Here is a 115,343-nt window from a genome sequence, read left to right on the forward strand (position 1 = left end):
CGCAGCACCGTGTTTCATGGCATCAAACTTGGTTTCCAGAAGAGCAAGGGCAAGATCGACTGGGCTGATTCTGAGCAGGTCATCAAGCTCATCAAGAAGCATTTTCCTGAGCAGGCTGACGTGCTGATCGCGACGACTGAAAAGCCGGTGAAGGAGGCGCTGAACGGCCTCTCTGCAGCCGAGCTGAAGAAGATCGGCTGCAACGTCAATGAAGGTGGCGACGTCGTCTTCATCAAGCCGGCCGACAGCGCCGTCGACAAGATGGTCGACGCGCTGCTGAAGGATGCTACGGCGGAGGTTGAGTGATGGCCATGGTGACCAACTTCGATCAATTGAAGCAAATGCACCAAGCCGCTGTGGTGGGTGGCGCCAAAAGCAAGGCCTGGATTGATTTCGCCGTCACGATGATGGACTCGTTTCCGGCCATCTATGCGCGGGCTAAGCGCGTGAACGAAGCGCTTTCCAACCTTCGCGTCGATATCGACAAGATCAAGAAAGAGGTGGCCTAAATGTGGTTCCGTAATCTACAAATCTACCGCTTGCCTTCTCCCTGGGCGATGAGCCTAGAAGTGCTCGAGCAGCAGCTCACGCGCGGCCCGTTCGTTGCCTGCCCGAGCAATCAGCCCTCCAGTCGCGGCTGGGTGTCGCCGCGCCGCGATGGCGCGCTGGTCTTTTCGCTCGGCCGGCAATGGATGATCGCCCTCTCTGTCGAGCAGCGCCTGCTGCCGGCATCGGTGGTCAATGAGGAGGTCCGCAAGCGGGCTGAGGCGATCGAAGTGCAGCAGGATTTCGCGGTCGGCCGCAAACAGCTCAAGGAACTGCGCGAGCGGGTCACTGAAGAGCTGATGCCGCGCGCCTTCACGCGCCGCCGCACCACCTTCGTCTGGATCGACCCTCAGAACGGCTGGTTCTGTGTCGATGCCGCCAGCCCGGCCAAGGCCGAGGAGGTCATCGAGCACCTGCGCCATTGCCTTGATGATTTCCCGCTGACCATGCTCCACACCAAGCTTTCGCCGCAGACGGCCATGGCGGATTGGCTGGCTGGCAGTGAAGCCCCGGCGGGTTTCACCATCGACCGCGAGTGCGAGCTGAAGGCAGCCAGCGAGGAAAAGTCTGCGGTGCGCTACGTCCATCATCCGCTCGATGGCAAAGAGATCGAGGGCGAGGTCAAGGCGCATCTGGCGAGCGGCAAGCTGCCGACCAAGCTGGCGCTGACCTGGGACGACCGCATCTCTTTCGTGCTCGGCGAGAAGTTGGAAATCAAGCGCCTCGCCTTCCTCGACCTGCTGAAGGAAGAAGCCGAGAAGAGCGCCGAGCGCGCCGACGAGCAGTTCGATGCCGATTTCGCGTTGATGACGGGCGAGCTGGCGCGGTTTCTTCCGCAGTTGATCCAGGTTCTCGGTGGTGAGGTGCGCGATGCCTGCTAATAGCCGAGAGCAAGAGCTCGAGAACGCCCTGCGCAATTTGCTGGCCGGCATTGATCAGAACACCGATTGCATGTCGAACCTGATTGATCGTCTTCGGCTGGATCCACTCATCGACCAGGCGTTCATTGTCCTGGCTGATGGTTGGGAACCGGAGCCCATCGTTTTCTTCCCTTCAACCGCCGCCTGATGACCACAAGCCCCCAGCGGCTCGTGGGGCGAGTAACGGCCGCAGCGTCGGGAGAAAAGGCAAAGGCTTTCCTCGCTGTTCCTTTCCAGCAAATAAGCGCTCTGACGACGCCAACCTCAAACCAAGCAACAACCTGGAGCAAATCATGAATCGTATGCAAATGACCAACACCATCGCCGCCGCTGGCGGCGTGACCAAAAAAGTTGCCGAGCAACAACTGAGCGCGCTGCTCGAAGGCATCAAGTCCAGCCTGGCGGCCGGCGAGGCCGTCACGGTGACCGACAACTTCACGCTTTTCGTGGATACCCGGGCGGCGCGGATCGGCCGCAATCCGAAGACCGGCGCGCCGGTCGATATCCCGGCCAAGCGCGTCATCAAGTTCAAGCCCTACAAGCACTTTCGCGATGCCGTCGCCTAACTGAAAACATCGCTTCAAGCCCGGCCCGGCCGGGCTTCTGGAGATGGTTTCCCGGAGATGAAAAGAAAATGAGCAAACTCGGATTACAGAAAGCAAAACGCATGAGGGCCATTGTTGTTGCGGCCAATGCGGCCGGCCTGAGCGCCGATGCCCGGCATGACCTGCAGATCGATCTGACTGGCAAGGCCAGCCTGAAGGACATGAGCTTCGCCGAGGTGACTCTAGTGCTTGATCACATCAACCGCCTGACTGGGTACAAGGGGCATGCCGGCAAGCCGAAGACGGTCGACGCGGATCTGCAGCTGCAGAAGATTGAAGCGCTGCTGGCTGATCTGAAGCTGCCCTGGGAATACATCCACAGCGGCAAGAATGGCCCGTCGATGGTTCGCCGGCTGACCGGCAAAGACCGCATCGAGTGGGCAACGGCTGAAGGCAAAGCCGCGGTCATCGTGGCACTGATCAAGCGCGCCGAAAAGCTGAAGGAAGCCTGAAATGACCCCGGACCAGCTCAGCGAGCTTTCTCGCTTTCCTGCTTTCCCCGAGACTGCCCGCACCCTGGTGCGCGTGGCTGGCTACGAGGCTGCAGCGAAGCTGATTGCGCGCTGGCCTGGTCAAGAGCCACCGGTCCCGAGCCGGCGAAGTATCGAGTCTGGCCGCGCTCGCCAGGTGTTCGACCGCCTTGTGGACGTGATCGGCGAAGTCGCTGCATGGCTGATCGTCGATGAGTTCGGTGGCAGCGAGCTGCAGATCCCGAACTGCAAGGCAGTCGTCTATCAGCATGCGCAGGAAATCATCCGCATCAAGTTCGATGAGATGACGACCAAGGGTGGATGGAGCTACCCGGCAGCGGTCTTCGAGCTGGGGATCGAGTTCAATCTGGCGCGGCGATCAGTCGAGCGGATTCTCAAGCGACCAGGAACAGGGATATCTGTTGAAGCACCCCGCCCGAGAAAGCAAAGGATCGGCAGCGATCGCAGCGCCAGGGCGAAATTTGAAGAGCAGCAAGGCAGTTTGTTTTGACGCTAACGTAACCGGCCTTGCGCCGGGAAAGGACGATAAATGAACACCGAAACTATGCAGGCGCAAGGTCCGGTTGACGGACGTGTTGGGCGACGTGTGCTGGACCCGTGCTGCGGCGGCCGCATGATGTGGCTGGACAAGCAGCACCCGGACGTGGTGTTCGGAGACTGGCGCAGCGAGACGCTGACTGTGACCGACCGCTCGCACGGCAACGCCAGTGGCACGCGGACGCTGCGAATTGAGCCGGACGCACTGATTGACTTCCGGGCGCTGCCGTACCCGGATGGCTCTTTCAAACTGGTGGCGTTCGACCCGCCGCATCTGGTGCGCGCCGGGCCTCGCTCGTGGCTGGCTGCGAAATACGGGAAGCTCGGCCAGGACTGGCGCGATGACCTGCGCGCGGGCTTCGCCGAATGCTTCCGCGTGCTGGCCACCGACGGAGTTTTGATTTTCAAATGGAACGAGACCCAGGTGCGCGTCGGCGAAGTGCTGGAACTGACGCCAGTGCAGCCGCTATTCGGCCACATTTCCGGGCGCAAAGGGCTGACGCACTGGTTGGTTTTCATGTCGCCCAACGCCGGCAATGAGCGGATGCCGCTTGCCGGCGGTCCGCTCGATTAAACTGTTCGGCGGCTGGTTACGGATAAAGGATACTGAATGTTTGCGTTGATTAGAAAATTTCTCAAGCCAACGGGTGGCGTGATTGAAAGCAAACCCGCCGATCTGTGCATTGGATGCCAGCAGGCCATGCAGAGAATAGATCGCGGGGCATGGGAAACGAGTTGCCATATGTGTGGATGTCATTGGCTGAGTAAAGCAGCGGCTGATTCGCACAATGGACGACACAAGACGCCGAACGCAGAGCTGTGCGGCGGGCCGTCAGGCCCGTCCGAACGAGCGCCGGGTTCGGCGTCTGACTAGGAGATGAAAATGGACTGGATTGACAAAGCAATACGCGACCTGTGCGAACTGCCAGACCGGAGCAGCCCAGAAGATGACCAGGAGGCGATTGTGGCAACGCCAGGCGAGATACGCGCCGCGATTGAGGCCAACATGCCGGCCGGGGTAACTTGCCTGCAACGGAAGGCCATCGACGGGTTGCTTGCCCTGGCCGGAGCGACGTTTTTCGCACTGGATGACAGCGAGGAATCGTCAGACGGGAAAGTGTTGATTGAGCAGCAGCATATGTCGGAGATGAGCGCCGCACTCGATGCGCTTGACGAGCTGCCGGACGATCAGCCGGGGTACGTGATGAACGAGACGGCAAAGGCCGCTTGGGCTCTACGCGACCTGACGCCGAACGCAGGATAGACGGCGCTTTTGCCGCATATCCTGGGAATAGCCGACAAACACGGCAAAAGACCCCGCTTCGGCGGGGTTTTTCTTTTCCCGATCTCACCACGCCAGGCACCGACGCTCGCCGTCTAAAAATCCCCTGCGGCGCCGCGTAGCCTTCCGGCATGACCTGCCGCGAATGTATTCATTACCTCGATTCTGCTGACGCCAACAAGCCCCGCGCTGGGCTGGATGGCTTCGGCTATTGCAAGCAGGCCTCTACGCCAGAGCTTCGAGCTCACTTCTTTCGCAACACGACGCCTCGCTGCTGGCTGACGCCTGCCCAGTTCAAGGCAAAGCCTGCAGAGGTCAAATCGTGAAATTACGCTACGCGATTGCCGTATTAAGCCTTTCTGCCGCCGGCCTGGTCGGCATCGTCAGCAACGAAAACTATACCGATCGCGCCATCATTCCCGCGCCTGGCGACGTGCCGACGAACGGTTTCGGGTCGACAACCCGGGACGATGGATCGCCGCTGCAGCTGGGTGACCGCACGACGCCGCCCAAGGCGCTGGCGAAGGCCATGCGAGACCTTGCGACGTATGAAGGGGCTATGAAGCGCTGCGTCAAGGTGCCGCTGAGTCAAGACGAGTACGACATCTATGCTGACCTCACTTACAACATCGGTGCATCGGCCTTTTGCGGCTCAACGCTCGTGGCCAACCTCAATGCTGGCGACTATCACGGCGCCTGCTCTCAGATTCTGCGGTGGCGGTATTTCAACGGGCGCGATTGCAGCCTGCAGGAAAACAAGACGATCTGCGGCGGCTTGTGGGTTCGCCGATCGACCGCCGCAACCCGCTGTCTGGAAGCCCAGAAATGATCCCGTCGACCGTCAAGGATGAAATCAAAGCCACTATTTGTGTGCTGGCGCTCGTCTTCTCTTTTGGTGCTGGCTGGGCGGTGGAAGGGTGGCGGAAGGATGCCGAGATTGCCGACCTGAAGACCATAACGGCGACCGATAAATCGCTCGCCGCCAATCAAGCGCTGGCAAGGATTGTGATTGCCAACAAGCGCGCGGCGCAGGCTGAGCTGCAACTGGCGGCATGGCAAACAACCCTCACTGCATTTGCTCAGGAGAAAAACGATGAACTCGCTCGGCTTGTCTCTGGCCGCCGTTGCCTTGATAGCGCTGTTATTCGGGTGCTCAACCGACCCGGCCCAAAATTCGACAGGGCTTTACCCGATGCCCCCGGCCTCGTTTTACGCCCCGATGGAGGAGCTGCCGCCGGTTCCGATGACGGGGCGTACTCAACAGACGCGGACGTCGCCGGCTGGATCGAACTCTGCCAGCGCTCCTACAACACATGCCGTAGCCGCCTCCAGGCAATAGCTGACTTCTACGCCGGAGAGCCTCAGTGACCGACATTTGCGAGCGCGGACAAGAGCGCGAACAAGAGATGCGCCAGGATTCCCTGGACAAATGGCGTCGCCTTGCACAGCCAGCGGCAGGTGATAGCGCCCTGGACTGTGCGATGTGCGGCGAACCGATACCACAGGCACGCCGTGAGGCGCAGCCGGGAACACAAACCTGCATCGAGTGCCAGCGCGACATTGAGCGCCTCGGCCTGGGCACACCGGGAGTGGCGAAATGAGAGTTGAAATGGAGCTGTGGCACCTGATCACGCTGCTGCTGGCGTTTTTCTCGTGTGTCGGTGTTTTTGGGCGGCTGCTGCTCGGGCAATTCGAGAAGCGCCAGCAAGAGCGATTTGCGGCGCAGGAAGTGGCACGGAAAGAAGCACAGGCGCACTGGGACGAGCGTTTTGCCAGCCTGGACAACTCAGCAAAGGAGTGGGCACGTGTCGAGCGCGACTTCCTGGAATTCAAGGCTGTGCTCCCGATGACATACGTCATCCGTGATGACTACGTCCGCAACCAAACCGTGATCGAAGCAAAACTCGATGCGCTGGCGCTCCGCCTGGAAAACGCTCAATTGAAAGGGAAGTTATGAACATCGACGCCGCCCGCGTGCGCCGCGAATCGCTGCGCTGGTACCTCATTCTGGCGCTTTACAACGCCCGGCCGGAGGAGCTCTGCGAGGAAATCATCCAGGGCACCATGCGTGCCATCTATCCGGATGTTTCGGCGATGGAAGTTCGCCAGCAGCTGGACTACCTGGCCGACCGCGAACTGGTGAAGCTGCGCAAGGAGCCCTCCGGTCGCTGGTGGGGTGATCTGACTCGCATCGGCACTGACCTGGCTGAATACACCATCGACTGCGAGCCGGGCATTGCTCGGCCGACGAAATACTGGGCAAGCTGAGATGGCTCGCGAATCCGCCGTTTCCGCGTTGCCCAGGGAAGTTCAGGATCAGCTGAATCGACAGCTCATTGACCAGAATTTCACGGGCTACGAGGATTTCGAGACCTGGCTGCGCAATCTCGGCTACGAGATCAGCAAGAGCAGCATTCACCGCTACGGCCAGAAGATCGAGCGCCGCATGGCCGCGATCCGCGCCAGCACCGAAGCGGCGAAATTCATCACGGAAGCCGCAGGCGACGATCAGGACGCGCGCAGCGAGGCGGTCATCGCGTTGGTGCAGAGCGAGATGTTCGATTCGATCATCGCTATTCAAGAGGCCGGCGATGAGGATGACGAAAAGCTGTCTGCCGCGGAACGCATTGGCCTGATGAGCGCTGCGGCAAAAAATATCGCGACATTGACCCGCGCCAGCATCGCGCAGAAGGAATTCAAAACTAAGGTATTGGCGAAGGTTTCAGAGGATGCGTTTAAGGCTGCAATTTCCGGGGCTACGGCAGAAGGGCTGACCCCAGAGCAGGCAGCACGGGTTGGCGAGGCCGTCGCTCGCCGTATCCAGATCTATCTACCGGACAATGGCCGCTGAAATGGGCGAGCCAAAGGTCATTCGGCCACAACCAGGACCACAGGAGGCTTTTCTCGCATCCAGCGCGGATATCGTTATCTACGGTGGAGCGGCTTTCGGTGGCAAGACGTTCGCGTTGTTGCTTGAAACAACCCGGCATTGCGAAAACGGGAAATTCGGAGCGGTCATATTTCGCCGCACAACTAAACAGGTCAAGGCAGAAGGCGGCCTGTGGGATACGTCCGAAGAGCTATATTTAGAGCTCGACGCGAAGCCCAATCAGTCGAACCTGTCATGGACGTTTCCGAGCGGTGCTCGCGTAACTTTTGCTCACCTGGAGCATGAGAAGAACAAAACCGACTGGCAAGGCGCTCAGGTCGCGATGATCGGATTTGACGAGCTGACGCACTTCACCGCTGGTCAGTTCTGGTATCTGCTTTCCCGAAACCGTTCAGATTCTGGTGTGGCGCCATATATTCGCGCCACAACAAATCCTGACCCAGACAGTTTCGTTGCTGACTTGATCGCATGGTGGATTGATCAGGAAACCGGCTATGCGATTCCTGAGCGCTCTGGTGTTGTGCGCTGGTTTATCCGCTATCGGAATGAACTCGTCTGGGCTGACTCTCCAGATGAATTGCGGGACCAGTATCCAGACCTGCAGCCGAAGAGCTTGACGTTCATTGCATCGTCCTACAAAGACAATCAGATTGGCTTGTCGAAAGACCCGACCTACATATCGAATCTGGATGCGCTGACCAATGTCGAACGTGAGCAGCTGAAAAACGGTAACTGGAAAATTCGACCTGCAGCTGGCGACTATTTCAAATCAGAATGGTTTGAGATCGTCGAGAAGGCGCCGGCCAATTGCCGATGGGTACGCTATTGGGATCGGGCGGCATCCGAGCCGACCAGCCAGAACAAGGATCCCGACTACACAGCCGGGCCGAAGGTCGGCAAAGCGCCCGATGGGATTTACTACGTTGCTCACGTCGCACGCGATAGAAAGCGGCCTGCCGGTGTGCTGAAACTGATTAAGGAAACAGCACGTGCCGACGGCGTGGAGTGCACACAGGCGCTTGAGCAAGATCCAGCGCAGGCTGGCAAGACGGAGATGGATTTCTACATTACCGCGCTAGCCGGTTTTGACGTGCGTGCGGTCCCGAAGCGTGCCGATAAGGAAACAGCAGCACGGCCAGCCAGCGCTCAATCTGAAGCGCTCAAGGTAAAGCTTGTACGGGGCGCATGGAACAAGGCATTCCTGGATGAGTTGGAGAATTTTCCGAAAGGAAAACACGACGACCAGGTCGATGGATTTTCCGGAGCAATCAGTTTTCTGGAAAGCGACAACGTCAAAACGCCTGCAGGCGAGACCGTTCCACCCAGCCCCGATCAATTCATTCCGGAGTCGCGCAAGCAATCCGGCCGCAGCATCACGCTCAAACGGCCTTTCATCGCATCGCTGTTTGGTCGCCGTTCCTCCTGAGGTTGTCATGGATCTATTTTCCAAGGTCAAAGAATTTTTCACATTCCGCGAATCGGCGGGCCAGACCGTCGAGGACGATGATGAAGGCTGGCGGCGCCTGAGCGGCGACAGAGACCGCGACCTGGCACCGGTCACCCTGAGCCGCTCCCGTGAAATCTCGGCCTGGCTATGGCAAGCTAACCTGCTCGCCAATCGCATCATTGAGCTGCCGCTCGCCTACATGCTGGCCGATGGCGTCAAGCTGACGGTGCCGGATCCGGAGGCTCAGGTCATCCTGACGCGCTTCTGGAACGACCCAATCAACTCGATGGACATCAAGCTCGAAAAGAAGGTGCGCGAGCTGGCGCTGTTCGGTGAGCAGTGTTACCCGGCCTTCGTCAATGAACATACCGGCCATGTCAGGCTGGGTTATCTCGATCCGAAATTGATCGAAACGGTGGTGACCGATCCGGATAACCCGGAACAGCCGATCGGCATCGTGACGGTCAAGGACAAGAGGGGCCGCGCGCGGCGCTATCGTGTGATCGTCAACGGCGATGAGGCCGATATTTTCAGCCAGCGTACCGTTGAAATTCGCGACAGTTTCACCGATGGCGAAGCCTTCTATTTCAACGTCAATGGGCTGTCATCCGGCGTCCGCGGCCGGCCCGATCTGCTGGCCAGCGCCGATTGGCTCGACGCCTACGACGATTTCCTGTTTGGTGAGGCCGATCGCAATCGCTACCTGCGGGCATTCGTCTGGGATGTGACGCTCAAGGGCGCGAACGATGACGCCGTGAAGGAAAAGGCCAGAACAATCCAGCCGCCGTCGCCGAATTCGGTACGTGTGCACAACGATTCGGAAATCTGGGATGCCGTGAGCCCCGACATCAAGTCAGCCGACACATCCGAATCTGCACGTCTGCTGCGCAATCATGTCCTGGGCGGTAATACGGTGCCCGAGCACTGGTTTGGTGGCGGTGGCGACGTCAACCGCGCCACCGGTGAAAGCATGGGTGATCCGGCCTTCAAAATGATGAGCATGCGCCAGCGCACGCTGAAATACATGCTGGAATCCATGGCGCGGTTTGTCATCTACCAATGGGCGCAGAAGTACGAGAAATCGATTGATCTGGGCGACGATGCGTTCCTGCCTGCCGCCGAATTCCCGGAAATGATCGCCCGCGATACGTCGCGCTTTGCGGCGGCGCTGCAACAAGTCGTCGTCGCCGCTGCGCAGGCCATCGCCCAGAAACTCATCACGAAAAAACTGGCGCTGCGCTGCATTGCTGCAATCGTCACGCAGCTCGGCGTCGAGTTCGACGTCGACAAAGAGCTTGCGGCAGCGCTGGCCGAGGCGACTGCTGAGCAAGGCAAGGACATTTTTCCCAATCCGGAAAATGGACAGTAATGCCTACCAAACACGTCATCAGTGTAAGTGGCGGGAAGGACAGCGCAGCTACGCGCTGCTCGCGCTTGAACGCTGCCGGCGCGACTCGATCATTCCAATATTTTGCGATACCGGCAATGAGCATCAGGCTGTATATGACTATCTGGCCTATCTTGAGCTGGCGCTCGATATCAAGATCACTCGCCTCAAGGCAGATTTCACCGAACAAATCGCCGCGAAACGGCGTTTCATTGCCAACGATCAACGCATCGGACGTGACAAACATGGCCGGCGCATCCGCTGGTCGAACAAGGCAAAACGGCGGGCACTGGGCGCCCTGTATCCCACCGGTAATCCATTCCTTGATCTGTGCATCTGGAAGGGCCGTTTCCCGTCCCGGAAGGCTCAATTCTGCACCGAGGAATTGAAGCGGAATCAGGCGGTGATGTTCCAGCTCGATTTGATCGATGACGGCCATCAAGTGATTAGCTGGCAAGGCGTTCGTCGGGATGAAAGCCAGAACCGAAGAAATGCCAAGAAAATCGAGCGCCTTGGTCCAAACCTCTACGCTTTTCGGCCGTTGGTCGATTGGACGGCGCTGAAGGTTTTCGACTATTGCGCCAGCCACCGCATCCAGCCAAACCCGCTTTATCTTCAGGGAATGAACCGAGTCGGCTGCATGCCTTGCATCAACTGTGGCAAGGAAGAAATCCGCCAGATCATGGCTAGATTTCCCGAGGCGCTGACTGAAAAAGATGAGTGGGAAAGACTGGTTTCACTCGCTTCGAAGAGAGGATTCTCAACCTTTTTCAACAAAGAGCTTCACGCGAAAAACTACGCGGATCGGCGAGTGCATGAATCCAATCGAATCGAGTCGGTAATTCACTGGGCGCATACCAGCCATGGCGGTCGTCAACTAGATATGTTGTCGGGGCTAATCGAACCGTCGATGTGTTCTTCATCGTATGGGCTTTGCGAATGAATAAAGAACAGGAACGCGCTTGGAAAGCGGCAGAACGCGCCGCACAACAGCTGCGCAAGGATCTGATCGACGGCACTTACGATGACGTGATTGCCTTGCTGCTGCAGGCTAAGTCGAATATCGCGGCAGCACTGGCGAACCAGCCTTCTGACTTTCAGCAATGGCACCTTGGGCTGATCAATATCGAGATCGACCGGGTGCTTGGAGTGTTCCAGGACAAGGCTGGCGAGATGGTTTCCAATGCTGTCGGCGCGGCATGGGAGGGCGGTATTTCGGCGATCGACAAGCCGCTCGCAGCAGCCAGATTCGAGGTCATCATGCCGGTACTGGATACCCAGCAGTTGCTGGCAATGCGTACGTTCATGGTCGATCGCATCAAAGACGTCGGCGTGCAGGCCGCGCAGAAGATCAAGGCGGAAATCGGCCTGGCAATGATCGGCACGCAGGACATCAACCAGACGGTCGGAAAGGTTGCCGAAATCCTCGGCGATGGCAGCAAATCGCGCGCAGCGACCATCGTTGGAGACAACCTCACCAGGGCATGGGCATATGCATCCAACGAGCGTGCGCTGCAGGCGGATGAGGCTGGGGTGAAGATGAAAAAGACCTGGCGCCGCTCCGGGAAAATCCACTCACGCCTGGCTCATGACCTGGCCGACGGAACAACCAAGGCGATCGACCAACCTTTCGTGATCAATGGCCACAACGTGATGTATCCGAAGGATCCGAAAGCACCGCTGGCTGAAATCATCAACTGCGGCTGCGTCGCCCTGTATCGGCCCGTCGAGATGAAATCCACGCTGGCCGACAAGCGCGCATTCACCGCGCGCGAGCTCGAGCTGAACCCGTACAAGAAACAAATGGCGAGCGGAAAAACTCTCGCTGAAATTCTGGCCAGCCTGAAATGAAAAGACGGTGCGACCACTCCCGGTGCTGTAACACCGAAGGTGGCCACCTCCCGCAGATGAAGCCTGCGTTTGGCCAAGGCACCGTACCGTCGCGACGGCGCCGACAGCCTACACGCAATAGGCATAATCGTGAAAGAAGTTCGATGCATCAGCTGTAAGAGGAAACTTGCCGAGGCGGACTATATCCGGCTCGAAATCAAATGCCCGCGCTGCGGGAAGATGAACATTCTGAAGGCCGTTGAGCCTCCCATATTGGAGATATCTCAATGGAACCGCTCTATAACAACCCGACAAATCCCATCATTCCGTGGCTCGGAGGAAAGCGCCGACTCGCCGACCGGTTGATTCCGCTGTTTCCACAGCATGAGTGCTACGTGGAGTTGTTCTGCGGTGGGGCCGCTCTGTATTTCTTGCGGCCCGTGTCTGCTCCGGTTGAAGTGCTGAACGATATCAACGGTGAGCTCGTCAATTTTAGTCGGCGCCTGATTTTTGCCACACGAAACTATTTTTCAGTGCCGTCCCGTTTTTTCCCACCTCATCCCGGCTCATCCCGCATTTATCTCGGCATTCCCCGTTTGTTTATCTCGCCCCCTCTCAATAAGTTTTTGCCCGGCCAGTCGGCCTGCCGCTCGCCGTGGCGTCCGGCTCCGGGCAAAATGCGCCATCGCCAGCCTTTTCCTGCCTATTTGATGAGTTCACCGCCCCGCATCCTGGTCCTCGACGACGAAGCCGAGTTGCGCGCCCTGCTCGAACGCTATCTGGGCAGCCAGGGTTTTGCCGTGCGCCAGGTCGCCAACGCCGCCCAGCTCGACAAGCTGCTGGCGCGCGAGCCCTACGACGCGCTGGTCCTCGACCTGATGCTGCCCGACGAGGACGGCCTGGCAATCTGCCGCCGTCTGCGCGCGGCCGGCGAAAACCTGCCCATCCTGATGTTGACCGCGCGCGGCGATGCGGTCGACCGCATCATCGGCCTCGAAACTGGCGCCGACGATTACCTGGCCAAGCCTTTCGAGCCGCGCGAACTGGCGGCCCGCCTCAAGGCCCTGCTGCGCCGCCAGCAACTGGCGCGCGCCAGCGCCACACTGACCGGCGCCGGCACAATTGCTTTCGGACCCTATCGCCTGCATCTGGAAAGCTGCCGGCTGAGCCGCGACGGCGCAACGGTGGAACTGAGCAGCGGCGAATTTGCCCTGCTCCGCGTGTTGACCGCCCAGCCGGGCCGGCCGCTCAGCCGCGAACGCCTGCTCGCACTGGCGTTCGGCCGCGACCACGGCAACAGCGAGCGCAGCGTGGACGTGCAGATCCTGCGCCTGCGCCGCCTGCTCGAAGCCGACCCGGCGACGCCGCGCTACATCCGCACCGTCTGGGGCGCCGGCTACGTCTTCGTCGGCGACGAGGAAACGCCGTGAGCGCCCGCCGCTGGCTGCCGCGCAGCCTCTACGGGCGCAACCTGCTGCTCATTGTCGGCCTCATCCTGTGCGCCGAGATCGGCGCCGCACTCGCCTTCCACCTGCTGATCCAGATGCCGCGCATCGAGCGCCTGGGCGAACTCAGCGAAAAGTACCTCGGCGTGCTGTCGACCGCCATCGCCCACATGCCGCCGGGCGAGCGCGAGCGCTTCAGCCAGCAGTTGCAGCAACCGGACGGCACGGTATTGATCAGCCGCCAGGCGCCGGCCAATCTCGTCCGGCCAAACGCCCTGCTCACCCGCCTGGCACTCGAACGACTGCAACGTCACCTCGGCGAACGGGCGCAGCTTGTCTGGTCGGAACAGCCGCGGCCGCGCCTGTGGATCGCCAGCCAGATTGGTGACGAAACCTGGTGGCTGGGCCTCGATGCCGGCGCGCTCGGCGGTGCCCGGCTGGCCCTGGCATTCGGCATCCTGCTGGCGACGACGCTGCTCGCCGCGCTCGGCGCCAGCCTCATCCAGCGCAATATCCATCGCCCGCTGAAAACCCTGGAACAGGCCGCCGCCGGCCTCGCCGACGGCCACTTCCCGGTCGTGCACCTGGCCGATGCGCCGAGCGAGATCGCCCACCTTGCCGCCGCTTTCGACAGCATGGCCCGCCAGCTCGAAGCCGGCGAGCGCGAACGCGGCATCATGCTGGCCGGCATTTCGCACGACCTGCGCACGCCGCTCGCCAAGCTGCGCCTCGCCGTCGAGATCCTGCACGCCAGCGGCGAAGAGGAATTGCTGCAGGGCATGGTGCGCAACATCGCCGCTGCCGACCAGATCATCGACCAGTTCATCGACTTCGCCCGTCTTGACAGTGCCGAGACGCCTACCGTGTGCGACGCGGAAGAATTGCTGCGCGACATCGTCGCCAGCTTCGCCACATCCCGCCTCGTCATCGCGCCGGTCGCCACCGATCTGCCGCTGCTGCCCTGCCGCCCGGTGGCGCTACGCCGCGCCATCGCCAACCTGCTCGGCAACGCGCTCAAGTACAGCGCCGACGAAGTCGCGATTCGCCTGGAATGCCAGGGCGAAAACCTGCACTTTTGCATCGTCGACCGCGGGCCGGGCATTCCGGAGTCCGAGCAGGCCCGGCTGCGCCAGCCCTTCACCCGCCTCGCCCCGGCGCGCGGCGGCCCGGCCGGCGCCGGCCTCGGGCTGGCCATCGTCGAGCGCATCATGCGCATGCATGCCGGGCGTCTCGAATTGCACAACCTGCCGCAAGGCGGCCTGGAAGCCGAGCTGATCCTGCCCGGCCTCAACCCCGAACGCGCCTGAAACGCGATCCTTGCCGCACCGGGCACGCTCTCGGGCACAATAGGCCGCAACACTAGCCACAGGAAACTCCATGTCCCTGATTCTTGCCGAAATCAGCGATGGCATCGGCACCATCACGCTGAATTACGAAATCAAGCGCAATGCGCTGTCCGAACAACTGGTCCTCGAAATCGCCGCCACTTTCGAGAAATTCAAGGCGGAGCGCGTGCGCGTTGCGATCCTGCGCGCCCGACCCGGTGCCAAGGTCTGGTCGGCCGGCCACAACGTCGCCGAACTGCCGCTCGGCGGCCTCGACCCGCTCGGCTGGCAGGATCCGTTGCGCATGCTGATCCGCGATGTGGAAGCTTTCCCGGCCCCGGTCATTGCGCTGATCGAGGGCGGCGTCTGGGGCGGTGCCTGCGAACTGGTCTTTGCCTGCGACATGATCGTCGCCACGCCCGAGGCGACTTTCGCCGCGACGCCGGCCAAGCTCGGCGTGCCTTACAACGCGACCGGCCTGCTCACCTTCCTCAACGCCGCGCCGCCACACATCGCAAAAGAGCTGCTTTTTACCAGTCGACCGATGACCGCCGCCCGCCTCGAACGCCAGGGCATCATCAACCACGTTGTGCCGGCCGGCGAGATTTCCGAATTCACGCACGAGATGGCGCAGACCATCGCCCACAACTCGCCGCTGGCGATCGGCGTCATGAAGGAGCAACTCCGCATCCTGGCCGCCGCACACGCCCTTTCGCCGGCCGACTTCGAGCGCATTCAGGGCCTGCGCCGCGTGGTGTACAACAGCCGCGACTACGCTGAAGGCATCAACGCCTTCAAAGAAAAACGCAAGCCGGTCTACCTCGGCGAATGAGCGAAAAAGGAAAAACCATGGACCCATTCATGCAAGCGGCCATAGCCGAAGCCCGCCTTGGCCTGGCCGAAGGCGGCATTCCGATCGGCTCGGTGATCGTGCATAACGGCCGCATCATCGGCCGCGGCCACAACCGCCGCGTGCAGAACGGCAGCGCCATCCTGCACGGCGAAATGGACGCCTTCGAAAACGCCGGTCGCCAGCCGGCCAGCGTCTATCGCGACGCGGTGCTGTACACCACGCTCTCGCCCTGCGCCATGTGCAGCGGCGCCATGCTGCTCTACGGCATCCGCCGCGTCATCGTCGGCGAAAACCGGACCTTCATGGGGGAAGAAGAATTGCTGCGCTCACGCGGTGTTAGCGTCGAGGTCGTCCAGGACGAGACCTGCATCGCCCTGATGCGCGATTTCATCGCCGCCCGGCCGGAATTGTGGAACGAGGATATCGGCGTCGTCGACACGGTCGACCGCTGAAACCACGGCAAATCGGAAACCGCTGATCAGGTGCCGCAATCCGCCGTGGAAGGCTTGTCAGGAATTTGCGGCGGCTGCGACAAAAGAAGACTTCAGACTTTTCATGAATTGACCGAAATGCCCGCGAAATTCGGAAAAAAGCGGATGCGTCCGGTTTTGCAGCATCACTTCACTGAATAATTTCAAGCCGACCCCGAGGGCGCAGGCTGAGTCATCATCAAAATCCTTGCGCTGACGGAAACGCTCGACGATACCAAGAATATCGTCATGATTGGTCACTTCGAAAGCCAGCGTTGCCGGCGAATCGGCACCTTGCTGCGGCGCCAGGTCAAGCTGTTCAACGGTAATTCGGTAGCGATGCGTTGTCATGATATTTCCTTTCCGAAACATGTTGTCTGCGCCCTCACCGATGCCGACGCCAGAACAATGCGCGTCACGCCGGGCCGGCCATTCATTGACAGCTAGAGTCCCTTGAAACGCATTGGAGTGATCCTAATCAGCAATTATCTTTCTTGCAAGATAAATTACAATATAAAACAAATCCACTAACCGGTACAGAAAGTCGCACTCACCCGCATGAACCAAAATACCCGCGTGAAAAATCATCAGTGGGATAGCGCACTTGATCCGGAGATCGCCCCCCTGTTTCTCGCGTTGCAGTGGGCCCACCGCCGTTCTCTGGAGGTCATACGTCCCGTCCTGAATGCGCACAAACTTTCCAGCGCCGAGTTCGATGTACTGGCCACACTGCGCAATGCGCCCGTCCCGCACGAACTGACGCCCTCGCAGTTGCAGGACGAAGTAGTCATTACATCCGGTGGGTTGACCAAGATCATGTTGCAACTCGAGGAAAAAGGTCTGATCCAGCGTCTCCAGTACAGGGAGGACATGCGGATCAAACCCCTGCGCCTGACCCTGGCCGGTACGCAGAAAATCGAAGTCGCCATGCAGGAAATGATCGATGCCACCAGAGCATGGGTCAGCACGGCACTGGTACCGCAGGAAACAGCCAGGCTGCTCGAACTGCTAAACAAGCTGGGCGATAAACAGGACTGAACGCACACCTTTCCCTCCAGCAAGGCTGGGATATCAATGTTGTCGACACGGTCGACCGCTGAAAACAATGAAAAACGGCGCCGCGCGGCGCCGTTTTTCATTAGGCAAGCGGCGAGCGATCAGCCCGGCGCGTTCGGATTGCGGTGCGCCCAGCCGGTCAGGCGGGTTTCTGCCAGTGCGAACAGTTCGTACATGACGACGCCCATGACGCCGATCACGATCAGGCCGGCGAACACCAGCGGCATGTTCATCGACGAGCTGGCCGACATCATCAGATAGCCGATGCCGAGATTTGAGGCGACGGTTTCCGAGATCACCGAACCGACGAAAGCCAGCGTGATCGCCACCTTGAGCGAGGCGAAGAAGTACGGCAGCGAGCGCGGCAGGCCGACCTTGATCATGATGTCCCAGCGCTTGGCGCCGAGCGAGCGCAGCACGTCTTCGAGTTCCGGCTCCAGCGTCGCCAGGCCGGTCGCGACGTTGACCACGACCGGGAAGAAGGAGATCAGGAAGGCGGTCAGGATGGCCGGCACGGTGCCGATGCCGAACCAGACGACGAGCACCGGCACGAAGGCAACCTTGGGAATGCTGTTGAAACCGACCAGCAGCGGATAAGTCGCCTTGTAGACCAGCGGCGAGGCGCCGACCGCCAGGCCGAGCACCATGCCGACAACGACCGCCAGCGCAAAACCGGCCAGCGTGGTGAATAGCGTCTGCGTCGCGTGCATCATGATCGGCGAGGCGTATTCAACGCCGGCGACCCAGATGGCGCTAGGCGCCGGCATCAGGTAGTCGGGAATCTTCAGACCGGTGCAGATGATTTCCCAGACGAGGAAAAGCGTGATGGTCAGGGCCCAGGGCGCGACCTTGATCAGGGTGGATTGTTTAACGGCCATGCTGGCGCTCCTCAGGATTCACGAATGCGGCCGATGTGTTCACGCAATTCGTGAACGTAGCCGGCGAAGGCATCGGTATAGGTCACGTCGAGCGGACGCGGGCGTGGCAGGTCGATTTCCTTGCGCACCAGGATGCGGCCCGGACGCTTGCTCATCACGTACACGGTATCGGCGAGGAAGACCGCCTCGCGCAGGTCGTGCGTCACCAGCACGACGGTAAACGGCTGCTGTTGCCACAAATCGCGCAACATGCACCAGAGTTCTTCGCGGGTGAAGGCGTCGAGCGCGCCGAAGGGCTCATCGAGCATCAACAGGCGCGGCTGGTGGATCAGGGCGCGGCAGATCGAGGCGCGCTGCTGCATGCCGCCCGACAGTTCCCACGGGAACTTGTCACCGTAGCCGGCGAGGCCGACCTTGGCGAGCAGGGCTTCGGCATCGGCGGTGTATTTGGCCTTTTCTTTCTTCAGATTGCTGCGGAAGGGTTCGACGATTTCCAGCGGCAGCATCACGTTGTCCAGCGTCGTACGCCAGGGCAGCAGGTTGGCGGCCTGGAAGGCCATGCCGATGATTTTCAGCGGCCCACCGACTTCGCGGCCGTCGACGAAGACATAGCCTTCGCTCGGCGGCTTGAGGCCGGAGACCAGTTTCATCAGGGTCGATTTGCCGCAACCGGACGGACCGACCACGGCGACGAACTCGCCTTCGCGGATGTTCAGGCTGACGTTCTCGATGGCATTGGCGCCGCCCGGCGCGTAGGCCAGGCTGACGTTTTCAAAGGAAACAAAAGACATGGGGAATTCCTGTCGGGTGAAATCAGCCGGCGGCGGACACCCGCCCCCGGCGCAAACTGCTTACTTGAGCATCCGGTCGGCCTTGGCCGGCAGGAAGGCCGAGGTGAACAGGTCGGCAGCGGCCGGCACCTTGGCCAGGCCGTAGGCTTCGGCGGTTTCGGCGAGCGAGCGCTGCATGCGTTCGGCGGTCACCGCACCGAGGCCGTTCGCCTTGACTTCCGGGGTGATCACGCTGGACTCAAGCGCCAGCTTGAGACGACGCGTTTCCAGATCGACGTTGATCAGCGGATCGCGTTCCTTCACGTAGGCCATGCTCGCCACCGGGTTGGCGATGGTTTCCTTGAGAGCCTTGTTGAAGGCGCGCAGCACGCCGGCGACGGCCTTGGGGTTCTCGGCCATCAGTTTCGGGCTGGCGATGATGGCGTTGCCGTACAGTTCGACGCCGAAATCGGGGTACTTCAGGGCGACGATGTCTTCCGTCTTGACGCCGCGCGCTTCGAGATTGAGCAGGCTGGTGAAATAGAAGCCGGTGATGCCATCGACGTCGCCACGGGCGAGCAGGGTTTCGCGCAGGGCCGGTTCGACGGTCTGCCATTTCACGGCATCGACTGCCAGCTTGTTGGATTTGGCGAAAGCCGGCCAGGCCTTGCGGCCGGCGTCGAAGATCGGCGCCGCCAGCGTCTTGCCGGCGAGGTCGGCCGGCTTGGTGATGCCCGACTTCTTGAGCACGAAGACGGCAGCCGGCGTTGCGTTGTACACCATGTAGACAGCCTGGATCTTCGAGTTCGGCGTCTTGGCGTCGTATTCGACCAGGGCGTTGAAGTCGGCAAAGCCCATGTCGTAAACGCCGGTCGCGACGCGGGTCACGGCACCGGCCGAGCCGGCACCGGAGTCGATCTCGACATCGAGGCCTTCGGCCGCGAAGTAACCCTTGGCCTTGGCCAGCAGGAAGGGTGCGGACGGGCCTTCGAAACGCCAGTCGAGGGTGAACTTCAGTTTGGTCGGCGTATCGGCCAGCACCGGGCTGGCAAGGAAGGCCATGCTGGCAGCGAGAAAGAGGCGACGGCAGACATTGAACGGGACAGACATTTGGCAGATCTCCAGAGCAGATAAAGTGACTCCCTCTAGGCAATCGCCATGCCAACACCCAAGCTACTGAATTAAAACAACTTTAAATTCCGCATACGATTTTCGCACCGAAGACAAGCCGGCATCACCGCGTTTTGCGTGGATTTCCGGGAAAATCGCGCATCAAAAGAGTGCATCGAGCGCAAAACTGCCCCCTTCGAGTGCATGGATTTTGTATATCCCGCTTCAAACAAGCTCATTATATTCAATGAGATATAAAACCTTGTTTATACAACTTTGCTGATAATGGATATACAGCCCGCGGCGCCGCTGTCCTGATAAATTTTGCCCATCGGTTCAATGCTGCATCGCAACACGGCAGATCCCGACAAAAATTACATTCAACTCCTGGAGGTTCAATCCCATGTCCATCAAGAAATCCGCTGTCCTCGGTGCACTGCTCGCCGCCAGCCTGTCGAGCGCTTACGCGGTCGACTGGAGCGACACTTACGTCGGCTACCGCTACGGCACCACCTTTGCCGAGCCGTTCAACAAGAACGACATCGCCAAGAACATTTTCAATCTCAATCATGTTAACGGCTACAAGTACGGCACCAACTTCCTGAACGCCGACATCCTGCTTTCCGACAAGAAGGATCCGGACGGCGTCGGTTCCACGACCGGTGCCCAGGAAATCTACATTGTCTATCGTCACACCCTCGATCTCGGCAAGGTCTTCAGCACGCCGGAAACCTTCAAGTTCGGTCCGGTCCGCGGGGTCGGCCTGACTGCCGGTTTCGACTACAACCTAAAGGACGATGCCGGTTACAACTCGAAGAAGCAGATGCTGGTCGCCGGTCCGACCGTCATGTTTGACGTGCCGGGCTTCCTGAATGTCAGCCTGCTGCAGTTGTGGGAAAGCAATGCGCCCTACAACGGCTTCACCAAGACCAAAACCGACCGCTACGACTACGATCCGCACCCGATGCTGAATGCCGCCTGGGGCATCCCGTTCAGTGTCGGCCCGGTCAAGCTTTCCTTCGAAGGCTTTGCCAACTTCATCGCGTCCAAGGGCAAGAACGAATTCGGTGGCAATACCAAGCCGGAAACCAACATCGATGCGCAGATCATGTACGACGCCAGCTCGCTGCTCGGTGCCAAGCCGAGAACCTTCAAGGTCGGCCTGGAATACCAGTACTGGCGCAACAAGTTCGGTAACGACCACACCAAGGCCGCCGGTGATGGTGCTTTTGCCAAGACCCCGATGTTGCGCGCCGAGTACCACTTCTAAATCGTCATCGACGATGTGTCGCCACGGCGCAGCAGGCTTCGGCCGGCTGCGCCGTTTTCCTTCTGCCGTTTTCCTTGTGCCGCCCCCCGGCTCGCCCTTGGCGAACGGCAGTTGCGGGTAAAATCGCGCCATGAAACCCAGTCACGACCCCAGCCCCCTGTCGCCCCTCGGCAAAGCCACCGAATACCGCAGCACCTACGCCCCGGAGCTGCTTTTTCCGATTCCCCGCCAGATCAAGCGCAGCGAGATCGGCGTCAGCGATGCCGCCCTGCCCTTCGTCGGCGAAGACATCTGGAATGCCTACGAACTCTCCTGGCTTAACGAAAAGGGCAAACCGGTCGTCGCCCTCGGCTGCTTCCGCATTCCGGCTGACAGCCCGCACCTGATCGAATCGAAGTCCTTCAAGCTCTACCTGAATTCCTTGAACCAGACGCCCTTTGCCGACACCGACACGGTGGTCGCGACACTGGCCAGGGATCTTTCGGCTGCCGCCGGCGCCACTGTCGATGTCGAACTGGCGCCGCTCGGCCTTTACCCGCTGCCGCAGATCGCCTATCCGGACGGCGTGCTGCTCGACGATCTCGACATCGCCTGCGACACCTACCAGCCGACCCCCGAACTGCTGCAGACGGTCGACGCCCCGGAAATCGAAGAAACGCTGTACTCGCACCTGCTCAAGTCCAACTGCCTGGTCACCGGCCAGCCGGACTGGGGCATGGTCGTCATCCACTACCGCGGCCGGCCCATCGAGCGCGCCGCGCTGCTGCGCTACATCGTCTCCTTCCGCAATCACAACGAATTCCACGAGCAGTGCGTCGAGCGCATCTACTGCGACATCACGCGCCAGTGCGCGCCTGCCGCGCTTGCCGTCTACGCCCGCTACACGCGGCGCGGCGGGCTGGACATCAATCCCTTCCGCAGCAGCGGCGAGTTCGGGCCGCCGGAAAATGTCCGCGAAGTCCGTCAATAAGGCACCTACGCGTTCCTGCGTATGGCCGGATAGTGGCGCCTTGCCGATAATCCAGCCATGAACAGCCGCCTGCCGATCGCCCCGCCCACCTGGCATGCCGAGTTGCATCTCGGTTTTGCCAGCCGTGCAGGCCGCAGCGTGCTGCGCGAGAATCGCCACCTCGGCCCCTTGCGCGTACAGAAGGCGCTCTACCCGGAAGGCGAAGGCGTCTGCCAGGCCATCCTGCTGCATCCGCCCTCCGGCATTGCCGGCGGCGATCAGCTGCACATCGCCGTGACGGTCGACGCCGCGGCACAGGCACAAATCACCACGCCCGGTGCCGGCAAGTGGTATCGCTCCGGCGGCACCGAAGCCAGCCAGCACATCAAATTCAACGTCGCTGCCGGCGCTGCGCTCGAATGGCTGCCGCAGGAAAGCATCGTTTTCGACGGCGCCATCGCCCGCATGGACACCCGCGTGCAACTCGCCGCCGACAGCCGCTATATCGGCTGGGACATTCTCTGCCTGGGCCGCGCCGCCGCCGGTGAACGCTTCGAAAACGGCCATTTTGACCTGTTTTGCCGCGTCGACCGTGCCGGCCAGCCGATCTGGCTCGAACGCGGCGGTTTTGCCGGCAACGATGCGATGTTGCACAGCCCGGCCGGCTGGGCCGGTGCCACCGTTTGCGGCACCCTGCTGTGCAGCTTTCCCGAACTGCCGCAACAGGCCGCCGCGCTGCTCGAAGCCTGCCGCGCCATCGCCCCGGTCGACGCCGCATCACACGCGCTGACCGCCCTGCCCGGCATCCTCGTCGCCCGCTACCTCGGCGACAACAGCGAAGCCGCCCGGCAATGGTTCGCCGACATCTGGAAAACCCTGCGCCCGGCCTGCATCGGTCGCCCGGCCGTTTTGCCAAGAATCTGGAATACCTGAAGGAGTCGTCATGGAATTGACACCGCGAGAGAAAGACAAACTGCTGATCTTCACCGCCGGCCTGCTCGCCGAACGGCGCCTGGCCAAAGGCCTGAAGCTCAATTACCCGGAAGCCGTGGCGCTGATCACCTGCGCCATCATGGAAGGCGCCCGCGAAGGCAAGACCGTCGCCGAGCTGATGCACGCCGGCACGCAGGTCCTGAGCCGCGCCGACGTGATGGACGGCATCGCCGAGCTGATCCCGGAAATCCAGGTCGAAGCGACTTTTCCGGACGGCACCAAGCTGGTCACCGTGCATAACCCGATTGTTTAATTGCAGGATGCAAACCCCTAACCCCCCCAGCCCCCCTTGTCAGGGGGGAGTGACTATCTCGGCCGACCGGGGTGTCACGCCCTCCCCTGACAAGGGGAGGGTTGGGGAGGGGTTTTCCCCCTTCTCGTTTACGGAGAAACCATGATTCCCGGAGAACTCCTCGCCGAACCCGGCGAACTCGAACTCAACGCTGGCCGGCCGACCATCACGCTGGTCGTCGCCAATACCGGTGACCGCCCAATCCAGGTCGGCTCGCACTACCATTTTTACGAAACCAACGCCGGTCTGAGCTTCGACCGCGAAGCGGCGCGCGGTTTCCGTCTCGACATCGCCGCCGGTACCGCCGTGCGCTTCGAGCCGGGTCAGACGCGCACCGTGCAATTGGTCGCGCTGGCTGGTGAGCGCAAGGTCTATGGTTTCCGTGGCCTGATTCAAGGAGCCCTCTAATGGCCAATAAAATTTCCCGTCAGGCCTACGCCGAAATGTTCGGCCCGACCACCGGCGACCGCCTCCGTCTCGCCGACACCGACCTCATCATCGAAGTCGAGAAGGACTACACGATCTACGGCGAGGAAGTCAAATTCGGCGGCGGCAAGGTCATCCGCGACGGCATGGGTCAGAGCCAGCGCGTTTCCGCCGAAACGGTCGATACCGTGATCACCAACGCCCTGATCGTCGACGCGGTCACCGGCATCATCAAGGCCGACATCGGCTTGAAGGACGGCCGCATCGCCGCCATCGGCAAGGCCGGCAACCCGGACATCCAGCCCGGCGTCACGATTGTGATCGGCCCCGGCACCGAAGTCATCGCCGGCGAAGGCATGATCGTCACGGCCGGCGGCATCGACAGTCACATCCATTTCATCTGCCCGCAGCAGATCGACGAGGCGCTCTACTCCGGCGTGACGACCATGATCGGCGGCGGCACCGGCCCGGCCACCGGCACCTTTGCCACCACCTGCACGCCGGGCCCGTGGCATATCCACCGCATGCTGGAAGCCGCCGACGCTTTCCCGATGAACCTCGGCTTTCTCGGCAAGGGCAACGCCAGCCTGCCGGAAGCCCTGCGCGAGCAGGTTGAAGCCGGCGCCATGGGCTTGAAGCTGCACGAAGACTGGGGCACGACGCCGGCCGCCATCGACTGCTGCCTGACGGTGGCCGACGAGATGGACGTGCAGGTCGCCATCCACTCCGACACGCTCAACGAATCCGGCTTCGTCGAAGCGACGCTGGGCGCCTTCAAGGGCCGCACCATCCACACCTTCCACACCGAAGGCGCCGGCGGCGGCCACGCGCCGGACATCATCAAGGCGGCCGGCTTGCCCAATGTCCTGCCCAGCTCGACCAACCCGACCATGCCGTACACGGTGAATACCATCGACGAGCATCTCGATATGCTGATGGTCTGTCACCACCTCGACCCGAGCATCGCCGAGGACATCGCCTTCGCCGAAAGCCGCATCCGCCGCGAAACGATTGCCGCCGAAGACATCCTGCACGACTTGGGTGCCTTCTCGATGATGTCTTCCGATTCGCAAGCCATGGGCCGCGTCGGCGAGGTCATCATCCGCACCTGGCAGGCGGCGCACAAGATGAAGCTGCAGCGCGGCGCCCTGCTGGAAGACAACGCCAGAAACGACAACTTCCGCGTCAAGCGCTACATCGCCAAATACACCATCAACCCGGCGCTGACGCACGGCATCGCGCACACCGTCGGTTCCGTCGAAGTCGGCAAGCTGGCCGACCTGGTACTGTGGAAACCGGCCTTCTTCGGCGTCAAGCCGTCGCTCATTTTGAAAGGCGGCATGATCGCCGCCGCCGCGATGGGCGACCCCAACGCCTCGATCCCGACGCCGCAGCCGGTGCATTACCGGCCGATGTTCGGCAGCTTCGGCAAGGCGCTGAAAACGTCCGTCACCTTCGTCTCACAAGCGGCGCTGCAAAACCCGGCGGTCAACGCCCTGAATCTGCAAAAAATGCTGGTCGCCGTGTCCGGCACGCGCACGCTGAAGAAGTCGGACATGGTGCACAACGGCGCCACACCCGAAATCACCGTCGATCCCGAGACCTACGTGGTCAAGGCCGACGGCGTGCATCTGGTCTGCGAGCCGGCGACCGAACTGCCGCTGGCGCAGCGTTACTTCCTGTTCTGAGACGGCATGCAGCACTGGCTTTACCTCGGCGTGGCGATCGTCAGCGAAGTCATCGCCACCTCGGCGCTGAAGGCGGCGGAAGGCTTCACCCGGCCGCTGCCGTCGCTGGTCGTCGTGATCGGCTACGGCATCGCCTTCTACTGCCTGTCGGTGGTGCTGCGCACGCTGCCGCTCGGCATCACCTACGCCATCTGGTCCGGCGTCGGCGTCGCGCTGGTCGCCCTGTCCGGGTGGCTGCTCTACGGCCAGGCGCTTGACCTGGCAGCCGTGCTCGGCCTGACGCTGATCGTCGCCGGCGTCATCGTCCTCAACCTCTTCTCGAAAACCGTCGCTCACTGAACCCCATGCTCATCCTCAACCACCGCAGCACCGCTGCCGCCACCGACTCCGTCGCGCTGGCCTACGACGAACGCAAGCGCAGCCGCCTCAAGGTGACTCTCGCTTCCGGCCTGGAAGCCGGCATCTTTCTCGAACGCGGTGACCACCTGCACGACGGCGACAAGCTGGTGGCTGAAGACGGTTCGACCGTCGTCGAAATCCTCGCCGCACCGGAAAAGCTGATCGAGGCCGTCGCCGACAGCCCGCTGCTCTTCGCTCGCGCCGCCTATCACCTCGGCAACCGGCATGTGCCGGTACAGATCCTGCCGACGGAGAACGGCGGCAAGCTGCGCTTCCAGACCGACCACGTGCTGGCCGACATGGCGCGCGGCCTGGGCTGCACGATCAGCGAAGCCGAAGCGCCCTTCCAGCCGGAATCCGGTGCCTATGGTGCGCATGGCGGTCATCACCACGGCAACGACGAAGCGACGACCGACCTGCACAACCCCGGCCACGGACCGCATCGCTCGGTGCCGAAAATCCACGAGTTCAAGCCGCGTTGAGCGCAGCCCTGCAACTCGCCCGCCTGCTACAACTGGCCAGCCCGGCGCTACCGGTCGGCGCCTACACCTATTCGCAGGGTCTAGAATGGGCGGTCGAATCGGGCGTCATCACCGACGAAACCACGGCCGGCCGCTGGATTGCCGACCTGATGCAGCATGGCATCGGCCGTTATGAAGCGCCGCTGGTTTTTGCCCTGATGGCAGCGTGGACCGCTGGCGACAGCGCCGAAATCGCCCGCCTCAATGGCGAATTCCTGGCCAGCCGCGAATCGGCCGAACTGCGCGCCGAAACCGCCCAGATGGGCTTCTCGCTCAACCGGCTGGTGCGCGATTTGCGCGACCCGGACTTGGCAAGTGTTGAAAGCACGCTGGCCAGCCTCGGTGAAATCGCCTTCCCGACCGGCTGGGCCGGCCTCGCCGCCAGCTGGAAAATCGCCCCCGAAGCCGCGTTGACCGCCTACCTCTGGTCCTGGGCGGAAAACCAGGTGATGGCCGCATTGAAAGCCGTACCGCTCGGCCAGGCCGCCGGCCAGCGCCTGCTTGCAGAACTGGGGGGCAGGATTCCCGCCGTAGCGGTCGACGCGCAAAAACTGCCCGAAATGCAGTGGTCCAACTTCACCCCAGCCTTCGCCATCGCCTGCGCGCGGCACGAAACGCAGTATTCGCGACTGTTCCGGTCTTGAGATTTGAAATGGCGGCAAAAACCTTAACCCCCCCTAGCCCCCCCTTGTCAGGGGGGGAATATAGTGGCGACGGTTCAACCGCCACTCCCTCCCCTGAAAAGGGGAGGGCTGGGGAGGGGTTTGAGGCCGCCCCCCCAAAGCACAAATTTCTCGCCTACGAAAAGCGCCTGACTGCTTTCGCCCGCACAAACCGCCAGCAGCCAACGCCGGCCGAAAATCTGATCTGGCAGAAAGTCCTGCGCAACCGGCAATTTTTCGGCCACAAATTCCTCCGGCAAAAACCCGTTGGCCCCTACGTCGTCGATTTCTACTGCGCCGGACTCAATCTGGTCATCGAAATCGACGGCGACAGTCACGCAGAACAGCAGGACGATGCCAAACGAACGGCCTTCCTTGAAGGCCAGGGCCTGCGTGTCCTCCGCTACACCAACCGCGACATCCTGAACAATCTTCCCGGTGTTTACGAACACCTCCAACAGCAACTGGAACAAACCCTATCATGAGCAAACAAGCCCTGCGCGTCGGCATCGGCGGCCCCGTCGGTTCCGGCAAGACCGCCCTCACCCTGGCCCTGTGCCAGGCCCTGCGCGAGCAGATCGACATGGCCGTGGTCACCAACGACATCTACACCGCCGAGGACGCCAAGTTCCTGGTCAATCATTCGGCGCTGGCGCCGGAGCGCATCATCGGCGTTGAAACCGGCGGTTGCCCGCACACGGCGATCCGCGAGGATGCGTCGATCAATCTCGAGGCGGTCGACCGCCTGCAACGCGCCTTTCCCGGCGTCGAGCTGATTCTCGTCGAATCCGGCGGCGACAATTTGGCCGCGACCTTCTCGCCGGAACTCTCCGACCTGACGCTCTACGTCATCGACGTCGCGGCCGGCGAGAAAATTCCGCGCAAGGGCGGCCCCGGCATCACCAAGTCCGACCTGCTGATCATCAACAAGATCGACCTCGCACCCATGGTCGGCGCCTCGCTCGAGGTCATGGCGAGCGATGCCAAGGCGCAGCGCGGCGCGCGGCCCTTCGTGTTCACCAACCTGAAGACCGGTCAGGGCCTGGACGAGATCATCGCCTTCATCCGCGAAAAAGGCATGCTTTAGGCCGTTGACCGGTGGGCGGCATCACGGCCGGTCGACGACGAATTGCAGGCGATTTCCCCTGGCGTCCACACCGCTGCCCTGCAACGAGCGGCAGGTGATGGCGCGCCAGGTGAAGGGGATTTCCCGCCCATCCGAACAGCGGGCCAAGCCTTCCCCGCTTTCACCCAGACAGGAACCGGGGTTGGGCGACGACTTGGCCGGCTCGGCGACACCATCGCAGGAGAGGCCGCTGTTGCGCTCGCTCAGCACGAAACGCCCGCCGCCGCTGTTGCCCGGATAGCCCTTGCCGCGCAGTTCGCCCGCCACGTCGCTCAGGCTGCCACGCGCCTGGTAGCCATAGGCGCAGGCGCCGAGCAGCAGCACCAGGGCGAGGGGAAAGACGCGGGATTTTTTGTTCACGAGGCAGCAACACTGTTTTCGGGGATAATCGACATTTTTACACCCATTCGACGCCCGCCGTGAATCCGCATCTCGCCCAACTCCAGCCCTACCCCTTCGAAAAGCTGCGCGCCCTGTTCGCCGGCGTCACCCCGAACCCGCAATACAAAGAGATCAAACTGTCGATCGGCGAGCCGCAGCACGCGACGCCGCCCTTCATCATGGACGCGCTGGCCAAGGGCCTGAACGGCCTCGCCAACTACCCGACGACGCCGGGCATGCCGGCCCTGCGCCAGGCCATCGCCGCCTGGTGTGGCCGCCGCTACGGCCTGCAGCTTGATGCCGAAACCGAAATCCTGCCGGTCAACGGCTCGCGCGAGGCACTTTTCTCCTTCGCCCAGACGGTGATCGACCCGAGCCGTGGCTACGTGCCGCTGATCGCCAGCCCGAACCCCTTCTACCAGATCTACGAAGGCGCCGCCTACCTGTCGGGCGCCGAACCGCGCTTCCTCAACAACCTGCCCGACAACGGCTTCGCCTTCGACTACGCAGCACTGTCGGAAGAGGAATGGGCGCGCGTCCAGCTCTTCTACGTCTGCTCGCCGGGCAACCCGACCGGCAAAGTGCTGTCGCTGGACGACTGGAAGACGCTGTTCGCCCTCTCCGACAAGTACGGTTTCATCATCGCCTCCGACGAGTGCTATTCCGAGATCTACTTCGACGAAGCCAACCCGCCGATCGGCGGCCTCCAGGCCGCCCAGCTGCTCGGCCGCACAAACGATCGCCTGGTCATGTTCTCCAGCCTGTCGAAGCGCTCCAACGTGCCGGGCATGCGCTCCGGCTTCGTCGCCGGCGACGCCAAGATCCTCAAGAAATTCCTGCTCTACCGCACCTACCATGGCTGCGCCATGGCGCCCCCGGTGCAGACCGCCTCGATCGCGGCCTGGAACGACGAGGCGCACGTCCTCGACAACCGCGACCAGTACCGCGCCAAATTCGCCGCCGTGACACCGCTGATTGCCGACGTGCTCGGCACCGCCCAGCCCGACGCCGGTTTCTACCTGTGGGCGAAGACGCCGATCGTGGACACCGAATTCGCCCGCGGCCTGCTCGAACACTATAATGTCGTGGTCCTGCCCGGCAGCTTCCTCGCCCGCGAGGCCAACGGCGTCAACCCGGGCAGCAATTTCATCCGCATCGCGCTGGTCGCGTCGCTCGAGGAATGCCTCGAAGCGGCCAGCCGTATCCGTCAATTTGCCCAACAACTTTAAACAGAGAGAACCCTCCATGAGCCATCCGCTGCAAACCATCATCGACGAACTCTGGGAACGCCGTACCGAGCTGTCCCCGCAATCCCCGGTGGACACCGTTGCCGCCATCAACCAGGTGATCGCCGAACTGGACTCGGGCGCCATCCGTGTCGCCGAAAAGATCAATGGTGCATGGATCGTCAACCAGTGGATAAAGAAAGCCGTGCTGCTCTCCTTCCGCACCCGCGACAACCGCGTCCAGGAAGCCGGCGACGTGCGCTTCTACGACAAGGTAGACACCAAGTTTACCGACTGGAGTGAAGAAGACTTCAAGCGAGGCGGCTTCCGCGTCGTGCCGGGCGCCTTCGCGCGCAAGGGTTCGCACATCGCCAAGAACGTCGTGCTGATGCCCTCCTTCGTCAATATCGGCGCCTTCGTCGATGAAGGCACCATGGTCGACACCTGGGCCACCGTCGGTTCCTGCGCGCAGATCGGCAAGAACGTGCACCTGTCGGGCGGCGTCGGTATCGGCGGCGTGCTCGAGCCTATCCAGGCCGGCCCGGTCATCATCGAAGACAACTGCTTCATCGGCGCCCGTTCGGAAGTCGTTGAAGGCGTCGTCGTCGAAGAAAATTCCGTGCTCGGCATGGGCGTCTATCTCGGCCAGAGCACCCCGATCTACAACCGTGAAACCGGCGAAATCAGCTACGGCCGCGTGCCGAGCGGTTCCGTGGTGGTCAGCGGCAACCTGCCCAAGGGCGACGGCGCCTACAGCATGTACGCCGCCATCATCGTCAAGCGCGTCGATGCCCAGACCCGCTCGAAGACCAGTATCAACGACCTGCTGCGCCCTTGAGCCATGACTGCGGAATGTTGCTGGTGGCACGCTACGCACCAGCAACATTCCGCATGATTTTTAGCACCTCCGAGTTCCACTACCTCACGAAGGTCTTGCCATGATCCTCGACAAACTGTTCCAGCTGATGTCGGAAAAGCAGGCGTCGGATATTTTCATATCCGCCGGTGCGCCCATCCATATCAAGATCCATGGCAATACCCTGCCGGTCAACCAGCAGATGATGTTGCCCGACATGATCGAGAAGATCGCCCACGAACTGATGTCGCCGGAGCAGATCAAGACCTTCGAGGCCACGTCGGAGATGAATCTCTCCTTCGGCGTGCCGCAGGTCGGCAACTTCCGGGTGAATATCTTCAAGCAGCGCGGCTCGGTCAGCATCGTCGTCCGCTTCATTCTCGGCAACATTCCACCGCTCGACACGCTCGGCGTGCCGCCGGTGCTGGCCGAGATGATCATGGAAAAACGCGGCCTGATCCTGATCGTCGGCGCCACCGGCTCCGGCAAGTCGACGACCATCGCCGCCATGCTCGATCACCGCAACGCCAACCGCAATGGTCATATCCTGACCATCGAGGACCCGATCGAGTTCCTGTTCAAGCACAAGCGTTCCATCGTCAATCAGCGCGAAATCGGCATGGATACTGCCGACTGGAACGTGGCGCTGAAGAACGCCATGCGCCAGGCGCCGGACTGCATCCTGATCGGCGAAATCCGCGACAAGGAAACCATGCAGGCCGCCGTTGCCTACGCGCAGACCGGCCACCTCTGCCTGGCCACGCTACACGCCAACAATTCGTACCATGCGCTGAACCGCATCATCAGCTTCTTCCCGCCCGAGAACCGGCCGGCGCTCTTCCTCGACCTCTCGGTCAGCCTGCGCGCCATCGTTTCGCAACGCCTGGTCAAGAAACCGGACGGCAAACTGCTGCCGACTTGCGAGGTCATGCTCAATACCCGCCACATCAGCGAACTGATCGAACGCGGCGAAGTCCAGGCGATCAAGGATGCCATGGAGCAGACGCTGACCCCGGGTTCGCAGACCTTCGAGCAGGATCTCTTCCGCCTTTATCACGAAGGCACCATCACCCTCGACGAAGCCCTGGCCAACGCCGATTCGCCGACCAACCTGTCGTGGCTGATCAACAACTCCGAAATCAGCAGCAGCACGCCGGAAGAAGACAAAGCCGCCGAACTGGCACTCGATTTCGACAGCACCAACTCGGGCGGCACCTCCTTCAAGGAATTTGCGCTCAGCCTCGCCGACGACGACGAAACACCCCAATGACCGAACCCACGCTCGAACTGGCCCGGCAGATCATCGCCCGGCCCTCCGTCACGCCGGACGACGCCGGCTGCATGGACATCATCGCTGCCCGCCTCGCACCACTCGGCTTTGCCATCGAATATATCAACCGCAATGGCGTGACCAATCTCTGGGCGCGCCGCGGCACAGCAGCGCCGCTCTTCGTCTTCGCCGGCCACACCGACGTCGTGCCGACTGGCCCGCTGGAAAAATGGACCAGCCCGCCCTTTGCACCGGAAATCCGCGACGGCGTGCTCTACGGGCGCGGCACGGCCGACATGAAATCCTCGCTCGCCGCCTCGGTGATCGCCGTTGAAACCTTCCTCGCCGCCCACCCGGATCATCCCGGTTCGCTCGCCTTCCTGCTCACCTCGGACGAAGAAGGCGATGCCAACGACGGCACCATCGCCGTCGTCGAGGCCCTGAAAGCGCGCGGCGAAACGCTGGATTTCTGCATCATCGGCGAGCCGACCTCGGTCAACACTCTGGGCGACATGATCAAGAACGGCCGCCGTGGTTCGCTGTCCGCGACGCTCCAGGTCAAGGGCATCCAGTGCCACATCGCCTACCCGGAAAAGGGCCGCAACCCGATTCACGAAGCCGCCCCGGCCCTGGCCGAACTGGCTGCGACCGAGTGGGACCAGGGCAACGAGTATTTCCCGCCGACTACCTGGCAGGTCTCCAACATCCACGCCGGCACCGGTGCGACCAACGTCGTCCCCGGTCAACTCGAAATCAAGTTCAATTTCCGTTTCTCGACGGCGAGCACGCCGGAAGGCCTGCAGCAACGCCTGTGCGCCATCCTCGACAAGCACAGGCTCGATTACGAGATCAGCTGGACGCTCGGCGCCCGCCCCTTCCTGACCGGCCGCGGTCCGCTCGCCGATGCGGCGACTGCGGCCATCCGCGAAATCTGCGGCATTGAAACCGAACTGTCGACCACCGGCGGCACCTCCGACGGCCGCTTCATCGCCGAGATCTGCAAGCAGATGCTGGAAATCGGCCCGGTCAATGCGACCAGCCACAAGATCGACGAGAACATCGAAGTCGCATCGCTGCCGCAACTCTCCGCCATCTACACCCGGATTCTTGAGCAGTTGCTGCTGGCCGGCAACTAAGCACTCGATCCTGCCAACCCGATCCTGATAACTAAAATGACCGATCCCGCCGCCCGCAGCGAACTCATCACCATTCGCGACTTCATCCGCTATGCGGTCAGCCGCTTCAATGCCGCGCAACTGTTTTTCGGCCATGGCAGCGACAACGCCTGGGACGAAGCCGTCTACCTGACGCTGCACACGCTGCACCTGCCGCTCGACCGCCTCGAACCCTTCCTCGACGCCCGTCTGCTGCCCGGCGAACGCGAAACCCTGCTCGGCGTCTTCCGCCGCCGCTGCGAAGAACGCCTGCCGGCCGCCTACCTGACCAACGAAGCCTGGCTGGGCGAACACCGTTTCTACGTTGACGAGCGCGTCATCGTGCCGCGCTCCTTCATCGCCGAACTGCTGCAGGAACAACTGACGCCGTGGATCGAAGACCCGTGGGCCATCCACTCGGCACTCGACCTGTGCACCGGCTCCGGCTGCCTCGCCATCCTGACCGCGCTCGCCTTCCCGGAAGCCGACGTCGATGCGGTCGACCTCTCGGAAGACGCGATTTCCGTCGCCGAGCGCAACGTCGCCGACTACCACCTGAACGACCGGGTCAACATCATCCAGTCCGACGCCTTCACCAAATTGGCCGGCAAGCGCTACGACCTGATCATCTCCAACCCGCCCTACGTCAATGCCGAATCGGTCGACCGCCTGCCGCCGGAGTATCTGCATGAGCCGGAACTGGCGCTCGGCTCGGGCGAAGACGGTCTCGACTTCACGCGCATCATTCTCGCCGAAGCGAAAAAGCACCTGACGGAAGACGGTATCCTGGTCGTCGAAATCGGCCACAACCGCGATGCGCTCGAAGCCGCCTACCCCAACCTGCCCTTCATCTGGCTCGACACCGAAGCCGGCGACGAATACGTCTTCCTGCTGCGCGCCGAAGACCTGCCGGAATAAGCAGGCAGCTTGAGCAAGCTTTTCGAAATACCCAGCCCGTTCGAGATCGAAACGGGCACCGTGCTCATGCTCGAACCGGGCTGGGCGCGCGAAGGCGAGTTGCGCGCCCAGTTGCTCGACGAGAGCTACCCGAAGCCCTTCGTCATCGACAACGGCAAGTCACGCTTCCTGTACTTCAACGTGCGCCTGATGCAGAGCGAAATGTCGCTCAAGGCGCCGCACGACCTCGCCTTGCGGTACACGCAGAAAATGATGGCATTTCTGCTTTTCCAGCCGCGCCCGAAACGCATCGTGCTGATCGGTCTGGGCGGCGGCTCGCTGATCAAGTTCTGCTACCAGCGCATGCCCGGCACGCACCTGACCGCGGTCGAGTTGAATCCCGACGTGATCGCCCTGCGCGACGCCTTTGCCGTGCCGGCCGACGACGAACGCCTGCAGATCATCGAGGCGGATGGCGCCGAATTCATCGAAAACGCCGAAAAGGGCATCGACGTGCTACTGGTCGACGCCTTCGACAAGACCGGTTTCGCGCCCAGCCTGGCCAACCGCGAGTTTTTCGAAAACGCCTACGCCAAGCTGGCCGGCAACGGCGTACTGGTCATCAACCTGGCCGGCGAGAAGGAAACCTACGCCGGCCTGATCGGCGAGGCGATGCACGTCTTCGACGACCAGGTCATCGTCATCTCGGTGCCCGACGACGGCAACCATGTGCTTTACGCTTTCCGCGAACTCTACTTCGAGCCGCGCTGGCGCTGGCTGCACAACTACGCCAAGGAACTGCGCGCCAAGTTCGGCCTCGACTTCCCGGCCTTCGTGCAAAAGATGGAACGCTCGACCAAGCTCGGCCTGGCCCGCCGCGAGGCGCTGCGCGGCCGCTGAAGCAACAATCCCCCGGCAGAACCGGGGGACTTCATTATGTGAGCCGCTCACAGCGGCTATGCGGGGACGCTAACGCGGCCCCGAGTTCTTGGCGCCATCCACTGGCACCCAATCGGCCACACGAGATTGAACTGATCCAAACACTCGTCCTTCTCTTGATCTCGCCCAACCGTCGACACGAAATATCCTCTAGCCCAGAAGTGCTAACCAACAAAGTTGCGCTTTCGCTCCCCGTACACTCGGGCTATGTGGATCGCACTCTTACCCTTCATATACCCCACCACCTGTGACACCACATACTTCGGCGGGATCGCAATCAACATGTGAACTTGATCTGACATCAGGAGCCCTTCCAAAATCCGGCACTCCTTACGCTGCGCCAACTGCCGAAAAATCTCCCCAAGGTGCGCACGCAACCTCGCATACACCGTCTTCCTCCGGCACTTCGGAATGAACACCACATGGTATTTACACTCCCACCGACTGTGACTTAGGCTCTCAAACTCGTCCATCGTAAAATTCCCTTTATCGAGTGTGCTTGGCGGCTCACTCTGGAAGTTTCATCGATGGGCTCCCGTAAAAGTCAAACTTCTACTGCCACCCCGGCATAGCCGGGGGATTTCCCTTGATGATTTAAAGAGCCAGTTGAATCTATCTGCTGCAAACCAATTTATCGTCGGCTAAATCACCCCTGACTGTGCCCGGAGCTTTACCCACATCATTGTGTTTCGGGTGCGAATTTCAAAATAAATCTATTGTAAACAGCAGATTGCAACGTTAGCAACCTAATCGCTCTGCCGGCCGCAAGGCGTTTGCAAGAAACACGTGGCGGATGTGCTGCAGCGGCAAGGTGGAGTCCCGCGCTGGCGAAGAGCGATCAGCCACATCGCCGCGGTGTCTGGTGAGTCAGCTTTGGCCCCGCTGTTGCCGAAGACTTGCGACGAGCGCTCCAGTAACTGTATTTCCCAGTCCATGATCCGGTTGGGATGGAGATCAAACTGCTGGACCAACTCGACCTGCGTCTTGTCGCCTCGCGAGGTGGCAATCGCCACCTCGGTCTTGAACTCCGGCGAGTGATTCCACCATTTCCTTCTTGTCATGCCCTTGCTCCTCAATCAAGCCACTATGCGGCCGTGGGTTGAGCAAGGCTATCAGTTGTCCTGCCGTCCGAAATCGCAGAGGCGACTCTGCCTGGCGAGTTCAATTCGCAGCATCACGGCACTCACCTTCCAATTTAGAAACCGCCATAGCATATCAATAATCAATTTTTTTAAATAATTCACTTTTGTCATATTAACAAACTCACGGTACGCACCACCTTCACTCAGCACCATCACTCAATTGTAAAAATTAAAAACTTGTCGCTTTTCTCAGACACCTGATTGATACCAACGCAGGCATGGCAGCCACCTTCATCGACAAGGTCGGATGACAGGCAACATTTCACGACAAATCTTCACCTGCCGGACACTATCGCAGATAGAGCAGCCATCTCAGCCACCCAACATATATACCAATGTCATTTTATTTGAAAAAATGAGCAATACGAACAAAACAACCAAACGTCACAATTAGCTATCAAATTGTCAGTTTTTTTAACTTAAAAACCACAAAACCACGGAATGTCGCCACGAAACGACAACAAATAGCACATTTTCAGCAAGATTTTGGACAAACCATGACGCGACAAATGAAACAAGCCTCTCCCATTTGAGATAAAACAAAATATAATTAAATTAATACATCAACCACAAAAATGTGATGAAAATACAGATAAACGATAGTGACAAGTCATGTGGTACGCACATTGATGGAGTTGGAACCCTGTTTCATATTGCGACAGCCGATCCAACCGCAAACGAAACACGGCCGGGGAAATAAATGGATTTGTCGCGGCAAATAGTATTCAAAGGACACACCACGGTCGAAAACCTCCCGGTTCGTGGCATCGTGGCCCGATCAAAAGTGATGCACAATCTACTGGAAGAAGTGGCGCTCTACGCCAACAGCGAGGCCAACGCGCTAATCCAGGGAGAAACTGGCACCGGTAAGGAACTGATCGCCTATGCGTTGCACCGGGGCAACGAAAAGCGTAACCGGGGTCCTTTCGTCTCGGTCAACTGTGGTGCCATCCCAGACGGACTTTTCGAATCCGAATTCTTTGGACATATGAAGGGCGCCTTCACGGGCGCCACGAGCAACCATGCCGGCTATCTGGAACAGGCTCATGGAGGAACCCTGTTTCTCGATGAACTAGGCGAACTCCCCATCCATCAGCAAGTCAAATTGCTGCGCGTCCTCGAACAACGTACGGTCACCCGACTTGGTTCGCACGCCCCGCTTGCAGTCGATTTTCGCCTGGTTGCAGCCACCAACCGCGACCTGCGCCAGATGGCAGAACAAGGTAGCTTTCGCGCCGACCTTTATTTCCGCGTTGCCGTGCTGTTGTTCCGTCTCCCCAACCTTGAAGAACGCGGCGCGCAAGACAAGCGAGCCATCTTCGAGTCGGTACTCAAACAGGTGGCCGAACGCAACAATCACCCTTTCACCCCCCCCCCTGAATGGCTGCTGGTAGAACTGTCTCAGTTGCGCTATCAGGGCAATGTCCGAGAACTGATCAACCTTGCGGAACGTATTGCCATCACCCACCACGCAACCGGCGAGTGGAATGCCAAGCAGTTACTGCCCATCCTGCAGCGCCACCGAAACGAGACTGTCGACACCACTCAATCGCCTGCCCGTGACTGGTCTTCCCGCGACATCAACGAGCGTGAACGCGTTCTATCCCAACTTGAAGCCCACGGCTGGCAGCGCCAGGTCACGGCTGCTGCACTGGGTATCAGCCGCAAGGTGCTGTGGGAAAAAATGCGCAAATACCGCCTCTATGAACACCTGATCCTGAACAAGAATGACGGGGATAATTTTGGCTGCTAACGACTCTCAGGAGGTACCTGAAACCACCGAAAAAACCGAAAACACCGCACAAGCACAACTGACCAAAGGCGAAGCGGAAGCAGCCGCAAAAGCCTCGCCCGAAATGCGCGCCCACTCGGGAATCTATGCCTTTTGCCTGATTTCCGCTTTTCACCTGAGACCATGCGATCCTGAACTACTGGCCGTTAGCGAGGGCTTCGAGCAGCGCCCGGTCAGCGCAGCAGATCTCCAACTCATTGCGCGCCACCGGGAATTCAGAGTGCAGGTTGCCTCCTTCACTTGGAGCGATCTCAAGCGCCAGACCTTCCCTGTCATAGCCGAGCTTAGCAATGGCGACTTCCTTGTCGTAGCACGCGTCGAAGCAGACCGTGTCGTACTGGTGGAACCGCGCAAGGGGCAACCGTTGCTTGCCACCCAACCCCAGTTCGAAAGCATCTGGACGGGACGCCTAGTATTGCTCAAGCCCCGCCTAAGCTGGGATGACCCCAACCGTCGTTTCGGCCTGGCCTGGTTTCTGCCTGTCGTCAAAAAATATCGCAAAGTGTTGCTGGAAGTGGCACTGGCCGCTTTCGTCATCCAGCTTTTCGCGCTCGCCACACCACTGTTCACGCAACTCGTCATCGACAAGGTGCTAGTGCACCGCTCGGTTTCAACCCTCAATGTCCTGGCTTTCGGAATGCTGCTAGTGGTGGTCTTCGAGGGCGTGCTGAATATCCTGAAGGTGCAGTTGCTGACCCACACCACGAACCGCATCGATGTCACCCTGAGCTCCCGATTGTTCAACCACTTGCTGCACATTCCGCTACGCTACTTCGAGGAACGCAGGGTAGGCGACACCGTGGCCCGCGTGCGAGAACTGGAGAGCATTCGACAGTTTCTCACCGGCTCCAGCATGATGGCACTCATCGACACTCTCTTTCTCGGAGTGTTCGTCTTTGTCATGCTGCTTTACAGCGTCCAGCTAACCGTGATGGTCCTGGGCACCCTGCCTCTGCTGGCTGGCCTTTCGCTGATTTCCTTTCCTGCCCTACGCCGACGGCTTTCGGAGCGCTTCGACCGCGGAGCCGAATACCAATCCTTCTTGGTTGAGGCCATCACCGGCATTCTGACGGTCAAAGCCATGGCCTTGGAAAACCAGATGCACCGACGCTGGGAAAGTCTGCTCGCGCGCTACGTCACCGCCTCCTACCGCACCGAACTGCTTGCCGGCGTGGTCGGTTCGCTTGGTCAGGCCGTACAACGCCTGATTACCCTGCTGCTACTCTGGTACGGCGTCAACCTGGCGCTGGACGGCGAGATAACCGTCGGGCAACTGATCGCCTTCCAGATGATCGCAGGCCAGGTCACCGGACCGGTACTTCGCATGGTACAAACTTGGCAACATTTTCAACAGGTTGGAGTTTCCATCCAGCGCCTCGGTGACTTGATGAATACCCCCGCCGAACCCATCCTGAACACCGCTCGCAGCAACCTGCCGCCCTTGCGTGGTCAAGTCAGTCTGCAAATGCTGCGTTTTGGCTACCGCCACGATGCACCGCCAGTCGTGCGCGACATCAATCTCGAGGTGGCGCCAGGCACCTTTGTCGGCATTGTCGGCCGTAGCGGCTCGGGCAAAAGTACCTTGGCCAAGCTGTTGCAGCGACTGTATCTACCCGATAACGGCAACATCCTGCTTGACGGCATCGACCTCAAAGAACTCGACCCAGTCTGGCTACGTCGTCAGATTGGCGTCGTATTGCAGGAAAACTACCTGTTCAACGGCAGCATTCGTGAAAACATCGCCATCCATATTCCCGACATTGCGCTGGAACGGATACGCGAAGTGGCAACCCTGGCCGGAGCCGACGAGTTCATCGCCAAGCTACCCGATGGCTATGACACTTTGGTCGGCGAACGCGGCTCATCACTGTCCGGCGGCCAGCGGCAACGCATCGCCATCGCTCGCGCCCTACTCACCAATCCACGCATCCTCATTTTCGATGAGGCGACTAGCGCCCTCGATTACCAGTCTGAACGCATCATCCAGGCTAATCTCGGACGTATTTCAGCCGGCCGCACCGTTTTCATGGTCGCTCACCGTCTGTCGGCGATTCGTCACGCCGACATCATTCTGGTTATGGATGACGGCCAAGTTGCCGAACGCGGCAACCATGAGGAATTGCTCGCGCAGGGCGGCATCTACGCTTCTCTTTGCAACGAGGACAACCTGCAATGAAGTCGATTCGGCAAATTACCACCGGATGGCCTGCACGACTCCGCCTGGCTTATCAGAGACGGCGTGAACAACAACGAGTTCGGGCCCTGCAACGCCTCGAACAAGATTTTTTGCCACCATTACTGGAAATCCAGGACATACCGCCGTCGCCGCACAAGCGACTGGTCCTCTGGTCGCTACTCCTGCTCCTGCTCATCGCTCTGCTGTGGAGCTACTTCGGCCATATCAACGTGGTTGCAACAGCCGGTGGGCGATTTATCCCGGATGGACGACTACAAGTGGTCCAACCCTTGCAGATCGGCGTAGTCAAAGCCATTCGGGTCAAGGTTGGCGAACAGGTAAAGGCTGGCGACACCTTGATCGAACTCGACACCGAACCTCTAGAAGCAAGCGAAATCGCCGTCCAGAAAAACATCGTACAAAACGAATTCAGGCAGCGACGGCTGCGTGAACAACTGGCTGGCCACAAGCCGGACCCAAGTACCGCCGATGAAAGCGATGCCACACAGCGCAATCTATGGCGAGCAGAAATGGATGCTTACCACAGCCAGTTGCGCATCGCCAAAGCCTCGACACAGGAAGCAGCAGCCGAACTCGCCGCCGGAGCCGCACTACTCTCCCACAAGGAACACAGTGTAAACATTGCAGACGAACAGGTAGCCAACTCGAAAATCCTGGCCGAGATGGGTGCCATCGCCCGCAACGAATACCTGCAGGCAGAGCGTGATCGATTAGGCCAGCATGGTGAGCTCGAATCGCTGCGCGAAAAGCAGGAGACCCTGCGTGCCCACCTGACTTCTGCCCGGGAAACATTGGCCCGGCTCGAGTCCGAACGCCGCCTGCGCCTGCTTGAGCAGATGGAAAACACCCAGCAGCAGGGCTACGCCCTGGAAGAAAGTCGGAGCAAGGTTTCACACGAACTGGCCGCACAGCGCCTGCGGGCCCCAGTGGACGGCATCGTCCAGGCAGTCAATGTAGCCTCACTAGGCGAAGTAGTTTCACCAAAACAGGATGTGGTGACCATCGTTCCTGAGTTAGCACCATTGATTGTCGAAATCCGCGTCGCGAACCAAGATGCTGGCTTCGTCAAAGTCGGGCAATCCGTCGAAATCAAGGTCGACGCTTTCCCCTTCATGCAGTACGGCATCTTGCCGGGACGCCTCACCTGGATCAGCCCAGATGCTGAAAGCGATGCCAAACAAGGCCTCTATTACCGCGCCTGGATCGAATCGGAACAAACATTCCTGTCTTATGCCGGCAAAAAAATGCAAATGCGCCCAGGAATGTCGGCCAGCGTCGATGTAAAGACTGGAGAGCGTCGCATCATCGATTTTTTTCTGTCTCCCCTGCTGAAGAATCTCAGCGAGAGTCTGTCAATTCGATAAACCTTGCGACCGGGCAATTCCACTCTGCATAAGTCGCTTCTGCGGCAGGTAGCCTGTCCGAACCTCCGGCAAACACCTCCAACAAAGGCATTTTGGACTCCCGACGTTACGTAACACCAGCCTCTTGTTCCCCTTTGTTCCGTAACACAAAACAGATCACCCGCATTACTTGCCGACCCAGTCCGAGATAAGCCACTGAGCAATATGGAATTTTCATTTTAATCGAAGCAATCGATCATCTGGCATGGCTATTGCTAATTAATATGGTGCAGCTTTTCGGGGCGCACACCGGACCCAGGGTTGCAGACTACCGGGGAACGGAATTCTGTTTAGCCTGCATCTATCAATTACCAAGGAGAAATACTAATGGGACTTTTGGACTCTTTGTTTGGCAGCGGCACTTCTGCTGACGACATCAACTCGATCCTCAGCTCTACTGCTGCCAACTCGTCCGCACTGAGCAACGTTTCCGCAACCAACGCCAATACGCTGGTCAATAGCGTGCTTGATGGTATGACCACCATGGTTAACACCACGCTGCAAACGACCTTCGAGGGTGTAACCGCCTTGGAAGAAAGCGCCATGCAGGGCAGCGCCGAAGCCATGAACAGCGTAGCCTCGACTGCCATTTCCTTTACAGAAGCATCCTCGGCAAAAACTTACGATGCTTCCGGCCACCTGCTGCAAGACACTCAGGCGGTTAGCCACAATGGTGGTGCTGCCATCATGACCGCTTACGCCAGCAATACGCTGGGCCCCTTGATGGAAGGTATCGGTCAAGGAATCGCCGGCCTGATGACCGGTGTCGGCAATGGTGCTGGACAAGCCATGGCCAACCTCGGCTCACATCTGCCGGACGCTCTGCCCGGCCTGACTTCCGCCTTGGGTGGTCAGATCGCAGCTAGCCTCGGTACTGCCGGTCTGCTGGCCAACTCATCCCTGTAACCCCTCGGGCGAGAGAAACGGAGGCCCGATCCAACGGATCGGGCCTTTTCCAGATTTTCCGATCGATTTTTTGGATGCACTGCGAATGCTAAGCGGATTATTGAGCGCATTAGGCGACTTACTTGGTTCACTGACCAATTTTCTCGGCGACCTTCTCGGTGGCTTGACTCAGACCCTGACCTCAGCCGGAAACAGTACAAGCGATACTGCCATGCAAGCAATTACCAATGACAGCACAAGTGCACCGACTGCAGTACCCGCCCCCGTCGAAACATTCATCGACAGCGCCGCTGATGAAGCCAACAGTCTGTTTGACACAGCACTGGCAGGAACCAACGAACTGGTGGAAACAAGCTTGGTGGACAGCGCCCAAGCGCTGAGCCAACTCAGCAAGGACTTGGCCGATCTGACCGTGACCACCGTGACCACCAATTACCGTCAGGACGGGACCGTTTCCAGCGTAGTCCAGCAGGTTTCGCATGAACCGGGTGCCCTTGTCATGATGCACTACGTCAGCGAAGTACTGGCGCCGCAGGTCAGTGGCTTGGGCAAAGACATCAGCCTATTCATGCAGCAGACCGGAGAGGGAATGGAATCGGCCTTGATCAATCTCACGACTTACGACCTGAGCTATTCGACATCCTCCTTCGGCACCACTCTTCTGACCATCAATCACACCTGACGACAAGACCGCCAGACAAGCACATCTGGCCCCAAAAGCACGCACCGCTGTCATTGAACCAACGAGGCAATCATGGAACTTATCAATACTGCTTTGACCAACCTGAGCCCCCCCCTCTCAACGCTTGACCAAAACACCGAACTATTGCGCCAGATCAGCCAGGCCGGAATATCGAGTACACATACAACCCTGATTGCAGATGGCCAACTAGATGCCATTATCCAGTATCAAGGCAGCATGCAATCCTGGCAAATCGACTCCGATCTTACCGACAGTTCAAATGCCGCCCTAGGTAGCATCCTGGGTAGTGCCGCGACTCTCAACCTGCTAGTCCAGAACAATACTGGCCTGAGCGACAACAACGTCACAGTGACCACTCACAGCAATGGGACCACAACAATTACTGCCACCCAGACGCATAACCCAGGTCTCGCTCAGATCATGGCGGAGTTTGCCGAAAAAAGCTCCGACCCGGCGCAAAGCAGCGCTGACAACCTCGCATCATTGCTCACCCAGCGAGGCAACACGGTGGCGAATAGCATGGCCGATTTCTCGGCACACCTGCCTCTCAAAGCTCTTGAATTCGTTCAGGCCGGGGTTGCCAGTTCCGCACTCGGCACAGCCCTGACAATCAATTCAGCGACCATTTACTGATTCTTTTCTTTGTCTCGAACCGATTACCCGACAAACTCGCTGTATCTGGCGAGGATTGCGTGTGCCTGCCTGGTGCTCTGCCAACTTGATGTTGCTGCGCAGCCAGGCAGTCGCACGCACAATACTTTACCCGGTCGCGTGGCCGATGCCGACGGACGGTTGGTGCTTAGCATGGCTATATCGCTCGCCGGATCCACAGAAACAAGCGCATCCAAAGCGGAAGACGGACATATCCCAGGAGCAGCCTCCCGCCCCCTCGTTCAAGAGAGAGCACTTAACCTGTACCAGGCACTAGAACACACCGCCTTCAGTTCTCCGGTACTGGAGCGTGGTATTGGCACGGTAGACAAGGCAAAAGCTGCTCGTGCCGGAGCGTCCGGTGCCTTTCTGCCACAGTTCGACCTATCCATGCAATTCTCCCGCTATGTCAACGAGGGCAAACAAGCCACATTGATCGGCAGTACTGTAGTTCAATCGGAAAGCGCCTTCTACGGCACCTACGCCGCGCTCTCAAGCAGCCTGAACCTTTATTCGGGGGGACGCCAAGAGGCAGGATACCGGGCCGCCGACTCGGAACTGAAAGCTGCCCACGAAGACTACGAAAACCTAAAAGTCAAGCAGTTTTCCAAGGTACTTGAAGACTATGCAGCCCTACTCAAGGCGCAGGAAGAGTATCGCAGCCTTCTTTATCTCGAAGAACTCTATGTCAGCCTCGAAGAGGCTACCCAAAAGGCTTACCAACGCGGCATCGCGAGTCGTCTCGACATCGGCAATGCCCGCCTGCAATCGGGCAAGCGGCACCAACAAGCCCTGCAACAACTAACCACGCTGGAAAGCAAGGCCGGCCAACTAGCCGTCAGTATCGGCCTTGAGTTACCGGAAAAGGAGCGCCTACAGGCCGCCGACAGCCTCCCCCCCCCCCCTGCACTGCCAGAAATAAAGGCGACGCCAAGTACCGACGAGACACTCGCCGAACATCCTGCCTTGCGCGCCGCGCAGCAGCGCGTCGAAGCTGCGCGCAACAAGATTAGTGCAGCACGCGGCATGTTCCTGCCCAAGGTCGATCTGGTTGGCAATTACAACTGGTCGGGACGCGACAATGCCAGTGCCAGCAATGCCGTTGATGCCACCAAAGCCAACAGTTACTCCTTTGGCCTGCTGGTTCAGCAACATCTACCCCCCTTTACCGGAGAAACGACCGCACTGCAGACGGCACAGGCAGAACTACGCGAAGCCGAAGCGCAACTGAAAGAAACCCGCCTTGGACTCCTGAACGCAAAAAAGCAAGCCTTGGCGGAATTCGCCCAAGCTCGCCGCTCACTGGACATTGCCCGACAAGCGGAGAAAGAGGCGGATGAAGCCCTGATGCTACACCGCGCCCGCCGACAACACGGACGCAGTGATGAACAGACCTACACAGAAGCCCAGGCCAATGCAGTTCAGCGCCGGCTCGAACGCTTTTTCCAGGAAACCAACTATCGGCTAATCGGCTGGGCCGCGCAGGCACTGCTCTCCCCCCGCCACTATCTGGAGATCCTGCGCAACAAGCTGCAGTGAGCCCTTACGATAATAGGTTTCCCATGAAAGCACTCCTACAGAGTTTGCCGCACCTGCGCGAAGAGCCAAGCCAGTTCCCCGATATCCGGCTAATTCAAACTCGGCATACACGTAGCACCGGCCAGGATGGCCCGCAACAAGTGCCAGCAACGCTCGACCGCAATCACCTCGACCGCCTCGCCCGGCGCGTGCGCGCCGCGAATGGTCGGGCCGAAGGAAACGATGTCCAGCCCTGGATATTTGGCGCCGATAATGCCGCATTCCAGTCCGGCGTGGATCACCTGAACGCTCGATTCGGCCTCGAACTCGCGGCGATAGACCTGCTGACACAGCGCGAGCAGCGGCGAAGCCGGGTTTGGCGTCCAGCCCGGGTAATAGTCGCTCTGTTCGGTCGACGTGCCGGAAAGGGCAAAAAGGCTATTGATCTCCGCGGCCAGCGCCAGGCTGCCGCTATCCTGCAGCGAACGCAGCATGAAATTGCAACTGCCGCCGGCCGGCTGCACATCGATCATGCCGAGATTGTTCGAAGTCTCGACCACGCCAGGCAAGGCCCGGCTCATCCGGCGCACGCCATTCGGCGCAGCATGCAGCGAAGCCAGCCAGACCGTCTGCTCGGCCGGCGCCAGCAGTTCTACGACATCGCAAGCGACCAGACTCAGGCAAACGCCATCATCAACGCCGCACAACTCCTGGCGCAGCTCCGCCTCGATTTCGCCCAGACAGGCTTCGAGCGCTACCAGTTTCCCAACTGGCAGCGCCAGAATTGCCACCGCTTCGCGCGGCAGCGCATTGCGCGCCGTACCGCCCGACAGACTGGCCAGCCGCAGCGGGAATTCCTGCTCAAGCTCGCGCAGCACGCGCACCAGCAGCTTGATCGCGTTGCCACGCCCTTCATGGATATTGACCCCGGAATGGCCGCCGCGCAGACCACCCAGTTCGATACGCCAACCTTCCCAGCCTGCCGGCAACGGCGCCGGCAGCCCGGCTCGTGCGACATTGACATCGAGCCCGCCGGCACAGCCGAGATAGAACTCGCCCCATTCCTCGGTATCGAGATTGAGCATCAGACTGCCCTGCAGCAAATCGGGCGCCAGGCCGCGCGCTCCGCCCATGCCGGCCTCTTCATCGACCGTGAACAAGGCTTCGAGCGGGCCATGCACGATCTCCGCATCCTCCAGCACAGCCAGCATCAGCGCAACGCCGATCCCGTTGTCGGCACCCAGGGTCGTGCCCTCGGCAAGCAACCAGCCATCGCGCAGAACGGGCGCAATCGGGTCGCGCGCAAAATCGTGCACTGTTTCGGCGTTCTTCTGGCAAACCATGTCGAGATGCGCCTGCAAGACGATGCCCGGCGCATGAGCGCAGCCAGCACTGGCTGGCTTGCAAATAAGCAGGTTGCCGACCGCATCGACCGTCGTCGCCAGGCCACGCGCCGCCGCCCATGCCCACAGTTCGGCACGCAGTGCAGCCTCTGCCTTCGAGGCGCGAGGAATCGCGCAGAGCTGCGCAAAATGCCGCCAGACGGTCGACGGCTGCAAAGAGGCAAAAACGGCAGGAAGGTCAGACCCAGTCATACGCATACTCCAATCGGTTCTCCCGCCAACACGGGCGCCGACGGAACGAAGACCGATTGTCCATCGCCCCCCCCGAAGCAGGCAAGCCCGCGCAGGCACAAGCTTACGAGCGGCACCGCCAGGCCGACAAATCAGCTTGAAACGCAACAAATGTGAACAAATAACAATTTTTCACGAACACACGAAAACAAGTCTGGAAACAGCTCCTAACAACCTGTTTTTTATCGGTTATATAAAAAGCAAAGCATCGATAAAGCGAAAAAAAAATGATGAAGAAGAAAACATTCCCCGCTAAGCCGGTGGTTTTTATGATTTATTTGGATAAAATGAAAACACAAGCATAGAACCACGCAATAAAACGGAAAAAATGTTCAAAGACCTCCTTGCCGACGCAACAGTTTCATATCCGACTCGCCCGACCAGCATTTGCCGGCTTGGCACAGTTGCCTGCATGAGCCGGAAAACCCGGCAGAACAGATTCGAAGACTGTACGCAACATCCGATGCAAACCACATCGGTCAATGCTGCATAGCCTTCCCAATATCAATTCAGTGTCTGGAGTATCAAGATGGCCCAAGCTCAAATCATCGCAAGAGTGACTTCCCTCACTGGTGCAGCCTTTGCCCGCGACAGCGCCGGCAACACCCGCCGCCTCAAGACGGGCGATGTCATCCGCGAAGGTGAAACCGTCAGTGCAACTGACGGTTCGGAAGCTATGCTGAAGCTAGCCGACGGTCGTGATCTTGCCGTGCGGCCGGGACTACCAGCCAAACTCGATAGCGAAGTAGCCGCCATGAACAAGCCGGATGCCACCGACAGCGCGCTCAGCATTAACAAGAAGGGTTTTCAGAAAATCGCCAAGGCATTGAGCAGCGGCAGCAACCTCGATACGCTACTCGACGAAGACGCACCAGCCGCAGGCGGTGTCTCCGGTAGCGGCAATGAAGGCCATACCTTTGTCGAACTGCTGCGCATCGCCGAAACCGTGGGCGGAGCAAGCGGCTATCAATTCGACGCCACGGGTAACCGGAGCGGCAACCTGGCTGGCAGCGGCGCCCCGATCCTGACCTCGACCTTCGCGCTGACCGTCGATGCACCCGACAACACCAACGACACCACGCCGACCATCACCGGCCAGACCGAACTGGTACCGGGCAGCGTCATCACCCTGAGCATCACCGACAGCGCTGGCCTGGTGCAGACAGTGAGCACCACGGTCAAGGGCGATGGCAGTTTCGCCGTCGACGTCCCCGCCCCGCTCGGCCAGGGCAACTATACAGTCGTCGCCAGCGGCGTCGATGCCGCCGGCAATACCGGCAGCGGCAGCGACAGCGGCTCGGTGGACAGCATCGCCCCGACCCTGAGCGCGCAGCTCGACCCCGCCTCCGACAGCGGCACCAAGGGCGACGGCATCACCAACGACCAAACGCCGACCATCTCCGGCACCGGCGAGCCCGGCTCGAGCATCGTCGTCGTCATGCCCGGTACCGGCGAAACCCTGAGCACCACGGTCAAGGCCGACGGCACCTGGAGCGTCACGCCGAGCCAGAACATCCCGAACAACACCAGTGACCAGGCCGACGTCACCGAGACCGACAGCGCCGGCAACGTCACGCATGCCAAGGTCGATCTCGCGATCGACGTCGCACCGCCGCAAATCAGCGTGGACATCGACCTGATTGCCGGCGACGACATCGTCAACAAGAACGAATCGACGGCGGCCGCGATTCCCGTGACCGGCACCGTCAGCGGCGCCTTCAATGTCGGCGACACCGTGACCGTGACCGTCAACGGCAAGGAATTCACGACTAGCGTGCAGGCCGGCGGCAAGTTCTCGGTCGACGTTTCCGGCGCCGACCTCACCGCCGACTTCGACCATATCGTCGAAGTCGTGGTCACCACCAGCGACGCGGCCGGCAATATCGGTACCGCCCAAGCCGTCGAGAATTACACGGTCAACACGACGCCGCCCGCGATTGCGATCAGCCTCGACGCCAACGTTGCCGGCGACGGCATCGTCAACAAGACCGAGTCGACAGCCGCCGCCATTCCGGTCACCGGCACCGTCAGCGGCGCCTTCAATGTCGGCGACACCGTGACCGTCACCGTCAACGGCAAGGAATTCACCGGTACCGTCCTCGCCGGCGGCAGGTTCTCGATCAACGTGCCCGGCGCCGATCTCGCCGCCGACGGTGACCGTATCGTCGACGCCAAGGTGACGACGACCGACGCCGCCGGCAACACTGCGACCGCGCTCGACACGCAAAACTACACGGTCAACACGACGCCACCCGCGATTGCGATCAGCCTCGACGCCAACGTTGCCGGCGACGGCATCGTCAACAAGACCGAGTCGACAGCCGCCGCCATTCCGGTCACCGGCACCGTCAGCGGCGCCTTCAATGTCGGCGACACCGTGACCGTCACCGTCAACGGCAAGGAATTCACCGGTACCGTCCTCGCCGGCGGCAGGTTCTCGATCAACGTGCCCGGCGCCGATCTCGCCGCCGACGGTGACCGTATCGTCGACGCCAAGGTGACGACGACCGACGCCGCCGGCAACACTGCGACCGCGCTCGACACGCAAAACTACACGGTCAACACGACGCCACCCGCGATTGCGATCAGCCTCGACGCCAACGTTGCCGGCGACGGCATCGTCAATCTCGCCGAATCCACCGCGGCCTCCATCCCGGTGACCGGCACGGTAAGCGGTGCCTTCAATGTCGGCGACACCGTGACCGTCACCGTCAACGGCAAGAACTTCACCGGCTCCGTTCTCGCCGGCGGCAAGTTCTCGGTCGATGTCCCGGGCGCCGATCTCGCCGCCGACGGCGACCGCATCGTCGACGCCAAGGTGACGACGACCGACGCCGCCGGCAACACCGCCACCGCGCTCGACACACAGAACTATACGGTCAACACCAATCCGCCGGCCATTTCCATCAGCCTCGACGCCAACGTTGCCGGCGACGGCATCGTCAATCTCGCCGAATCCACCGCGACCTCCATCCCGGTGACCGGCACGGTGAGCGGCGCCTTCAATGTCGGCGATACCGTGACCGTCACCGTCAACGGCAAGAACTTCACCGGCTCCGTTCTCGCCGGCGGCAAGTTCTCGGTCGATGTCCCGGGCGCCGATCTCGCCGCCGACGGCGACCGTATCGTCGACGCCAAGGTGACGACGACCGACGCCGCCGGCAACACCGCCACCGCGCTCGACACGCAAAATTACACGGTCAACACCAATCCGCCGGCCATTTCCATCAGCCTCGACGCCAATGTTGCCGGCGACGGCATCGTCAACAAGGCCGAATCGACGATGGCCGCGATTCCGGTGACCGGCACCGTCAGCGGCGCCTTCAATGTCGGCGAGACGGTGACCGTGACCGTCAATGGCAAGAACTTTACCGGCTCCGTTCTCCCCGGCGGCAAGTTCTCGGTTGATGTCCCGGGCGCCGATCTCGCCGCCGACGGCGACCGCATCGTCGACGCCAAGGTGACGACGACCGACGCCGCCGGCAACACCGCCACCGCGCTCGACACGCAAAATTACACGGTCAACACCAATCCGCCGGCCATTTCCATCAGCCTCGACGCCAATGTTGCCGGCGACGGCATCGTCAACAAGGCCGAATCGACGATGGCCGCGATTCCGGTGACCGGCACCGTCAGCGGCGCCTTCAATGTCGGCGATACGGTGACCGTCACCGTCAATGGCAAGAACTTTACCGGCTCCGTTCTCGCCGGCGGCAAGTTCTCGGTTGATGTCCCGGGCGCCGATCTCGCCGCCGACGGCGACCGCATCGTCGACGCCAAGGTGACGACGACCGACGCCGCCGGCAACACCGCCACCGCGCTCGACACGCAGAACTATACGGTCAACACCAATCCGCCGGCCATTTCCATCAGCCTCGACGCCAACGTTGCCGGCGACGGCATCGTCAATCTCGCCGAATCCACCACGACCTCCATCCCGGTGACCGGCACGGTGAGCGGCGCCTTCAATGTCGGCGATACCGTGACCGTCACCGTCAACGGCAAGAACTTCACCGGCTCCGTTCTCGCCGGCGGCAAGTTCTCGGTCGATGTCCCGGGCGCCGATCTCGCCGCCGACGGCGACCGTATCGTCGACGCCAAGGTGACGACGACCGACGCCGCCGGCAACACCGCCACCGCGCTCGACACGCAAAATTACACGGTCAACACCAATCCGCCGGCCATTTCCATCAGCCTCGACGCCAATGTTGCCGGCGACGGCATCGTCAACAAGGCCGAATCGACGATGGCCGCGATTCCGGTGACCGGCACCGTCAGCGGCGCCTTCAATGTCGGCGATACGGTGACCGTGACCGTCAATGGCAAGAACTTTACCGGCTCCGTTCTCGCCGGCGGCAAGTTCTCGGTCGATGTCCCGGGCGCCGATCTCGCCGCCGACGGCGACCGTATCGTCGACGCCAAGGTGACGACGACCGACGCCGCCGGCAACAGCGCTACCGCCTTCGACACCCAGGATTACCGCCTGGCGACCGACCTGCCGAAAGCGACCATCGCGCTCGACGCCAACTTCGCCGGCGACGGTATCATCAATCTCGCTGAATCCACCGCGACCGCGATTGCCGTCACCGGCACCGTCGGCGGCGATGTCAAGCTCGGCGACAGCGTCGTCGTTAGCGTCAATGGCAAGGACTACACGACCAGCGTCATCCAGCGCAATGCGACGACGCTCGGCTTCAGCGTCAATGTCCCGGGCGCCGATCTCAAGGCCGATACCGACCACACCATTGATGCGCGCATCACGACCAGCGATGGCGCCGGCAACCAGATCAGCAACAACACCAGCCTGACCTACGCCGTCGACACCACGCCGCCCAGCCCGACCATCGCACTCGACGCCAATTTCGCCGGCGACGGCATCATCAATCTCGCCGAATCCACCGCCGCTGCGATTGCCGTGACCGGCACCGTCGGCGGCGACGCCAAGCTCGGCGACACGGTCGTCGTCACGATCAACGGCAAGGACTACACGACCAGCGTCATCCAGCGCAATGCGACGACGCTCGGCTTCAGCGTCGATGTGCCGGGTGCCGAGCTCAAGGCCGACGCCAACCAGACCATCGAAGCGAAGGTCACCGCCACCGACCAGGCCGGCAACAGCGCTACCGTCGACACCAGCCTGACCTACGCCGTCGACACCACGCCGCCCAGCCCGACCATCGCACTCGACGCCAACTTCGCCGGCGACGGCATCATCAATCTCGCCGAATCGACTGCGGCCGCGATTGCCGTGACCGGTACCGTCGGCGGCGACGTCAAGCTCGGCGACACGGTCGTCGCCACGATCAACGGCAAGGACTACACGACCACCGTCATCCAGCGCAACGCGACCACCCTCGGTTTCAGCGTCGATGTGCCGGGGGCAGAACTCAAGGCCGACGCCGACCACACCATCGAGGCCAAGGTCACCGCCACCGACCAGGCCGGCAACAGCGCCACCGTAGAAACCAGCCTGACCTACGCCGTCGATACCGCGCCGCCCAGCCCGACCATCGCGCTCGACGCCAATTTCGCCGGCGACGGCATCATCAATCTCGCCGAATCCACGGCGGCCACCATCGCCGTGACCGGCACCGTCGGCGGTGACGCCAAGCTCGGCGACGCTATCGTCGTCAGCATCAACGGCCACGACTACACGACCACCGTCATCCAGCGCAACGCGACGACGCTCGGTTTCAGCGTCGATGTCCCTGGCCATGAACTGGCGGTCGACGCCGACCACACCATCGAGGCCAAAGTCACCGCCACCGACCAGGCCGGCAACAGCGCTACCGTGGATACCAGCCTGACCTACGCCGTCGATACCACGCCGCCCGCCGCCACCATCGCGCTCGATGCCAACTTTGCCGGCGACGGCATCATCAACCTCGCCGAATCCACCGCGGCCGCGATTGCCGTGACCGGTACCGTCGGCGGCGACGTCAAGCTCGGCGACGCGGTCATCGTCAGCATCAACGGCCACGACTACACGACCACCGTCATCCAGCGCAACGCCACCACGCTCGGTTTCAGTGTCAACGTCCCGGGCCAGGAACTGGTTGCCGACCCGGATCTCACCATCGAAGCGAAGGTCACCACCACCGACCAGGCCGGCAACAGCGCCACCATCGACACCAGCCTGACCTACGCCCTCGACATCCTGCCGCCGAGTGCGACCATTGCGCTTGACGCCAATTTCGCTGGCGACGGCATCATCAACCTCACCGAATCGACTGCCACCGCGATTGCAGTAACCGGTACCGTAGGTGGCGACGTCAAGCTCGGCGATTCGGTCATCGTCACGATCAACAGCCACGACTACCTGACCACGGTCATCCAGCGCGCGCCAGGCACCTTGGGCTTCAGCGTCGATGTCCCGGGCAACCAGTTGAAGGCTGATGCCGACTTGACCATTGAAGCCCGCGTCACGACAACTGACAAGGCTGGCAATACCGCCACCGACCAGACCAGCCTGACCTATACGCTTGACCTGACACCGCCACAGCCTTGGATTGCACTCGACGCCAATTTTGCTGGCGACGGCTTCATCAATCTCGCCGAATCGACCGCCCCTGCCATTGCTGTCACCGGTACCGTCGGTGGGGATGCCAAGCTCGGCGACCCGATTATCGTCAACATCAATGGTCACGATTACCTGACCAGCGTCATTCAGCGCAACCCGACCACCCTCGGCTTCAGTATCGATGTCCCGGGCAAAGAACTGGTTGCCGATCCTAACCACACTATTGATGCCAAGGTGACATCGACTGACAAGGCAGGTAATCAAGCCTCAGCTGACACCAGCCTGACCTACATGGTGGATACGACCCGCCCCACCCTCAGCATTGATTCGTCCGGCGCCATTGTTTCGGAAGAAGGCATCGCCGTGATCGGCCTTCCGGACAACGTCGGCAAGCCTGACACTACCGACAAATCGACGGCCAGCGGCACATTGACTGTCACGGATGACAACAGCGTCAAGCTGACCCTTGTCGCGCCAGCTGAAACCCTTACCGCGGGCGGCGCCACTATCGTTTGGACACTCGACGCCTCCGGTCAGCAACTGGTCGGACACATCGGCAGTGCAAATGGTGAAGTTGCGATCATCGTCAAGCTAATCGACGACAACGGCAATTACAAATACCAGGTGCAGTTGTTGCACGGGATTGACCACCCGAATACAACGAGTGAAGACAGCAAGACCTTCAATATCGGCGTGCAAGCAACCGACCGCGCCGGCAACAGCAGCGTTGCCGATCTGGCCGTCAGCATCCAAGACGACTCGCCAGTCGTCACCGCCGCCGCGATCCACTCGGCGAGTTCAGGCAGCTTGGGCCTGTTTGGTGCGGATGGTGGCCATGTCGCCACGATCGGTGTCGGCGACTACACCTATACGTACAACGCCGAATCGAATACCGTCAGCCGCTCGGGCTCATCGAGTTCGGCTTCGTCCTACAGTTACAACGGCGTCACCCACACCCTTTCCATCCAAACGGCCAACGGCGAGTGGATTTCGATCAACATGGAGAATGCCAGCTATAGCTATACACCGGGCACCCCAATGAGCAAGCTGCAATACACCAAGGTCGATTTCACGCTGGTCGATGGTGATGGCGACAGGGTCCAAGGTGCAGTACGTTTCGACGGCACGGTCAATCCGATCAACGTCGCACCGGATACAGACATCCACACTAGCGGCAATCTGCTGGGCATCATTGGCCTATCAACGCTCAACCTGATCGACATTAGCACGCACCAAGCCTTCACAGCTTTCGATGCAAATCGCAACCTGAGCAAGGTAGAAATCAAGTACACCTCCTTCCTGACCGTCGGCACCGACCATCTCGCGGCATCGCAAGCACTTGCGCACGAACTCGGCCTAGTCATTAGTGTTGTCGATACGCCGAGCTTCTTGGGCACAGAATCAGTACTGACGATCACCTCGGCAACACCAGGCGGCACGATCAGCAACCTGGCGATCAACGAGTTGCTCGGTACTGTCTATGTCGACCAGTCCTCGTTGATTGATCTTACTGTCGGCAATAGCTACAGCATCACGGCTACCGACAGCCAGGGTCTGAGCCACACGAGCAACGACTTCACGCTGCTTGATCTCAATTTGATCAACAACCCGGCCAGCCACACCGGCATTCAGGAAGGCAGTACAGGCAACGATACATTGACTGGCACAGCCGGTAGCGACCGTCTCTACGGCTACGCCGGTGACGATGTCCTGACCGCAGGGGACGGTAACGACCTGATCCGTGCAGGTACTGGCAACGACCAACTCAACGGTGGTAATGGCTCTGATATTCTGATCGGCAGTGCCGGTAACGATATCCTGTTCGGCAATGCTGGCAGCGACGTTTTCCGCTGGGAGTATGCCGATCAGGGCACAGCTAAAGCACCAGCGATCGATATCGTTGCAGACTTCAACAACGGCGACATACTCGACCTGCGCGACCTGCTGCAAAACGAGTTCCATATGGATAGCGATGTCGGCAATTTGGGCAATTACCTGCACTTCACGACATCGGGAGGCAACACGACCATCGACATCAAGCCGATCGGCACCGGTGGCGCCGTAACACAGGAAATCGTTCTCTATGGTGTCGATCTTTCCCATAACGGTACCCTTTCGGATACACAGATCATCCAGAACCTGCTGCAGAACGGCAAGCTGCTGACCGACTGAACACGCCACAACATTACTCAGGACTAAATACTCATGAAACAAAACGCAATTCTGCTTGCCTTGCTCGCCACCTTTCCATTGTTCTCTGCTGCGGCCCCGAGCGGCGCGCCGGCCACACTGAAGGAGGTTGCGCAGCAGGCCGTGCTGAGCAGCCCGGAAGTCACTTCGAAATGGCACAATCTGAAGGCTGCCGAAGAAGAAGTCGGCGTTGCACGTGGCGCTTTTTTGCCTCGGATTGATCTGACAGCCGGCACCGGGCGTGAAAGCTTGAAACAGCCACCGGCTGATCAAAGCAATAACTACACCCGCAGTAACTACGGCCTCAGCCTTAATCAAATACTGTTCGACGGCTTTGCCACCCACAGCGAGGTTAAGCGCCTGGATAAGGCACGCTTGGTCCGCTACTACGAACTGCTCGACGCATCCGAGAATATCGCCCTTGAGGCGACCCGCGCCTACCTGGACGTACTTCGCTATCGCTTCCTGGTCAATCTGGCGGAAGATAACTACGTCCAGCACAAGGCTACGCACGAACAACTGATTCGTCGTACTCAGTCCGGCGTCGGTCGCCGCGTCGACCTTGAGCAAGCAGGTAGCCGTTTAGCCTTGGCCGAAATCAATCTAACAACAGAAACAGCCAACCTGCATGATGTGACTGCACGCTACCAACGTCTTGTCAACAGTCAGCCGCCGGGCTCGGTTATTCCGCCCGCTCAGTTGAGCAACGGCTTACCTGCCAGCCAGAAGGCTGCGCAAGAGACCCTGTACAAGAAAAACCCGACCCTTCTCGCCGCGATTGAGAATATCGAAGCAGCTCAGAACGACATGGAAGTACGGCGTGCAGCCTATATGCCGAAGCTTGATTTCCGTGCACGGACCGACCACATCAACAACTATCTTGGAGTTGACGGAAATCGGGTCCAGAATGTAGCCGAACTGGTCGTCAACTGGAATATATTCAACGGAGGATCGGATCGAGCTCGTGAAAAGCAGTATGCCGAACGCAAGAACATTGCGCTCGACCTACGCGAAAAAGCTTGCCGCGATACCCGTCAAACCTTATCGATTGCTTATAACGATGTGCTGCGCCTGAAAGAACAGTCTAACTATCTGGCCACCCAAGTCAGCCTGCTGGAAAAAACCCGCGATGCTTACCGCGACCAGTTTAACGTCGGCCAACGCACCCTGCTCGACCTACTTGACACCGAAAACGAATTGCTCAGTGCCCGCCGCAATGCGGTAAACGCCGACACCGACCTTAGTCTTGCCTATCTGCGTACCTATGCTGGCATGGGCACCCTGCTTGAATACCTCGGCCTGCAAAAGCTCGAAGCACGCGACCCGGAAAGCAGTGAACTAGCAGTTGTCGATGCCAGCCAACTCTGCCCGAACGACTCGATCGGCACTTTCGCTTCGGATCGTGAAGCCCTTAATGCTCGAGCAATGAGCCAACTCAATATTAAACCGGCCGCACCAATGCCTACCCTAGCCACGGGTCAAGAACAGGTGGTAAGTAGTCAGATTCGCGCATGGTCGGCTGCATGGAAGGCAAAAAATTATTCGAGCTACGTTGCTTTCTATGCCCCTACCTTCACGCCTGACGGTGGCTTGGCCCGCGAAGACTGGGCGCAACTTCGTCGCGCCCGAATCTCAAGCCGTGACAACATCCAGATCGACATCCAGGACATTGACGTCCATCTCGACGGACAAGACCGAGCGACCGCACGCTTCCGCCAGACCTATTACTCAACACAGTACAAGGACGTTACACAAAAGACCCTAGAAATGATCCTGATCGGTGGCAAATGGCTGATTAACCGAGAGCATTCCGTACCCTGTGCCGGCAACACAGTGGGCGGTTGCAAAGTCACTGGCGGCAAATAAGTCCCCAAACAGGAATCAGCCTGCGCAGACTTGTTAAAAGCCAGTTTTCAATAGCAGGAAATGCCTGTCATCGTTGCGATGACAGGCATTTTTTTAGGTTCATCGCGTTTTACCGGGGAATGCGGTAAGCGCCCGGCAAACCCATCTGTAAATTGACGCGTTAGACCGCGAAGATCGCGTCCCCCTGAGAACCCAAGCAGGGTAAACCGGAAGGGAGTGGTGAGGAAACCCATAAACGAAAAACCCCCTGACGAATCAAGGGGTTCTCGTTTAAATTCTGGGGCGACTGATGGGGCTCGAACCCACGACAACCGGAATCACAATCCGGGACTCTACCAACTGAGCTACAGCCGCCGCTGAGCGAAGGCGCGCATTGTACGAACTTCTGAAAGCGCTGTCTACAACTTCTTCTTCAATTGCTGCGAACGAATGCAACTGCTGTCAGTTTGATCCACCGTGATAGAATTGACAGCTTTATTTTTCGGCTCTGTAGTCACAAGGAATTCTCATGGAAGCAACCACTGCACAAGCTAACGAACTCGAACGTAGCGTCGACCTCTCCATCGCCATTGCCGATATCGAGAAGGAAATGGACCAGCGCCTGAAGCGCATGGGCAAGAACATCAAGATGCCGGGCTTCCGTCCGGGCAAGGTGCCGCTCCACATCGTCAAGCAGCAGTATGGCGACCAGGCTCGTCACGAAATCCTCTCCGAACAACTCGACCGCGTCTTCGGCGAAACCGTGACCGCCCAGAAGCTGCGCGTTGCCGGCTATCCGCGCATCGAGCCGAAGACCACCGAAAGCACGACCCACATCGAATTCGCTGCCACCTTCGAAATCTACCCGGAATTCGTGCCTGGTGACCTGTCAACCGCTGAAGTCGAGCGTCCGGTCCTCGAAGTCGGCGAAGCCGAAATCACCAAGACCCTGGACATCCTGCGCAAGCAGCGCGTTTCCTACGCCGACGCCGACCGCGCCGCCGCCAAGGAAGACCGTGTTGTCATCGACTTCCTCGGCAAGAAGGACGGCGTCCCGTTCGCTGGCGGTGAAGCCAAGGATTACCCGTTCGTGCTCGGCCAGGGCCAGATGCTGCCTGATTTCGAAAATGCCGTCGAAGGCGCCAAGGCTGGCGAATCGAAGACTTTCGACCTGGCTTTCCCGGCTGACTACCACGCCAAGGATCTGGCCGGCCAGACGGTTCAGTTCGACATCACCGTCAAGCAGGTGCAAGCCCCGGTCCTGCCGGAACTGGACGCCGAGTTCGCGACCAGCATGGGCATTGCCGACGGCGACGTCGCCAAGATGAAGGCCGAGATCGAAGCCAACCTGAAGCGCGAAGTGAAGAAGCGCATTGAAGCCAAGCTCAAGGATCAGGTCATGGAAGCCCTGCTCAAGGCCAACCCGATTGCCGTACCGGGCGCCCTGATCGAAATGGAAGTCCAGCGCCTGATGCAGGCTGCCCGCCAGGATATGGAACAGCGCGGCATGAAGACCAAGGACTTCCCGATCCAGCCGGAATGGTTTGCCGACCAGGCTAAGCGCCGCGTCACCCTTGGCCTGGTTCTTGCTGAAGTCGTCAAGACGGAAAAGCTGCAGGCAACGCCGGAACAAGTTCGCGCCATGGTCGAAGAAACCGCCCAGAGCTACGAGCATCCGGAAGAAGTCATCCGTTGGTACTACGCCCAACCGCAACGCCTCGGCGAAGTGGAAGGTGTGGCAATCGAGAACAATGTGGTTGAATGGGTACTGGGCAAGGCCAAGGTCACCGACAAGGCTGCCGTTTTTGATGAACTGATGGGCCAGAACCAGTAATTTCCGGCACGTCACAAAAACAACAAACGTCTGTAACGTAACCAACAAGGGCTGACATGAATATCGACAACGCAAGCAACTGGGATCCGCAAGCACTGGGCCTCATCCCGATGGTGGTAGAACAGAGCGGCCGTGGCGAGCGCTCTTACGACATCTACTCCCGCCTGTTGAAAGAGCGGGTGATCTTTCTTGTCGGCCCGGTTAACGACGCCAGCGCCAATCTGGTCGTCGCCCAATTGCTGTTCCTTGAAGCGGAAAACCCGGACAAGGACATTTACTTCTACATCAACTCGCCGGGTGGCTCGGTGACGGCTGGCATGTCGATTTACGACACCATGCAGTTCATCAAGCCCGACGTGTCGACGCTGTGCATTGGCCAGGCGTGCTCGATGGGCGCCTTCCTGCTCAACGCCGGCGCCAAGAACAAGCGCTTCGCGCTGCCCAATTCGCGCATCATGATTCACCAGCCGCTCGGTGGCTTCCAGGGCCAGGCCTCGGATATCGCCATCCACGCCAAGGAAATCCTCTCCATCCGCGACCGTTTGAACCGGATCATGGCCGAACACAGCGGTCAACCGCTGGAACGGATCGAAAAGGACACCGACCGTGACAATTTCCTTTCTGCTGACGAAGCGGCAGAATACGGTTTGATTGACAAGGTGCTTACCCGCCGCGATGCGGCTTGACCGGAGAAATTCAGATGTCTAAAGGCGGCCAGGAAAAACTGCTGTACTGCTCCTTCTGCGGCAAGAGCCAGCACGAAGTCAAAAAGCTTATCGCCGGCCCGTCGGTGTTCATCTGTGACGAGTGCATTGCCCTGTGCAACGACATCATTCGTGACGAGTTGCCCGAGGAAGCCGCCAAGGCGGGTCGTTCCGACCTGCCGACGCCGCGCGAGATCAGCTCCATTCTCGACCAGTACGTGATCGGCCAGGAAGTTGCCAAGCGCATCCTCTCGGTTGCCGTGTACAACCACTACAAGCGCCTGCGCCACACCGCCAAGAATACCGGCGAAGTGGAACTGGCGAAGAGCAACATCCTGCTGATCGGCCCGACCGGTTCCGGCAAGACCCTACTCGCCCAGACACTGGCCCGCATGCTCAACGTCCCCTTCGTGATGGCCGATGCCACCACGCTGACCGAAGCCGGCTATGTCGGCGAGGACGTCGAGAACATCATCCAGAAGCTGCTGCAGAAGTGCGATTACGACATCGAGAAAGCACAGCAGGGTATTGTTTACATCGACGAAATCGACAAGATTTCGCGCAAGTCCGACAACCCGTCGATCACCCGCGACGTCTCCGGTGAAGGCGTGCAGCAAGCCCTGTTGAAGCTGATCGAAGGCACGGTGGCCTCGATTCCGCCGCAGGGTGGCCGCAAGCACCCGAACCAAGACTTCGTCCAGGTCGACACCACGAACATTCTCTTTATTTGTGGCGGCGCCTTCGCCGGCCTGGAAAAGGTCATCCAGAAGCGCTCCGAAAAGGGCGGCATCGGCTTCGGCGCCGAGGTTAAGAGCAAGGATGACGGCAAGGCCGTCGGCAAGATCCTGCTCGAAACCGAACCCGAGGATCTGATCAAGTTCGGCCTCATCCCCGAGCTGATCGGCCGCCTGCCGGTCGTCGCGACGCTGCAGGAGCTGGAAGAAGACGCTCTGGTCCAGATCCTGACCGAACCCAAGAACGCCCTGGTCAAGCAATACCAGAAGCTGTTCAACATGGAAGAGGTCGAACTGGAAATTCGCCCCGGCGCCCTGTCGGCCATCGCCAAGAAAGCACTCGATCGCAAGACCGGTGCACGCGGCCTGCGCTCGATCATGGAACATGCCCTGCTCGACATCATGTACGAACTTCCGGGCATGGAGAATGTCGAAAAGGTCGTCATCGATGAAAACATGATCACCGGCGACACCCCGCCGCTGCTCATTTACGCCGATCAGCCAAAGGTTTCCGGCTCCAACTGAGCCGGTACTTGAATTGCGGTTCCCCGCCCCCACCTAGGGGGCACATACCTATTTCAAAGGCATCGTAATGTCGAACCCCAACACGCTCCCGGAAACCGTCGAACTGCCGCTGCTGCCGCTGCGCGACGTCGTCGTTTTCCCGCACATGGTCATCCCGCTCTTCGTCGGCCGCCCGAAATCGATCAAGGCCCTCGAAATGGCCATGGAGGGCAACAAGAACATCCTGCTCGTCGCGCAGAAATCGGCGGCCAAGGATGAACCGGAGCCGGAAGATCTCTATCGCATTGGCTGTCTGGCCAACATCTTGCAAATGCTCAAGTTGCCGGATGGCACCGTCAAGGTGCTGGTTGAAGGCACCCAGCGCGCCCGCGTCGAAGCAATCGAAACCCAGTCCTCGGTTTTCATGGCAACTGCCGTGCCGCTGCCGCAGGCTGCAGTGGAAGATCACGAGATCGAGGCGATGCGCCGTGCCGTGGTTGCCCAGTTCGACCAGTTCGTCAAACTGAACAAGAAGATTCCGCCGGAAGTACTCTCCTCCATCGCCGGTATCGAAGACGCCGGCCGCCTGGCCGACACCATCGCCGCCCACCTGCCGCTCAAGCTTGAGCAAAAGCAGGAAGTGCTGGAAATGGACAGCATCCGCGACCGTATCGATCGCCTGCTTTCGCAGCTCGAATCCGAAATCGACATCCTCCAGGTCGAAAAGCGCATCCGTGGCCGCGTCAAGCGCCAGATGGAAAAGAGCCAGCGCGAGTACTACCTCAACGAACAGGTCAAGGCCATCCAGAAGGAACTCGGCGAAGGCGAAGAAGGTGCCGACCTCGAGGAACTGGACAAGAAGATCAAGGCCGCCGGCATGAGCAAGGAAGGCCTGGCCAAGGCACAAAGCGAGCTCAAGAAGCTCAAGCTGATGTCGCCGATGTCAGCCGAAGCCACCGTCGTGCGCAACTTCATCGAAACCCTGATTGGCCTGCCCTGGCGCAAGAAAACGCGCATCAGCAAGGATCTGCGCGAAGCCGAGAAGGTGCTGGATCAGGATCACTACGGCCTCGACAAGGTCAAGGAACGCATCGTCGAATATCTTGCCGTGCAACAGCGCGTCGACAAGGTCAAGGCACCGATCCTGTGCCTGGTCGGCCCTCCCGGTGTCGGCAAGACCTCGCTCGGCCAGTCGATCGCCAAGGCGACCAACCGCAAGTTCGTGCGCATGGCCCTGGGCGGCGTACGTGACGAAGCCGAAATCCGCGGCCACCGCCGCACCTACATCGGCTCGATGCCGGGCAAGATTCTCAGCAGCCTGACCAAGGTCGGCGTACGCAATCCGCTCTTCCTGCTTGATGAAGTGGACAAGCTTGGCCAGGATTTCCGCGGCGATCCGTCGTCAGCCCTGCTCGAAGTGCTCGACCCGGAACAGAACCACACCTTCCAGGATCACTACGTCGAGGTCGACTTTGACCTCTCCGACGTCATGTTCGTGGCCACCGCCAACACGCTGAACATCCCTGCGCCCTTGCTCGACCGCATGGAAGTCATCCGCCTGTCCGGCTACACGGAAGATGAAAAGGTCAATATCGCGATGCGCTATCTGCTGCCCAAGCAGATCAAGAACAACGGCCTGAAGAAAACCGAGATTTCGGTCGCCGACAGCGCCGTGCGCGACATCGTCCGCTACTACACCCGGGAAGCCGGCGTACGGGCGCTCGAACGCGAAATCTCGAAAATCTGCCGCAAGGTCGTCAAGACCCTGGTGCTGAAAAAGCGCGACACCAAGATCCTGGTCAACGCCAAGAATCTCGACAAGTTCCTCGGCGTCCAGCGTTACAGCTACGGCATGGCCGAAAAGGAAAACCAGGTTGGCCAGGTCACCGGCCTGGCCTGGACGGAAGTCGGTGGTGAATTGCTGACCATCGAGTGCGCCAACATGCCGGGCAAGGGCAACATCCTGCGCACCGGCTCGCTCGGCGATGTCATGAAGGAATCGGTCGAAGCTGCCCGCTCCGTCGTGCGCGCCCGTTCGCGTCGCCTCGGCATCAAGGATGAGGCCTTCGAGAAGACCGATATCCACATCCACGTTCCGGAAGGCGCCACACCCAAGGATGGCCCATCGGCAGGCATCGCCATGGCTACGGCACTGGTCTCGGCCTATACCGGCATTCCGGTACGTTGCGACGTGTGCATGACCGGCGAGATCACCCTGCGTGGTGAAGTCCTGCCGATCGGCGGCCTCAAGGAAAAGCTGCTGGCCGCCGTGCGTGGCGGCATCAAGACCGCACTGATCCCGTCCGAGAACGTCAAGGACCTCACCGAGATCCCTGACAACATCAAAAACAAGATCGAGATCGTCCCGGTCAAGTGGATTGACCAGGTACTCGAACGCGCGCTGGAACGCCTGCCCGAAGCACTGCCCGAGCTGGCCGAGCAAAAATCCGAGGTTGCAGCGACGGCTGAAAACCCCGCCGCACAAACCGTGCTTACTCATTGATTTGTAAGGAAAGGCCTGCCGGCGCATTCGCACCGGCAGGCCTTGGCCGTTAACCAGCCACGGAAAACCCGCGAGAATCCGCTTGACACAAGGATTTCGCCAGATATATAAATCCGTCCTCACAAAAATTTCGCTTCTCAAATCCATCCACCTAGGGGACTCAAGATGAACAAAACCGAACTGATTGACCAAATCGCCGCTTCTGCTGATATTTCCAAGGCTGCCGCTGGCCGCGCCCTCGACGCTACCGTCGAAGCCGTCAAGGCTGCCCTGAAAGCCGGCGACACCGTCAGCCTGATCGGCTTCGGCACTTTCTACGTTGGTGAACGCGCTGCCCGCACCGGCCGCAACCCGCGCACCGGCAAGACCCTCGAAATCAAGGCCGCCAAGTCGCCGAAGTTCCGCGCCGGCAAGGGCCTGAAAGACGCCATCAACTAATCGCATTACGGGTGCTTAGCTCAGTTGGTAGAGCGTCGCCCTTACAAGGCGAATGTCGGCGGTTCGACCCCGTCAGCACCCACCAGGATTCCTCTGCAGGAAACCACGAACCCCGCTCCTGTAGCGGGGTTTTTGCTGGAAGAGCAAGAAAATGACCGCGCAACAGATATCGCACGAAGACGACAAGACCGGCGATGCGCTCAAGGCCCAGCGCTTTCAGATGCTGGCCGACATCGCCAAGGAACTGGCCGGTGAAGTTGTCTTCCCCACCCACTTTGATGCCGTCATGCGCCTGCGCAAGGTCTTGCATGATCCAGAGGTATCTTTGCGCAGCATTACTGCCGCAATCGCGGGCGAACCTCTGATCAGCGCAAAACTGCTGCATCTGGCCAACTCGGTCGCGTTCAATCCGGGCGGCGTTGAGGTGGTCGACCTGCAGGCCGCTGTTACCCGCCTGGGGATGAATGTCGTCCGCAGCTCCGCGCTCTCCATCGTTATGACCCAGTTGCTGCGCGCCAAGGGCATGGCCGCTTTCGCCGGCCTGACTCAAACGCTCTGGGATCACTCCATACGCACCGCCGCGGGCGCCCGCGTCATTGCCCGTCGCCTGACCCGGATCAATCCGGAAGAGGCCATGCTGGCCGGCCTGATCCACGACCTAGGCGCGTTCTACATGCTGTACCGCGCCACGCAATACGATGGGCTGCGCGAGCGACCGGACAGCGTCAAGCATCTGATCATTGAATGGCATGAAAGCATTGGCGTATCACTGCTCAACGCACTCGGCTTGCCCGAGGAAATTGTCAGGGCCACCGAAGAACATGACCGCCTGCGCGCCAATCCCTATCCGCCGCGAACCCTGGCCGATGTGGTCTATATTGCCAACATGCTGGCCGGCGGCCACTTCGAATGGACCATGCAGGGCCATCCGATGAGTGCGCCGGACCGTGAGGCCCTGGAAGCCACCTACGCCGAGCTCCAGCCGGAAATTGACACGCAGCTCGCCGAAATGCGCGAGAGTTTCGCCTGAAGCCGCTGCGGGCTAGTCCTTGCGGCCGAATCCGGTTTTTACCTGGGTAGAAGCCAACACCCCGCGCAGGATATTGATTTCATCCTTTTCAAGGCGAATCCGGCCAAACAGGCGACGCAATTTCGGCATCAGCCGCCCCGGCTGTTCCGGATTGTAAAAGCCGGTCGCGGTCATCACCGACTCAAGGTGACCGTACAAGCCTTCGACCTCGTCGTGACTGGCGGGCGGCGAGACAAACGGGGTGACGCCGGCCACAAGCACCGGCGGCTTTTCTGCAAAGGCTGCCATCCGACACTCGTAGCACAACACCTGCACGGCCGAACCAAGATTCAGCGAACTGAAATCGGGATTGGTCGGGATCGTCACGGCGGCATGGCAATGCTGGATCTCCTCATTGCTCAAGCCCATGGTTTCGTTGCCGAAAACCAGCGCCACCTCACCCTGGGCCGCCTCGGCAAGCAGCCTGGCAACCGTTTCGCGGGGCGCCCCCAGCGCCGGCCCCAGATCGCGTTGCCGTGCCGACAGCGCGACGACAAACACGGTCCCGGCCAGTGCCTCGTTCAGGCTCGTGGTGATTTTTGCCTCCTGCAGCAGGTCGACCGCTCCGGTGGCCCGGGTATCCGCCTCGGGATCCGGAAACTGCTTGGGTGCCACCAGATATAGCCGGGACAGACCCATGGTCTTCATGGCGCGGGCCGCGGCGCCGATATTGCCCGGGTGACTGGGGCGGCAAAGGACAACTCTGATACGGGAAAGCAGGACTTCGGGGTTCATGGTGTAAAATTCGTTCTTTCAAATATATATCGGGTGGCTCTGGCCGCCCGTTAGCTCTTTAAGCCCATGCATCCAGCTCTGAATATCGCCATCAAGGCGGCGCGTCGCGCCGGCCAGATCATCAATCGCGCCTCGAACGACGTCGACCTGCTCAAGGTCACGGCCAAGCAACAGAACGATTTCGTTACCGAAGTCGACAAGTTTGCCGAAGCCGCGATTATCGAAACCCTGCAGGAAGCCTACCCCGGGTACGGCATTCTAGCAGAGGAGTCCGGCGAGTCCGCCGGCAAGGGCGCGACAGACGCTGAGTACCAGTGGATCATCGACCCGCTCGACGGCACCACCAACTTCATTCACGGCCTGCCGCAATACGCCGTGTCGATCGCCCTGGCCAAGGCCGGCGTGGTCGAGCAGGCGGTGGTTTTCGACCCGAACCGCAACGAACTGTTTACCGCCAGCAAGGGTGCCGGCGCCTTCCTCAATGAACGCCGCATTCGTGTCTCGAAGCGCCTCCGCCTGGAAGGCTCTTTGCTCGGTACCGGCTTTCCGTACCGCGAGTTCGACAAGCTAGACACCTACCTCGCCATCTTCAAGGAACTCGCACAGAGAACCGCCGGCATGCGCCGCCCGGGTGCTGCCTCGCTTGACCTGGCCAATGTCGCCTGCGGCCGCTACGACGGCTTCTGGGAGTTCGGCCTGGCCCCCTGGGACATGGCGGCCGGCGCCCTGCTCATTTCGGAAGCCGGCGGCCTGGTCAGCGACCTGCGCGGCAACACCAACTATCTCGAAACCGGCAATCTGGTCGCCGGCACGCCGAAGGTCTTTGCACCGCTTCTCAAGATGATCGAGAGCAAGCTGCCAGAAACCATTCGCGGCTAAACAGCTCGTGGGCACAGAGGCCCAGACATGAAAAACGCCAGCTCGCAGCTGGCGTTTTTTATTCCCGGAAGCGGGAAAATTGGCCTCAGGCGGAAGCGTGCGCCTGCAGAACAGCCAGCTGCTCGTCACTGATCGACTCGAAGCGCAAGCCGACCAGACGCTGATGGCCAACCCGCCGGATGCGCATGACGCTGACAAATGCCTCGACCGACGACGCGAGCTGCGGCGACTCGATACGACAGATACCGACCTCGCCACTCGGTCGCGCACCGAGTACCGCAACATCAAGCATGACACCAACTCCGGTGACCGAAACATCGGCCAGCGGAAACTCGAAGCGCTGGCCGCCAAGACTCAGATGAACCTGACCTTGCAGGAAAATGCGCTGGGATCGACGACGCTCTCTCATGATGCTTTCAAGCAGAAAAATCAGCCTGCATTTTCCCATGGCAAGCGCAGGCAAACCATGGGGAACCAACTAAACCAGCGAAATACCGGGAACCGGCCATGAAGATCAGGCGAGGAACTCCCGCCAGACATGGCTTAGCGGTCGACATCCAAAACAGATGCAATTTCCGCCAGGCCAGGCAGCCTTACTTCTGCTCCGGCTCTTCCGGATTGAACTGGAAGCCGGTGAACATCGTGCGAGTCTGGGTTTGCAGCTGATCCTGCATCGACTGGAACATTTTCTTCGACTGTTCCATATAGGCAGTCATCATGTTCTGCATGGCCGGTTGCTGGAAATTGAGAAACTGCGCCCAGAAATCGGCCTGCATGTGGCTGTTGTCGCCCGGACCGTAAACCGTGCGCGACTGCTCCTGCAGCTTGCCCTGGAAATCAACGAAGGTCTTCATGTTGTTTTCCAGATACTTGCCGAGCATGCCCTGCATGGCGCTACCGTAGAAACGGATGAAGCCAGAAAGCAGATCGCTCGAGAACAGCGGCATGCCACCGGTTTCTTCTTCAAGAATGATCTGGAGCAGGATGCTGCGGGTCAGATCCTCTGCCGTCTTGGCATCAACAACCTTGAATACTTCGAACTTGAGAACCAGTTCCTTGACATCACCCAGTGTGATGTAAGCGCTCGTCTTGGTATCGTAAAGACGACGGTTAGGGTATTTCTTGATCAGGCGTACCAGTTCCGACATGCTGCGATCCTTGAACGATTTTGTGTGCAGTGCAACATTATAGCTAAAAAAACAGGCGCCCGGAGGCGCCCATTCTTGTTGCGATGCAAAAATTCAGCAATGTTTCATACCGAATTCCGCAACATTGCGATTACTGGTAGTACAGACCGCCATTGATGTTCATCGTCGCGCCGGTCATGAAACCAGCCAGTTCGGACGACAGGTAGGCACAGGCGAAGCCGATTTCTTCCGGCTTGGCCAGGCGCTTCATCGGCACGGAACCGACGATGGTTTCCAGCACTTCCGGCTTGATCGCCATGACCATCTTGGTTGCGACATAGCCCGGGGCGATGGCGTTAACCGTCACGCCCTTGGCGGCCAGTTCGGCAGCCAGTGCCTTGGTGAAGCCGATCACACCAGCCTTGGCAGCAGAGTAGTTGGTCTGGCCAGCCTGACCCTTGACGCCGTTGACAGACGAGATGTTGATGATGCGACCCCAGCCGCGCTCGGCCATCTTGGCGGAGACTTGCTTGGTCATGTTGAACAGCGAGGTCAGGTTGGTGGCGATAACAGCATCCCAACCGTCCTTTTCCATCTTGGCGAACATGCGGTCACGGGTAATACCGGCATTGTTCACGAGGATATCGACCTGGCCGCAAGCAGCTTCAGCTTCGGCAACCATGGCCTGGCAGGAAGCGATATCGGAAACGTCGCCAGCAACACAGACGAAATCATTGAAACCGGCGGCAGCCATTTCCTTCAGCCACTCATCCTTGTTGTCGAATTGCGGATGGTAAGAAGCAACCACCTTATGGCCAGCCTTGGCCAGTTCCTGACAGATTGCGGTTCCAAGACCACCCATAGCGCCGGTAACGAGAGCAACACGTTGCGTCATAATTTTTCCTTCATTGTTGATATAAAGCGGGGTAAAAAAAGTCGATCAGTACATGTGCTGACCGCCGTTTATGGAAATATTGGCACCAGTGACAAACGCTGCTTCATCGGAAGCAAGGTAAGCCACCAGTCCGGCAATTTCCTCTGGCTTGCCCAGTCGGTTGACCGGGATTTGCGGCAGAATCTTTGAGTCGAGAATCTCTTGCGGGATCGCTGTCACCATCTTGGTGCCAATATACCCCGGCGATATTGTATTTACTGTGACACCCTGCTTCGCGACCTCCAGGGCCAGCGCCTTGGTGAAGCCATGCATGCCGGCCTTGGCAGCAGAATAGTTGGTCTGCCCGAAAGCGCCTTTCTGTCCATTGACCGACGAAACGTTGATGACACGACCCCAGCGGCGCTCGATCATGCCATCCATGACCTGCTTGGTCATGTTGAAAACAGAATCGAGATTGGTATGCATGACGGCATCCCAGTCACCCTTGGTCATTTTCTTGAAGGTCATGTCACGCGTGATACCTGCGTTATTGACCAGAACATCGACCGGCCCGACATCGGCAGCTACCGCCTCGACACAGGCGCGCGCCGAATCGAAGTCGGTTACATCACAAGGATAGGCCTTGAAACCATAGCCCATGTTGTGCATCGAATTGAGCCACTCCTGAACCTTGGGATTCCCCGGCGAATACGTCGTGACAACCTTGAAGCCCAGCGCTGCCAGCTTGATGCACACCGCTTCGCCAAGACCGCCCATACCGCCAGTAACCAGTGCAACACGCGACATATTATGATCCCTCTCCTCCAGCCTTTTTTAAACCGCGCGCTCCTTGACGTAGCGACCAGGTGCCGGTTCGATCGGCTTGTATTTTGCATTTCCCGGTTTGCGCGGTGCCCGCTGTTCTCCTGACAACGGTTTCAGCCATTCGGCCCAGTCAGCCCACCAGCTGCCCTTCTTTTCTTCGGCAGCGGTCAACCAGCTTTCAGCATCCATTTTCACATCGTTATTGACCCAGTAGCTGCGCTTGTTCTTGCTCACCGGATTGATCACGCCGGCAATATGACCGGAGGCACCGAGCACGAAGCGCACCGGTCCGCCAAGAATGCGCGTGCTCTGGAAGGCAGATTGCCAAGGCACAATGTGATCTTCACGCGTCGCCAGCAGATAGACCGGCATTTCCAGACTGCCGAGATCGACCTTGGTGCCGCACATTTCAAGCTTGCCCGGCACACGCAGATTGTTGTCGTGATAGAGGTTGCGCATGTACCAGCAGGCAAATGGCCCGGGCAGGCTGGTCGAATCCGAGTTCCAGTAGAGAAGGTCGAAAGCCGGTGGCTTCTGGCCCTTCAGATAGTTGCTGGTTACGTAATTCCAGACCAGATCATTGGCACGCAGGAAGGAAAAGGTGCTTTGCAGGTCGCGAGCCGGCAGCAGCCCGCCCTTGCCTATCGTCGACTCACGCGCCAGCAGGCCGTTTTCATCAATGAACAGACCAATTTCACCGGTGTCGGAAAAGTCGAGCAGCGTGGTCAGCAGGGTCAGCGAAGCAACGATGTCCTCGCCGCGCGCCTTGAGCACAGCCAGCGCAGAAGTCAGGATGGTGCCGCCGACACAGAAGCCAAGCGCATTGACCTGCTTGACCCTGGTGATTTCGCGCACGACATGCAGCGCGGCAATCGGACCATGCTCAAGGTAGTCGTCCCAGGTCAGATGCCCCTGCTCCTCCTTGGGATTGCGCCAGGAAACCAGGAAAACCGTGTTGCCCTGCTCAACCATGAAGCGGATCAGCGAGTTATCCGGCTGCAGATCCATGATGTAGAACTTGTTGATGCAAGGCGGCACCACCAGCAATGGGCGCGTGCCGACCTTCGGCGTCAGCGGCGCATACTGGATCAGCTGCATCAATTCATTTTCGAAAACGACAGCACCTTCGGTGGTCGCAATATTGCGCCCCACGTCGAAGACCGTTTCATCGGTCATCGAAATACGGCCCTTCTCAAAATCCTGAATCAGATTGTTGATACCGTCGGTAATGCTCTGCCCCTTGGTTTCCAGGGCACGCTGAATGAACTCGGGATTGGTCGCGGCAAAATTGGACGGCGCCATCGCATCGATCATCTGACGCGCCAGGAAACGCATGCGGTTTTTCGATTTTTCGTCGCCAGCAGGAATCAACTCGACCATCTGGTTTACAAACTTGCTGTTGAGCAGATAAGCCTGATGCGTGTAATCGTAAATCGGGCTGTCGCGCCATTCGGGAGCCGAGAAACGGCGATCGCCCGGTTCCGGTGCGACCTTGAAGGACTCCTGCTGCCCCTGCTGCTTGGACAGGACGGACTGCCACAAGGACATCTGCTGATCGGTAAACTGTTTTTGCAGCGCCGTCAGTTGCTGCGGATCAATCGCCGGCGGTGGCGTGACATTGGGATTCCCGGCTTTACCGATGAACTCCATGAACTGCTGCGCCATGTTCTGGCCGGCTTGCATGAACTGCATCGCCGAGCCAAGAAATGCGTCGTTGTTGTTCGATCCCTGATGCGCCATGGATGTCTCTTTGTTTTATCGTGGACTTGAGCTTATCGATTCTCCATACGCCCCCGAATCCTGTCAATGAAAATTGTCGACCGGCGGAAACGACCATCTGGCAAGGCTTTCAAGCCCTCCTTACAGGACAGGCGAGAGTCCCGCCTGGCATCCAACGCCCACCAAGCCCATATTGTTGCAAGCGGTAACAATATGACTGCCTTCATACATTTGTGGCGTAGCAAAAATGCATACACCGGAGGCACGGAGCGAGTCTGGCGAAAAGTTCAGGAACCGGGCCGCACCGGCTGCCCGACATTGCTTTTACAATGACGCCATGCCTCTAGCCATGATCATCGTCATCGGGTGGATTTACGTCACCCTGCTGGTTGCCGCCAATGAACCTTCGGTCGTTGCCGGCATCGTTTCCTTCCTGTTTTATGGTGCCCTGCCATGCAGCCTGGTCCTGTACTTCGCCGGCGCAAGGGTACGCCGTGAACGCCGCAAGTACCGGGAACAGATGGCCGCACGCCAGGCCCGGGACCCTGCCCGGGAAGATGCGCCGGCAGGCGATTGATTCTGCCCGCAGCGGCCGGCTATTCGCCGACCAGGAACTGAACGATAGCGATCGAAGCGATACCCAGCCCGATCAGGAGCACCTGCTGCAGGGTTGCCTTGAGTTCGGTCCGCTTGTGCAGACCGGGAATCAGGTCGGCGACCGCAACATAAATCATGCTGGCCGCAGCCAGCCCGAGCAGGGTCGGAATCCACTCCTGGAGATCGGATAGCGCAAAATAGGCCAGCGTGGCACCGACCAGTGTCGCCAGACTGGAGAGCAGGTTGAAGGCCAGCGCCCGCATTTTGCTGTAGCCGGAGTGCAGCAGGATCATGTAGTCGCCAACTTCCTGCGGGATTTCATGGGCGATGATGGCGAGCGCCGTAACAATGCCAAGCTGGGTGCTATCAAGAAAGGCCGCCGCAATCAGGATGCCGCCCACGAAGTTGTGGAAGGTATCGCCGACCAGGATGAGCAGACCCGAGCGCCCGTGATCGTGGGCAGGGGCGTGTGCCTCGTGCGCCTCGCAGTGATCGTGATGGCAATGCCGCCAGAGAACCAGTTTTTCAAGAACAAAGAAAACCATGATGCCGAACAACACGGTTCCCGCCATCCGATGCGGCTCGCCTTTCTCCAGGGCTTCAGGCAGGATTTCCAGGAAGGCCGCCCCAAGCAGGGCACCAATGGCATAGGAAATCAGCATGCTGATGCGCTGCGTACCAACCGCAACACTCAGCGCGGCAGCGGCCAGGACACTCAACAGGCCACCAGCCAGCGAGACGGCAATAATCCAGGAAAAAGTACTCACGAGACCCTGAAATTGAGGGAAAGGCGCGGATTATACGCCGTCGGGCGGGAGGGCACGTTCGCCATTTTCCTGCCCGTGCATTTGGGCTTCGGAAAGCAACCAGGCACGAAAAGCCACCGCCGAATCGCGGTCGGCCAACACCCTGCGCATCACCAGAAAATACGAATACGGCGATGGCACTGAAATATCAAAAGGCACGCACAAACGACCGGCGGCAACATCGGCAGCGACCAGGGGCTTCAATGCAAGCGCCACGCCCTGGCCATCGAGCGCGGCCTCGACCGCCAAAACGGCATTGGAAAAACGTGGACCGCGCTCGGCATCAACGCCAGTCGCACCGGCGTGGCTCAGCCACTCGCGCCAGCTTGGCTGGTATTCGCCGTCGTCTATCGTTTCATCGTGTATCAGCACATGCCGGGCCAGATCCTGCGGCGTGTCGAGCGGCCGCTCGGCAGTTGCCAGGCGCGGGCTGCAGACCGGCACACAATCGGTAGCAAAGATCTGTTCGACCAGGAAGCCGGGGTAGTTACCCGTACCGTAGCGAATGGCCAGCGTACTGCCGGCTTCACGCAGATCGGCGGCCGCCTCTTCAACGAGACGGATGCCACCCCGCCGGTCGACCGCATCACCACTGCTCGAAAGACGCAGCTTGACGTCCGGATGCAGCGCGGCGAAACGCGGCAGACGGGGTACCAGCCAGCGCGCCGCAAACGACGGCGGCGCCGTGACCGTCAGCACACCAGCACAGGGCTGGCGGGTACTATCGACGGCGGCGGCAAAACATTCGAAACCTTCGCGGATCTTGGGCAACATGGCCTCACCCTGCGGCGTGATCTCGAGCGCCCGGGTCAGCCGGTGAAACAGGCTGAGGCCGAGATAATCCTCCAGCGACTTGATCTGCTGGCTGATCGCCGCCGGCGTCACGTGCAACTCCTCGGCTGCCTTCTTGAAACTGAGATGGCGACTGGCCGCCTCAAAGGCACGCATGGCGGAAAGCGGAGGCAGACGATAGGTCATTGACGATTAAGTTTTTCTAAAGCGTAGGATCATAAATTGTCGTTTGCCGCACCGCAAGCAACTCACTATCTTTGCCGGCAAGCCGCTGCTGCGGCCCATACCTCCGCCAGTGAAAGGAAACACCAGAATGAAGAAGTCCCTGCTCGTTGCCGCCCTGCTCGCCGTCGCCCTCTCTGCCTGTGGCAAGAAGGAAGAACCGGCAACGACCCTGCCCGCGCCTGCCGTCGCCCCCAGCCTCCCGACTGCTGCTGAAAGCGCGCCGGGTGAACAAGCCAAACCCGCCGAAGGCGCCAGCCTGAACGCCATGCCGGAACAAAAGCCGGTTGAAGGCAAGCCGGTCAACTGATGACCAAGGGCAAAAAAGGCTGATGAGTAAGTTTTTCTATTCCATCGAATAAAAAAATCTCGTTCGTTGGCTTTTGCTGCCCTTTGGTAAATTTGCGCACCGTCTCCTCCAGACCTTAATGCGCTTTGGATCTGGATTTGAGCCCGCCTTGTGCGGGCTTTTTTTTGACCGGGTCATGCGGAGGCAAATAGACCCCATCTTTCAGGAGCAATAAACCATGGGTGGAGCATCCCGCGTCCATAATGCCGCCTTGCGCGGCAAGATCATGTCGGCCATCGAGGCTGCCAATCTCATTCCTTCCGGCGTCAATGTCGGCATGAGCGGCTTTACTGGCGCCGGCTACCCGAAAGAAGTCCCGACCGCACTGGCCAAGCGCATCATGGATGCAAACCTGCACGGGCAAAAATTCAAGATCGGCGTATGGACCGGCGCCTCGACCGCCCCTGAACTCGATGGCGCACTGGCCATGGTGGACGGCATTGAAATGCGCCTGCCCTACCAGTCCGATCCGACCTGTCGCAAACGCATCAACGCCGGCGAGATGGAATACATCGACATCCACCTTTCGCATGTCGCGCAATTCGTCTGGGGCGGTTTCCTCGGCAAGCTCGACGTGGCAGTGGTTGAAGTTGCCGGCATCCTCGAAGACGGCCGCCTGATTCCGTCCTCCTCGGTTGGCAACAACAAGACCTGGCTTGATCAGGCCGAGAAGGTCATCCTCGAGGTCAACTCCTGGCAGAACCCGCATCTCGAGGGCATGCACGACATCTATTACGGCACAGCCCTGCCCCCGAACCGCAAGCCGATCCCGATCTGCAAGCCGGACGACAGGATCGGCGAGCCGTATTACAAGATTGACCCGAACAAGGTCATCGCCGTCATCGAGACCAACAAGGCCGACCGCAATTCAGCCTTCTCCGCCCCCGACGAAAATTCGCAGAAGATTGCCAACCACATCCTCGACTTCCTGCAACATGAAGTGAAGAAAGGCCGTCTGCCCGCCAACCTGCTGCCCCTGCAATCGGGTGTCGGCAATGTCGCCAATGCGGTGATGGCCGGCCTGCAGGATGGTCCGTTCGAAAACCTGACCGCCTACACCGAAGTGCTGCAGGACGGCATGCTCGAGCTGATCAAGAGCGGCAAGCTGACCTGCGCCTCGGCCACCTCCTTCTCACTCAGCCCGAATGCGCTGGTCGAGCTGAATGCCGACCTGCCCCGTTTCAAGGACAGCATCATCCTGCGCCCGCAGGAAATCTCGAACCATCCGGAAGTCATCCGCCGTCTCGGCGTCATCGCCATGAACGGCCTGATCGAAGCCGACATCTACGGCAACGTCAATTCGACCCACATCATGGGCACGGCGATCATGAACGGCATCGGCGGTTCCGGCGACTTCGCACGCAACGCCTTCCTGTCGATTTTCATGACCCCGTCGAGCGCCAAGGCTGGCAGCATTTCCTGCATCGTGCCTATGGTCTCGCACGTTGATCACACCGAACACGACGTCCAGGTCATCGTTACCGAGCAGGGCCTGGCCGACCTGCGCGGCCTGTCGCCGAAGCAGCGCGCCAAGGTGGTCATCGAAAATTGCGCCCACCCCAACTTCAAGCCGGCCTTGCGCGAGTATTACGACCGGGCCCAGCGTTATTCACCGGGTCGTCACACGCCGCATCTGCTCGACGAAGCCTACAACTTCCTGCCCAACTGGATGGCCAACAAGGCCGCCCGCGAGGCATGGCGAGAGGACTCCCTGGTCCAGGCCGACGCCTGGCAGAAGTAAGGCATCACCACAAGGCCGCGCCAAAGCGCGGCCTTTTTTCATTCAACATATCCCTTGGGCATCATTTTCCAGCCGAGGCTGCGATCTTCGCCTGCCATCCTGCTAAGATCCGGCCTGTCTCCATCAGCTGCGGAATGATCGCGTGCCATCACTAATCGACCGGTTCAGAAAGCAGGACCGCAAGCGGGAACAATCGGGCACCTTCTTGGCGCTGCTTGCCGTGCTGTTCTCCCTGAGCGGGCCAGCGCAGGCCGAAGGCGAAAGCGAAATCGCCGACAAACGTTTCGAATTTGGCGGCTTTGGCACACTGGGCGTCGCCCAGACCGACAGCAACGATGCGCAGTTCATCCGCGACCAGAGCCAGGCCAAGGGCATCGGCAAGACCCCGAGCGCCAAGCTCGACTCCCTGCTCGGCCTGCAAGTCTATTTTCGCGCCACCGATTCGCTCGAACTGGTCACACAAGCCATCACCCGCTACGGTCCGCAAGGCAATTTCCAGCCAGATATTTCCTGGGCCTTCGCCAAATATGCACTGATCCCCAACAACCTGACGCTACGCGTTGGCCGCATGGGTACCGAGTTCTACATGCTCGCCGACTCGCGGCACGTTGGCTACTCTTACCTGACGGTACGGCCACCGGTGGACTTCTTCGGTGAGCTCGCTTTCCATTATGTCGACGGCTTTGATCTGGTCGGCACCTTGCCGGTTGGCGACGGTGTCCTCAAGCTGAAGACCTTTGCCGGCCAGTCAAACGAAGTCGCCCCCATCGGCAAAGAGATATTCAGTCTGCGCCGCAATCCGATGTATGGGGCTTATCTGGATTACCAGCAAGGCAACTGGCAATGGCGGGCAACCTACGCCCAGATGACCTTCAAGCATGATTTGCCGGCGCCCGTATCAAGCCTGCAGGAGCAACTCGCCGCCGTCGGTGCGAGCACGGCTGCCCGGGCCATCGCACTGACCAACACCACCTCGCGCTTCTACTCGGCAGGTGGCGTCTATGATCGCGGCCCGCTGCAGGTGCAGGCCATGCTGAGCTACACCGCGCATGAGAGCCATATTTACCAGAACACCAAGGCCGGCTACCTGATCGGCGGCTATCGCCTCGGCGAGTTCACGCCCTTTCTCGGCTACTCGTGGAGCAAGTCGAAAAGCAAGGAACTGTCGAGCGGCCTGCCCGACATTCCGTTCCATGACCTGAATGTCGCCCTGGCCGGCGCCCTGGCCCGGGTCCATACCGACCAGCACACCTGGTCACTGGGCACACGCTGGGACTTTCGCCGCAACATGGCGCTCAAGGCGCAGGTCGACATGATCCGCGGCAAACCGGAATCCATCTTTCTCTACCCGACCAGCACACCCAAGTTCGATGGCAAACTGAATGTCTTCAGTCTGGCGCTCGATTTCGTCTTCTGATCATGCTGAAGCGCGCCCCCCTCCTCCTGCATGCCGCCCTGTTTCTGCTCACGGGGCGTGATGCCTGTGCCGATCTGGTTGTCGTGGCCAACCCGAAAAGCGGTATTGAACGCCTCAAACGCCAGGAAGTGATTTACCTGTTCATGGGACGTTGGCGGCAGTTGCCTTCCGGCACCGAAGCACACCCTGTCGACCTCGGCAACGACAGTACGGAACGGGCCGAGTTTTACCGCCAGCTGGTCAACAAGGAACCCTCGGAGATCAAGGCTTACTGGTCACGCCTGGTATTTTCGGGGGGATCGCGCCCACCCTACACCGCGGAAAGCCGCGAAGAACTGATCCGCCTGATCAGCAGCATGCCCGGCGCCATCGGCTACATCGAGCGCAGCCAGGTAGACAGCCGCCTGCGCATCGTTTTCGAACTTTCCGGCTCGCCCTAAGACGCAGAATCCTCGCCCAGGCAAGTGGACAGTTCAGTTTCAATCAACTGCCAGACGCCGGCAATTTCGTGCGCAAGCCGGCTGCTCTCGCCATGATCATCCCGCTTTGCGGCGAACTCCAGTTGCTGCATCAGCGCAGCCAGACGCACCGCCCCCATGCTGGCGGCGGAAGCCTTGAGACGGTGGCTGACCTGAGCCAGCGAAACCACATCGCCAGCGGCCTCGGCCGCAAGTATTTGCTGCACGCCGCTTGCGGTCGACTTGAGGAAGAGGTCAAGAAAGCGGCGGATTTTTTCCGGATTGTGGCGCCCGAGTGCTGCAACAACCTGCATATCAATTTCGCCCGACAGCACGGTACTCTCTTGTGCCGAGGCGACCTTTTCCGGCATTTTCGGCATTTTCGGCGGGTCGACCGTGACGGAGGGGAGTTGGGGTAACTGCAATGATTTGAGCAAGATCCGGAAGAACTGGGCCGGCTCCACCGGCTTGGAAATGAAATCGGTCATCCCGGCCGCCAGGCACTCTTCCCGGTCTTCGGTCCGCGCATTGGCCGTCATCGCGACTATCGGCAGATCGCGAAACCGGGGATCGCTACGGATACGCTGCGTTGCCTCGATACCATCCATTTCCGGCATCCGGACATCCATCAATACACAGTCAAAAGTGGTTTTCTGCAGCAATTCAATGGCTTCGTGGCCATTGTTTGCCACCTCGACGAGGACCCCGAATTCCTCGAGCAACTCCCGGGCAATCTGCTGGTTGAGCAAATTGTCTTCAGCCAGCAGAATCCGCAGTCCCTGCATACTCTCGGGCAACCGGGCCAGCGCATGCTCGTCGACCACCGCGGCCGAACCGGAGGCGGCAACAGCCAGATTGACCGTTGCCCAGAAAGTACTCCCCTGACCGGGGATGCTATCAACACCAACCTCGCCGGCCATCAGTTCGACCAGTTGCTTGTTGATCGCCAGGCCCAGCCCGCTCCCGCCGAATTTGCGGGTCGTCGACAGATCAGCCTGCTCGAAGGAGTTGAAAAGCCGCGCCATCTGTTCGGCGCTCAGACCAATCCCGGTATCCTGCACGGCAAAGCGGATACGACACTGCCCATCGGCATTGGCAAGCAGCCGCGCCTGCAGGCAGACCGAGCCCTTCTCGGTGAATTTGATCGCGTTATTCAGATAATTGAGCAGCACCTGGCCCAGCCGCACGCCGTCGCCGCAAAGCTCGCCCGGAATCAGCGGATCAATGTCGATTTGCAGCGACAGGCCTTTTTCCTGCGCCTTCAACTCGGCAATTGCCGTAATCCGCCGCACCAGATCATTCAGACTGAAGACCGCGGACTCCAGCTTCAGCTTGCCGGCTTCGATCTTGGCAAAATCGAGGATGTCGTTGACCAGATCCTGCAGGTGCCGCCCCGCCCCCCGGATTTTCTCCAGATAATCGCGCTGTTTGGGTGTCAGCGTCGTCTTCAAAGCCAGATGCGCCATGCCGACGACCGCATTGATCGGAGTACGAATCTCGTGGCTCATGTGGGCAAGGAAATCGCCCTTGGCCCGGCTGGCACTCTCGGCCTGCTCGCGCGCCTGGGCAAGATGGCTGTTCAAGGCGTTGATATCCATCGCCAGACGACCGATCTCGGTGGTTTCATGTCCGCGCGGCAAGGGCAGGCTCCCGCTTTGATCGTTGGTCATCCGGTGCAGCTGATCGGACATGCTCTTCATCGGCCAGACAATCCAGCGGAAGGCCGCAAAAATGGCCGCCACGATGATGGCCAGCAACTGCAGCAACAGGGCCGAACCGATGAAGACCAGTTCCTCGCGGTTCAAGCGGTCCAGCTCGTCCTGGTTGGGTTCGATCACGATCTCGCCAACCTGGGCCCGGGCATCAAACGGCGAATAGATTTTCCGACTGACCGCACCAAGCGAAAAAGCCAGCGCCCCGGCACGGGCAGGAGTCCGTGCGACCCGGGCCAGTTCGCCGGAACTTGAGCGGATGACGACGCCAAGCACGGCAGAGTTCTTGAGCAAACCCTCGGCGATCTCCCTGGACAGTACCTTGTCTTCGACAAAACAGGCTGCACTGGCCGTGCTGGCTACCGTATCGAGCAAGGCCTGCAGGCGCAGCGCAACGTCCTCACTGGTCCGCTCGAAAGCCACCGCACCGATGATGGCAACCGAAGCGATTCCGGCCAGCAGCGTAAAGCCGATCACTGCCAGCGCACTTCGGAAAGCGATGCCGCGTCGCACAAGGAATGTCATTGTTTTTTCACTTCCGGACCCGAAACCATTCTGGCATGAAATCCATTGCGCCCTGGCGAATTTTTTGCTTCCCGAACGAAGATTGAAAATTGATGTCAGCAAGCCCAACAAAGACAACTTAACAGCAGCACGGGGATTTGCTAGTGTTACACCACTGCGTCCGACGGCGAGCCTTGTCCGGTCTGACTTTCGACATCATCGACCGAGCTGCTCCAGGCAACAGGTAGCAACAACGCCATGCAACAAGAGAAAGAAATACCTTGCAAGTAACCGACATGGCAAATGAGCCAGCGCATGACGAAGACAAACTGACGCTGCGCCTGTTCGGTGGTTTCTCCGCAACTCGCGCCCGCCAGCCCTTGCCCGACTTTGCTTACGACAAGGTACGGGCACTACTCGCCTATCTCGCCATCGAAGCAGACCGCACCCACAGCCGCGCCCACCTGGCCGATCTGCTCTGGCCGGATGCTGACCATGAGACGGCACGCAGCAATTTGCGTCACGCCCTCTTCAATTTGCGCAAGGTGCTCGGCAAGGACAGTGCGATCATTGCGCACGAAGGACGACAAGCTCTGCGTTTCGTTGCGACACATCCGTTCAATCTGGATTTTCGCCGCTTCAGTGCGGCGGAAAGCAACGAACACGGCTTTGACAGCCGGCGCCAGGAAGAACAAGTCGCCCTCTTTCGCGGTCCGCTGCTCGAACGCCTGCACCTTCCCGACGCACCGGAATTCGAGCAATGGCTATGTCAACAACAGGAAGCCGCCCTGCGCCGCGCCCTGCAATTACACCAGCAGCTCGTCGATCACTACATGCAGGACTCGCAGACGGAAGCGGCCCTGCGCCACATGCGGCGCCAAGTGGCGCTGGCGCCCTGGCAGGAAGCATTTCGCCAGCAGCTCATGCAATATCTCGCCGAAAACGGCAAAACAGCCGAGGCCCTGCTTGAGTACGAAGCCTGCCGCAGCTATCTGGAGAAGGAAGTCGGCACCCGGCCCGACCCGGCAACCGAGACGCTGGCGACCCGCATCCGCGAAAAGGGCCATGCCCTGCCCACCCGCCTCCACCCTATAGGCAAAACCACTCAGCAACGACTGCCGGTCACCGTCCTCGTCTGCCACCTGCATCCCCGTCAACTTCTCCATCCGGACGATATTCACGAAGTGCTGGCCGCGCCGCGCACCCACTGCCGCCAGGCAATCAGCGAACAAGGCGGACATTGCGTCGAGTTGCACGCCGGATCGCTAAGCGCTTATTTCGGCTACCCGAGCCCGCAGGAACGCGCCCCTCGCAGGGCCCTCAAGGCGGCCATTGCGATCGCCCGGGAATTAGCCGCCCGGCCCGCTCTCGAATTCTCGCTGGGACTGCACTGCGGCTGGATGCTGGCGGACAGCAATTACGCCCTGCCCGATGTCGCAGGGCAGATTTCCCGTCATGCCTCGCTCCTGGCGAGCGAAGGCAAGCCGGGACAGATCACGGTAAGCCGGGAAATCGTTGCCGCCACCGAAGGATACTTCTGCTTCGCGGATTACCAAGCCGGCGACGGCAAACTGTATTCCCGCCTGACCGGGAAAACTGACGCTTTCGATCGCATCGAGGCGGCCCGGGAAGCGGCTCGCAGCCTGACGCCCCTGGTCGGCCGCCAGAGCGAACTAAAAAAACTACTCGGTTATTGGCAAGGTTCGACTGAACAGGCCCGTACGGTCATCATCCAGGGAGAAGCCGGGATCGGAAAATCCCGGCTGATGCGGGCCGCCGTCGAACAAATCGTCAAAGCCGGCGCCTTGCATATCGACCTGCGTTGCCAGCCGGATTATCAGCAAACGCCTTATTTTCCGCTCAGCGACTTCGTTCAGCGACGTTTCCTGGTCCCGCCCGACGCCCCCGACGAAATCCGCATTAGCGCCCTGCAGCGCGGCATCTTCCGCGACCGGCCGGAACTCGTCCGTTTTATCCCGCCCCTCTGCGCCTTGCTCAATCTGCCCTCCGAACTCGATGCCATCGACGATTTGTTCGAAAGAAGGAACGCCCTCGAACACGGACTGCTTGAATGCATCAAGGGACTTACCGGCCAGCACCAGGTCTTGATGACCCTCGAGGACGCCCACTGGGCCGGCCCCTCGACCCTCGACTTCCTGAGGCGGGCGGTCACCGCACCGGGCGGCCCCCGCCTCTGGCTGATGACCTCGCGTGATGCAAGCATCGCGAGCGGAGCAACCACACTGACCCTCGGCCATCTCAACGCTTCCCTGGCCAGCGATCTGGCCAACCGGGTCATCGGGGCCGGGCAACTGCCGCCGGAGCAGATTGCCGGCATTGTCGCCCGAGCCGACGGCATGCCGCTCTATATCGAACAGATGGTCCGCTCGACGCTGGACAACGGCTGTACAGGCATCCCGCTCAACCTGACCGACCTGCTCGCCTCGCGCCTCGAAACCCTGGGCCCGCATCTGCGGCTGGCCCAGTATGCGGCGGTGATCGGGCGCGAATTCGATCGCGAAATACTCGAGCATCTGTGGGACGAGGGAAACGACTCGCTGACCCGTGGCCTGGAAAAAATGGCAACGGCCCAGCTCCTGCAACAGGAAATGCAAGCGCACTACGCCTTCCGCCACGTGCTGATTCGGGATGCCGCCTACGTTTCGCTGCCGGCACCGGCCCGCCGCGCCATCCACGCGCAACTGGCCGCGACGCTCGGCCGGCACTTCGCCAAACGCATTGCCGACCATCCCGAACTGCTCGCCCATCACCTCGACGCGGCAGAACATCCCGACGCGGCCGCCGCGTGGCTGAACACCGGCATGCATGCAGCGGTCCGCTCGGTACAACAGGAAGCGGTGGTGCATTTCCGGCGTGGCCTGGCCAAACTGCACTCGGTCGGCGACGACGCCCGGCGCCACGACCTGGAATTTCGCCTCAACATCCATCTCGGCAATGCGCTGATCGCCCTCGAAGGCTACGGCAGCGCCGGGGCGCAACAAGCCTATGCGCAAGCCCAGGGACTGAGTGCCCACATTTCCAACGACAGCGAACTGTTCCAGTTGATGTGGGGACTCTGGCTGGGGGGGCGCTCGACGACCGGGGAAACCCCGCCGCTGGCGCTGACCGAAAAGCTGCGCGCCATTGCCGCCCAATCGACCGATCCCTGTACGCCGGTCATGCTCAACTACGCCTACGGCAACAATTATTTCTGGATGGGGCAACCGGCTCTGGCCAGGACGCACCTGGAACAGGCGATCAGCGCTGCGGCGCAAGTCGACAGCCGGGAAATGATCGCCCGCTACGGCGAAGACGGCGGCGTCACTTCGCGCGCTTTCCTGGCCTGGGTCCTGTGGATCGAAGGGGAACCGGTCAAGGCCCGCAGCATGTGCGAAGCCTCGGTCGCGCTCGCGCGGCAAACCGGTCACGCCCACTCGCTGGGTTTCGCGCTCGCCTTCGCCGGCGTGCTGCACCGCCATTTCGACCTGCCGGACGAGGCACTGGCCTACGGCCGGGAACTCGCAGCCCTGGCCGAGAAAAACGGCTTGCTGCTCTGGCAGGCGGTCGGCGCCACCGTACTCGGCTGGGCGACCGCCGTCGGCGGCGAGCCGGCCGGGCTCGAATACATCAGAATGGGTATCGCCGGGGCCCGCCAGGCGATGCTGATCGTCGAAACGACCTTCCTTTCCTTCCTTGCCGACGGCCTGTTCCGCCTCGGTCAACATGCCGAAGCAGACGAAATCCTCGACGAATGCATCGCCAAGGCGGTGCTACGCGAAGACACCTATTTCCTCGGCGAATTCCATCGCCTGAAGGGGGAAATCATGCTCGCCACGGCGTCGACCGCTGGAAAAGCCGAGTCGGATGCCGAACAAGCCTTCACCACCGGCCTGCAGATCGCCGAGCGCCAGGGCGCCCACCTGCTCGCCCTGCGCCTGGCGACCAGCCTGGCCCGACTCTGGCAGCAGCAGGGAAAAACAGCGGCCGCCGCGCAACTGCTCGGCACGCACCTGACCGGCTTCGCGGAAGGCCACGATTACCCCGACCTGCGCAAGGCCCACGCCGTACACAGCGGACTGCTCGCCAGCCTCGCCTGAAAGTAGCTTGGCCGGGCGGTGGCTCCGCCCGGCCGGAAGACCGGGATTTACTGCAGCGCCTTGACCCCGGACTGGATCTCGACGCCCTTGCCGCCCTTGATGTCGACCGACTTCCCGCTGTCCTTGTTACTCACGCCGAAATCGCCGCTGATGCCGCCAACACTGACCGGCACCTTGCTTTTCAGCTCGCTGCCCTTGGCGACCAGCTTGCCCAGCTTGGACGCCTTGGCGCTGGTCACCAGGTCGGAATTCTTGACCTTGTTGGCCAGGCTTTCGAGTCCGGAGGCGCCAGCCTCCTTGGCGCCCTTGCCCGAGGCCTGGGTCAGCTGGCTGGCCGAGCCCAATCCGTCGTCGAGCACCTGGTTGTCGCTGCCGTTCTGTATGTTCCTGGCCGCCTTGCCGGTCTGGCCCGCGATAGCGCTGGCCGAACCGAGGCCGTCGTCGCTGACCAGGCCCTTGCCGTCCTTGACCGTTTTGGCGGCTGCACCGCTCTGCCCGGCAATGCCACTGGCCGAGCCCAGACCGTCGGTCTCGACATCCTTGGCGGCATTGGCCGGATTGGCGGTTTTTGCGCCATTGCCGGAGGACTTGACGACCTGGCTGGCCGAACCGAGATCGTCGGTCGCCACCTGCTTGTCGTTGCCGTCCTTCATTTTTTTCGCAGCCGCACCGGTCTGCTTGGCAGCCCCGCTCGCCGAGCCGAGGCCGTCGTCCTTGACCTCCGGCTTGGGGTCGGCGTACTTGTCGGTCGACTCGGTCTTGTTCTTCAGGGTCACCGTCGCCCCGCCGGCCAGGGTCAATGAACTCGAACTCGATTTCGCCTCCTTCTGGATGACCTCGCCACCGGCTGCCGCCGCAACCTTGCCGTCGGCCGCAATGCCCGTGCCTTCGAGCACCAGGTCCTTGCCCGAACTCAGTTTGACGTCGCCGAGACCGACAAGCGAAGCCGCCTTGGCGGTATCGCTCTTCTTCTCGCTGTAACCGCCGGAAAGGCCGGCACTGACCGACTCGGTCTTGGTGTTCTTGCCGTTCTCGCTGACCTTGCCCGAACTGGCGCCGAGCGACACGCCGGCCTTGAAGCCGGTCGTCGACGCGGTATCGTGCGCCGCATCGAAGGCCAGGTTGCCCTTGGCCGCGATCGTCGTGTCGCCGCCGCTGGCAATCTGCGTGCCTTCGAAGCGCGCATCGCCGCCGCTGCTGACGGTCAACCCGCCCAGACTCTGGATTTTCGCCGCGGTCTTGGTCGTGCTCTGGCTGTCCGACTGTTCGTAGGAGGTCGAGGCCGACAGCGCTCCGCTCTTCTCCGACTTGTCGGCCGAACCGCCCGAGGACATCCCGGCGCTGACCGCCGCCCCGGCACTGCGCGACGAACTCTGCGCCGTGCTGTTGGCGGCGTCGAAACGCACGTTGCCGCCGGCCGCGACCTGGGTCGGGCCGGTACTTTCCAGGGCCGTTCCCTCGAAGACGGCATCCTTCGCCGTTTCGATGCGGAGCTTGCCGCCGCTGGCAATGCCGCCGACCACCGCCGTGCTGCTGCTCCCCGTCGTAGTACCGCCGGAACCGGAGGCGCTGAACTTGCCGCCGACCACGCTCTCGGCATTGACATTGATCTGCAGGTTGGCGGCAGCCTGGGCGGTCGTCGAAGACGATTCGCGGGTATCGCGGGCTGCGCTGAACTTCAGATCGCCTGCCTTGAGCGCGACATCGCCGCCGGCATCGATCTTCGTCCCTTCCAGGCTGGTCGTGCCGCTCGACACACTCGAGAAGGTACCGCCGACCTTGATGTTGGAGACGACGGCCGTCGTCTCCTTGACGCTGCTGCTGTCGTTCTTGTGATCAGCGCTGACTACCATTCCGACCGAGGCATCGGCTGCCGCCCCCGACGTCACGCCGGCGCTGGCCGAAGCACCGGCATACATGCCGACGCGCCCTTCCGTCGTCTGGCTGCTGTTCGAACTGTAGGTACTGTCGGCCGCCGCCTTGCTGGTGATGGTCTTGGCGCTCTGCACCAGGTTACCGCCAACCTCGATCGCCGTGCCGGTATCGCTGATGCTTTCCTTGGCCACCCGAACCAGGTCGCCGCCGGTCTTGAGCGTCGATACCACAGCCTTGGTACTGCCGTTGACCGCGCTGCTGCCGCTGTTGTTCACGTAATAGCCCATGCTGATCGTGGCCGAGGCATCGACACTGCCGGTCAATTCGGCATTGGCGTGCGCACCGGCCGAGGCATCGGTGTACAAGCCGGCGGTCGTCGTATTGCTCGTGCTCTTCTTCTCATGCACATCGACCGCCGCGTCGAACTTCTGGGTGTCGGCCTTGATCACCGCCGATCCGCCGGCGGCAATATCGGAGCCGGTCACCTGCAGGTTGCCGGCATCGACCTTGAGGTTGCCGCCGACCTTGAGGGCGGAGCCCTGGTTCGTGATATCGGTCGATTCCGCCGTCGCTGCATTGACCTTGAGCAAGGTCAGCTTGTTGGCCGACGACGCGTCGCCGCTGACATTGGCCTTGGCATTGAAACCCTTGCCGGGATCGGCACTGGCGCCGGCTTCGACATTGTTGTCGCTGCTCCCGAGCAGGCCGATCGAAGTCCGGGTCGAGGACGACTTGCTCGTCGAGCTGTCCTTGGCGGCAAGAATCTCGATCTTGTCCACCTTGAGGCTGGCATCGCCGCCCGCTTCCAGCGTGCTGCCGGTCAGCTTCAATTCTTCGGCCTTGACCTTGAGATCGCCGCCGCTCTTGATGCCGGCGGCAACATTGCTCACTTTCTGCTGCTCGCTGTTCAGCGTATCGACCTGGACGAAGCTGACGCCGCTCTCCGACTTGGCATTGGCGGCTGCATTGGCACTCGCCGAGGCGGTCGGGATCAGGCTCTTGTCGCTCGCCTTGGCCGCGGCATCGGCCGAAGCGCCGGCACTGTTGCTCGAACTGGCCATCAGGCCGATGTTGGTCGTCGTCGAACTGGTCGTCGTCGTCGACTCGTTGCGCCCGGCCAGGACATTGACCTTCTTGGCGTCGATCGCCAGGTCGCCACCGACATCAATCTTCGAGCCGGTGACATTGAGGTTTTCCTTCGCCTTGAGATCGGCATTGCCGCCCACCGTGAAGGCCGAAGCGACGCTGGTCGTCGTCTTGCTGTTGGTGGTGACCTGTTCGTTGCTGACGAAGGCCAGGCCGCCGCTGCCCTGGGCCGCCGCCGAGGCGCTGGCGCCGGCCTGGGCCTGCGCGGTCTTGTCCTGGTCGGAACTGCTCGCGTCGGCGGCCGACTTCGAAGCGGAACTGCCGGTGCCGCTGGTGACCTTGAGAATCGAAGTGGTGTTTTTCTCGGTCTTGGTAGTCACCCCGTCCAGACCGTCGAGTACATTGATGCTGCGCGCATCGACCTGGGCATTGCCCGCGACGTTGAGCTTCGAGCCCTGCAAGGTCAGATCTTCGCCGGCCTTGATCGAGGCATTGCCGCCGATGTTCACCGTGCTCGCGACATTGCGGCTTTCCGTGCGTTCCTCGCTCACGGTCGAGGTGCCCCAGAGGCCGCCGCCGACACCGAGACCACTCTCCTCGGTCTTGCTCTTGGTCGTCGTCGTGTCGGCCTTGCTGATCACCTTGACCGCGCCGCCGGCGTCGAGCGCCGCGTCGCCCTTGACCGTGACATCCGTGCCGGCAAAGGTGATGTCCTTGCCTGCCGTTGCCTGCAGATCGCCGCCGACCGTCAGACCCGACTTGACCTGCTTGACATTGACCACCTCGACCGACGAACTCTTGCTATTGAAAACGTCGCCGCTCTGGCTCGACGATTTCGAACTCGAACGCGCCTCGATGGTGTCAAAACTGACTTCGCCCTTGGCCTTGAGGCTGGCGTCACCGCCGGCCGTGACCTGAGCGCCGATGACCTTGATGTCGGCGGCGGCATCGAGCGCCAGCTTGCCGGTGGAGGTAATCGTCGCCGTCTTGCCGAGCACGGTGTCGGTACCCGAGGCCGTCTTGATCTCACTGCTCAGCGTCTTGTTGATGATGCTGCCGCTCGTCGATTTGAGGCTCACATCGCCGCCGCCGATGGCGCCGGAAAGATTGACGATATCGCCGCTGCTGACGATGTTGAGCGTGTTCTTGCCGCTGATCGTGCCGCCGGCATTGACCATGCCGTTGAGATTCAAATTGACACTGTCGGCTTCGATCACCGCGCCGCTGACGATACTCTTGCGCGTCGCTTCCGACAGGTAAACCACGGGCGCCAGCACCTTGCTGCCGCTGACCACGGTTTCGACCAGCCAGACAATATCGCTGCCAAGGTGCGACAACTGTTCCGCGGTCGGCTCCTGCCCGAGGACCAGACCGAGATCCTTGCTCTGCGCCACGGCGTTGTCCATGAATTTGGCCATCTGCTCGCTCGAGCTGGCATAGCCGGCGAGAATGCTGCGTCCGGTACGGGCGCTGAGCTGCTGGCGGATCAGGTATTCCTCGTAGCCGCCGTCGCCGAGACGCTTGAGCAGGCTGTCCGGATCGTAGCCGAGCTGCTGTGACAGGTAATCCGAGCTCAGACCGTTGGCCCCACCCGGGACGTTGAGGTAGAGCGGATTGGTCTCGACCAGGTAATGCGAGTCGCTCGATTTGGTCGTCACGAAATAGCCGTTCGGATTGCTCGGCAAAACGATGTTGATGCCGCCGAAGCTCTGCCCGTTGACCTTGGCCACCGGGTCGGGACTGCCGAACACGGTCGGCGCCTTGCCCGTCGTCGCGCCGCCGCTGTTGGTCGCTTCCTTCTTTTTGGCCGTTTCGACGTCGTCGACCGATGAGCCGGTATCGGCAGCGGCTCCCTTGTCCTTGAGGCCTTCATCGTCCTTGGCATTGACGCCACCGGTATCGTCCGTCTTGCTGCAGGTGTCCGAACAGGGCTGCTTCGTGCTGACCTTGTCGGCAGCCTGTGCGGCCTCGACCTGGGCACCGGTCTTGGCGGTCACCGTGACCGCCAGCGCCTTGCCGCTGGCGGTCGGATCCGAGCCATTGACCAGGGTAAAGCCCGAGCCGGAGAGACTGGCATTGGCAAAGATGCCGGCCCCGACATTCTCGTTCAGCTTGCTGTAGGTCGGATTTTGCACGACCAGATTGTGGTTGTAGTCCTCTTCATAGACGAGGAAAGAGTAGCCCTCGTAGCGGATGTAATGCGAATAGGTGCTGACCGTTTCCCGCTTGTTCAGATCGTAGGCGTCATTGACGACGAGTGCGCTGCCATTGCCGGCAAGGACAAGGTTTCCGCCCCAGATTTCACCGCCCAGATTGGTCAAGTTCGAGAATCCGTTGAAGGTCACGGTACCGGAGCCGAGGATCTGTGGCCGATAGGTGGGCTTGCCGCCGTTGTAATACTGCCTGGCTTCGGTCTTCCGCTCGTACTCCTCCCAGGCTTCGTGATACCAGGGGCTGGCGTACAAACCCTTGTCAACGATCTTGGTCTGAATGTTGTAGACCTCGGTTTCGCTGCCCCAGACCCGCCGGTCGCCGCCATAAACCTCGTTGACGACGGTCGGCGCCGACACCGTGATGTCGCCGTCGCTGTAGATCATGCTGCTGTTTTCGACGCTGCTGCCCGCCGTCAGCTCGATGCGCTTGCCGGCATTCATGGTGCCGCGCGGATTCAGGCCACCCTCGTTGTAGATGCTGCCGCCGCCGCTTGCCGTGACCTTGAGCAGGTTACCGGCATACAACGCGCCGTAATTGCTGATGTTGTTGTTATCAGAGGACAACACGAGATCGTGCCCGGCCGAAATCCCGGCGGTCTCCATGTTCAGGATGTGGCTCGGCGTAGAAAAATCGAGATCGCCGGCCGAATAGATCAGACCGTTGTTGGTAAACAGGAAGTTGCCAGTCATCTCGATGATCGTCTTGGCAGTCCCGTTCATGGCGCCGAGAATGCGGCTGTCCCAGGCGTCGATCGCGATCTTGTCGGCGGCGATCTTCATCTCACCGGTTGAGGACAGGCTCGTGTTGCCGCCCAGCGTCAGTTGCTGCGTTTTCAGGTCGAAAGTCCCGCCCAGCACCTTGGCGCCGCTCGCCAGTGCCAGCTTGAGGGCCCGGCTGTCGTTCTGGCCGCTCAGGCTCAGCTTGCCGCCGGCCTGCATCTGGCCGCTGACATCGACGTTGAGCACATCGCCCGAAGTACCCCGCACCGTCAGATCGCCGTTGGCGAGAATCAGGCCGCTGTCGTTGATGCTGTTCCTGACCTGCAGCGCCATGTCGCCTATCGACTGGAGCTTGCCGGCGTTGAGCACGCTGTTGGCGACGACCTGGCCGCCGCCGAGCGCATCGGTGGCCAGCGTGATGATGGCGCCGGCCCGGTTGTCGAGCTGGTTGGCCGTGAGTGTGCTGCCGCTTTCCTTTCCGCCTTGCAGCACGCCCTGATTGACGATGCTGTCGGTGGTCGAAATCGTCAGACGATTGCCCGCGATGATGCCACCGGCTTCGTTGGCGATCGAGGCGTCGCGGGCTTTCAGCACGAGTTCCCCGGCCGCCTGGGTGAGCGCGCCGGCGCGGTTGGTGTAACCGTTGCTGTCCAGTGTCAGCTTATCGGCAGCGTAGATCTGCTTCACGTTCTCGATGCTGCCCGCATCGACATCGAAGGCGCGGGCCGACTGCAGGATGCCCCGGTTGAGCAGTTTGCCGGTCAGCGTCAGATTGTCGTCGGCGGTATCGGCGGCTGTACTGGCAGCGGTCGACAGCAGCCAGACGCCCTCGTTGTCGAGACTGGCCAGTTCGAGCTTGCTCGCCCCGGCCGCCTGGATCTGGCCGCTGGCCGTGTTCTTGGCTGCAGCCGCTTTGATCTGCATGCTGCCATCGCTGAGCAGCAAACCACTATTGCTGAAGTCCTCGCTACCACCCGCGTTGAGATCGGCGATATCGAGCGCGCTCGCTGCATAAATCTGGCCGCTATTGTCGAGTTTGCCGGCCAGCCGCAAGGTCGCAGCGCCGGTCACGGCCGAAATCTGGCCGAAGTTGTTCAGCGCGCCGAGGCTCGCCAATTTCATGCTGGCCGCCTTGACCAGGCCATCATCGCGGTTGTCGACGCTACCCGCGCTCAAATCGAGGCGGCGCGCCGACTGCAGCACACCGCGGTTGTCGACATTGCCGGCCACGGCGAACATATCGTCCAGTGCGCCGCCGCGATTGGAAAGCAGCCAGGTCGCGGCATTGTTGAGGCTGGCCAGGGAAACCTCGCTGCCGTCCGCCGCCTGGATCCAGCCGGCCCCCGAATTGCCGGCCGCCGCGGCGCGCAGCTTGAGGCGGCCATCGCTGAGCAGCAAGCCGCTGTTATTGAGGTTTTCGCTGGCGCCGCCGCTCGCGTCGGCGATATCGAGCAGGGTCGCGGCATAGATCTGGCCGCTGTTGTCGATTTGTCCATCGACCCGCAATTGGGCGTCAGCGCCGGCCGCGACCAGCGAACCCGCGTTGTCGAGGCCGTCCGTGCTGTTGAGCTGCAGGCTGCCGCCCTTGATCAGGGCGGCGCTGCGGTTTTCGATGCCGTTTGCCGTCAGTACCAGGATGCCGGCCGATTGCAGGGTGCCGGCGTTGACCAGGTTGGCGGCAACGTTGAGCGTGTCGGTCGCACCCGGGGCGGTCGACAGCAGCCAGGTGCCGAAATTGCCCAGCCCGGCCAGTTCGACCCGGCTGCCGCTCGCCGCCTGGACCCAGCCGCTCGCCGCATTGTTCGCGAACAGGGCTTGCAGGCTCAGGCTGCCGCCGCTGAGCAGGCGGCCGCTGTTGTCCAGATTGACACCGGCGCCGCCGTCGGCGGCGGCAATATCGAGTGCCGTGGCGGCCTGGATTTGGCCGCTGTTGTCGAGTTGACCGCTGACCCGGAGCGTCGTCGCGCCGCTCGCGGCGCTGATGTTGCCGGCATTGACCAGGCCGGCGGCGCTCTTGAGGCTGACCCCGGCCGCCTTGATCAGGCCGCCCGCCGCATTGCCCAGCACCGCGTTGCCGCTGTCCAGGCTGAGCGCACCGCTCGCCTGGACCACCGCGGCCGCACCGTTCTGGTAGCCCTGGCTGCTGATCGCGAGGTCGCCCCCGGCGAGCAGCTTGCCGTTGTTGGCGATGGCGCCGCCCGTCGTCAGCGCGAGCGTCCGGGCCGCTTGCACGACGCCGTCGTTAGCGAGACCGGCCGCAACCTGCAGCTCGTCGGCAAGCGCCCCGCTTGCGGTCGACAGTAGCCAGGTGCCGGAATTGCCCAGGCTGCCCACTTGCACCCGGCTGCCGCTCGCCGCCTGGATCCAGCCGCTCGCCGCGTTGTTCGCCGCACCGGCCTTCAGCTCCAGGCGGCCGTCGCTGATCAGGCTGCCGCTGTTGGCCAGACTTGCGCTGCCGCCGCCAGCGGCGTCGGCAATGTCGAGCGCCGTGGCGCCATGGATTTCGCCGCTATTATGCAGTTGACCGCTGGCGCGGATCGTCGTCGCTCCGGCCTCGCCATCAATCAGGCCGGCGTTGTCCAGCCCGGCGCCGCTCGTCAGACTGATGCTGGCGGCCTTGATGAGTCCGCTCGCCGCATTGCCGAGCAGCACGTTGCCGCTGTACAGATGCAGGGCGCCGGCGGCCTGGGTCACTGCGTCGGCACGGTTCTGGTAGCCGTTGCTGCTGAGTGTCAGATCGCCGGCGGCGAGCAGCTTGCCGTCGTTGTCCACGCCACCGCCCGCCGTCAGTTCGAGGCCACGGGCCGCCTGCAGCACGCCGGCGTTGTTCACGTCGCCGGCCACATCGACCCGGTCGGCGCTGGCGCCGCCCACGGTCGACAGCAGCCAGGTGCCCAAATTGCCCAGGCTGCCCAGTTGCAGCCGGCTGCCGCTCGCCGCCTGGATCCAGCCGCTCGCCGTGTTGTTCGTCGCCGCGGCCTGCAGCTTCAGGCTGCCGTCGCTGAGCAGCGTGCCGCTGTTGGTGAGGCTGGCACTGCCGCCGCCATCGGCATCGGCGATATCGAGCAGGGTCACGGCATGGATTTGGCCGCTGTTGGCGAGTTGACCGCTGGCGCGGATCGTCGTCGCGCCGCTGTCGGCGGTCACGATGCCGGAATTGGTGAGGCCGGCGCGGCTCTGCAGGCTGACGTCGGCGGCCTTGAGCAGGCCGGCGTTGGCAAGGGCGGCGTTGGCGCTGTCCAGGCTGAGCACGCCGCCGGCCTGGGTAACGCCAGTATCGCGATTCAGGTAGCCCTGGCTGGCGATGTCCAGCGCGCCGTCGGCGAGCAGCTGGCCGCCGTTGTCGACGGCACCGCCGGCGCTCAACGCCAACGAACGGGCGGATTGCAGCACGCCCTGGTTGTTGAGCTCGCCGGCGACGCTGATCTGGTCGGCCGTCGCGCCGCCAGCGGTCGACAGCAGCCAGGAGCCCGAATTGCCCAGGCTGACCAGTTGCACCCGGCTGCCGCTTGCCGCCTGGATCCAGCCGCTCGCCGCATTATTGGCGGCGGCTGCGAGCAGGCTCAGGCTGCCCTCGCTGAGCAGCTTGCCGCTGTTGCTCAAACTTTGGCTGGCGGCGCCGTCGGCGTCGGCGATATCGAGCGCCATGGCGCCGTGGATTTGCCCGCTGTTGCGCAGTTGACCGCCGACGCGCAGCGTCGTCTTGCCCTGGTCGGCCGAAATACTGCCGGCGTTGTCCAGTCCCGCACCGGCGCGCAGCAACACGTCGCCCGCTGTGGACTGGATGCCCTGGCCACTGCCGGCTTGCGTGCGCAGCTTGCCGCTGGCGGCGAGTGCGAGGTCACCAACTGCCTTGAGCGCTGCACCGGCCAGATCGAGATCGCCGCTGGTGCTGCCCAGCGCCAGGCTGCCCTGGCTGGCGAGACCGGCTCCGGCCGCATCGACGCTCAGGCTGCCCACCGTGCCTTGCCAGTTGCCGCCGCTGCGCCAGGTCGTCCCGGCCAGCGCAGCCTGCCCGGTGACGGCAAGTTGCAGCTTGCCGGCCGCGTAGCGCTGGTTATTGTCGTCAAGGCTGCCGTTATCGGCGGTATCGCTCAGGCTGCCTGCGCTGACCTGCAGGTCGCGCCCGGCAACCAGGGCGCTGCCGCTCAGCGTCAGCGCGTTGTCGGCAGCCAGCGTCAGGTCCTGCTTCGCAGTCAGCGCCGCGCCGGCGATGTCGAGCGCCTCGCCACCGACGGCGATGTTCTGGTGCGCCGAGACCTTGTTACGCAGCTCGATCACACCGGCCGCCGACAGCGTGAAATCGCCGGCATTGGCGGCGACGTCACCGGCCATGCGCACGCCGACGCCGCTTTCGGTAGCCAGCAGGCGGATGCGATTGGCGTACATGCCGCCAAGCAGGGCGGTATCGATGGCATAGACCGGGCTGCTGCCGACCGCGGCGAGCTGGCCGGTCACCGTGCGCGTCGCGTAGTCCCAGCGGTTGGCGCCGGCAACAACGCCGAGATCGCGCCCGTTGATCTGCCCTTCGACACGCAGCGAGCGCATCAACAGATCAACGATCTGCTGCCCGCTGGCATTGAGACCGCTGCCGTTGATCAGGATGTCGCCCTGACTGACATTGAAGCCGCCCAGCGATCCGTCGCTGTTCAGGAAAGGCGTACCGGTCGACAGGGTGACGCGGTCGGTATTGATGAAGCCGCAGCCGGTACAGGTAATGCCGTAGGGATTGACCAGCACAACATCGGCCTTGCCGCCGAGCACTTCGCTGTAACCGGCAAGCACGCTGCGGTTGTTGGAAAGCACCTCGTTGAGGATGACTTTCGCCGCCTGGTCGAGATTGGCATTGCCCGAGATCATGCCGGCCAGTTGCGATTGCTGCGCCAGTTGATCCTTGGTCACGTTATTGAGGACCAGACCCTTGGCATCGACGTTGTATTGCAGGAACAGATTGTGCGATAAGCCGGCATTGTTGGTCTTGGCAATATCGACCACGGTCACGCCGTTCGGCGCGACATAACTGCCGGTCTGACTGTTGGCGGTGTTCACTGAACCGGCTGCCATCGCCAGCGAGGGCAGAAGCAGGCTGACAGCGGCCGTCGCGGTGGCAGATGCGGCCGCCGAGGAAGAGGAATGCGAACGGGCCAGTTCGCCGACGGCAACCCAGGCGCCAAGCGCGGCATTCCAGACGGTACGGTAGATATGGTTCATGTTTTTTCCTTACAGCGAATACGACAGGCGCAGCCAGGCATGGGCTGCCTCGCGGGTTACGCCGGCAGGCATGGAGAGCGGCCGGCTGGCCGAGACTTCGAGGGAAAGATCCTTCCATTGCAGCGACACGCCGAGTGCGGCGCCGCTCAGACTGCCGCGCGGGCTGCCGTCGGCGATGCTGCTGACGCTGCCGAAGTCGTAGGCGACGAAGGCGCGGCCGGGAATCACGCGGCCGAACAGCGGCAGCCGGCAGGGCACCCCCAGTTCGTTGCGCCAGAAATAACCGTGGTCGCCGCTCAGCGAGCTATTGACGAAGCCACGCACCGAACCGTGGCCGCCGATCAGCATCTGCTGCGATCCGTATAGCGCGGTCAGGGCGTACTGGCCGGAGAACTGGCTGGACCAGGAGAATTCCTGATCGAACAGGCTGAAATTGCGCAGGTAGGAAAGATCGAGCGCCGTCTTTTTGAACTGCGCGTGCGGCGAGTCGCGATCGATATCCGCCGCATCCTCGAGCGCACCCAAGCCCTTGAGGCCCTGCGCATAGCCGAGCTGGCCACTCAGCATGCCGCCCAGCCAGGTGCCCGACGAGCGCAGGCCGAAGTCGAGGAAGGTCAGCTTGCGGCTGCTTACCGTCAGCAACTGCCTTTCCAGGTAATTCTTCGCCTCCTGCGTCGTCAGTTTCATCGAGAACGAGCTGCGCATCGACTGGTCCCGGTAGAGCACGCGGTCGAGGCCGATGCTGCTCGTCTCGGTGTTCCCTTCGCTGCGCAGCACGGCTCCGCTGGGCACGGTCAGCGCATTGAGATAGTCCGAACGGCTGGTGCTCAGGGTCAGCGACCAGTAACCGAAGGGCAGCCAGAACTCGAAGGCATCGTTCTGCGAATTGTGCCCGGCCTCGGCCTCCGACCAGGTCTTGCGGTGTGAATAGAGGAAACGCTCATTGAGGCCGAGCGGGTTGTCGAAGGACAAGGAAGCGGCGGCGCCGTGATTGCCGGTCGAACGCGTGCCCTGGTTGTCGTAGGACAGCAGCAGGTGCAAGGGAAAGGTCGGCGTATTGCGGACGACGACGATGCTGCTGCCCGGCTTGCTGCCCGGCTGGATGTCGAGTTGCGCGTTGTTCGAGGCAAGCCGGTTGATCTGGTCGATGCCCTGCTCAAGATCGCGCAGGTTCAACAACTCGCCAGGCGCCGCCGGAAACACCCCAGGGGGGAAAATCCGGCTGCCTTCGCCCTCGATGCGATAGCCCTCGATCGCGCCTTCGATGACCTGAATCTGCAGCACGCCGCTGCGCAGATCCTGTGCCGGCAGGTAGGCGCGGGCGGTGATCAGGCCGCGTTCAATGTAGGCGCGGGTCAGTTCGCTGAGGATGGCCTCGATCTCGCCGACGCCGAGGCAGCGCTCGACGAAGGGGCGCGTCTTGCTCGCGACCAGTTCCGGCGCCAGGTGATCGGCCCCAGCGACGCGGATTTCGGTGATTTGCCGGCAGGCGACGCCGAGTTCGGGCACCGCCACCTGCGGCCGCAAATTGCGCAAATCAGTGCCGTCCACCGCCGGTACCGCCTGGCGCGCCTTGTCGAGATCCTCGCGCAAGCGTTCCTGCTGCTGGCGCTGGATGGTTTCACTCTGGCGTGCCGCGGCATTGATATCGCCCGGCATTTGCGCCAGCCCGTTGCCAGCCAGGAGCAGCCCGGCCAGCAGCGCCCAAAAACGGCGCAGTTCCTGATTCTTCCTCACAACAAGCTCCCCTAGCCCGTCCGGCTTGCGCCGGATCACCCCGACCGGGACGGCAAAATGCCCCCGGTTACCAGCAATGGGCTCGAGTATCGACAGTCAGCGTTGAATTAGCGTTGACGGCGCGGGGCGCTCGGCCGGAGATCAGGCGGGGGTTGGAAGCAATGCTGAGAACAATGCGGCTGCCAAAACCCGGCACCGGGCACGTTGCCGCTTAACGAGAGCCGGGATTCAGGTCGGGGCGACGAGCCAGATCAGACTGGCCATGCGGCCGGTGACGCCGTCGCGGCGATAAGAAAAGAAGCTTTCCGGGGCGTTGACCGTACAGAAATTGCCGCCGCTGATCGAGGCGACGCCGGCCGCCTGCAGCCGCTGCCGGGCCAGCAGATAAATGTCAGCCAGCCATTTGCCCGCCGCATGCGGCTTGAAGGCCGCGGCGGCTAGCGGATCGTGCGCGAGAAAAGCGGCGCGCACCTCATCGCCGACCTCGAATGCATCCGGGCCGATCGCCGGTCCCAGCCAGGCGAGTATCTCACCAGCCGGAACCGCCATCGCAGCCAGGGTCGCTTCCAGCACGCCGGCCTGCAGGCCACGCCAGCCGGCATGCGCGGCGGCGACCACCGTGCCGGCCCGGTCACAGAACAGGACCGGCAGGCAATCGGCGGTCATCACGGCACAGACCGTCCCGGCCCGATGTGAAAAGGACGCATCCGCCGTCGGCAAATTTGCCGTTTGTGCGGCGTCGACCGTGTGGACTCCGTGCACCTGCTGCAACCAGCACGGTTCGGCCGGCAAATGCCGGCGCAACTCGGCCCGATTGGCCGCGACGCGCGACGCATCGTCGCCGACGTGATCACCAAGATTGAAGCTATCCCACGGCGCCGGGCTGAATCCGCCGCGCCGCGTTGTCTGCACCGCCCGGACATTGGCCGGGGCCGGCCAGTCCGGGACCAGCAGGTCAGCCATAGCGCAAGGTATCGAGCAGGTTGCGCATGTCTTCCGGCATCGGCACCTCCCACTGGACTTTCAGGCTGCTCACCGGGTGCACCAGACCAAGCCGCGTCGCATGCAAGGCCTGACGATGAAAGGCCGGCAGCAGCGGATTGTTCTTGCCATAGACCTGGTCACCGACCAGCGGATGATTGATCGACGCCATGTGCACGCGGATCTGGTGCGTCCGCCCGGTTTCCAGGGAACACTCGATGAAGGTGCAATAGGCAAAGTTTTCCATCACCCGGTACCAGGTCACGGCCGGCTTGCCACCGCGATTTTCCGGCACCACGGCCATCTTGATGCGCTGTACCGGATGCCGGCCGATCGGCGATTCGACGCCGCCATCCTTCTTCATCACACCCGCCGCGATTGCCTGGTAATGCCGATGGACGGTACGCGCCTGCAGCTGGCGCACCAGATCGGTCTGCGCTTCCAGGGTCTTGGCGACGACGAGCAGGCCGCTGGTTTCCTTGTCCAGACGGTGCACGATGCCGGCACGCGGAATCTGCTCGATGCCCGGTACATGATGCAGCAACGCGTTCATCAGCGTACCGCTCCAGTTGCCGCTGCCCGGATGCACGACGAGGCCGGCCGGCTTGTTGATGACGAGCAGGGTTTCATCCTCGTACACCACGTTGAGCGGGATGTCTTCCGGCTGCTCGGCCAGGCTGTGCGCATCGGTCGGTTCGACCAGCTCAAGCTTCTCGCCACCAAGCAGCTTGCGCTTGGGTTCGGTTTCAACCTTGCCGTCGACCTGCACGCAGGCGTCGCGGACCCAGCCCTGCAGACGGTTGCGGGAATGCTGCGGCAGGAGGTCGGCGAGGACCTGGTCGAGACGCCGGCCGTAGCTGGCATCAGGAACCGTCAGGCGGAGCGGTTCAGTTCGGCTATAATCGCCGGAGTTTTCCATAGGATCGTTCATGATGCGAAGTTTACCCGCATTCCAGTCTTTTCCCGCCCTCTTCCGTCTGGTGATGGCTTTTTTCCTTGCGGCCCTCGTCGCCGGTTGCGGCTCGATGGACCAGGGACCGGATGAAACCGCCAGCTGGTCGGCGAGCAAGCTTTATTCCGAAGCCAAGGACGCCCAGGCCGACAAGACCTGGGACAAGGCCGCCAAGTACCTGGAAAAGCTGGAGTCGCGCTTTCCTTATGGCCGCTATGCCCAGCAAGCCCAGCTTGAACTCGGTTACGTCTACTGGAAAGGCAATGAGCCGGGCTCGGCGCTGGCCGCCTGCGACCGCTTCATCAAGCTGCACCCGGGCCACCCGGCCGTCGACTACGTCTATTACCTGAAGGGCCTGATCAACTTCAATGACGATCTCGGCATTGCCGGTTACATCAGCACCCAGGACCCGACCGAGCGCGACCCCAAGGCTGCCCGCGAAGCTTTCGACTCCTTCCGCGAACTGGTCACGCGCTTCCCGAACAGCAAATACACGCCGGATGCCAGCAAGCGCCTGGATTACCTGGTCAACGCCATGGCCTCGCAGGAAGTTCACGTCGCCCGCTACTACGTCAAGCGCGGCGCCTACATCGCTGCCGCCAACCGTGCCCAGTTCGCGGTCAAGACCTACCCGCAGGCACCGGCGATTGAAGAAGCGATGTTCATCCTGGTCACCGCCTACGACAAGCTGGGCATGAACGATCTGCGTGATGATGCCGACCGCATCATGCGCAAGAACTTCCCGCAAAGCCGTTTCTACAAGGATGGCCTGGACCGCAAGGTCGCCTGGTGGCGACTCTGGTAAGCACCAGCGAGACAACATGAAAAAGGGGAAGCGCTGCTTCCCCTTCTTGTTTCTGGTGACCGCCTTTGCCCGTATCAGCTGCCCTGCTTGATGGCCAGCACTGCCTGATTGCGCAAGGTCCGCAGCAAGGACAACTCCTTTTCCGGAATTGAAATCCCGCCCGGCTCGTCGCGATCGGCGTAGATCAGCGCCACGGGTGCGCCCTTGATATTGAGGGGGAAAAGCACGAAGGAATGTGCGGGCACCGCCTTGCGGTACCAATCGGGAATACGCTCGGCGATTTTCGGGTCATTGATGTCGCTGATCAGGATATCGACGCCCTTCGAGGTCGCGGCATGGAAGATGTCCGGCGTAAAGCTGAGCGGAAAACGGAAAGCCTTGGCGACCTCGTTGGCCTCCGGCCCGAAACCGAAACGCCCCTGCATGCAGCCGGATTTGGCATCGCGGATGCACAGCACAACCCGCTTGAACCCCATCGCCCGGTACATGGTTTCGAGAATGATGCGCAGGATGTCGTTGAGTTTGAAACCATCGACCAGGGTATTGCTAATGTCCTGGATGCCGGCAGTCAGGATGTCCTGCGCATCGACCGTCAGCGAGCCGGTATCCTCCGGATCGCCGGTCGCCAGCGACGAATTGTCACGCAGGATGGTCTGCCCCATGAAATCCGAGCCATCCTGCCGGTCGACCGCTACGCTCTCCTGTCCGCCATGTCGGGCGAACAACTGCATCTGCTTGCCGAAGGTGGTCTGCTGCATGTTGAGATGGATGATGCGGGCGAACTCGGCCACCTCCTCGACGGCGCGTTGCACGGTCTGCTGCAACTCCTGCTGGTCAAGGGACATGACATCGGCGAAGCGCGCCATCGCCTTCTTCATTTCCCGGTCACGCGCTTCCGGCGTCGCCTGGGCGATGACGTCGCACAACTCGTTGGAAAAACCGGAGAGCACGCGCAGACGATCCTCCTGCGTCACCGGCTTTTTCACCTGACCACTCGGCAACTTGCGCAGCGTGCCGACAATCAGCGGCGGGAAGCCCCACTGACGGGCAATCGCAATCCCCATATCCTCGAAGGAGATCCCCAGCACCTGCGCGGCGGCGTTGTCTTCGCTGCAGTTTTTCTGGGCGATGACCCGGCGGATTTCATCGGACTCTTCGGGGAAGTAGAACTGCGACAGCAAACGCCCCAGGCTATGGAACAGCGAGCAGATGAAGGTTTGTTCCAGATCGCGCATCTGCGCCGCGGCACTAATGTCCTTGGCGAGGATGCCGGCCAGGTTGGCGCGCAGGAAATCTTCCTTCAACTGGTTGGCGTTGGCCTTGTTCTGCAGATGCTCGAACAACAGCACGGTGATCGCGATATTGCGAACCGCCTCGAAGCCGAGCACGATCACGGCGCGCGACACGGTGCTGATGCTGCCGCCGCCGGCCGGGCGGAAATAGGCCGAATTGACCAGGCGCAGCAGCTTGTTGGTCAGCGCAAAATCCTTGAGGATGGAATTGGACAGCTTGTTGATGCTCTCCGTCTCGCTGTTGGCGATCTTGTTGATCGCGCTGACCGACTCCGACAACGCCGGAAAATCGCTCTTGTGCCGCATGCGGCGGAGCAGGAAATCGATCGTCGACTGCTTGCCCTCGCCACTTGCCGCAGCGTCCTCCTCGGGTGCCAGGTAATTGTCGAGCGCCTCGGCCAGTTGCGTTGCCGTCTGATAGCGGACTTGCGGATCGCGCGCCAGTGCCTTGTACAAAATGCTGCCCAGACGCTCATCGACCGTTACGCTGCCGGGCAGACGCTGGTCTTCGCTGGCGATGCGATGCATCACCTGATAAATGTTGCCGCCCTCGACGGCACGCCGTCCGGCCAGCATTTCAAACAGGATCAGGCCGGCCGCGAAGACGTCCGAGCGTTCGCTGATTTCGCGCTTCTCGATGTACTCCGGCGCCATGTAGGCCGGCGTGCCGGTGTATTCCTCCTTGCCTGCGTCCGGCGCATCGACCCGTGCCGCGATCCCGAAATCCATGACCCGCGCCATGCCGTTCTCGTCGAGCAGGATATTCGACGGTTTCAGGTCACGGTGGATGATGCCCATGGCGTGCGCGTGCGCGACCGCATCGAGAATCGGCCGCAAAAGGGTGACCGCCTTGACCGGCGACAGCGCGCCGCTGTCGCGCAGGAATTCGGACAGGTTCTTGCCCGGCACGTACTCGAAGACCAGGTAGAGATCGCCGCCCTCTTCGCCCGCCTCGAAAATCGGCACGATATTCGGGTGGCGCAGCTTGCCGACCATGCGCGCCTCGTCGAGCAGGACGCGATTCTGCGCCGGATCGGAACGACCGAAATGCAGCGTCTTGATCGCAATCTCGCGCTGCAGCTGCGGATCGAAGCCGAGATAGACCGTGCTCTGGGCACCGCGCCCGAGCTCGCCACGCACCTCGAAACGACCGATACGCCGGGTCATTCTGTCTCGATCCAGAGCAACTGCGCGACGCCATCGGCCGTACCGAAAACGATGGCATTCTGGCCGAAGTCCTCGGCCAGCGCGCAGGCATCCTCGGCGGCGATATCGGCGACGAAACAGCTTTCCTCGACCGGCCAGGCGGCATCATCGGCGACATTCTCGCCGGCATACGGCTCGTAATTGCCTTCGATCAGCTCGCATTCGAGTTCGGCCTGGCGTTCGGCATTTTGTGCCGCCGCAACCGGTTGACCGCCCGGATTGTGCGCCGTGATGATCGCGAACTCCGTGTAGCCGCAGGTTTCCAGCCAGCAACGCAGGGTTTCGCACGGTTGACCGATGCGCAGCTCGCAAATCCCACCCGGCAGGAATACACGGTAAGTCGTCGCCTTGTAGAGCGCTTCAAGTTCAGTCGTCTTCGCCATCCAGATCCACCACCCCGATCAATTGTTCTGATTCTGCCACCGGCAAGGCTTCCACATCCCTGAGCTTGCGCGTCAGTTGCCGCGTCCGCGTTTCTGCCTTGCTGATGCTGTTGCTCGCTTCGTCGAGCTTCTTCTTCGTATGCGCCAGCGCCTCGCCGAACTTGCCGAATTCCGTCTTGACCGCGCCGAGCACCGCCCAGACCTCAGCCGAGCGCTGTTCGATGGCGAGCGTGCGAAAGCCCATCTGCAGACTGTTGAGCATGGCCGCCAGCGTCGTCGGTCCGGTCAGACTAACCCGGAAATCGCGCTGCAGGGTTTCGGCCAGCCCCGGGCGGCGCAACGCCTCGGCATAAAGCCCCTCAAGCGGCAGGTAAAGCAGCGCAAAATCCGTCGTGTGCGGCGGCGCCACGTATTTTTCGTGAATGCTCTTTGCCTCCGCCTTCAGGCGCAGCTCGATCGCCCGCGCCGCTTCTTCGACCGCCAGCGGCTCGCCGCGTTCCTGCGCATCGAGCAGACGCTGGTAATCCTCGATCGGATACTTGGCGTCGATCGGCAACCAGACCACGGCGCCATCGCCGCGCCCAGGCAGGCGGATGGCGAAATCGACGCGCTCGTTGCTGCCCGGCCGGGTCGCGACATTGGCGGCAAACTGCTCGGCGGTCAGCAATTGTTCGAGCAAGGCAGCCAGCTGCACTTCACCCCAGGTGCCGCGGCTCTTGACGTTGGTCAGCACGCGCTTCAGATCGCCGACGCCGGCCGCCAGGCTCTGCATTTCGCCGAGGCCGCGATGCACCTGTTCGAGACGCTCGCTGACCAGCTTGAAGGATTCGCCGAGACGCTGCTCGAGCGTCGCGTGCAGCTTTTCATCGACGGTGCGGCGCATTTCCTCGAGCTTGGCCGCATTGTCGGCCTGGATAGCGGTCAACCGTCCTTCAACGGCCATTTTCAGGCGCTCGAAACGCTCGTCCAGCCCCAGCGAAAAGCGGTTCAGCTCGCGCGCAAAGCCTTCCAGGCGCTCAGCCTGGGCGCTGCCGAACTGGCTGACCTGGGTGCCCAGCGCCTGACCAAGCAGGGTCGAGGATTGCGCCCTTTCCTCGCGATCACGGAATGCCTCTTCGGCATCCTCGCGCCGCCCCCTCGCCAGCTCTTCGCGCAACTCGCGCTCGAGCCGGGCCATACCCTTTTCCTGGCTTTCGCGCAGCTCACGCAAACGCAACTCGTCATCCGGGCGCCGATTGCCGCGCAACAGCAGTGCCACCTGCAACAGGATAACGACGGCCACGCCAACCAGCATGGCCGGGCCGAACAACTCGGTCATGAGCACTCAGCGCAGCGAGAAATCGACACGATTGGCCTTGCCCTTTTCATCGGCTACCGTCTTCGGTGGCAGCAGGAAGATGCGCTCGACCGGTACCTTGCCGTTGTCGACCAGCCAAGCCTGCACCGCTTCGGCACGCCGCGCGGCGAGCGCCTTGATATCCTCATCGGTGGCCGGCAGGTTGGTCAGCATCAGCTTTTCCATTTCCTCGACCGGCAGATCCTTCTGCAAACCGACCATGTTGCGCGGCTTCGGGAACTTGGCTTCCTTGTAGGCGCGCGTCAGGTAGGTCGGATATTCAGCCGCACTGATCTCGATGTTGTCCAGCGATTCGCCCTCACCCTTCTTCTTCAGCGTGTCCTTGGCTTTCTCGGCCTTCATCGCGCGCTCGATGGCGACGCGCTTGATGCCTTCCTTGTCGGCTTCAGGATCGGCACGACCGGTGATTTCGAGCTTCAGCGCGGCGCGCTCGGTCAGCGCCTTGGACAAGGCTTCCAGTTTCTTGCCGGCGACTTCGTTGAGCGCAGCGCGGCCGGGTGCGAATTCGACATTGGAAAGTTCCTCGCCACCGCCGAACATTGAGCCAAGCAGCGCAAACGGCGAGGTCACGGCCTTGACGAAGAGATTGACGATGACCTTGACGACCAGACCGCCGACCGAGAATTGCGGGTCGTCGAGCGAGCCGGAAATCGGCAGATTGAGGTCGATCTCGCCACGATTGTTCTTCAACAGCGAAATGGCCAGATTGACCGGCAGCTTGGTCGCATCCGGACTATCGACCTTGTCGCCAAAGGTGAACTGGTCGATGAACAGCTTGTTGTCGGCATTGAGCTGGTTGTTTTCCAGCTTGTAGGCGAGGTTCAGCGACAGCTTGCCCTTCTCGATGTTGTAGCCGGCGTACTTGCCGGCATAGGGTGAGAAGGCAACCAGATCGACACCGGTGATGTCGGTCTTGATATCGAGATAGGACTTTGCCGCCAGCGGGTTCAGCTTGCCGACGATGCTGACCGGTGCCGAATTGGCGTAGCTGCCGCGCAGATCGAGGTCAGCCACGGTATCGGCAGCCGACGACAGGCCGGTGACGCGCCCGCCCAGCTTGGTGACATTGACCGTGTAATTGGGCTTGACGAAGAAATCCGAGAAATTGACCGTGCCGTTTTGCAAGGTGATCTTGGCAATCTTGATCGGCACCGGCGGCTTCACCGGTTCGACCGCCTTCACCTCGGCCGTCTTGTTCGCTGCCGTCGGCGCCGGCGCAGCGGCCTGTGTCGTGGCCGGCGTTTCGCCTTGCGGCTTCCTGACGATGTCCTGGACGTTGAGACGCCCGGCCTGGTTGAGGATCAGCTTGGAATAGAAATCTGCCAGGGCGATTTCGCCAACATTGATCGTCATCGGCTGCAGACGGAAATCGATGCCGCCCAGATAGAGAGATTTCCATTTCAGGAAATCGGCACTGTTTGCCTTGTCGACCGCCAGGAAATCCCCCAGCGTCACCGAGCCCTTGTAGCCGGCCTTGAAGGTGCCATCCTTCTCGATCAGGGCCGTTGCCTCGCCCTTGTTCGATACCTGGCCACGCGTCAGCGCAATGTTCAGGAACTGGCCGAAATAAGGCTCAAGCGGCATCACCGGGATGGCCTGCGTTTCGATCTTCAGGGCTGCATTGAGCGGCATGATCTGCAGGCTGCCATCAACCTTGAGGCTGCCCTTCTTGTTGATCTTGCCCTGCAGCGCCAGCTTGCCCTGCTTGTTCGGCTCGTTGCTCAGGTTTTCGCCATGCAGGCTGAAACCTTCGAGTTCCTGCACCGCCGCCGGACTGGTCGATTTGTCCTCGAAGCGGAAAGCAAGATCCTCGATATTGAGTTTGGCGACATTGCCAATCCAGGGCTTTTCATCTTTCGCCTTGGCATCGGTGGCACGAATCGTCTTCAGCACCGGCGAACTGACCCACTCGATCTGGCCTTCCTTGTTGCGCAGCATGCGGGCGCGCGTCTGCGAATTGGTCACTTCGGCAATATCGATGCGATGCGCACCGAGATCGACGCGCATGCCCTTGATCTGCATTTTCTCGACCCGGAAACGCTCGCCGAGATCGACCTGGTAACTGACATCGCTGATTTCGATCGGCTCGGCCAGCTTGCTGTCCAGTTTGCCGACCGCGACGTGCAGGTCGCGTACTTCGCCGGCCACCGGCGTCAGCTTGGAATCATCCTTCCAGCGCAGCAGGCCGTTGCTCAGTGCAAACTCGCCGAGCGACCACGTCAGTGCGCCGGCTGCCGGTGCCGGCTCGGCCGGTTTGGCTTCCGGCGCCTTGCCTGCCGGCTTGCTCAACTTGTCAGCCAGCATCAGGACATTCAGCTCGCCCTGGCGGTTGACCGACAGGCTGGCATCCAGCCCGTCGAGCGCCACCCGTTTGACAGCGAACTTGCGATTGATCAGGTCGGCGTTTTCCAGGTCGACATCGAGACGCTTCCAGCCGAGCAGCGGCTGGCCGTTACTCTCGGACAAGGCCAGGCCGGAGAGATGCGCGCTGCCGATGACACTGAGCGAAAACACCTGGTCAGTGACTTCCTTGAACACCACCTTCAGTTCGGAATCGAGCGTACCGGCGCCAAGACGCAGCGGCAGGTTCTCCGGCAAATAGGGCTGCAGGCCGGCCAGATCGAAGTGGTCGACATCGAGATCAAGCTCGCTTTCGTGGTTGCCGGCAAAAGGTTTGCTGCGCCCTTTCAGGGCAACTATCGAACCATTGATATTGGCCGAAAAGCTCGGCTCAACGAGGGCTTCGGCTTGATAGGGCAGGCTGGAAACAAAAGGCACGCCCAGATTCAGCTCACTGATCGTATGCACCTTGCCCTTGGGCTGGTCGTCGAACACGACCTTGCCGTCAGCGACCTGGATATTGTTCAGCGAAAAGCGCGGCGTTCCGGTATCCGGCTCGTCCTTGGGCTTCATCCACTCATCGAGCAGGTCGGAAATGTCGTAACGCCCGTCTGCGAGACGCGCCACGGCGACGCGCGGCCCCTGCAGACGAATCTCGTCGACGACGGCGGCAAACTTGAAAATCGATGCCGTCGACAGATTGACGAACAATTCGTCAAAGCCGAAGACTTCCTTGCCACCCTCGGCCTTGATCGCCAGGCCCTGCACCCGCGCCGACAGGGCAAAGGGATTGATGGATATTGTTTCGATACTGACATCGCGGTGCAATTCCTTGGCAAGCTGCGACAAAAGCACGGATTTCAGCAAGGGCGGCGCAGCAAAAAAGCCGAGCAGTCCGAAAACCACCACGCCAATGGCCGTCCATTTACCGAAGCGGCGGGCCTTGGGCGAGACAAGAACTTCCCTGGCGCGCGCCGCCGTCAATTTGTTATCAATTTGTTTCGTCATGGTAATCTTCCATCCGACGTTATTTCCTTCGAATTTAGCACATTGGACCGCCCGAAACGGCGGTAAACACTCATGAAATGGTTGGTCAATCTACTCAGGGAAATCAGTGCCGAACTGAAAGGCATCATTGCCCAGTTCAAGCGCGGCGAAACCTGGCTGACGCTCGGACTGATTGCCGGTTTTGGCCTGCTGACCTACGCCGTCAGCCGCTTTGCCTTCAAGACCGACTCGGTGCTCATGCGGCTGCGCTTCACGGTCAGCGCCTGTCGCGAGCTAAGCAATGGACCGATCATTTTCCTGTTCAGCGGGATGATTTTTTTCCTGCTCGCGGTTGTCGTGACTTTTGGCGAGTTTCAGCGCTACTTCACCTGCAAGCAGCACCATGCGGCTTATGAAGCGCGCCGCGCCCTGATCTACGCGATTTGCTGGTGCACTGTCGCAGTCGGCATATCGACAGGCGGACTGCTGTTCTTCAACAGTTATTGCCGTTAGACTGCCGCGATCCTGAAGTTCGCCAGCCATGAAAATCCTCATTGTCGAAGACACCCGCAGCAGCCTGCTGATCATTACGCAATACGTCCAGCGTTATGGTGCGACGGCTGTCCAGGCCGACAATGGCGAACGGGCCATCGAGGTTTTCCAGGCTGAGCGGCCGGACATGGTGCTGCTCGACGTGATTCTTCCCGATATCGACGGCTTCACCGTCGCCCAGCGCATCCGCGGCCTCGAGGAAAACGGCAACTGGACACCGATCATCTTTCTCTCCTCACTCGACAAGGACGAGGATATCGAGAAAGGCATCGCGGCCGGCGGCGACGACTACCTGACCAAACCGATCAGCGAGGTCGTGCTCGGCGCCAAGATTCGCGCCATGCAGCGCATCATCCAGATGCGTACCTCGCTGGTCGTCCTCGCCCGCAAGCTCGACGTTGCCAACCAGGAGCTGATGCGCCTCTCCGCCCGCGACGGACTGACCGGCATTCCGAATCGCCGGCTGTTCGACGAATACATTGCGCGCGAATGGCGACGTGCTCGCCGCGGCTCAACCAGCATGGCGCTGCTGATGTGCGATGTCGATTACTTCAAACGCTATAACGACACCTACGGCCACCAGGCCGGAGACGACTGCCTGCGCCAGGTAGCCAACGCCATCCAGCGCTGCATGGAACGCGCCGCCGATGTCGTCGCCCGCTACGGCGGTGAGGAGTTTGCCATCGTCCTGCCGGAAACCCAGATCGGTGGCGCGCTGTTCATGGCCGAGAAGATCCGGCATGCCATCCACGCACTGCATATTCCGCACAGCGACTCGCCATTCGGCCATGTCACCCTGAGCATCGGCATTGCTGCCGCAGCACCGGGCGACAGCGACGAGTTCGGGCTGTTGATCGAAGCCGCTGACCAGGCGCTCTACCACGCCAAGGATGACGGCCGCGACCGGGTCAGCCGCCCTGCCCAGACCGCCAGCCACTGAGACCATGGCCAGAAAACGCACCTCCATCATGATTGTCGACGACAACGACATGATGCGCAGCATCCTGCGCGCCATGCTGCGCGGCGAAGAATACGAAGTCGTCGGTGAAGCCCGTAACGGCGTCATCGCGGTCGACATGGCCGATCGCCTGAAGCCGGACATCATCTGTCTCGATGTCATGATGCCGGAGAAGGACGGCCTCGAAGCCCTCGCCGAAATCAAGGCGGCCCGCCCGGAAACCGCCGTCGTGATGATCACCAGCAACGCCGACCCGGACACCGTGCAGGAAGCAATCATGGGCGGCGCCAACGGCTTCATCGTCAAGCCTTTCAACGCAGCACGCGTACTCGATACGCTGGAAAAAGTCGTCGGCCGCCTGACTCAGAAGAATCGCTGAAATCCAGGCTGAAAAGCGGCCTCAGTCCTGTCCGCCAGCAGTGCCTGGACCAGGCTCCAGGCCACATTGCTTCAGACGTCGGTAGAGCGTCCTTTCCGAAATTCCCAGGTGTTTTGCCAGAGCCTGACGGCTCCCGGCAAAATTGCGGACCAGGCGAACGAAAGCAAGCGGGTCGGCATCAGGAGCGGCTTGACGAAGCGATTGCGGCGGCTGCGCCAATGCACCGGAAAAAGCGCCAGGCGCCAGCGAAGGCAAGTGTGAAAGGCGGATCTGGTCACCATCACAAAGCAGGCAGGCGCGTTCGAGAATATTGCGCAATTCCCGGACGTTGCCGGGGAAAGAGTAAGCCTTCAACCAGTCGACTGCCTCCGCTGCGAAGCTCAATGTCCGTCCGTTGGCAACCCGGGCGAGCAGGGCCTCGGCGAGCAGCAGGACGTCGTCGCCGCGTTGCCGCAATGGCGGCAGGAAGATGGGAAAGACATTGAGGCGGTAGAAGAGATCCTGGCGGAAGGAAGCTTCAGCAACCATTTCCGCGAGCGGCCGATGGGTTGCGGAAACGATCCGGACCTCGGCCTGGCGCAAATCCGGAGAACCGACCCGGCGATAGGTACCGGTTTCGAGCAGGCGCAACAATTTGACCTGGATCGACAAGGGAATGTCGCCGACTTCGTCGAGAAACAGGGTTCCGCCCGAAGCCGCCTCGACCAGACCGGTCTTGCGCGCGGTTGCGCCGGTGAAAGCCCCCCGCTCGTGGCCGAACAACTCGCTTTCGAACAGGGTTTCGGCCAATCCGGAGCAGTCGACCGCCACAAACGGCTTGTCCGCCCGCCGGCTGATCTGATGAATGGCGTTCGCCACCAGTTCCTTGCCGGTGCCGGACTCGCCCTGCAGGAGCACCGCGGCATCTGAGGGCGCGACGCGGGCGACCAGTTCCATCATGCCCAGAAACATGCCGGAGCGTCCGATCAGTCCCTGGGCGTGCGCCAGACTGCGCGCCCCGGGCAAAGGCTCGAGCTTCTCGACGTAATAGGCGATTTCGCCGGCGCCATCGCGAATCGGCGACAACTCGATGTTCTCGAACATCTCGCCGCGCGAAGTATGGTGCAAGTGCAGCACGCGCTCGCGCTGCCCCGAATGCAGACTGCGCTGCAGGGGGCAGGACTCGCCGGCCTGGTCGCAAGGTACCGTGTAGCGGTGCGAAACCTCGTAGCACTTGCGCCCGACAACCTCGCGCTGGTCGTTCCAGTTGTTCCGGTAGGCCTCGTTGGCCGCAACGATGCGGTAATTGCGGTCGCAAAGGATGTGCGGCTCGGCCAGGTTCTCCAGGAAGGAGATCAATTCACTCAACGCCGCTTGCTTGTCTGCCATGCCATCCCCTGCCAACAAATACTGCCACAAAACTGCCATTCTGCCACATGGCAGACAAACCAGCCTTGGTCCGACATCCGGCCGGCCTTTTTAATCATGGACTTGACACCAACGGAGCGGGTATCGCGAGCTGGCACGCGTCTTGATAAGTAAATGCTGATATTAACCCGTGGAGGCAGTTCATGAACCAGCGCGATCGCCGCTTGCGCAAGGAGATTCTTGTCATCGTAGTGATCAAGCTGATTCTCATTGTCGGCCTGTGGTGGTGCTTTATCCGCGAAGCACGGGTGACCGTGGACAGCGCGGCCGCCGCCCGCCATCTCGGCAATCATGAACTGACCGCCAGCAACCCGCCCCAGCAAGGAGCCCGCAATGCTCAGTGAGCAACTCGTCGATCTTTCCCGACTGCAGTTCGCCGTCACCGCGATGTACCACTTCCTCTTCGTGCCGCTCACCATCGGCATGACCTGGATCCTGGTCATCATGGAGTCGGTCTATCTGATGACCGGCAAGACCATCTACCAGGACATGACCCGCTTCTGGGGCAAGCTGTTCGGCATCAATTTCGCGCTTGGCGTCACCACCGGCATCACCATGGAATTCCAGTTCGGCACCAACTGGGCTTATTACTCGCATTATGTCGGCGACGTCTTCGGCGCGCCGCTGGCGATCGAAGGCCTGATGGCCTTCTTCCTCGAGTCGACTTTCATCGGCCTCTTTTTCTTCGGCTGGGACCGCCTGTCGCGCAAGCAGCATCTGCTGGTTACGCTGCTCATGGCGATCGGCACCAATCTTTCGGCACTGTGGATCCTGATCGCCAACGGCTGGATGCAGAACCCGGTCGGCGCCGAGTTCAGCTACGTAACGATGCGCATGGAAATGGTCGATTTCTGGGCCGTGCTCTTCAATCCGGACGCCCAGGCCAAGTTCGTCCATACCGTCTCGGCCGGCTATGTCACGGGCGCCATGTTCGTGCTCTCGATTTCGGCTTTCTACCTGTTGCGTGGCCGCGACGTCGAGTTCGCCAAGAAGAGCTTCCGCATCGCCGCCGCCTTCGGCTTTGCCTCGATCTGTTCGGTCATCGTGCTCGGCGACGAGTCCGGCTACACCGTCGGCGAAGCACAGCAAACCAAGCTTGCTGCCATGGAAGCGATGTGGGAGACCGAACCGGCACCGGCCGGATTCAACGTCATCGCCCTGCCCAACGAAGCCGAAATGAAAAACGATTTTGCCATCGAGATCCCCTGGGTCATGGGCATCATCGGCACTCGCTCGCTCGACAAGCAGATCCCCGGCATCAAGGAAATCCGGGAAAAGAACCGCGAACGGATCATCAACGGCCGGCTCGCCGCCATCGCCCTCGATGCACTGCGCAAGAATCCCGACAACGCCCAGATGAAGGCTGAATTCGAAGCCCGCAAGAGCGATCTCGGCTTCGGCCTGCTCCTGAAAAAATACGTGACCGATTACGCCCAGGTCACCCCGGCGATCATCGACCGCGCCGTGGCCGACACCGTGCCGCGCGTCGCCCCGATGTTCTGGAGCTTCCGCCTGATGGTCGGTTTCGGTTTCCTGATGCTGGCCCTGTTCGGCGCCGCCCTGTGGTCGTCCGTCAAAGGCGACTTTGCCGATAAAACCGGCCTCCTGCGCTGGTCACTGTGGATGTTGCCGGTCCCCTGGCTGTCTTGCGAACTTGGCTGGTTTGTTGCCGAGTACGGTCGGCAACCCTGGACCATCTACGGCGTACTGCCGACCCATCTCTCGGTTTCGACGCTGTCGGTGGGCAATCTCTACGGCTCGCTGGCCGGTTTTGTCGGCTTCTACACCGTCCTGCTGATTGTCGAGATGTACCTGATGACCCGCTTTGCCCGCCAGGGACCGGGCAGCCTGGGCACCGGCCGCTACGACAACGAAGCGCAACATGCCCACGCCTGAAGGAAGAAACATGCGTCTCACCTTTCTCCTGATCGCCCTCGGCCTGTTGCCACTCGGCCCGGCGGTGGCCGATGAGCACGACACCCACCGCCCGGCGCAAACAATCGACTACGCGCTGATCCTGCCGGCCAACCTGCCGCATATGCTGCGCAGCGCCAATGAACAGGCCGCCTTGCTCGGCCTTGATGACAGCCAGCGCCAGGCCGTCCGCGAACTGATGGCGGAGGCACCGCTGCAGGTTTTTTCCCGCCTCGGGCAGGCGGAAAAACTCGAGCAGGCGATTGCCCGCGACCTGCTCCACAAGCAGCTCCCGCTCGCCGAACTGGAGCCCCGCCTGGACCAGTTGGCAGCCCTCAAGCGGGCAGCCAGCACCGCCCAGATCGCCACCATCAACCGCCTGCAGACGCTGCTCAGCCGAAGCCAATTTCGCCAGTTGCTGCAAATCAACGGCGTCCCGGACCCGCAATGAACGCCGCACCCCAACTCCGTCCCTGAGGAAACAAGCATGTTCGATTATCCAACCCTGAAAATCATCTGGTGGCTGCTGGTCGGCGTATTGCTGGTCGGCTTCGCCATCATGGACGGCCACGACATGGGCGTCGGCACGCTGCTCCCCTTCGTCGGCAAGAACGACGTCGAGCGTCGCATCGTCATCAACACCGTCGGCCCGCACTGGGACGGCAACCAGGTCTGGTTCATCACCGGCGGCGGCGCCATTTTCGCCGCCTGGCCGCTGGTCTATGCAACCGCCTTCTCCGGCTTCTACTGGGCCATGCTGGCCGTACTCTGGGCGCTGTTCTTCCGTCCGGTCGGCTTCGATTACCGCAGCAAGATCGACAACCCGACCTGGCGCAACACCTGGGACTGGGGGCTGTTCGTCGGCGGCGCCGTACCGCCACTGATCTTCGGCGTCGCTTTCGGCAATCTGCTGCAAGGCGTTCCCTTCCATTTTGACGATCATCTGGTGTCGACCTATACCGGCAGTTTCTGGGCGCTGCTCAATCCCTTCGCCTTGCTCTGCGGCGTCGTATCGACGGCAATGATCACCTTCCATGGCGCCATCTACCTGATGCACCGGACCGAAGACGTGGTTTACCAACGGGCCCGGCAGGCCATGCTGATCTTCGGCAGCCTGCTCTTGCTTGGCTTCTCGATTGCCGGCATCTGGTTATGGCAGGGCATCGAAGGTTACGTCATCAGTTCGCCGGTCGACCCGGCGGCACTGCCCAATCCGCTTGCCAAGAACGTGCTCCGCGCCACCGGAGCCTGGCTGGCCAATTACCAGGCTTACCCGGCCAGCATCGCCCTGCCCGTACTTGCCTATGCCGGCATCCTGAGTGCCATGATGCTCGCCGCCGCCGGCCGCACGCTGGCCGCCTTCGTCGCCTCGGCACTGACCATCGTCGGCATCATTGGCACGGCAGGCATCTCGCTCTTTCCCTTCATCATGCCCTCGTCTACCGACCTGCGCTCCAGCCTCACTGTCTGGGACAGCGTATCCAGCCAGTTGACGCTGGAAATCATGCTCTGGGCAACCCTGATCTTCATGCCGCTGATCATCGTGTACACCAGTTGGGCTTACAAGGTGATGGCCGGCAAGGTAACCGCCGCCTATATCCGCGAAAACGAACATGCCGCTTACTAAGGAGATTGCCATGCCCACCTGCACCGGTCAGGCCGAATCGTTTTGCTGCAGCGACAGCCCGGCCCGGCGCCGGTGGCTGATGGCCACCGCCGGCCTCGGCGGTGCCTTGACGCTGACCGCACTGACGCCCTTCGTCAGCAGTCTGCTGCCGTCGGAGCGGGCCAAGGCGGCCGGAGCGCCGGTCGAAGTCGAAATCGACAAACTGGCAGCGGGCGACATGATGATCGTCGAATGGCGTGGCAAGCCGGTGTGGATCCTGCACCGCACGCCGGAAATGCTTGCAGCGTTGAAAAAAGCCGAGCCCTTCCTGGCCGACCCGGCGTCGGAAGAACGGCAGCAGCCAGATTACGCGACCAACGAATATCGCTCGCGCAAGCCCGAGCTGCTGGTCGCCATCGGCATCTGCACCCACCTCGGCTGCTCACCGTCGAAAGCTTTCGACGCCGGCGACGCAGCCCTCGGCGCCGACTGGCCGGGCGGCTTCCTCTGTCCCTGTCACGGCTCGACCTTCGACTTCGCCGGTCGCGTCTTCAAGAACAAACCGGCCCCGACCAACCTCGAAATTCCGCCCCATCGCTACCTGAGCGACAGCCGCCTGATCATCGGCAGCGATGAAGCGGCCTGATCGCCAAACCCAAACCGGAGATTGAACATGTGGTACTTCACCTGGATGCTCGGTATCGGCTTTGCCGTACTGCTCGCCATTCTCAACGCCCTGTGGGGCGACAACGAGGATGCCCGCCTGCTTTCCCTGCGCGGCGACCGCGATGCACGCGAGCGCTGAAAAAAGACCGCCGGAAACGGCCGGGCTGGCGATCCTGCCGCTCGGCATCGGCCTCGTCCTGCTCGTCGTCATGACCATCCTGCCGGGCATCGCCACCGACCGCCAGGGACGGGCCGACCATCTGCTGGCCATGCTCATTTTCTGGAGCATGAGTGCCGGCTTCGTACGCGGGGTCGGCTTCATTCCCCGCCATTGGCTACCCCGCCTGCTGCTCTCCACCCTCGCCTGCGGCCTCGCCCTCAGCCTCGCCTTGTGGCGCCTGAACCTGCTCGGCCGTATCGGTTAACCCCGCAAAAACAGGAAAAATCATGCAAATCGCCGTTACCAGTCAAAACCGCAAGACCATTACGCAACATGCCGGCAAATGCCGCAAGTTCTGGATATACGACATCCAGGAAGGCCGCGTCACCGGCAAGCAATTGGTCGAACTGCCCATGGAGCAGAGTTTTCATGCCAGCCAGCACCAGCTTGCCGAAGCCCTGACCAAGGTCAATGTGCTGATCTCCGCCAGCATGGGCGCCGGTCTGCACCAACGCCTCAAACAG

100 protein-coding genes, 2 tRNA genes and 2 pseudogenes (2 of these 104 cut by a window edge) are annotated in these 115,343 nt (G+C 61.0%); 77 read left to right on the forward strand and 27 right to left on the reverse strand.

Features of this window, described 5'->3' with window-relative positions:
- From KI612_RS12500 to KI612_RS12615, 24 genes and pseudogenes are all read left to right on the forward strand, one after another.
- A protein-coding gene (locus KI612_RS12500) for a host-nuclease inhibitor Gam family protein (protein WP_226440412.1) crosses the window boundary here: on the forward strand, positions 1-306 show its 3' portion. Its footprint begins 213 nt before the window's first position; 306 of the gene's 519 nt are visible here — the last part of the coding sequence; its start codon lies beyond the left edge, outside the window; the stop codon is at positions 304-306.
- Entirely contained in the window at positions 306-509 is a 204-nt protein-coding gene (locus tag KI612_RS12505) for a hypothetical protein (RefSeq protein ID WP_226440413.1), read from the forward strand. Before KI612_RS12500 ends, KI612_RS12505 begins: the two co-directional genes overlap by 1 nt.
- A complete protein-coding gene (locus KI612_RS12510; protein ID WP_226440414.1) occupies positions 510-1,427 on the forward strand; it encodes a recombination-associated protein RdgC in 918 nt (305 codons plus the stop codon).
- Positions 1,417-1,614 carry a hypothetical protein gene (locus KI612_RS12515; RefSeq protein WP_226440415.1) on the forward strand — a complete coding sequence of 66 codons (198 nt, stop codon included), beginning with the start codon at positions 1,417-1,419 and terminating at the stop codon, positions 1,612-1,614. Before KI612_RS12510 ends, KI612_RS12515 begins: the two co-directional genes overlap by 11 nt.
- Positions 1,615-1,759: 145 nt before the next feature.
- Positions 1,760-2,032 (forward strand): HU family DNA-binding protein, encoded by a 273-nt coding sequence (locus tag KI612_RS12520; protein ID WP_226440416.1) that lies wholly within the window; start codon positions 1,760-1,762, stop codon positions 2,030-2,032.
- Between the two features lie 101 nt (positions 2,033-2,133).
- Positions 2,134-2,523, forward strand: coding sequence for a phage protein GemA/Gp16 family protein (locus KI612_RS12525; RefSeq protein ID WP_226440417.1), 390 nt, complete (start codon positions 2,134-2,136; stop codon positions 2,521-2,523).
- Position 2,524: 1 nt separating this feature from the next.
- Complete coding sequence (locus tag KI612_RS12530) at positions 2,525-3,052, forward strand: hypothetical protein (RefSeq protein WP_226440418.1); 528 nt, start codon at positions 2,525-2,527, stop codon at positions 3,050-3,052.
- A 39-nt stretch (positions 3,053-3,091) separates the two neighbouring features.
- On the forward strand, positions 3,092-3,673 hold the full coding sequence (locus KI612_RS12535; protein WP_226440419.1) for a class I SAM-dependent methyltransferase: 582 nt from the start codon (positions 3,092-3,094) through the stop codon (positions 3,671-3,673).
- A gap of 309 nt (positions 3,674-3,982) precedes the next feature.
- The gene (locus KI612_RS12540) at positions 3,983-4,363 is read left to right on the forward strand and encodes a hypothetical protein (RefSeq protein ID WP_226440420.1); all 381 of its coding nucleotides are present in this window, start codon (positions 3,983-3,985) and stop codon (positions 4,361-4,363) included.
- Positions 4,364-4,703: 340 nt separating this feature from the next.
- On the forward strand, positions 4,704-5,210 hold the full coding sequence (locus KI612_RS12545) for a glycoside hydrolase family protein (RefSeq protein WP_226440421.1): 507 nt from the start codon (positions 4,704-4,706) through the stop codon (positions 5,208-5,210).
- Positions 5,207-5,749: a hypothetical protein gene (locus tag KI612_RS12550; protein ID WP_226440422.1), complete on the forward strand. Its 543-nt coding sequence runs from the start codon at positions 5,207-5,209 to the stop codon at positions 5,747-5,749. Before KI612_RS12545 ends, KI612_RS12550 begins: the two co-directional genes overlap by 4 nt.
- Positions 5,750-5,862: 113 nt before the next feature.
- Complete coding sequence (locus KI612_RS19955; protein ID WP_226444236.1) at positions 5,863-5,982, forward strand: TraR/DksA C4-type zinc finger protein; 120 nt, start codon at positions 5,863-5,865, stop codon at positions 5,980-5,982.
- On the forward strand, positions 5,979-6,338 hold the full coding sequence (locus tag KI612_RS12560; RefSeq protein WP_226440423.1) for a hypothetical protein: 360 nt from the start codon (positions 5,979-5,981) through the stop codon (positions 6,336-6,338). Before KI612_RS19955 ends, KI612_RS12560 begins: the two co-directional genes overlap by 4 nt.
- Positions 6,335-6,649 (forward strand): hypothetical protein, encoded by a 315-nt coding sequence (locus KI612_RS12565; protein WP_226440424.1) that lies wholly within the window; start codon positions 6,335-6,337, stop codon positions 6,647-6,649. Before KI612_RS12560 ends, KI612_RS12565 begins: the two co-directional genes overlap by 4 nt.
- A 1-nt stretch (position 6,650) precedes the next feature.
- A complete protein-coding gene (locus tag KI612_RS12570) occupies positions 6,651-7,232 on the forward strand; it encodes a DUF3486 family protein (protein WP_226440425.1) in 582 nt (193 codons plus the stop codon).
- Complete coding sequence (terL, locus tag KI612_RS12575) at positions 7,222-8,697, forward strand: phage terminase large subunit (protein WP_226440426.1); 1,476 nt, start codon at positions 7,222-7,224, stop codon at positions 8,695-8,697. The genes KI612_RS12570 and terL overlap by 11 nt, the downstream gene beginning before the upstream one ends.
- Before the next feature lie 1,379 nt (positions 8,698-10,076).
- The gene (locus KI612_RS12580) at positions 10,077-11,048 is read left to right on the forward strand and encodes a phosphoadenosine phosphosulfate reductase domain-containing protein (protein WP_226440427.1); all 972 of its coding nucleotides are present in this window, start codon (positions 10,077-10,079) and stop codon (positions 11,046-11,048) included.
- Positions 11,045-11,956 (forward strand): hypothetical protein, encoded by a 912-nt coding sequence (locus tag KI612_RS12585; RefSeq protein ID WP_226440428.1) that lies wholly within the window; start codon positions 11,045-11,047, stop codon positions 11,954-11,956. Before KI612_RS12580 ends, KI612_RS12585 begins: the two co-directional genes overlap by 4 nt.
- Before the next feature lie 129 nt (positions 11,957-12,085).
- Positions 12,086-12,301, forward strand: a complete 216-nt coding sequence (locus KI612_RS19960; protein ID WP_226440429.1) for a Com family DNA-binding transcriptional regulator — start codon at positions 12,086-12,088, stop codon at positions 12,299-12,301.
- Positions 12,223-12,405 (forward strand): annotated as a pseudogene (locus KI612_RS19965) (DNA adenine methylase); the annotation flags it as partial. The gene KI612_RS19960 and the pseudogene KI612_RS19965, both read left to right, overlap by 79 nt.
- 240 nt (positions 12,406-12,645) lie before the next feature.
- Positions 12,646-13,365 (forward strand): response regulator, encoded by a 720-nt coding sequence (locus tag KI612_RS12600; protein WP_226444238.1) that lies wholly within the window; start codon positions 12,646-12,648, stop codon positions 13,363-13,365.
- A complete protein-coding gene (locus tag KI612_RS12605) occupies positions 13,362-14,687 on the forward strand; it encodes an ATP-binding protein (RefSeq protein WP_226440430.1) in 1,326 nt (441 codons plus the stop codon). The genes KI612_RS12600 and KI612_RS12605 overlap by 4 nt, the downstream gene beginning before the upstream one ends.
- A 70-nt stretch (positions 14,688-14,757) precedes the next feature.
- Positions 14,758-15,537, forward strand: a complete 780-nt coding sequence (scpB, locus tag KI612_RS12610; protein ID WP_226440431.1) for a methylmalonyl-CoA decarboxylase — start codon at positions 14,758-14,760, stop codon at positions 15,535-15,537.
- Between the two features lie 17 nt (positions 15,538-15,554).
- Positions 15,555-16,010: a nucleoside deaminase gene (locus KI612_RS12615; protein ID WP_226440432.1), complete on the forward strand. Its 456-nt coding sequence runs from the start codon at positions 15,555-15,557 to the stop codon at positions 16,008-16,010.
- 57 nt (positions 16,011-16,067) lie between these two features.
- Here KI612_RS12615 and KI612_RS12620 read toward each other — a convergent pair whose 3' ends face one another.
- Positions 16,068-16,379 (reverse strand): DUF3861 domain-containing protein, encoded by a 312-nt coding sequence (locus KI612_RS12620; protein WP_226440433.1) that lies wholly within the window; start codon positions 16,377-16,379, stop codon positions 16,068-16,070.
- A gap of 207 nt (positions 16,380-16,586) precedes the next feature.
- On the opposite strand from KI612_RS12620, the gene KI612_RS12625 reads away from it, so the two are divergent.
- Positions 16,587-17,066 carry a MarR family winged helix-turn-helix transcriptional regulator gene (locus tag KI612_RS12625; RefSeq protein WP_226440434.1) on the forward strand — a complete coding sequence of 160 codons (480 nt, stop codon included), beginning with the start codon at positions 16,587-16,589 and terminating at the stop codon, positions 17,064-17,066.
- 119 nt (positions 17,067-17,185) lie between these two features.
- Here KI612_RS12625 and KI612_RS12630 read toward each other — a convergent pair whose 3' ends face one another.
- Genes KI612_RS12630 through KI612_RS12640 form a run of 3 tightly spaced genes read right to left on the reverse strand, consistent with a single transcriptional unit; the run spans position 17,186 to position 19,842 of the window.
- Entirely contained in the window at positions 17,186-17,962 is a 777-nt protein-coding gene (locus KI612_RS12630; RefSeq protein WP_226440435.1) for an ABC transporter permease, read from the reverse strand.
- Between the two features lie 11 nt (positions 17,963-17,973).
- The gene (locus KI612_RS12635) at positions 17,974-18,753 is read right to left on the reverse strand and encodes an ABC transporter ATP-binding protein (RefSeq protein WP_226416538.1); all 780 of its coding nucleotides are present in this window, start codon (positions 18,751-18,753) and stop codon (positions 17,974-17,976) included.
- 60 nt (positions 18,754-18,813) lie between these two features.
- A complete protein-coding gene (locus KI612_RS12640) occupies positions 18,814-19,842 on the reverse strand; it encodes an ABC transporter substrate-binding protein (protein ID WP_226440436.1) in 1,029 nt (342 codons plus the stop codon).
- 403 nt (positions 19,843-20,245) lie between these two features.
- Between KI612_RS12640 and KI612_RS12645 the strand changes: the two genes are divergently transcribed.
- The 11 genes from KI612_RS12645 (at position 20,246) to ureG (ending at position 28,129) form a co-directional block, all read left to right on the forward strand.
- Positions 20,246-21,112: a hypothetical protein gene (locus KI612_RS12645; RefSeq protein WP_226440437.1), complete on the forward strand. Its 867-nt coding sequence runs from the start codon at positions 20,246-20,248 to the stop codon at positions 21,110-21,112.
- Between the two features lie 130 nt (positions 21,113-21,242).
- Positions 21,243-22,082, forward strand: a complete 840-nt coding sequence (gene queF, locus KI612_RS12650) for an NADPH-dependent 7-cyano-7-deazaguanine reductase QueF (RefSeq protein ID WP_226440438.1) — start codon at positions 21,243-21,245, stop codon at positions 22,080-22,082.
- Between the two features lie 57 nt (positions 22,083-22,139).
- Entirely contained in the window at positions 22,140-22,994 is an 855-nt protein-coding gene (locus KI612_RS12655) for an urease accessory protein UreD (RefSeq protein ID WP_226440439.1), read from the forward strand.
- Between the two features lie 10 nt (positions 22,995-23,004).
- Positions 23,005-23,307, forward strand: coding sequence for an urease subunit gamma (ureA, locus tag KI612_RS12660; RefSeq protein WP_153130748.1), 303 nt, complete (start codon positions 23,005-23,007; stop codon positions 23,305-23,307).
- A gap of 141 nt (positions 23,308-23,448) precedes the next feature.
- Complete coding sequence (locus KI612_RS12665; protein WP_226440440.1) at positions 23,449-23,754, forward strand: urease subunit beta; 306 nt, start codon at positions 23,449-23,451, stop codon at positions 23,752-23,754.
- Positions 23,754-25,460, forward strand: coding sequence for an urease subunit alpha (gene ureC, locus KI612_RS12670; protein WP_226440441.1), 1,707 nt, complete (start codon positions 23,754-23,756; stop codon positions 25,458-25,460). The genes KI612_RS12665 and ureC overlap by 1 nt, the downstream gene beginning before the upstream one ends.
- Positions 25,461-25,466: 6 nt before the next feature.
- Positions 25,467-25,799, forward strand: coding sequence for a DMT family transporter (locus KI612_RS12675; RefSeq protein WP_226440442.1), 333 nt, complete (start codon positions 25,467-25,469; stop codon positions 25,797-25,799).
- Positions 25,800-25,804: 5 nt separating this feature from the next.
- Positions 25,805-26,341, forward strand: coding sequence for an urease accessory protein UreE (ureE, locus tag KI612_RS12680; protein WP_226440443.1), 537 nt, complete (start codon positions 25,805-25,807; stop codon positions 26,339-26,341).
- Positions 26,338-27,024 carry an urease accessory protein UreF gene (locus KI612_RS12685; protein ID WP_226440444.1) on the forward strand — a complete coding sequence of 229 codons (687 nt, stop codon included), beginning with the start codon at positions 26,338-26,340 and terminating at the stop codon, positions 27,022-27,024. The genes ureE and KI612_RS12685 overlap by 4 nt, the downstream gene beginning before the upstream one ends.
- 8 nt (positions 27,025-27,032) lie before the next feature.
- Positions 27,033-27,527, forward strand: a complete 495-nt coding sequence (locus KI612_RS19970) for an endonuclease domain-containing protein (RefSeq protein WP_226440445.1) — start codon at positions 27,033-27,035, stop codon at positions 27,525-27,527.
- Entirely contained in the window at positions 27,524-28,129 is a 606-nt protein-coding gene (ureG, locus tag KI612_RS12695) for an urease accessory protein UreG (RefSeq protein WP_226440446.1), read from the forward strand. Before KI612_RS19970 ends, ureG begins: the two co-directional genes overlap by 4 nt.
- Positions 28,130-28,150: 21 nt before the next feature.
- On the opposite strand, the gene KI612_RS12700 is transcribed toward ureG, so the two are convergent.
- Complete coding sequence (locus KI612_RS12700) at positions 28,151-28,528, reverse strand: hypothetical protein (protein ID WP_226440447.1); 378 nt, start codon at positions 28,526-28,528, stop codon at positions 28,151-28,153.
- Positions 28,529-28,587: 59 nt separating this feature from the next.
- Between KI612_RS12700 and dapC the strand changes: the two genes are divergently transcribed.
- The 6 genes from dapC to KI612_RS12730 all read left to right on the forward strand — a co-directional run bounded on the left by dapC (position 28,588) and on the right by KI612_RS12730 (position 34,852).
- Positions 28,588-29,778 carry a succinyldiaminopimelate transaminase gene (dapC, locus tag KI612_RS12705; RefSeq protein WP_226440448.1) on the forward strand — a complete coding sequence of 397 codons (1,191 nt, stop codon included), beginning with the start codon at positions 28,588-28,590 and terminating at the stop codon, positions 29,776-29,778.
- A 16-nt stretch (positions 29,779-29,794) separates the two neighbouring features.
- On the forward strand, positions 29,795-30,613 hold the full coding sequence (gene dapD, locus KI612_RS12710) for a 2,3,4,5-tetrahydropyridine-2,6-dicarboxylate N-succinyltransferase (protein ID WP_226440449.1): 819 nt from the start codon (positions 29,795-29,797) through the stop codon (positions 30,611-30,613).
- 100 nt (positions 30,614-30,713) lie between these two features.
- A complete protein-coding gene (locus KI612_RS12715; RefSeq protein WP_226440450.1) occupies positions 30,714-31,901 on the forward strand; it encodes a PilT/PilU family type 4a pilus ATPase in 1,188 nt (395 codons plus the stop codon).
- On the forward strand, positions 31,898-33,037 hold the full coding sequence (dapE, locus tag KI612_RS12720; RefSeq protein WP_226440451.1) for a succinyl-diaminopimelate desuccinylase: 1,140 nt from the start codon (positions 31,898-31,900) through the stop codon (positions 33,035-33,037). Before KI612_RS12715 ends, dapE begins: the two co-directional genes overlap by 4 nt.
- Before the next feature lie 36 nt (positions 33,038-33,073).
- A complete protein-coding gene (prmB, locus tag KI612_RS12725) occupies positions 33,074-33,973 on the forward strand; it encodes a 50S ribosomal protein L3 N(5)-glutamine methyltransferase (RefSeq protein WP_226440452.1) in 900 nt (299 codons plus the stop codon).
- A gap of 9 nt (positions 33,974-33,982) precedes the next feature.
- Positions 33,983-34,852, forward strand: coding sequence for a spermine/spermidine synthase domain-containing protein (locus KI612_RS12730; protein ID WP_226440453.1), 870 nt, complete (start codon positions 33,983-33,985; stop codon positions 34,850-34,852).
- A gap of 56 nt (positions 34,853-34,908) precedes the next feature.
- Here KI612_RS12730 and tnpA read toward each other — a convergent pair.
- Positions 34,909-35,364, reverse strand: a pseudogene (gene tnpA / locus KI612_RS12735) (IS200/IS605 family transposase).
- Positions 35,365-35,637: 273 nt separating this feature from the next.
- Positions 35,638-35,952, reverse strand: a complete 315-nt coding sequence (locus KI612_RS19985) for a transposase (RefSeq protein WP_450088461.1) — start codon at positions 35,950-35,952, stop codon at positions 35,638-35,640.
- Between the two features lie 781 nt (positions 35,953-36,733).
- Between KI612_RS19985 and KI612_RS12745 the strand changes: the two genes are divergently transcribed.
- The 7 genes from KI612_RS12745 (at position 36,734) to KI612_RS12775 (ending at position 45,224) form a co-directional block, all read left to right on the forward strand.
- Entirely contained in the window at positions 36,734-37,786 is a 1,053-nt protein-coding gene (locus KI612_RS12745; protein WP_226440454.1) for a sigma 54-interacting transcriptional regulator, read from the forward strand.
- Positions 37,776-40,001: a peptidase domain-containing ABC transporter gene (locus tag KI612_RS12750; protein ID WP_226440455.1), complete on the forward strand. Its 2,226-nt coding sequence runs from the start codon at positions 37,776-37,778 to the stop codon at positions 39,999-40,001. Before KI612_RS12745 ends, KI612_RS12750 begins: the two co-directional genes overlap by 11 nt.
- The gene (locus KI612_RS12755) at positions 39,998-41,386 is read left to right on the forward strand and encodes an HlyD family type I secretion periplasmic adaptor subunit (RefSeq protein WP_226440456.1); all 1,389 of its coding nucleotides are present in this window, start codon (positions 39,998-40,000) and stop codon (positions 41,384-41,386) included. Before KI612_RS12750 ends, KI612_RS12755 begins: the two co-directional genes overlap by 4 nt.
- Before the next feature lie 366 nt (positions 41,387-41,752).
- Positions 41,753-42,331: a hypothetical protein gene (locus KI612_RS12760; RefSeq protein ID WP_226440457.1), complete on the forward strand. Its 579-nt coding sequence runs from the start codon at positions 41,753-41,755 to the stop codon at positions 42,329-42,331.
- A 211-nt stretch (positions 42,332-42,542) separates the two neighbouring features.
- Complete coding sequence (locus tag KI612_RS12765; protein WP_226440458.1) at positions 42,543-43,013, forward strand: hypothetical protein; 471 nt, start codon at positions 42,543-42,545, stop codon at positions 43,011-43,013.
- 72 nt (positions 43,014-43,085) lie between these two features.
- A complete protein-coding gene (locus tag KI612_RS12770; protein WP_226440459.1) occupies positions 43,086-43,667 on the forward strand; it encodes a hypothetical protein in 582 nt (193 codons plus the stop codon).
- Positions 43,668-43,838: 171 nt separating this feature from the next.
- The gene (locus KI612_RS12775) at positions 43,839-45,224 is read left to right on the forward strand and encodes a TolC family protein (RefSeq protein WP_226440460.1); all 1,386 of its coding nucleotides are present in this window, start codon (positions 43,839-43,841) and stop codon (positions 45,222-45,224) included.
- Positions 45,225-45,313: 89 nt separating this feature from the next.
- Here the strand turns inward: KI612_RS12775 and KI612_RS12780 are convergent, their stop codons facing one another.
- On the reverse strand, positions 45,314-46,798 hold the full coding sequence (locus KI612_RS12780; protein WP_226440461.1) for an aminoacyl-histidine dipeptidase: 1,485 nt from the start codon (positions 46,796-46,798) through the stop codon (positions 45,314-45,316).
- Between the two features lie 568 nt (positions 46,799-47,366).
- Between KI612_RS12780 and KI612_RS12785 the strand changes: the two genes are divergently transcribed.
- Entirely contained in the window at positions 47,367-55,529 is an 8,163-nt protein-coding gene (locus KI612_RS12785) for a retention module-containing protein (RefSeq protein WP_226440462.1), read from the forward strand.
- Positions 55,530-55,562: 33 nt separating this feature from the next.
- Entirely contained in the window at positions 55,563-57,413 is a 1,851-nt protein-coding gene (locus KI612_RS12790) for a TolC family outer membrane protein (protein ID WP_226440463.1), read from the forward strand.
- A 278-nt stretch (positions 57,414-57,691) separates the two neighbouring features.
- Here KI612_RS12790 and KI612_RS12795 read toward each other — a convergent pair.
- Positions 57,692-57,767, reverse strand: a tRNA-His gene (locus KI612_RS12795).
- A 154-nt stretch (positions 57,768-57,921) separates the two neighbouring features.
- On the opposite strand from KI612_RS12795, the gene tig reads away from it, so the two are divergent.
- The 7 genes from tig (at position 57,922) to KI612_RS12830 (ending at position 65,139) form a co-directional block, all read left to right on the forward strand.
- The gene (tig, locus tag KI612_RS12800; protein WP_226440464.1) at positions 57,922-59,226 is read left to right on the forward strand and encodes a trigger factor; all 1,305 of its coding nucleotides are present in this window, start codon (positions 57,922-57,924) and stop codon (positions 59,224-59,226) included.
- A gap of 56 nt (positions 59,227-59,282) precedes the next feature.
- The gene (clpP, locus tag KI612_RS12805) at positions 59,283-59,912 is read left to right on the forward strand and encodes an ATP-dependent Clp endopeptidase proteolytic subunit ClpP (RefSeq protein WP_226440465.1); all 630 of its coding nucleotides are present in this window, start codon (positions 59,283-59,285) and stop codon (positions 59,910-59,912) included.
- Positions 59,913-59,926: 14 nt separating this feature from the next.
- A complete protein-coding gene (gene clpX, locus KI612_RS12810) occupies positions 59,927-61,189 on the forward strand; it encodes an ATP-dependent Clp protease ATP-binding subunit ClpX (RefSeq protein WP_264180387.1) in 1,263 nt (420 codons plus the stop codon).
- Positions 61,190-61,256: 67 nt separating this feature from the next.
- A complete protein-coding gene (lon, locus tag KI612_RS12815; RefSeq protein WP_226440466.1) occupies positions 61,257-63,671 on the forward strand; it encodes an endopeptidase La in 2,415 nt (804 codons plus the stop codon).
- A 165-nt stretch (positions 63,672-63,836) separates the two neighbouring features.
- Positions 63,837-64,109 (forward strand): HU family DNA-binding protein, encoded by a 273-nt coding sequence (locus KI612_RS12820; RefSeq protein WP_203466293.1) that lies wholly within the window; start codon positions 63,837-63,839, stop codon positions 64,107-64,109.
- Positions 64,110-64,118: 9 nt separating this feature from the next.
- Positions 64,119-64,194 (forward strand) — tRNA-Val (locus KI612_RS12825).
- 66 nt (positions 64,195-64,260) lie between these two features.
- Entirely contained in the window at positions 64,261-65,139 is an 879-nt protein-coding gene (locus KI612_RS12830; RefSeq protein ID WP_226440467.1) for an HDOD domain-containing protein, read from the forward strand.
- A gap of 12 nt (positions 65,140-65,151) precedes the next feature.
- Here KI612_RS12830 and KI612_RS12835 read toward each other — a convergent pair whose 3' ends face one another.
- Positions 65,152-65,913, reverse strand: coding sequence for an RNA methyltransferase (locus tag KI612_RS12835; protein ID WP_226440468.1), 762 nt, complete (start codon positions 65,911-65,913; stop codon positions 65,152-65,154).
- 66 nt (positions 65,914-65,979) lie between these two features.
- On the opposite strand from KI612_RS12835, the gene KI612_RS12840 reads away from it, so the two are divergent.
- Positions 65,980-66,792 (forward strand): inositol monophosphatase family protein, encoded by an 813-nt coding sequence (locus KI612_RS12840; RefSeq protein ID WP_226440469.1) that lies wholly within the window; start codon positions 65,980-65,982, stop codon positions 66,790-66,792.
- Positions 66,793-66,877: 85 nt separating this feature from the next.
- Here KI612_RS12840 and KI612_RS12845 read toward each other — a convergent pair whose 3' ends face one another.
- The 5 genes from KI612_RS12845 to phaC all read right to left on the reverse strand — a co-directional run bounded on the left by KI612_RS12845 (position 66,878) and on the right by phaC (position 71,358).
- On the reverse strand, positions 66,878-67,201 hold the full coding sequence (locus KI612_RS12845; RefSeq protein ID WP_226440470.1) for a PilZ domain-containing protein: 324 nt from the start codon (positions 67,199-67,201) through the stop codon (positions 66,878-66,880).
- 184 nt (positions 67,202-67,385) lie between these two features.
- Positions 67,386-67,940 (reverse strand): polyhydroxyalkanoate synthesis repressor PhaR, encoded by a 555-nt coding sequence (gene phaR / locus KI612_RS12850; protein WP_226440471.1) that lies wholly within the window; start codon positions 67,938-67,940, stop codon positions 67,386-67,388.
- 130 nt (positions 67,941-68,070) lie between these two features.
- On the reverse strand, positions 68,071-68,814 hold the full coding sequence (gene phbB, locus KI612_RS12855; RefSeq protein ID WP_226440472.1) for an acetoacetyl-CoA reductase: 744 nt from the start codon (positions 68,812-68,814) through the stop codon (positions 68,071-68,073).
- A gap of 45 nt (positions 68,815-68,859) precedes the next feature.
- The gene (phbB, locus tag KI612_RS12860; protein ID WP_226440473.1) at positions 68,860-69,600 is read right to left on the reverse strand and encodes an acetoacetyl-CoA reductase; all 741 of its coding nucleotides are present in this window, start codon (positions 69,598-69,600) and stop codon (positions 68,860-68,862) included.
- A gap of 27 nt (positions 69,601-69,627) precedes the next feature.
- Positions 69,628-71,358, reverse strand: coding sequence for a class I poly(R)-hydroxyalkanoic acid synthase (gene phaC / locus KI612_RS12865; protein ID WP_226440474.1), 1,731 nt, complete (start codon positions 71,356-71,358; stop codon positions 69,628-69,630).
- 328 nt (positions 71,359-71,686) lie between these two features.
- Between phaC and KI612_RS12870 the strand changes: the two genes are divergently transcribed.
- Positions 71,687-71,914 (forward strand): hypothetical protein, encoded by a 228-nt coding sequence (locus KI612_RS12870; RefSeq protein WP_226440475.1) that lies wholly within the window; start codon positions 71,687-71,689, stop codon positions 71,912-71,914.
- A gap of 19 nt (positions 71,915-71,933) precedes the next feature.
- Here the strand turns inward: KI612_RS12870 and KI612_RS12875 are convergent, their stop codons facing one another.
- Both KI612_RS12875 and gcvA read right to left on the reverse strand, forming a co-directional pair.
- Positions 71,934-72,701: a ZIP family metal transporter gene (locus KI612_RS12875; RefSeq protein WP_226440476.1), complete on the reverse strand. Its 768-nt coding sequence runs from the start codon at positions 72,699-72,701 to the stop codon at positions 71,934-71,936.
- Between the two features lie 30 nt (positions 72,702-72,731).
- Positions 72,732-73,718 (reverse strand): transcriptional regulator GcvA, encoded by a 987-nt coding sequence (gcvA, locus tag KI612_RS12880; protein ID WP_226440477.1) that lies wholly within the window; start codon positions 73,716-73,718, stop codon positions 72,732-72,734.
- A gap of 127 nt (positions 73,719-73,845) precedes the next feature.
- On the opposite strand from gcvA, the gene KI612_RS12885 reads away from it, so the two are divergent.
- From KI612_RS12885 to KI612_RS12900, 4 genes are all read left to right on the forward strand, one after another.
- Positions 73,846-74,064 (forward strand): hypothetical protein, encoded by a 219-nt coding sequence (locus KI612_RS12885; protein WP_226440478.1) that lies wholly within the window; start codon positions 73,846-73,848, stop codon positions 74,062-74,064.
- Between the two features lie 217 nt (positions 74,065-74,281).
- A complete protein-coding gene (locus KI612_RS12890; RefSeq protein ID WP_226440479.1) occupies positions 74,282-75,844 on the forward strand; it encodes an acetyl-CoA hydrolase/transferase family protein in 1,563 nt (520 codons plus the stop codon).
- Positions 75,845-75,986: 142 nt separating this feature from the next.
- Positions 75,987-77,261: a porin gene (locus tag KI612_RS12895; protein WP_226440480.1), complete on the forward strand. Its 1,275-nt coding sequence runs from the start codon at positions 75,987-75,989 to the stop codon at positions 77,259-77,261.
- A 2-nt stretch (positions 77,262-77,263) separates the two neighbouring features.
- The gene (locus tag KI612_RS12900) at positions 77,264-77,701 is read left to right on the forward strand and encodes a type 2 periplasmic-binding domain-containing protein (RefSeq protein ID WP_226440481.1); all 438 of its coding nucleotides are present in this window, start codon (positions 77,264-77,266) and stop codon (positions 77,699-77,701) included.
- Here KI612_RS12900 and KI612_RS12905 read toward each other — a convergent pair.
- Positions 77,698-79,956 carry a response regulator gene (locus KI612_RS12905; RefSeq protein ID WP_226440482.1) on the reverse strand — a complete coding sequence of 753 codons (2,259 nt, stop codon included), beginning with the start codon at positions 79,954-79,956 and terminating at the stop codon, positions 77,698-77,700. The genes KI612_RS12900 and KI612_RS12905 overlap by 4 nt on opposite strands.
- A 275-nt stretch (positions 79,957-80,231) precedes the next feature.
- On the opposite strand from KI612_RS12905, the gene KI612_RS12910 reads away from it, so the two are divergent.
- The gene (locus KI612_RS12910; RefSeq protein ID WP_226440483.1) at positions 80,232-84,032 is read left to right on the forward strand and encodes a BTAD domain-containing putative transcriptional regulator; all 3,801 of its coding nucleotides are present in this window, start codon (positions 80,232-80,234) and stop codon (positions 84,030-84,032) included.
- Between the two features lie 47 nt (positions 84,033-84,079).
- On the opposite strand, the gene KI612_RS12915 is transcribed toward KI612_RS12910, so the two are convergent.
- The 4 genes from KI612_RS12915 to rluD form a co-directional block, all read right to left on the reverse strand.
- Complete coding sequence (locus KI612_RS12915) at positions 84,080-95,137, reverse strand: two-partner secretion domain-containing protein (RefSeq protein WP_226440484.1); 11,058 nt, start codon at positions 95,135-95,137, stop codon at positions 84,080-84,082.
- A gap of 9 nt (positions 95,138-95,146) precedes the next feature.
- A complete protein-coding gene (locus tag KI612_RS12920; RefSeq protein WP_226440485.1) occupies positions 95,147-96,874 on the reverse strand; it encodes a ShlB/FhaC/HecB family hemolysin secretion/activation protein in 1,728 nt (575 codons plus the stop codon).
- A 228-nt stretch (positions 96,875-97,102) separates the two neighbouring features.
- Complete coding sequence (gene pgeF / locus KI612_RS12925) at positions 97,103-97,837, reverse strand: peptidoglycan editing factor PgeF (RefSeq protein WP_226440486.1); 735 nt, start codon at positions 97,835-97,837, stop codon at positions 97,103-97,105.
- Positions 97,830-98,786, reverse strand: a complete 957-nt coding sequence (rluD, locus tag KI612_RS12930; RefSeq protein ID WP_226440487.1) for a 23S rRNA pseudouridine(1911/1915/1917) synthase RluD — start codon at positions 98,784-98,786, stop codon at positions 97,830-97,832. The genes pgeF and rluD overlap by 8 nt, the downstream gene beginning before the upstream one ends.
- Between rluD and KI612_RS12935 the strand changes: the two genes are divergently transcribed.
- Positions 98,785-99,612 carry an outer membrane protein assembly factor BamD gene (locus tag KI612_RS12935; RefSeq protein ID WP_319002943.1) on the forward strand — a complete coding sequence of 276 codons (828 nt, stop codon included), beginning with the start codon at positions 98,785-98,787 and terminating at the stop codon, positions 99,610-99,612. The genes rluD and KI612_RS12935 overlap by 2 nt on opposite strands.
- 74 nt (positions 99,613-99,686) lie before the next feature.
- On the opposite strand, the gene KI612_RS12940 is transcribed toward KI612_RS12935, so the two are convergent.
- The 4 genes from KI612_RS12940 to KI612_RS12955 are packed head-to-tail and all read right to left on the reverse strand — an operon-like array spanning position 99,687 to position 107,198.
- Positions 99,687-102,071 (reverse strand): serine/threonine protein kinase, encoded by a 2,385-nt coding sequence (locus KI612_RS12940; RefSeq protein ID WP_226440488.1) that lies wholly within the window; start codon positions 102,069-102,071, stop codon positions 99,687-99,689.
- Positions 102,068-102,493, reverse strand: a complete 426-nt coding sequence (locus KI612_RS12945; protein WP_226440489.1) for a DUF3293 domain-containing protein — start codon at positions 102,491-102,493, stop codon at positions 102,068-102,070. Before KI612_RS12945 ends, KI612_RS12940 begins: the two co-directional genes overlap by 4 nt.
- Positions 102,477-103,811, reverse strand: coding sequence for a DNA recombination protein RmuC (locus tag KI612_RS12950; protein WP_226440490.1), 1,335 nt, complete (start codon positions 103,809-103,811; stop codon positions 102,477-102,479). Before KI612_RS12950 ends, KI612_RS12945 begins: the two co-directional genes overlap by 17 nt.
- 6 nt (positions 103,812-103,817) lie before the next feature.
- Positions 103,818-107,198 (reverse strand): DUF748 domain-containing protein, encoded by a 3,381-nt coding sequence (locus tag KI612_RS12955; RefSeq protein ID WP_226440491.1) that lies wholly within the window; start codon positions 107,196-107,198, stop codon positions 103,818-103,820.
- Between the two features lie 72 nt (positions 107,199-107,270).
- Here KI612_RS12955 and KI612_RS12960 point away from each other — a divergent pair, with 72 nt between their 5' ends.
- From KI612_RS12960 to KI612_RS12970, 3 genes are read left to right on the forward strand one after another with little or no spacing between them, the layout of a single operon-like run.
- Positions 107,271-107,690, forward strand: coding sequence for a hypothetical protein (locus KI612_RS12960; protein WP_226440492.1), 420 nt, complete (start codon positions 107,271-107,273; stop codon positions 107,688-107,690).
- A gap of 28 nt (positions 107,691-107,718) precedes the next feature.
- Entirely contained in the window at positions 107,719-108,669 is a 951-nt protein-coding gene (locus KI612_RS12965) for a diguanylate cyclase (RefSeq protein ID WP_226440493.1), read from the forward strand.
- Between the two features lie 4 nt (positions 108,670-108,673).
- Complete coding sequence (locus KI612_RS12970) at positions 108,674-109,066, forward strand: response regulator (protein ID WP_226440494.1); 393 nt, start codon at positions 108,674-108,676, stop codon at positions 109,064-109,066.
- Positions 109,067-109,087: 21 nt separating this feature from the next.
- Here the strand turns inward: KI612_RS12970 and KI612_RS12975 are convergent, their stop codons facing one another.
- Positions 109,088-110,434, reverse strand: coding sequence for a sigma-54 interaction domain-containing protein (locus KI612_RS12975; protein WP_226440495.1), 1,347 nt, complete (start codon positions 110,432-110,434; stop codon positions 109,088-109,090).
- Between the two features lie 182 nt (positions 110,435-110,616).
- Between KI612_RS12975 and cydP the strand changes: the two genes are divergently transcribed.
- The 8 genes in view from cydP to KI612_RS13015 are tightly spaced (at most 36 nt apart) and all read left to right on the forward strand, a layout consistent with a single transcriptional unit that may run on beyond the window.
- Entirely contained in the window at positions 110,617-110,817 is a 201-nt protein-coding gene (gene cydP / locus KI612_RS12980) for a cytochrome oxidase putative small subunit CydP (RefSeq protein ID WP_226440496.1), read from the forward strand.
- Entirely contained in the window at positions 110,807-112,369 is a 1,563-nt protein-coding gene (locus KI612_RS12985; RefSeq protein WP_226440497.1) for a cytochrome ubiquinol oxidase subunit I, read from the forward strand. Before cydP ends, KI612_RS12985 begins: the two co-directional genes overlap by 11 nt.
- Before the next feature lie 10 nt (positions 112,370-112,379).
- Complete coding sequence (locus KI612_RS12990; RefSeq protein ID WP_226440498.1) at positions 112,380-112,838, forward strand: hypothetical protein; 459 nt, start codon at positions 112,380-112,382, stop codon at positions 112,836-112,838.
- 36 nt (positions 112,839-112,874) lie between these two features.
- Positions 112,875-114,014 (forward strand): cytochrome d ubiquinol oxidase subunit II, encoded by a 1,140-nt coding sequence (gene cydB, locus KI612_RS12995; RefSeq protein ID WP_226440499.1) that lies wholly within the window; start codon positions 112,875-112,877, stop codon positions 114,012-114,014.
- A gap of 10 nt (positions 114,015-114,024) precedes the next feature.
- Positions 114,025-114,639, forward strand: coding sequence for a ubiquinol-cytochrome c reductase iron-sulfur subunit (gene petA, locus KI612_RS13000; protein WP_226440500.1), 615 nt, complete (start codon positions 114,025-114,027; stop codon positions 114,637-114,639).
- A gap of 27 nt (positions 114,640-114,666) precedes the next feature.
- Positions 114,667-114,798 carry a cytochrome bd-I oxidase subunit CydX gene (gene cydX, locus KI612_RS13005; protein WP_226440501.1) on the forward strand — a complete coding sequence of 44 codons (132 nt, stop codon included), beginning with the start codon at positions 114,667-114,669 and terminating at the stop codon, positions 114,796-114,798.
- Positions 114,782-115,084 (forward strand): cyd operon YbgE family protein, encoded by a 303-nt coding sequence (locus tag KI612_RS13010; RefSeq protein ID WP_226440502.1) that lies wholly within the window; start codon positions 114,782-114,784, stop codon positions 115,082-115,084. Before cydX ends, KI612_RS13010 begins: the two co-directional genes overlap by 17 nt.
- 22 nt (positions 115,085-115,106) lie before the next feature.
- Positions 115,107-115,343 carry the 5' portion of a NifB/NifX family molybdenum-iron cluster-binding protein gene (locus KI612_RS13015; RefSeq protein ID WP_226440503.1) on the forward strand. Its footprint extends 150 nt past the window's final position, so 237 of the gene's 387 nt are visible here — the first part of the coding sequence; the start codon lies at positions 115,107-115,109; its stop codon lies beyond the right edge, outside the window.

Source organism: Quatrionicoccus australiensis, assembly GCF_020510525.1.
In the GTDB taxonomy this organism is placed as follows: domain Bacteria; phylum Pseudomonadota; class Gammaproteobacteria; order Burkholderiales; family Rhodocyclaceae; genus Azonexus; species Azonexus australiensis_B.

Bases quoted from the DNA above. Each gene is read 5' to 3' on its own strand.
- KI612_RS12505 (WP_226440413.1), top strand. From the start codon at position 306: ATGGCCATGGTGACCAACTTCGATCAATTGAAGCAAATGCACCAAGCC.
- KI612_RS12510 (WP_226440414.1), top strand. From the start codon at position 510: ATGTGGTTCCGTAATCTACAAATCTACCGCTTGCCTTCTCCCTGGGCG.
- KI612_RS12515 (WP_226440415.1), top strand. From the start codon at position 1,417: ATGCCTGCTAATAGCCGAGAGCAAGAGCTCGAGAACGCCCTGCGCAAT.
- KI612_RS12520 (WP_226440416.1), top strand. From the start codon at position 1,760: ATGAATCGTATGCAAATGACCAACACCATCGCCGCCGCTGGCGGCGTG.
- KI612_RS12525 (WP_226440417.1), top strand. From the start codon at position 2,134: ATGAGGGCCATTGTTGTTGCGGCCAATGCGGCCGGCCTGAGCGCCGAT.
- KI612_RS12530 (WP_226440418.1), top strand. From the start codon at position 2,525: ATGACCCCGGACCAGCTCAGCGAGCTTTCTCGCTTTCCTGCTTTCCCC.
- KI612_RS12535 (WP_226440419.1), top strand. From the start codon at position 3,092: ATGAACACCGAAACTATGCAGGCGCAAGGTCCGGTTGACGGACGTGTT.
- KI612_RS12540 (WP_226440420.1), top strand. From the start codon at position 3,983: ATGGACTGGATTGACAAAGCAATACGCGACCTGTGCGAACTGCCAGAC.
- KI612_RS12550 (WP_226440422.1), top strand. From the start codon at position 5,207: ATGATCCCGTCGACCGTCAAGGATGAAATCAAAGCCACTATTTGTGTG.
- KI612_RS19955 (WP_226444236.1), top strand. From the start codon at position 5,863: ATGTGCGGCGAACCGATACCACAGGCACGCCGTGAGGCGCAGCCGGGA.
- KI612_RS12560 (WP_226440423.1), top strand. From the start codon at position 5,979: ATGAGAGTTGAAATGGAGCTGTGGCACCTGATCACGCTGCTGCTGGCG.
- KI612_RS12565 (WP_226440424.1), top strand. From the start codon at position 6,335: ATGAACATCGACGCCGCCCGCGTGCGCCGCGAATCGCTGCGCTGGTAC.
- KI612_RS12570 (WP_226440425.1), top strand. From the start codon at position 6,651: ATGGCTCGCGAATCCGCCGTTTCCGCGTTGCCCAGGGAAGTTCAGGAT.
- terL (WP_226440426.1), top strand. From the start codon at position 7,222: ATGGCCGCTGAAATGGGCGAGCCAAAGGTCATTCGGCCACAACCAGGA.
- KI612_RS12580 (WP_226440427.1), top strand. From the start codon at position 10,077: ATGGACAGTAATGCCTACCAAACACGTCATCAGTGTAAGTGGCGGGAA.
- KI612_RS12585 (WP_226440428.1), top strand. From the start codon at position 11,045: ATGAATAAAGAACAGGAACGCGCTTGGAAAGCGGCAGAACGCGCCGCA.
- KI612_RS12600 (WP_226444238.1), top strand. From the start codon at position 12,646: ATGAGTTCACCGCCCCGCATCCTGGTCCTCGACGACGAAGCCGAGTTG.
- scpB (WP_226440431.1), top strand. From the start codon at position 14,758: ATGTCCCTGATTCTTGCCGAAATCAGCGATGGCATCGGCACCATCACG.
- KI612_RS12615 (WP_226440432.1), top strand. From the start codon at position 15,555: ATGGACCCATTCATGCAAGCGGCCATAGCCGAAGCCCGCCTTGGCCTG.
- KI612_RS12620 (WP_226440433.1), bottom strand. From the start codon at position 16,379: ATGACAACGCATCGCTACCGAATTACCGTTGAACAGCTTGACCTGGCG.
- KI612_RS12625 (WP_226440434.1), top strand. From the start codon at position 16,587: ATGAACCAAAATACCCGCGTGAAAAATCATCAGTGGGATAGCGCACTT.
- KI612_RS12630 (WP_226440435.1), bottom strand. From the start codon at position 17,962: ATGGCCGTTAAACAATCCACCCTGATCAAGGTCGCGCCCTGGGCCCTG.
- KI612_RS12635 (WP_226416538.1), bottom strand. From the start codon at position 18,753: ATGTCTTTTGTTTCCTTTGAAAACGTCAGCCTGGCCTACGCGCCGGGC.
- KI612_RS12640 (WP_226440436.1), bottom strand. From the start codon at position 19,842: ATGTCTGTCCCGTTCAATGTCTGCCGTCGCCTCTTTCTCGCTGCCAGC.
- KI612_RS12645 (WP_226440437.1), top strand. From the start codon at position 20,246: ATGTCCATCAAGAAATCCGCTGTCCTCGGTGCACTGCTCGCCGCCAGC.
- queF (WP_226440438.1), top strand. From the start codon at position 21,243: ATGAAACCCAGTCACGACCCCAGCCCCCTGTCGCCCCTCGGCAAAGCC.
- KI612_RS12655 (WP_226440439.1), top strand. From the start codon at position 22,140: ATGAACAGCCGCCTGCCGATCGCCCCGCCCACCTGGCATGCCGAGTTG.
- ureA (WP_153130748.1), top strand. From the start codon at position 23,005: ATGGAATTGACACCGCGAGAGAAAGACAAACTGCTGATCTTCACCGCC.
- KI612_RS12665 (WP_226440440.1), top strand. From the start codon at position 23,449: ATGATTCCCGGAGAACTCCTCGCCGAACCCGGCGAACTCGAACTCAAC.
- ureC (WP_226440441.1), top strand. From the start codon at position 23,754: ATGGCCAATAAAATTTCCCGTCAGGCCTACGCCGAAATGTTCGGCCCG.
- KI612_RS12675 (WP_226440442.1), top strand. From the start codon at position 25,467: ATGCAGCACTGGCTTTACCTCGGCGTGGCGATCGTCAGCGAAGTCATC.
- ureE (WP_226440443.1), top strand. From the start codon at position 25,805: ATGCTCATCCTCAACCACCGCAGCACCGCTGCCGCCACCGACTCCGTC.
- KI612_RS19970 (WP_226440445.1), top strand. From the start codon at position 27,033: ATGGCGGCAAAAACCTTAACCCCCCCTAGCCCCCCCTTGTCAGGGGGG.
- ureG (WP_226440446.1), top strand. From the start codon at position 27,524: ATGAGCAAACAAGCCCTGCGCGTCGGCATCGGCGGCCCCGTCGGTTCC.
- dapD (WP_226440449.1), top strand. From the start codon at position 29,795: ATGAGCCATCCGCTGCAAACCATCATCGACGAACTCTGGGAACGCCGT.
- KI612_RS12715 (WP_226440450.1), top strand. From the start codon at position 30,714: ATGATCCTCGACAAACTGTTCCAGCTGATGTCGGAAAAGCAGGCGTCG.
- dapE (WP_226440451.1), top strand. From the start codon at position 31,898: ATGACCGAACCCACGCTCGAACTGGCCCGGCAGATCATCGCCCGGCCC.
- prmB (WP_226440452.1), top strand. From the start codon at position 33,074: ATGACCGATCCCGCCGCCCGCAGCGAACTCATCACCATTCGCGACTTC.
- KI612_RS19985 (WP_450088461.1), bottom strand. From the start codon at position 35,952: ATGACAAGAAGGAAATGGTGGAATCACTCGCCGGAGTTCAAGACCGAG.
- KI612_RS12745 (WP_226440454.1), top strand. From the start codon at position 36,734: ATGGATTTGTCGCGGCAAATAGTATTCAAAGGACACACCACGGTCGAA.
- KI612_RS12755 (WP_226440456.1), top strand. From the start codon at position 39,998: ATGAAGTCGATTCGGCAAATTACCACCGGATGGCCTGCACGACTCCGC.
- KI612_RS12760 (WP_226440457.1), top strand. From the start codon at position 41,753: ATGGGACTTTTGGACTCTTTGTTTGGCAGCGGCACTTCTGCTGACGAC.
- KI612_RS12765 (WP_226440458.1), top strand. From the start codon at position 42,543: ATGCAAGCAATTACCAATGACAGCACAAGTGCACCGACTGCAGTACCC.
- KI612_RS12770 (WP_226440459.1), top strand. From the start codon at position 43,086: ATGGAACTTATCAATACTGCTTTGACCAACCTGAGCCCCCCCCTCTCA.
- KI612_RS12775 (WP_226440460.1), top strand. From the start codon at position 43,839: ATGGCTATATCGCTCGCCGGATCCACAGAAACAAGCGCATCCAAAGCG.
- KI612_RS12780 (WP_226440461.1), bottom strand. From the start codon at position 46,798: ATGACTGGGTCTGACCTTCCTGCCGTTTTTGCCTCTTTGCAGCCGTCG.
- KI612_RS12785 (WP_226440462.1), top strand. From the start codon at position 47,367: ATGGCCCAAGCTCAAATCATCGCAAGAGTGACTTCCCTCACTGGTGCA.
- KI612_RS12790 (WP_226440463.1), top strand. From the start codon at position 55,563: ATGAAACAAAACGCAATTCTGCTTGCCTTGCTCGCCACCTTTCCATTG.
- tig (WP_226440464.1), top strand. From the start codon at position 57,922: ATGGAAGCAACCACTGCACAAGCTAACGAACTCGAACGTAGCGTCGAC.
- clpP (WP_226440465.1), top strand. From the start codon at position 59,283: ATGAATATCGACAACGCAAGCAACTGGGATCCGCAAGCACTGGGCCTC.
- clpX (WP_264180387.1), top strand. From the start codon at position 59,927: ATGTCTAAAGGCGGCCAGGAAAAACTGCTGTACTGCTCCTTCTGCGGC.
- lon (WP_226440466.1), top strand. From the start codon at position 61,257: ATGTCGAACCCCAACACGCTCCCGGAAACCGTCGAACTGCCGCTGCTG.
- KI612_RS12820 (WP_203466293.1), top strand. From the start codon at position 63,837: ATGAACAAAACCGAACTGATTGACCAAATCGCCGCTTCTGCTGATATT.
- KI612_RS12830 (WP_226440467.1), top strand. From the start codon at position 64,261: ATGACCGCGCAACAGATATCGCACGAAGACGACAAGACCGGCGATGCG.
- KI612_RS12835 (WP_226440468.1), bottom strand. From the start codon at position 65,913: ATGAACCCCGAAGTCCTGCTTTCCCGTATCAGAGTTGTCCTTTGCCGC.
- KI612_RS12840 (WP_226440469.1), top strand. From the start codon at position 65,980: ATGCATCCAGCTCTGAATATCGCCATCAAGGCGGCGCGTCGCGCCGGC.
- KI612_RS12845 (WP_226440470.1), bottom strand. From the start codon at position 67,201: ATGAGAGAGCGTCGTCGATCCCAGCGCATTTTCCTGCAAGGTCAGGTT.
- phaR (WP_226440471.1), bottom strand. From the start codon at position 67,940: ATGTCGGAACTGGTACGCCTGATCAAGAAATACCCTAACCGTCGTCTT.
- phbB (WP_226440472.1), bottom strand. From the start codon at position 68,814: ATGACGCAACGTGTTGCTCTCGTTACCGGCGCTATGGGTGGTCTTGGA.
- phbB (WP_226440473.1), bottom strand. From the start codon at position 69,600: ATGTCGCGTGTTGCACTGGTTACTGGCGGTATGGGCGGTCTTGGCGAA.
- phaC (WP_226440474.1), bottom strand. From the start codon at position 71,358: ATGGCGCATCAGGGATCGAACAACAACGACGCATTTCTTGGCTCGGCG.
- KI612_RS12870 (WP_226440475.1), top strand. From the start codon at position 71,687: ATGATCATCGTCATCGGGTGGATTTACGTCACCCTGCTGGTTGCCGCC.
- gcvA (WP_226440477.1), bottom strand. From the start codon at position 73,718: ATGACCTATCGTCTGCCTCCGCTTTCCGCCATGCGTGCCTTTGAGGCG.
- KI612_RS12885 (WP_226440478.1), top strand. From the start codon at position 73,846: ATGAAGAAGTCCCTGCTCGTTGCCGCCCTGCTCGCCGTCGCCCTCTCT.
- KI612_RS12890 (WP_226440479.1), top strand. From the start codon at position 74,282: ATGGGTGGAGCATCCCGCGTCCATAATGCCGCCTTGCGCGGCAAGATC.
- KI612_RS12900 (WP_226440481.1), top strand. From the start codon at position 77,264: ATGCTGAAGCGCGCCCCCCTCCTCCTGCATGCCGCCCTGTTTCTGCTC.
- KI612_RS12905 (WP_226440482.1), bottom strand. From the start codon at position 79,956: ATGACATTCCTTGTGCGACGCGGCATCGCTTTCCGAAGTGCGCTGGCA.
- KI612_RS12910 (WP_226440483.1), top strand. From the start codon at position 80,232: ATGGCAAATGAGCCAGCGCATGACGAAGACAAACTGACGCTGCGCCTG.
- KI612_RS12915 (WP_226440484.1), bottom strand. From the start codon at position 95,137: ATGAACCATATCTACCGTACCGTCTGGAATGCCGCGCTTGGCGCCTGG.
- pgeF (WP_226440486.1), bottom strand. From the start codon at position 97,837: ATGGCTGACCTGCTGGTCCCGGACTGGCCGGCCCCGGCCAATGTCCGG.
- KI612_RS12935 (WP_319002943.1), top strand. From the start codon at position 98,785: ATGATGCGAAGTTTACCCGCATTCCAGTCTTTTCCCGCCCTCTTCCGT.
- rluD (WP_226440487.1), bottom strand. From the start codon at position 98,786: ATGAACGATCCTATGGAAAACTCCGGCGATTATAGCCGAACTGAACCG.
- KI612_RS12940 (WP_226440488.1), bottom strand. From the start codon at position 102,071: ATGACCCGGCGTATCGGTCGTTTCGAGGTGCGTGGCGAGCTCGGGCGC.
- KI612_RS12945 (WP_226440489.1), bottom strand. From the start codon at position 102,493: ATGGCGAAGACGACTGAACTTGAAGCGCTCTACAAGGCGACGACTTAC.
- KI612_RS12950 (WP_226440490.1), bottom strand. From the start codon at position 103,811: ATGACCGAGTTGTTCGGCCCGGCCATGCTGGTTGGCGTGGCCGTCGTT.
- KI612_RS12955 (WP_226440491.1), bottom strand. From the start codon at position 107,198: ATGACGAAACAAATTGATAACAAATTGACGGCGGCGCGCGCCAGGGAA.
- KI612_RS12960 (WP_226440492.1), top strand. From the start codon at position 107,271: ATGAAATGGTTGGTCAATCTACTCAGGGAAATCAGTGCCGAACTGAAA.
- KI612_RS12965 (WP_226440493.1), top strand. From the start codon at position 107,719: ATGAAAATCCTCATTGTCGAAGACACCCGCAGCAGCCTGCTGATCATT.
- KI612_RS12970 (WP_226440494.1), top strand. From the start codon at position 108,674: ATGGCCAGAAAACGCACCTCCATCATGATTGTCGACGACAACGACATG.
- KI612_RS12975 (WP_226440495.1), bottom strand. From the start codon at position 110,434: ATGGCAGACAAGCAAGCGGCGTTGAGTGAATTGATCTCCTTCCTGGAG.
- cydP (WP_226440496.1), top strand. From the start codon at position 110,617: ATGAACCAGCGCGATCGCCGCTTGCGCAAGGAGATTCTTGTCATCGTA.
- KI612_RS12985 (WP_226440497.1), top strand. From the start codon at position 110,807: ATGCTCAGTGAGCAACTCGTCGATCTTTCCCGACTGCAGTTCGCCGTC.
- KI612_RS12990 (WP_226440498.1), top strand. From the start codon at position 112,380: ATGCGTCTCACCTTTCTCCTGATCGCCCTCGGCCTGTTGCCACTCGGC.
- cydB (WP_226440499.1), top strand. From the start codon at position 112,875: ATGTTCGATTATCCAACCCTGAAAATCATCTGGTGGCTGCTGGTCGGC.
- petA (WP_226440500.1), top strand. From the start codon at position 114,025: ATGCCCACCTGCACCGGTCAGGCCGAATCGTTTTGCTGCAGCGACAGC.
- cydX (WP_226440501.1), top strand. From the start codon at position 114,667: ATGTGGTACTTCACCTGGATGCTCGGTATCGGCTTTGCCGTACTGCTC.
- KI612_RS13010 (WP_226440502.1), top strand. From the start codon at position 114,782: ATGCACGCGAGCGCTGAAAAAAGACCGCCGGAAACGGCCGGGCTGGCG.